This window comes from Streptomyces sp. NPDC046909 (genome assembly GCF_040644695.1).
Taxonomy (GTDB): domain Bacteria; phylum Actinomycetota; class Actinomycetes; order Streptomycetales; family Streptomycetaceae; genus Streptomyces.
Genome location: NZ_JBEYXC010000002.1, coordinates 428,420 through 540,446, shown reverse-complemented (window position 1 = coordinate 540,446; position 112,027 = coordinate 428,420). Strand labels below are relative to the sequence as shown.

Sequence of the window (112,027 nt, the reverse complement as noted above, 5' to 3'; positions counted from 1 at the left end):
CCAGTCGGCCGGCGACACCTTCTGGGACATCGTCCGCAAGGGCGCCGAGGCCGCCGCCGCCAAGGACAACATCAAGCTGATCTACTCCAACGACCCCAGCGCGGCCAACCAGGCCAGCCTGATCCAGAACGCCATCGACCAGAAGGTCGACGGTATCGCGGTCACCCTCGCCAAGCCCGACGCCCTCAAGGACGTCATCGGGAAGGCGAAGACGGCCGGCATACCCGTCGTCGGCCTCAACTCCGGTGTCAGCGAGTGGCAGAAGCTCGGTCTGATGGAGTTCTTCGGCCAGGACGAGACCGTCGCCGGTGAGGCCCTCGGCAAGCGGCTGAACGAGGCCGGCGCCAAGAACGCCGTCTGTGTCATCCAGGAGCAGGGCAACATCGGCCTGACCCAGCGCTGCGACGGCGTCGACAAGACCTTCGACGGCAAGCTCCAGACGCTGAACGTCAATGGCACCGACATGCCGTCCGTGAAGTCGACGATCACCGCCAAGCTCAGCCAGGACAAGTCCATTGACTACGTCGTCACCCTCGGTGCCCCGTTCGCGCTGACCGCGGTGCAGTCGGCGTCCGACGCGGGCAGCAAGGCGAAGATCGCCACCTTCGACCTCAACAAGGACCTGACGGGCGCCATCAGCAAGGGCACCATCGAGTTCGCGGTCGACCAGCAGCCGTACCTCCAGGGCTACTTGGCGATCGACTCGCTGTGGCTCTACAAGAACAACGGCAACTACATGGGCGGCGGTGAGCAGCCGGTGCTGACCGGCCCGGCCTTCGTCGACAAGACCAACGTCGACAAGGTGGCGGCGTTCGCCGCGAAGGGCACCCGGTGATGGGTATGACCCAGCACGCCGAGCCGGCGGTGACCACACCGCCGGCCCCCGGCCCGAAGGAGACCGACGGCCGGACCGCTCAACGACCCCTGGCGCTGCGCCTGTTGGCCCGCCCCGATGTCGGTGTCTTCCTCGGCGCCATGGCGGTGTGGGTGTTCTTCCTCATCGCCGCCCCGCCGGTGCGCGACGGCAGCTCGATGGCCAACATCCTGTACCAGTCCTCCACCATCGGGATCATGGCCCTCCCGGTCGCGCTGCTGATGATCGGCGGCGAGTTCGACCTCTCCTCCGGCGTCGCGGTCATCACCTCGGCGCTCACCGCGAGCATGCTCGCCTACCAGCTCACCGTGAACGTGTGGGCGGGTGTCATCGCCGCGCTGGTCGTGTCGCTGGCGATCGGGTTCCTCAACGGCTGGCTGGTGGTCAGGACCGGCCTGCCCAGCTTCCTGATCACCCTGGGTACGTTCCTGATCCTCCAGGGCGTCAACCTCGCGGTGACCAAGCTGGTCACCGGCAACGTGGCCACCGACGACATCAGCAACATGGACGGCTTCGCCGGCGCGAAGAAGATCTTCGCCTCGTCCTTCGAGGTCGGCGGCGTCCAGATCAAGATCACCATCGTGTACTGGCTCGTCTTCGCGGCCCTCGCCACGTGGGTGCTCCTGCGGACGAAGTACGGCAACTGGATCTTCGCCGTCGGCGGCAACAAGGACAGCGCGCGCGCCGTCGGTGTCCCGGTGACCTTCACGAAGATCTCGCTGTTCATGCTGGTCGGCTTCGGCGCCTGGTTCGTCGGCATGCACCAGCTGTTCTCCTTCAACACCGTGCAGTCCGGCGAGGGCGTCGGCCAGGAGCTGATCTACATCTCCGCGGCCGTGATCGGCGGCTGTCTGCTGACCGGTGGCGCCGGTTCCGCGATCGGCCCGGTCTTCGGCGCGTTCATGTTCGGCATGGTGCAGCAGGGCATCGTGTACGCCGGCTGGAACCCGGACTGGTTCAAGTCCTTCCTCGGCGTGATGCTGCTCGGCGCCGTCCTGATCAATCTGTGGGTCAGCCGCACGGCGACCCGGAGGTAACCCATGACATCCACCAACGGAACCCATGGCGCCGTGATCGCCGACGAGGTCGTCTCCAAGGACGGCGCGATCGTCGAACTCCGCAACGCCGGCAAGTCGTACGGCAACATCCGCGCCCTGCACGGCGTGAGCCTGTCCGTGCACCCCGGCAAGGTGACCTGCGTCCTCGGCGACAACGGCGCCGGCAAGTCCACGCTGATCAAAATCATCTCCGGGCTGCACCAGCACACCGAGGGCGACTTCCTCGTCGACGGGCAGCCGGTACGCTTCTCCACCCCGCGTGAGGCCCTCGACAAGGGCATCGCCACCGTCTACCAGGACCTGGCGGTCGTCCCGCTGATGCCGGTGTGGCGCAACTTCTTCCTCGGCTCCGAGATCACCAAGGGCCCCTGGCCCGTACGCCGTCTCGACATCGAGAAGATGAAGCAGACCGCGGACGAGGAACTCCGCAACATGGGCATCATCCTCGACAACCTGGAACAGCCCATCGGCACGCTGTCCGGTGGCCAGCGCCAGTGTGTGGCGATCGCGCGCGCCGTCTACTTCGGCGCGCGGGTGCTGATCCTGGACGAGCCGACCGCCGCCCTCGGCGTCAAGCAGTCCGGTGTGGTGCTGAAGTACATCGCCATGGCCCGCGACCGCGGCCTGGGCGTCATCTTCATCACCCACAACCCGCACCACGCCTACATGGTCGGCGACCACTTCAGCGTCCTGCGCCTGGGCACCATGGAACTCAACGCCTCCCGTGACGAGGTCAGCCTCGAAGAGCTGACCAACCACATGGCGGGCGGCTCCGAACTCGCCGCGCTCAAGCACGAGTTGGCGCAGGTCCGCGGCGTCGACGTCGAGGAACTCCCCGAGGAGAAGGACCTCAAGGCACCCGTCGCGGTCCCTGAGGACGAGGCGTCGTGACCGCCCTCGACCGGATCCGGGTGGGCTCCGCCCCCGACTCCTGGGGGGTCTGGTTCCCGGACGACCCTCAGCAGGTGCCCTGGGAACGCTTCCTCGACGAGGTGGCCGAAGCGGGGTACTCCTGGATCGAGCTGGGCCCGTACGGCTATCTGCCGACCGACCCGGCCCGGCTGACGGACGAGGTGGACAGGAGGGGCCTCAAGGTGTCGGCCGGCACGGTCTTCACCGGCCTGCACCGCGGCCCCTCCGTCTGGGAGCCGACCTGGGAGCACGTCAGCCAGGTCGCCGCCCTCACCCAGGCGATGGGCGCCAGGCACCTCGTCGTCATCCCGTCGTTCTGGCGCGACGACAAGACCGCCGAGATCCTCGAACCCCCGGAGCTGACCCACGAGCAGTGGGCCCACCTCACCAAGGGCATGGAGCGGCTCGGCCATGAGGTGAAGGAGGTGTACGGGCTCGATCTCGTCGTGCACCCGCACGCCGACACCCACCTCGACACCGAGGACCATGTCGAGCACTTCCTGGACTCGACCGACTCCGAACTCGTCAACCTGTGCCTGGACACCGGGCACTACGCCTACTGCGGCGGCGACAGCGTCAAGCTGATCGAGACGTACGGCGAACGCATCGGCTACCTCCACCTCAAGCAGGTCGACCCCGCGATCCTCGCGGACGTCGTGGCGAACGAGGTGCCGTTCGGTCCGGCCGTGCAGCGCGGGGTGATGTGCGAACCGCCGTCCGGCGTACCGGAGTTGGAGCCGGTGCTGGTGGCCGCGCAGAAGCTCGGCGTGGAGCTGTTCGCCATCGTCGAGCAGGACATGTACCCGTGCGAGCCGGACAAGCCGCTGCCGATCGCCGTACGCACCCGCAAGTTCCTGCGGTCCTGCGGGGCCTGATCCCACGGAGTCCGATCAGTCTGAGAGGACGGTCATGACCCAGCGCGCACCGCTGCGAGTCGCGGTCATAGGTACCGGGAAGATGGGCGCCGACCATGTGCGCCGTATCGAGGAGGTCGTCAGCGGGGCGCGGGTGAGCGCCGTCGTGGACGTCGACGCGGAGCGGGTCAAGGCCGTCGCGGCCCGCGTCGACGGCTGCACCCCGTACACCGATCCGGCGACGGCGTTGGCGGCGCCCGACGTCGACGCCGTACTCATCGCCTCGTCGGGACCCGCCCATGAGGCGGCGCTGCTCGCCGCCCTCGCCCGGGACCTCCCGGTGCTGTGCGAGAAGCCGCTCACCCCGGACTCGGCGTCGGCCCTGCGCGTGCTCGAAGCCGAGCGACGGCTGGGCCACCGGCGGATCCAGGTGGGCTTCATGCGGCGCTACGACGCCGAGTACATGAAACTCAAGTCCCTGCTGGAGACAGGCCAGTTGGGCAGACCGCTGATGCTGCACAACCGGCATCGCAACGCGGCCAGCCCGCCCTTCTTCACCAGCGACATGCTGGTGAGCGACTCGGTGGCGCACGAGACGGACGTGACCCGCTGGCTGCTGGGCCAGGAGATCACCGCCGTCACCGTGCTGCGGCCCAGACCGACGACGAGCGCCCCGGAGGGCTTGCAGGACCCGCAGTTCGTGGTGTTCGAGACGGACGGCGGCGCGATCGTCGACGTCGAGATCTTCGTCAACTGCGGCTTCGGCTACCAGGTCCAGGCCGAGGTGGTCTGCGAACGCGGCACCGCCCGCATCGGCGACGGCCACGCCATGGTCACCAACATGGCGGGGCGGTGGGGCGGCACCATCGCCCAGGACTTCCTCGACCGCTTCGCCGACGCCTACGACCGTGAGCTCCGGACGTGGGTCGACGCGACCCGTCGGGGCGAGGTGACCGGACCGAGCACCTGGGACGGCTACACGGCCGCGGCCGTGTGCGAGGCGGGCGTACGGGCGCTGCGGGACGGCGGCCGGGTGGAGGTGGAACTGGTGGAGCGGCCGTCGCTGTACTGAGCCGCTGGGCCGCTGTAGTGAGTCGCTGTACGTCATGGTGCTGCGGGGAGGGCTCGGGTGAAGACGACCATCGGCCGGCCGGGGCCGTCGTAGTCGTCCTCGACGTGCGCCTCGAAGCCCAGGCCGCGATGGAAGGCGACCGACCCCTCGTTGGTGACCGACGTGATCGCCTTCAGCCGCACGGCACCCTGCTTCCGGGCCGCCTCGGTGAAGGCCCCCCACAACGCGCGTCCGAGACCGGTGCCGCGGGTGTCGTCCCGGGTGGCGATCAGATGGACGTACCCCGTGCCGTCGGGCGTGACGAAGCCGATGAGATAGCCCCGGATGCCGTCGTCGGCACGGGCGACCAGACAGGTCGACCCGAACTCCCGTACCAGGGCGAGGAGATGGAGCGAGCGGAGGTCGCGGTCGCCCCAGTAGCGGGGGTGGTCCGCCAGTACCTGCTGGATGTCGGTGACTTGGGCGGGGATGATGTCTACGGCCATGGGATCGATCATGGCAGGCGTGCAACCTTCGCGCGGCTGCGGATGTCCCTTCTTCGACGGAGAGGGAGTCGCGCATGTGGGTACTGCTGCCGCTGGCCCGAGGAGCGGCCCGACTGGCACCCGGCCGGGGTGAACCCCTGCTCGGCGCCGTACTGCTGCGCTGTCTGATGCCCGACTGGGTCCTGCTGCGCCCCCGGTCGCCCCTCCGACGGCTGGCCTGGGCCGAGCAGGCGGTCGCCCTGTACCGCGCGCATCCGCACCACCGGAACGCACTGGCCCGCGCCCACGCCGTGCACGCCGAGGCACTGCTCGCTCTGGACCGCAACGAAGAAGCCCTCACGGCGGTGGATGCCTCGCTCGCCGTGCCGGACGTACGGCGATCGGAGCGGGAAGCCGCCTTCCTGCTCCAGGCCAGGGCCGTGGCGCTCCTGCACAGCGACCGGGCGGAGGAGGCCCTGGAACCGGCCCGCGCGAGTGCCGAGGCCTACCGGGACGGTCCGCCCCCGGCCCGCCGGGACCGCGCCCTGGGCACGCTGCCGGGCGCCCTGCGCACCTACGCGCTGACGCTGGGCGAGCTGGGACACACCGAGCAGTCCGTGCTCGTGTACCAGGAGGCGGCGGACCTTCTGCGGTCCCGGCCGTCCGGGCGGACCCTTCTCGTCGGACCCCGAGTGCTGGTCGAGCTGATCGGCGGGCTGCGCGCGCTCGGCCGGTACGAGGAGGCGCTGGCGCTCGGTCGCGAGGCGAGGGAAGGCCTGGGCCGCGAGATGGACTTCGCCTTTCCCTGGGCCGTCCCGGCCCTGCGGGTGCGGCTGCTCGTGGACCTGGCCCACTGCCACCTCGCCACGGGCGACCAGGAGACGGCACGCACCATCGCCCAGGAGGCGGTCGACGCGGCGCGGAAGCCGGGCCCGGGCACGGGGTGGCTGGCGGTGGCGCTGGAGTGCCTGTCGGAGACCGGCGGACACGAGGACACCGGCACCCTCCGGGAACTCGGCGAGCTGTACACCGGCCTCGCGGCCGAGCAGCCGGAGCTGTACGACTCCCTGCTCGGGGACACCCTGGACCGGCTCGCCCACTGTCTTCGACGGGACGGCGCCGACGCGGAGGCCGTGGCGGTGACGGAACGCGCGGTCGCCGCGTACCGGCGGGCCGTGGCGCGGGAGCCCGCACACGAACCGGAACTGTCCAGGGTGCTCGGCAACTTGAGTATCCGTCAGGCGGACTCCGGGCAGGCCGAGTCGGCCGTCACGAGCGCCCGCGAAGCCGTCGCCCTCGCCCGGCGGCTCGCCGAAACGGACTGGGAGACATACCACCCCGAGACGGCCCGTCGCCTCCGTGTCCTAGGCCAAGCGCTCGGCGACATCGGCGACTTCACCGAGGCCGGGGCCTGTTACGAGGAGGCGGAGGGCATCCTCGACGAACACGCCGACCAGCCCGGCGTCGAGACCCAACTCGCCGATGTCCGTGGGCAGTTGGCGGACGCGCTCCGCGCGAGGGCCGCGGCGGCCGACGACCCCGACGACGCGGTCGTCGCCCTGCGCGCCCTGCTCGACCTCAGCCGCCGCACGGACGCGGCGAACGTCCTCACCCAGTGCGCCAAAGGGTTCCACCAGGCCTGGTCGGAGGCCGTCGTGGAGGCGTGGGAGCGGGCGACGGGGGAGGGGTACCCGACGTCCTTCCCCTACCGGCCGAGCACCGACCGCGGGCGCGGCTCGAACCCCGCCGCGCGGTAACTCGCGTCGATCAGCTCCATCGTCGCCACCGCGTCGTCCGCGTCGAGCGGCACCGCCGTACCCTCGCGCACGCGCGCCGCGAACGCCTCCAGCTGGTAGGTGTACGACGACCGCGTGCCGAGCTGCTCGACCCGCTCCGTCCCGCCCGCGCGCACCACGACCCGGTCGTCCAGGTGCGGCAGCACGAAGTTCGGCGCGCTCACCTCGCCCCGGCTGCCGATGATCCGGATGCTCATGTCCAGCCCGTCGTACCCCATGTGACAGCGCGCCGACCCGGTCGCCCCGCCCGGGAACTCCAGCTCGGCGTCCAGCCACTCGTCCACGCCCGGCGCACCGGCTCGCTCCCCGCCCCGGGCGGATACGAGCCGTGGGGCGCCGCCCGCGTAGGGGGCGAGCATGCGCAGCGCGTGCAGGCTGTAGCAGCCGAGGTCCATCACGGCGCCGCCGGCCAGCGGCAGCGACCAGCGTGGGTCGGTGGCGGGCGGCGCGGCTATGGCGACCAGGGCCTCCACGCGCTCCAGGTCGCCGATCTCGCCGCTCGCGAGGATCTCGTGCAGGCGCCGCGTGACCGGATGGAAGAGGTAGTGGAACGCCTCCATGAAGACGGTCCCGGACTTCGCCGCCACGTCCCGTACCTCGGCGGCCTCCTCGGCGTTGCTCGCCGACGGCTTCTCGCTCAGCACATGCTTGCCCGCGGCGAGGGCCGCGAGGTTCCACGGTCCGTGCAGGCCGTTGGCGAGCGGGTTGTAGACGACGTCGACCTCGGGGTCGGCCAGCAGGTCGGCGTACGAGTCCACCACCCGCTCCACGCCGTGCTCGCTCGCGAACGCCTCGGCGCGGGACCGGTCACGGGCGGCCACCGCGACGAGGCGGTGGCCGGTGCTGCGGGCCGGGCCGACGAGGGAGTTCTCGGTGATGCGTGCGGCGCCCAGTACTCCGATGCGCAATGGTTCCCGGCCCGGCTCGGTCATGCCTGCCGTACCTCCTCGATGGTGACAGGACGGTGCTCGTGCAGGGACAGTGTGCACGCCTCGGCGATCCAGCCCGCCTCCAGGGCGTCCTCCACCGTGCAGGGGGAGGCCTGCCGGCCCGCGACGACCTCGGTGAACGCGGTGAGTTCGGCGCGGTAGGCCGCGGTGAAGCGGTCCATGAAGAAGTCGTGCGGGGTCCCGGCCGGGAACGTCACACCGGGCTCGACCGAGCGCAGCGGCAGCTTGTCCTCCAGGCCCACCGCGATGGAGTCGGTGAAGCCGTGGATCTCCATGCGGACGTCGTAACCCCGGGCGTTGTGGCGGGAGTTGGAGATCACCGCGATCGTGCCGTCGTCGAGGGTGAGCAGCGCGCCGGTGGTGTCGGCGTCGCCCGCCTCCTTGATGTACTCGGCACCCCGGTTGCCGCCGACGGCGTACACCTCGACGACCTCGCGCCCGGTCACCCAGCGGATGATGTCGAAGTCGTGCACCGAGCAGTCCCGGAAGATGCCACCGGACGCGGCGACGTACGCGGCGGGCGGCGGTGCCGGGTCGAGGGTCGTGGAGCGTACGGTGTGCAGCTTGCCGAGCTCACCGGACCGCACGGCGGCGCGCGCGGCGACGAAACCGGCGTCGAAGCGGCGGTTGTAGCCGATCTGGATCGGCACGTCCGTGCCCTGGATCGCCTTGAGCACCTGGACGCCCTCGCTCATGTGCTTGGCGACGGGCTTCTCGCAGAAGACGGGGATCCCGGCCTCGACACCGGCCAGGATCAGCGCCGGGTGGGCGTCGGTCGCGGCGGCGACGACGATGCCGTCCACGCCGGCGGCGAGCAGCCCCTCGGGCGAGTCCACGACCTCACCGCCGAACTTCTCCGCGGCGGCCTTGGCGGCGTCCGCGAACGGGTCGGTGAACACGAGCGACTCGACGACGTCGAGTCCGGAGAGGGTCTCGGCGTGGAAGGCGCCGATACGGCCGAGGCCGAGGATTCCGATGCGCATGGGGGTACTCCTTGAGACAGGGGGTGGCAGCGCCCCGTGAGGGGCGCGGGGAACTGCGCGACCAGCCACGAACAACCCGCAGCCGACCACTGACAAACCGTGGCAAATCCTTAGTCGAGCCCCCCCAGCACATTCTGATCCCAGTCGATCACGGACCCGGTCACCACACCCGACCGCTCCGACAGCAGCAACACCACGAAGTCGGCGATCTCATCGGGCTGGCCCAGCTTGCCCATCGGAAGGCCGGCGGCAGCCACCTCGCGCCAGTCGTCCCCGGCGCCGTGGAAGGTCTTCTGTGTCGCGTCCTCGCCCTCGGTCGCGGTCCAGCCGATGTTCAGGCCGTTGATCCGCACCCGGTCGAAGCGGTGCGCGTGCGCGGCGTTGCGGGTCAGCCCGATGAGCCCGGCCTTCGCGGCTACGTACGGGGCGAGGAACGGCTGACCGCCGTGCGCCGAGGAGGTGATGATGTTGACGATCGTGCCGGGGGCCTTGCGGCCCACCATGTCGGCGACGGCGGCCTGCATCGAGAAGAACGGCGCCTTGAGGTTGATCGCGATGTGCTGGTCGAACAGCTCGGGCGTGGTGTCGAGGAGCGTGCCCCGGGAGGTCAGCCCCGCCGAGTTCACCAGACAGTCGATCCGCCCGTACGCGGCGACCACCTCGGCCACGGACGCCTTGGCCTGCTCGGCGTCGGAGAGGTCCGCGCGGACGAACATCGCCTTGCCGCCGGCCTCCGTCAGCTCGGCCACCAGCGCCTCACCCGGCTCGGGGCGCCGCCCGGACACGGCCACGACCGCGCCCTCGCGCACCGCGGCCCGCGCGATCGCGGCGCCCACGCCCTGGCTGCCGCCGTTGACGAGAACGACCTTGTTCTCGAGGAGTCCCTGAAGTCCCATGTGCTCGCAGTCCTTTCAGCTCTCGCGCCGCTCGGCGCCCGCCCGCAGCCCGTCCCGGAGCGTGCGCGGCGTCCATCGCTCCCGCAGTGCCCGCCGTACCAGATCCGCCTGCGAGGGCGGGGCGAGACCGTCAACCGGCGGGTCGCTGTCGAGGTTGGTCGGGAAGGGATAGCCCTCGGCGCTCGCGGCGATCACGTTCTCCAGCCACTCCTCGCCCACGCCCTCCGAGGCGCGCCGCAGCAGCACCGGGTAGACGGCGTTCGCGATCGTCTCCCGGTCCACGGTCTCCATCGCGCGCCCGAACGCCGAGGACACCTGGAGCAGGTTCGCCATCCGGCGCACGTCGGTCGTGCGGTTGGTGCCGGCGGCGTGGAACAGCGCCGGGTTGAAGAAGGCCGCGTCGCCCTTGCCGAGCGGCAGCTGGACGTGGTGCTCCTTGAAGTACGCCTGGAACTCCGGCCGCCGCCAGGCCAGATAGCCCGGCACGTACGTCTGCGAGAACGGCAGATACAGCGTCGGCCCGGACTCCACCGGCATGTCGCAGTGCGCGACCGCGCCCTGGAGGGTGAGCACGGGGGAGAGGCGGTGCACATGCGCCGGGTAGGCCGCGGCGACCTCGTCGGAGAGGAAGCCGAGGTGGTAGTCGCGGTGCGCGGTCTGGGCGAGGCCGCCCGGGTTGACCACGTTGATCTGGGAGGTCACCTGGTAGCCGGGGCCGAGCCAGGCCTCCGAGACCAGCGCCAGAATCGGGTTGGCGTAGTAGTCGGCGAAGGTCGACGGGTCGTAGAGGGCCGCCTTCTCCAGCGCGTTCCACACCCGCTCGTTGGCGCCGGGCTTGGCGAAGTGGTCGCCGGCCGGGGCGCCCGCCGCGTCCTGCTCGCGGATCAGGGAGTCGAACACCTTGGTCGCCCGGTCGACGACCTCGTGGTCGCGGAAGGCGCCCTTGAAGACCACCACGCCGGGCCCCTCGGTGAGGGCCCTGACGAGCTCCGTCTGCACGTCCCTGCGGCGGCCGGCGTCGAGGAGGCGCTCGGTGTCGTACAGCAGGACGTTCCGCTCCACGGCGGCGGCGTACGGGTAGTCGGCAAGGTCGACGGTCCGCTCCACGAGCGTGCGGAAGGTGTCGAGGTCGCAGTCCTGCTCGGACAGCCAGGCACGGTGTTGTACGGCGGTGAAGGACATCTGTGTCCTCTCGGTGACAGGGGCGACGCAGCGCTGTCATTCTTGTCAGTACAAACCCGTCGAACAACCGGCACGGGTCCATCAAAAACCCCTCAAGGAAACGTCCAAAGGAGCCTCCGTATGGGTCACCCCTTCCCGATCCGGGAGATCGCACGTCAGGCGGGTCTGAGCGAGGCCACCGTCGACCGTGTCCTGAACGGCAGGGGAGGGGTCCGGGAGAGCACCGCACGCGAGGTCCGGCAGGCCATCGCCGACCTGGACCGGCAGCGCACCCAGGTCAGGCTCGTCGGCCGCACCTTCATGATCGACATCGTGATGCAGGCGCCGGAGCGGTTCTCCAGCGCCGTCCGCGCGGCTCTGGAGGCGGAGCTGCCCGCCCTGCACCCGGCGGTCGTGCGCTCGCGCTTCCACTTCCGGGAGACGGGACCGGTCGCGGAGCAGGTCGCAACCCTGGACCGGATAGCCCGCCGCGGCTCCCAGGGGGTGATCCTCAAGGCGCCGGACGTCCCCGAGGTCGCCGCCGCCGTCGCCCGCCTCGCGCAGGCCGGCATCCCCGTGGTCACCCTGGTCACCGACCTGCCGACCACCCCGCGCCTGGCCTACGTCGGCATCGACAACCGCGCCGCCGGGGCGACCGCCGCCTACCTCATGGGCCAGTGGCTCGGCGACCGCCCCGGCAACGTCCTCACCAGCCTCAGCAGCGGCTTCTTCCGCAACGAGGAGGAGCGCGAGATGGGCTTCCGCAGCGCGATGCGCGCCCGCCATCCCGAGCGCGCGCTGGTCGAGATCGCCGAGGGCCAGGGCCTGGACGCCACCCAGTACGACCTCGTCCGGGCCGCCCTGGAACGCGACCCGGACATCCGCGCGGTCTACTCGATCGGCGGCGGCAACATCGCCACCCTGAAGGCCTTCGAGGACCTGGGCCGCGACTGCGCGGTCTTCATCGCCCACGACCTCGACCACGACAACGACCGCCTGCTGCGCGAGCACCGGCTGTCGGCCGTCCTCCACCACGATCTGCGCCAGGACATGCGCGAGGCCTGCCACCTGGTCATGCGCGAGCACGGCGCGCTGCCGCCCGCGGGACCCACCCTGCCGTCCGCGATCCAGGTGGTCACGCCCTACAACATGCCCACCGCGCTCACAGGTTGACCCAGGCCCCGCTCTCGGCCGACCGCACCATCGCATCCAGTACGACGGCACTGTGCACGGCGTCCGCCAGCGTGGCCCCGTACGACGTTCCCTCGGCGATCGACCGCAGGAAGCGGTGGCACTCGATCACCTTGAGGTCGTCGTAGCCCATGGCGTTGGCCGCACCCGGCTGGAACGCCCCGAACTCCCCGTCCCCGGGTCCGACATACACCGTGCTGACGGGCTGGTCCTGATAGCTCGTGCCCCGGCTGACGCCGAGCTCGTTCATCCTGCGGAAGTCCCAGAACACCGCGCCCTTGGTGCCGTGCACCTCGAAGCCGTAGTTGTTCTGCTCGCCGACCGAGACCCGGCAGGCCTCCAGGACCCCGCGGGCGCCGGAGGCGAACCGCAGCAGGCAGTTGACGTAGTCCTCGTTCTCCACGGGCCCCAACTCCCCGCCGGACGCCCGGGAATGGCCCGCGGTCGCGCCGGTCGGGCGGGCCCGCTCCGGCAGGAAGATCGCGGTGTCGGCGGTCAACGCCTCGATGTCCCCCAGGAGATACCGGGCGAGGTCCGCCCCGTGCGAGGCGAGGTCGCCCAACACCCCGCTGCCGCCCCGCTCCTTCTCGTACCGCCAGGTCAACGCGCCCTCGGGATGGGCCGCGTAGTCGCTGAAGAGCCGGACGCGGACATGGGTGACCGTGCCGATGTCACCGGAGGCGATCAGGGCGCGGGCCGCCTCGACGGCGGGCGCGTTGCGGTAGTTGAAGCCGACGGCGCTTCGCACGCCCGCCTTCCCGACCGCGTCCGCCACCGTCCGCGCGTCCTGCGCGCTCAGCCCCACCGGCTTCTCGATCCAGATGTGCTTGCCGGCCTCCGCCATCGCGACCCCGATCTCCCGGTGCAGGAAGTTCGGCGCGGTGATGCTGACGGCCCGGACCCGCGGATCGGCGGCCACGTCCCGCCAGTCCCGGGTCGTCGAGGCGAACCCGAACTGCGCGGCGGCCTCCTCGGCCCGCCCCGGCACCTCCTCGGCGACCGTCACCAGCTCCGGACGCAGGCCCAGCCGCGGATAGTGGTGCGGGACGCGGGCGTACGCCTGGGTGTGCACCCGGCCCATCCAGCCGAACCCGACGACGGCGACACCGAGCGAATCGGAGGTCGAATCCACCATGACAGCCCCTCTTTGGACCGGTCCACAATCTGTCCAGGCCACCCTGAGCGCCATTTTCCAAGGTGTCAACCCTTTGACAGGACATGGGGCCTCATGGAACGGTCCAGAGCATGAGACCTCCGACGATCCGCGACGTGGCCGACCGGGCGGGCGTCTCCAAGTCCCTGGTCTCGCTCGTCCTGCGCGGCTCTGACCAGGTGCGCGAGGAGAAGCGGGAAGCCGTGCTGAAGGCGGTGCGCGAACTCGGCTACCGCCCCAACGCCGCCGCCCGCAGCCTCAGCGAGCAGCGCACCCGGACCGTCGGCGTGCTCCTCAACGACCTGCGCAACCCCTGGTTCGTGGATCTCCTCGACGGCCTCAACTCACTGCTGCACGACAACGGCCTGCACATGCTGATGGCCGACACCCGCCTCAACCGCCGCACCGGCCAGGACCTCACCGGCCCCTTCCTCGATCTGCGCGCCGACGGCCTGGTCGTCGTCGGCACGCTGCCCGACCCGGCCGCGCTGGGGGCGGTCGCCGAGCGCATCCCGGTCGTCGTCGCGGGCGCCCGCGAGCCGGTCCTGCCGGGCGTGGACATGGTCGCCAACGACGACGAACAGGGCGCCCGCCTGGTCACCGAGCACCTCATCGGCCTCGGCCACCGGCGGATCGCGCACATCGCGGGGTACGGGGCGGTCGGCGAGCTGCGCCGGCGGAGCTTCGAGGCGGCCATGCGGGCGCACGGTCTGGAGGGGGTCGTGGAGCCCAGCGACATGACGGAGGAGGGCGGCTACCGCACCACCGTCCGGCTGCTGAGCCGCCCCGACCGGCCCACCGCCGTCTTCGCCGTCAACGACATCGCCTCGGTCGGTGTCCTGTCGGCGGCCGAGGAACTGGGGCTGCGCGTCCCGCGCGACCTGTCCGTCGTCGGCTACGACAACACCCGCATCGCGAGCCTGCGCCACGTCTGGCTCACCACCGTCGACAGCGCCAACCACGAGGTGGGGCGCCGCGCGGCCCGCTGCCTCCTGGACCGCTTCGAGGGCGGCGGGGGAGCGGGCCGGGTGCACCTCGTGGCGCCCACGCTGGAGAGCAGGGGCACCACAGCCCCTCCTAGAGGTTGATCGCGTAGGCCTTCCGCAGCGTCTCGTGCACCGTCCACGTCGTACGGTCGCCCGCACGCAGTACGGCCATGTCGCCCGGCCCGACCGTCAGCGTCGCCCCGCCCTCGACCTCGATCGTCGCCGACCCGCTGATCACCACGAACAGCTCGTCGGCCTCGGTGTCGGTGACCACGCCGGGCGTGATCTGCCAGATCCCACGGATCTGCTTGCCGTCCGCCGACTCCCACACCACCTTCCCGGTCACCTCGGGCGTCCCGGAGACGATCTGCTCCGGGGCGAGGGGCTCGGCTTCGAGCTCGGCGTCGGGGATGTGGACAACGAAACTGTGGGTCATGCGACGACCCTAGCCGCGCGCAACCGATCACGACCGTGGACAGGGTGTGGGGTATCCGCCCAGGTGAGAGGACACTTCGTCATGGATGGCGGGGGTGGCGCGGACTGGCGGGGTCCCGGGCCCCGGGTGATCGTGGAGGGCATGGCGGACACCCAGGCGGCTGCCGCGACCGAGCGGCACGCGCACGACACCCGCGAGAGTCTCCTCTTCGGCGGCGTCTACGGAGCGGTCCTGGCCTGCTCGATGGTCGCCGCGCTCACCCAGTACGGCCACACCGACCGGGAGACCCGCCGCTACGACGCCGTCTGGCTCCTGGTCACGGCCCTCGCCTCCGCCCTCGCCCACGGCTACGCCCACTACATCGCCGAGCGCACCCCGCACCGCCGCGGCGACGCCCTGCGCACCCTGATCAACGAGTGGCCCCTGGTCACCGCCGTCCTGCCCACCGTCTTCATCCTGGCGGGCGCCGGCTGGGGCTGGTGGCCGCCGAAGGGCGTGGAGTACCCGGCGTTCACCCTGAACATCGCCCTGCTGTTCACCCTCGGCGTCGTCACGGCCCGCTGGTCCCGCCGCTCCTGGCCCTACGCCCTCCTGATCGGTCTGGTGGACGCGTTGCTCGGTGTGGGTGTGGTGGTGGCCAACGCGGTCATCAAGTGACGCGACGGGGAAGGAGCACCGGCATGACCCCCGTCACCGAAGAGGCGCTCCACAGCCTGGACGCCACCGCCGACCCCCGTCTGCGCGAGCTGCTCACCGCCCTCGTCCGCCATCTGCACGCCTTCGCCGACGAGACCCGGCTGACCCGGCGGGAGTGGGAAGCCGCGATCCGCTTCCTCACGGCGACCGGACAGACCTGCACGGACACCCGGCAGGAGTTCATCCTCCTGTCGGACGTGCTCGGTCTGTCCATGCTCGTCGAGACGATCAACAGCGACGGCCACGGCGGCACCGAGAGCACGGTCCTCGGCCCCTTCCACATGACCGAGTCACCGGAGCGCGCACTCGGCGCCGACATCGACCTGGTGGGCGGCGGCGAACCGTGCGTGGTGACCGGCCGGGTGCTGTCGACGGACGGCACCCCGCTGCCGGGTGCGGTCATCGACGTGTGGCAGGCCGACGACCAGGGCTACTACGACGTCCAGCGGCCGGACGTCCAGCCCCCGGGCAACGGACGCGGCCTGTTCACCACGGACGCCGAGGGCGCCTTCCGCTTCCGCACCTGTGTGCCGAGTTCGTACCCGATCCCCACCGACGGCCCGGTCGGCGACCTCCTGCGCGCGACCGGCCGTCACCCCTACCGCCCCGCGCACATCCACTTCATCGCCTCGGCCGCGGGCCACGCCTCCGTCACCACGCACATCTTCGTGGCCGGTGACCCCTACCTGGAGTCCGACGCCGTGTTCGCGGTGAAGCAGAGCCTCGTCCGCGACTTCACACCGACCGACGACGCGTCCCTGGCCGAGGAGTTCGGCGTCCCGAACCCCTTCCGGCACGCGCGGATCGACCTCGTACTGGAGCCCTCATGAGGGAGTTCGTCCACGAGGCCCAGCCCATGCGGGTCGTCCTCCGCCCCGGCGCCGCCACGACGGCGACCCCGGACGAGGCCCAACGGCTCGGTCTGCGGCGGGTGTTGGTGGTCTCCGGCACCCGGGGCGCGGACACCGCGCAGGCGGTCGCCGACTCCCTCGGGGCGGCCTGTGCGGGGCTGCACACCGGGGCCCGTATGCATGTCCCCGTCGAGGTCGCCGACCGGGCCGTCGAGGTGGCGCGGGACGCGGGCGCCGACGGCTGCGTCGCGGTCGGCGGGGGCTCCGCCATCGGCCTCGGCAAGGCGATCGCCCTGCGCACCGGCCTGCCGCTGATCGCCGTACCCAGCACGTACTCCGGCTCCGAGGCGACCCCGGTCTGGGGCCTCACCGAACACGGCGCCAAACGCACCGGCCGCGACCCGTCGGTTTTGCCCCGCAGCATCGTCTACGACCCCGAGCTCACCCTCTCCCTCCCGGTGCCGCTCTCGGTGACCAGCGGCGTGAACGCGATCGCGCACGGCGTGGAGGCCCTGTACGCCCCCGACGCCTCACCGCTGACCGGGCTGATGGCGGAGGAGGGGGTACGGGCGATGGCGGCCGCGCTCTCTCAAGTGGCCGCCGGTCCACGGGACGTGGACGCCCGGGGCCGGGCCCTGTACGGCGCCTGGCTCTGCGGCTCCTGCCTCGGCGCCACGACCATGGGCCTGCACCACAAGCTCTGCCATGTCCTCGGCGGCACCTTCGGCCTGCCGCACGCCGAGACCCACACGGTGGTCCTGCCGTACGCCCTCGCGTACAACGCGCCCGCCGTGCCAGGGGCGTTGGCGGCACTCGGCCGGGCGCTCGACGCGGACGATGTCCCGCGTGCCATGTGGAACCTGGCCGGAGGCCTCGGCGCACCTCGCTCCCTCGCCGAACTCGGGCTCAAGGAGAGCGACTTGACGACGGCGGCCGCACAGGCGGCGAGCCAGTCCTACCCGAACCCCCGTCCGGTGACCGAGGACGGAGCGCTCACGGTGCTGAGGGCGGCGTACGAAGGCGAGCCGCTCTCAACGCCGTAAACCTCAACGCCGTAAAACCTCGACACCGTAAAAGAAGAACCGCCCCCGGAGCGGAATGCTCCGGGGGCGGCGCCACTTGACCGTTGTCAGGCCTTCGCGCCGGTGACCTCCGCGGCCTCGTCGGCCGGGCTGTCGTCGCCGCCCGTGGTCTCGACGAGCGGGGCCTTCTTCTTCGGGATGAAGGAGGCGATGAAGAAGGCGAGGAGCGCGGCGCCCGCGCCGATCGCCATGATCACCTTGAAGCCGTTCTCGGACGGGAGGGCGTGGCCGCCGAAGTCGGTGGTCATCTGGGCCAGGATCACACCGGCGATGGCGCTGGCGAAGGACGTGCCGAGCGAGCGCATCAGGGTGTTGAGGCTGTTGGCCGCGGCCGTCTCGGACTCCGGGACGGCGCCCATGATCAGGGCGGGCATCGCGCCGTAGGTGAAGCCGACGCCGCCGCCGATGACGCAGGAGACCAGGACCAGGTGCCAGACCTCGCTCATCAGGACGATGTTGAGGGCGTAACCGGCGGAGACGATCAGCGCGCCGATCATCAGGGTGACCTTCGGGCCCTTGGCCTTGGTGATGCCGGCGGACACCGCGGACATGACCATCATGACCAGGCCCTGCGGGGCGAGGACCAGACCGACGGTGAGCATCGACTTGCCGAGGCCGTAGCCGGTCTGCGAGGGCAGCTGAAGGAGCTGCGGCAGGACCAGGGACATCGCGAACATCGAGAAGCCGAGCGCGATCGAGGCGAGGTTGGTGAAGAGCACCTGCGGACGGGCGGTGGTGCGCAGGTCGACCAGCGGCTGCTTGGCCTTGAGCTCCCAGAAGCCCCAGGACAGCAGGATCACGACGGCCGCGACACCGAGGCCCAGGGTGGTGCCGCTGGTCCAGCCCCAGCTGGCGCCCTTGGAGACGGCCAGGAGCAGGGAGACCAGACCGGCGGAGAGACCGAGCGAGCCGACGATGTCGAAGGAGCCGCCGGTGCGGACCTTGGACTCCGGGATCAGGAACAGGACCAGCAGGAAGGAGACGACACCGAGGGAGGCGGAGACCCAGAAGAGGATGTGCCAGTCCCAGTTGTCCGCGATGAACGCGGCGGCGGGCAGACCCAGCGCGCCGCCGACACCGAGCGAGGCGCTCATCACCGCGGTGGAGCCGGCGAGGCGCTCCGCGGGCAGCACGTCACGCATGATGCTGATGCCGAGCGGGACGACCGCGGCGGCCAGACCCTGGAGCGTACGGCCGATGATCATCGGGACCAGGGAGTCGGCGAGCCCGCAGACCACCGAGCCGGAGACCAGCAGCACGATGCTGAGCAGCAGCATCCGGCGCTTGCCGAACATGTCGCCCAGGCGTCCGACGACGGGCGTGGCGACGGCCGCGGCGAGCAGGGTGGCGGTGACCGCCCATGCGGTGTCGTCGGCCTCCGCGTGGAGGAGGGTCGGCAGCTCCGGGACGATCGGGATGACCAGGGTCTGCATCAGCGAGACGACGATCCCGGCCAGCGCCAGCACCGCCACCACGGCGTTCGGCTTCGGCGAGGATGTCCCCGCCTCGGCGGGTCGGGCAAGGGTGTCGGACATGGCAGGGCCTCCGGGACAAGGTTTGCTTGACTTACTCAACGATAAGAGTATTGCTTGACTTAAGCAAGCGGATTAGGGGCTGGTCGCGCCCCCGCGGGGGCGCGGTCGCGTCTAGTCGTCGAACGTCACGACGACCTTCTCCGCCGCCCCCGGCGTCAGCGCCAGCTCGAACGCCCGCTCCACCTCGCCGAACGGCACCCGGTGACTGATCAGCTTCGCGAACCGCTCGTGGTGCTCGACGAGTTCGGGCGTGACCTCGAAGATCTCCGTCGGGTAGCCCTGCGAGGCGATGAGCGTCAGTTCACTGCGCAGCATCCCGCCCAGGTCGATCGCGTCGGACTTCTTCTGCACGGCGACCATGACCAGCTTGGCGTGCCACTTGGCGTTGTCGACGACGGCCTGGAAGACGGCGGGAGCGCCGGCCGCGTCGAGGTAGATGTCGGTACCCGGCCGGGCCTGCCCGAGCGCGTTCGCGGCCTCGCCGTGCAGCTCCGTCAGGCGTTCCGTCACGTTCTCCGTGGCCGAGTTGACGACCGCGTCCGCGCCGACGGCCAGCGCGGTCTCCAGGCGCTCGGGGATGATGTCGACGACGACCACGTGCTCGACTCCGCGCAGCTTCAGCCAGATCGTGGCACCCAGGCCGATGGGCCCGGCGCCGAAGACGACGACCTTGTCGGCGGGCCTGGCCCCGGAGCGGTTGACGGCGTGCCGGGAGACCGCCATCGGCTCGTTGAGCGAGGCCACTTCGAAGGGCACGGTGTCGGGGAAGACCGTCACGTTCTTGCCGGTCTCGACGCCCTCGATCAGCAGGTACTCGCTCATCGCGCCGTGCGCGCCGCCGCAGCCGATGATCCCCGAGGGCACGCCCTGCGGGTTGACCACGACCCGGTCGCCGACCTTGACGTCGGTGACCTCGCCGCCGATCTCGACGATCTCGCCCGCCGGCTCGTGGCCCAGCGGGATCGCCCGCATCGAGCCGTCGGCGCCGGCCGGCATGCCGCCGAGGTGCAGGAAGAAGGTGTCGGTGCCGCAGATCCCGCAGGCGCGGATCCTGACGAGCGCGTCCCGGGGGCCGGGCACGGGACGCTCGACCTCGCGCACGTCGACGGAGTCCTTCGCGGTCAGGACGGACTTCATGGTGGCCATGGGGGAGCTCGCTCTCTGCGGTGGGTCGGACAGGTGACACCGGGTCCGGCGGCGGGGCGGGGGGGAGTGCTCCCGCCGCCGGACCTGGTGATCGCGCCGTACCCCGTCCCCACGGGTCGGGCGCAACGGGCCGCATCCGCTCAATGCGGCCCCGGTCCGGGTCGGAGGCGGCGGGGGCCGCCGACCGGCTCGGACCGTTTACTTGAGTTAGGCAAGCATGGATGCGTTACTTAAGTCAAGCAACGAAGTGCACATTGCTTAAGTTAGGCAAGTACCTCTAAGGTGAGGCCATGACCGCAGCGGCGCCCCTGACCGAGATAGAGCATGTGCTCAGCCGGGTCACCTACCTGGCCGGGCGCAGCCGACGGCACGAGCGGCTCATGGCGCTGGCCGGGGTGCCGCTCGACCGCGCGGCCGTCGCGATCCTGCGGCACATCGCGGAGAGCGAACCGCTGCGCCCCGGGGTGCTGGCGGTCCGGCTCTCCGTGGAGGCCTCCCATGTCACCCGGCAGCTGCGGCAGTTGGAGCGCGGCGGCTATGTGATCCGGGTCGCGGACCCGGACGACCGCCGGGCCCAGCGCGTCCAGCTCACCGACGAGGGGCTCGCCGCGGTCGCGCGGATCCGCACGGTGGGCCGCCGCTATCTCGAACAGGCCCTGGCCGACTGGTCCGAGGAGGACCTGCGTCAGCTGGCCGCGCTCTTCCACCGGCTCGTCGACGACTTCGCCGGCCACGCCGAGGACCCGCTCGACCCACGGCTCTCCGTCTGACCACCCCCACGATTGGTCCCGCCATGCACGCGCACCTCATGGAGAAACCGTCACCGCCCCGCGGCAACGGACAGCACGTCCTGGTCGTCGCGGCCGACCCCGGCGACGCCGAACTGCTCGCCACCACCCTGGAGTTGGCCGGATACCAGGTCGGCACCGCGGACACCGGCGCGGAGGGCATGGCGCGCCTCGCCCGGCAGCGGTTCGACCTGGTCGTCCTGGACGCCACCCTGCCCGACCTGGCGGGCCTCGCCCGGGGCCGCCGTATGCCGTCCGCCGACCGGCCCCCACTGCTCTTCCTGGCCTCCTGCGACTCCCTGCACCGGCTGCTGCCCGAACTCGGCCTGGGCGAGGAGGACTACGTCATCAAACCCGTGCGCGTCGCCGAAGTCCTCGCCAGGGCCCAGGTGTTGCTGCGCCGCCGCGGCCCCGGCCCGCGCCCCGGGATGCCGGCCTACGGCGACCTGGTCCTGGACGACACGACCTGCCGCGCCCGCCGCGGACCCCGGCCGCTGGACCTGACGCCCGCCGAGTACCGGCTGCTGCGGCATCTGCTCGCCAACGCGGGGCGGGTGCTGTCGAAGGAGCAGATCAGCCGGCATGTGTGGGGGGAGTTCCGGGGGCATCAGGCGATCGAGAAGCTGGTCTCGCGGCTGCGGCACAAGGTGGACCAGGAGGGGGCGGCGCTGATCCATACGCGGCGGGGGTTCGGGTACTGGCTGGGGGGTTAGGGCGGGGCTCTGGAGGGGCTCGCGGCTTTCGAGGGGCGAGCGGCGGCCGGCCGACTGCCGATGGGCGAGCACCCAGTCGGTCCGCTCCCGATCGGCGAGTCCTAGCCGCTCCTCCGGGCCGTCCCGATGCTCAGCGCGTTCGCCGTCACGACGGCTCCGATGCCCGCCCACTCCGGCCAGCCCAGCCGCTGCCCGAGGGCGACCCACCCGACCACCGCCGCGAGCACCGGGTTGACGCTCATGAACAGCCCGAACGCCGGGGCCGGCACCCGGCGCAGCGTGAACAGGTCCGCGAGATAGGGCACCGCCGAGGACAGCACCCCGGAGGCCACCGCGCAGCCCGCCGCCCACACCGTCGGCGGCTGGTGCACGGCCACGGCGATCCCGACCGGCAGGAACATCAGCGCCGACAGCCCGGCCGCGGCGCCCGAGCCCTGCGCTCCGGGGATCCGTCGGCCGACCGTGCGGTTGAGGAGGATGTACGACGCCCAGCACCCGGCGGCCAGCAGACCCAGCGCCATGCCGGCGTAGTCCGTGGAGGGCCGGGGGCGCATCAACGTCACGACCCCCGCCACGGCGAGCAGCGCGCAGCACACGTCCACGCGCCGCCGGGTCGCCGCCAGGGCGATGCTCAGCGGGCCGAGGAACTCCAGGGTGACCGCGAGTCCGAGGCCGACCCGGTCGACGGCGGTGTAGAGGGAGAGGTTCATCGTCCCGAACACCGCGGCCAGCAGGAGCACCGGCCACCACTGGGCCCAGGTGAACGACCTGAACCGGGGCCGGCCGACGGCGAGCAGGAGGGCCGCGGCGACGTACTGGCGGACCGCGACGACGCCGACCGGGCCGATGACGGGAAAGGCGAGCGAGCCGATCGCGGCACCGGCCTGGTTGGACAGGCCGCTGCCGACCATGGTCGCCACCCCGGCGAGGCTCGTCCGGGGCGGCTCGGGGGTGGGCAGGGGAGTGGCTGCGGGGCGTGCGGGGGCCTCTTGCATGGGGCGATGGTGCGCCCGTTCCGTGGTTGCGCAAAATGCATCGGCCGGAGCATCCATACGCTGGAGTCATGGATGATGCGGTCATGGATGTGGATCTCCGGCATCTGCGCTGTCTCGTCGCGATCGTCGACGAGGGCACCTTCACCGACGCCGCCGTGGCCCTCGACGTCTCCCAGGCCGCCGTCTCCCGTACCCTGGCCTCCTTCGAACGGGCGCTGGGCGTCCGGCTGTTGAGGCGCACCTCGCGCGAGGTGACCCCGACGCCGACCGGACTCCGGGTCGTCGCGCACGCCCGGCGGGTGCTCGGCGAGGTCGACGACCTGGTCCGGGACGCCACCTCGGGCCACGCGCGGCTGCGCATCGGCTACTCCTGGGCGGCGCTCGGGCGGCACACCCTCGCCTTCCAGCGCCGCTGGAGCCGGGAGCGGCCGGAGACCGATCTCCAGCTGGTGCGGGTCAACTCGGCGAGCGCGGGACTCGCGGAGGGCTCCTGTGATCTGGCCGTCCTGCGCCGCCCCCTGGAGGACCGCCGGTTCGAGTCGGTCGTCGTCGGCCTGGAGCGGCGGCTGTGCGCCATGGCCGCCGACGATCCGCTGGCCCGGCGGCGGTCCGTGCGGATGGCCGACCTCGCGGGACGCACCCTCCTCGTCGACCGCCGTACCGGCACCACCACCGTGGACCTGTGGCCGCCGGAGGCCCGTCCGGCCACCGAGGAGACCCATGACGTCGACGACTGGCTGACCGTCATCGCCACCGGCCGCTGTATCGGTATGACGCCGGAGTCGACCGCCCATCAGTACCGGCGGCCCGGTGTCGTCTACCGGCCGGTGCGGGACGGCGAGCCGATCGCCGTGCGGCTGGCCTGGTGGCGGGACGACCCGCATCCCGCGACCCAGGCCGTGATGGAACTGCTCACCTCGCTGTATCGCGAGGGCTGAGCTGCCACCATCGAGGGCTGAACCGCGACCATGGACGAAAACGATGCCTGCAATACGGCAGACAAAATTGTTGACAATCTTGTTTGGCTAGATTTAGGTTCGACAGGCACTCACTCAGGGAGGGCACGATGCCGAAAGAAGCCCGTCCGAGCACCGGGGAGCAGGCCAAACAGCATGCGCTCGCGCAGCTGCGGCAGGCGATCCTGCACGGCGAGATGGCACCGGCGCAGCGGCTGGTGGAGAACGAGCTCGCCGAGCAGTTCGGTGTGACACGGGCCAGCATCCGCGCGGCACTGATCGATCTGGAGTCCCAGGGGCTCGTGGAGCGGATCCGCAACCGTGGCTCACGGGTGCGGGTGGTGACCGTGGACGAAGCGGTCGCCATCACCGAGTGCCGCATGGTCCTCGAAGGACTGTGCGCGGCGAAGGCGGCGGTCGCGGCGAGCGACGAGCAGCTGATCGAACTCACCGACCTCGGTACGGCCATGTCCAAGGCCGTCGCCGACGGCGAGCCGGTCACCTACTCCGACCTCAACCACGAACTGCACGCCCGCATCCGGGAGTTCTCCGGCCAGGAGACCGCGCAGGAACTGCTGGAGCGGCTCAACGCCCAACTGGTGCGGCACCGCTTCCAGTTGGCGCTGCGCCCGGGGCGTCCGCAGCAATCCCTGAACGAGCATCTGACCATGATCGAGGCGATCAGGGCCAGGGACCCGCAGGCGGCCGAGTCGGCCGTCCGCGCCCACCTCACCAGTGTGATCGAGGCGCTGCGCGACTGATCGCACCGGCGCGGGGCGGGCGCACACCTGTCACCAAGGAGAATGCTCAATGACTGAGGCCAACGCGCCCGCCAGCCCACGATCGACACTCGTCATCACCGCGCACGCCGGCGACTTCGTGTGGCGTGCGGGTGGCGCCATCGCTCTGGCCGCCTCCCGCGGGGAGAAGGTCACCATCGCCTGTCTGACCTTCGGCGAGCGCGGCGAGTCCGCCAAGGCGTGGCGCGAGGGCAGGAAACTCGACGAGATCAAGGCGATACGCCGCGACGAGGCCGAGCGGGCCGCCGCCACCCTCGGAGCCGAGGTCCGCTTCTTCGACGCCGGCGACTACCCGCTGCTGGTCACCCCCGAGCTGACCGACCAGCTGGTGGAGGTCTACCGCGACACCCAGCCCGACGTCGTGCTCACCCACCCCACCGAGGACCCGTACAACGGCGACCACCCCGCCGCCAACCGCATGGCACTGGAGGCCCGCGTCCTCGCCCAGGCCATCGGCTACCCCGGCCCCGGAGAGATCATCGGCGCCCCGCCGGTCTTCTTCTTCGAGCCCCACCAGCCCGAGATGAGCGGCTTCAAGCCCGAGGTCCTCCTCGACATCACCGAGGTCTGGGACACCAAGCGCAAGGCCATGGAGTGCCTCGGCGCCCAGCAGCACCTGTGGGACTACTACACCGACCTCGCCGTACGCCGGGGCGTCCAGCTCAAGCGCAACGCGGGCCCCAACCTGGGGCTGGCCCACAAGACCATGGCCGAGGCGTTCATGCGCCCCTACCCGCAGATCGCGAAGGAGCTGGCATGAGCGGCGTGATCGTCACCGACCCGCCGAAGGCGGAGCTGAAGGACGTCGACGCGCTGGCCGGCTACGGCGTGGCGACGGTGAGCGAGGCCATGGGCCGAACGGGCCTGCTGGGCCCGGAGATCCGCCCCGTCCAGCAGGGCGTACGGGTCGCCGGCACCGCCGTCACCGTGATCGGCTGGCCCGGCGACAACCTCATGATCCACGCCGCCGTCGAGCAGTGCGGCGAGGGCGACATCCTGGTCGTCACCACCACCTCCCCCTGCACGGACGGCCTGTTCGGCGAACTGTTCGCAACCGCCCTCAAGCAGCGCGGAGTTCGCGGCGTCGTCATGAACACCGGCATCCGCGACACCCAGGAACTGCGCGACATGGGCTTCGCCGCCTGGTCCCGCGCGGTCTCCTCGCAGGGCACCGTCAAGGCCACCGGCGGCTCGGTCAACGTACCGATCGCCATCGACGGCCAGGTCATCCGCCCCGGCGACGTGATCCTCGCCGACGACGACGGTGTCGTGGTCGTCCCGCGCGAGCGCGCCCGCGAGACGGCTGAGAAGTCCGAGGCCCGCGAGGCCAAGGAGGCCGCCACCCGCGCCGCCTTCATCGACGGCCAACTCGGCCTGGACCGCTACGGATTGCGGGACACGCTCAAGCGCCTCGGCGTCGAGTACCGGTCGTACGAGGAGTACGCGGGGGAGTCGTCGTGACCCCCGTGCCCGAGGAGGTGCCCTGCCTGCTGATGCGGGGCGGCACCTCCAAGGGCGCCTACTTCCTCGCCGGTGACCTCCCCGCCGAACCGGCCCCGCGCGACGACCTGTTGCTGCGGATCATGGGCAGCCCGGACGAGCGGCAGATCGACGGACTCGGCGGCGCGCACCCGCTCACCAGCAAGGTGGCCGTCATCTCCCCGTCCGCCGATCCGCGGGCCGACGTCGACTATCTCTTCCTCCAAGTCGTCGTCGACCGGCCCGAGGTGAGCGACCGTCAGAACTGCGGGAACATCCTCGCCGGCGTCGGCCCCTTCGCCGTCGAGCGCGGACTGGTCCCGGCGGGGGAGGAGCGCACCTCGGTCCGCATCCGCATGGTCAACTCCGGCGACTACGCCACGGCGACCTTCCCCACCCCCGGCGGGCGGGTCGACTACACCGGCGACGCGGAGATCTCCGGGGTGCCGGGGACGGCCGCTCCGGTGGTGATCGAGTTCCCGGCGGGTACGGGACCGCTGCTCCCCACGGGCAGCGTCCGCGACGAGATCGACGGTGTCCAGGTGACCTGCGTGGACAACGGCATGCCGACCGTCCTGATCGCCGCCACCTCGCTGAAGGTCACCGGCTACGAGTCGCCGAAGGACCTGGAGGAGGACCTGGCGCTCGCCGACCGTCTGCACCGGATCCGCCTGGAAGCGGGACGCCGGATGGGCCTCGGCGATGTCTCGGACACCACCGTGCCCAAGCTCACCCTCCTCGCCCCGCCCCGCGAGGGCGGCGCGGTCACCACCCGCACCTTCATACCGGTGCGCTGCCACACCTCGATCGGGGTGCTCGGCGCGGCCGGCGTGGCCGCCGGGCTGCGGATCGAAGGCAGCGTGGGCGCGGACCTGGCGGAGCTTTCTCCCGACAGTGACCGAATTCGCATAGAACATCCCACCGGATTCCTGGACATCGAAAGTAGCCTCGGGACCACCCCCGAAGGCCTCCCCACCGCCCGCCGCACGGCGGTGGTCCGTACGGCCCGCAAGATCTTCGACGGCACCGTCTTCCCCAGGGCCGCCGCACAACCCCAAGGAGGTCACCGATGACTCCGCCGCTCGGCGACATCGCGCACATCGGCCACGCCCAGCTGTTCACGCCCGACCTGGACGCCAGCGTCGGCTTCTTCACCGACTACCTGGGCCTCACGGTGAACGGCCGGGACGGCGACACGGTCTATCTGCGGACCTTCGACGACTACGAGCACCACAGCCTCGTCCTCACCGCCCGCGACCGGCCCGGCCTCGGCCGGCTCGCCCTGCGCACCTCCAGCGAGGGGGCCCTCCATCGCCGTATCGAGGCGATCGAGGCCGCGGGAGGCGCCGGCAAGTGGGTCGAGGACGAACCGGGAATCGGCCGCCTCTACGTCACGACCGACCCCGACGGCCATGAACACGCCCTGTACTGGGAGAGCGAGTACTACCAGGCTCCCGAGGAGCTGCGGCCCGCGCTGAAGAACCAGCCGCAGGCCAAGCCCAACCGGGGAGTCGGGGTGCGGCGGCTCGACCACATCAACTTCCTCGCCGCCGACGTGCTCGCCAACGCCGAGTTCCAGCAGAACGTCCTCGGCGCCCGGCCGACCGAGCAGATCCGGCTGGACAGCGGGAAGATCGCGGCGCGCTGGCTGACGTACACGAACAAGTCGTACGACGTCGTCTACACGTCCGACTGGACCGGGAGCGAGGGGCGGCTGCATCACATCGCGTTCGCGACCGACACCCGTGAGGACATCCTGCGGGCGGCCGATCTCGCCATCGACAGCGGGGTGTTCATCGAGACCGGGCCGCACAAGCACGCCATCCAGCAGACGTTCTTCCTGTACGTCTACGAGCCGGGCGGCAACCGGATCGAGCTGTGCAACCCGCTCACGCGGCTCGTGCTCGCGCCGGACTGGCCGCTCGTCACCTGGACCGAGGAGGAGCGCAAGAAGGGGCAGGCCTGGGGCCTGAAGACCATTGAGTCGTTCCACACGCACGGGACGCCACCGGTGGCCTGAGCTGGGCAAAGGGCCGTCCGTCGAAGATCGTCAGCGATTGTCGATGAGATTGTTGACAAAAACGTTGACTCTTGGCGGACGGCTCCTTAGCGTCTAGCGCACCAAGCACGAGAGGTAACCAACGATGTCTTCCTCCCCCTCCCCCTCCGCGACCGCTCGCGGCAGCAGACTGGCCCTCCTGGTCGTCGGTCTGTGCTGGCTGGCCGTTCTCTTCGACGGCCTCGACATGTTCATCTACGGCTCGGTGCTGCCGCACCTGCTGGAGACGAAGACCTTCGGACTCACCCCCGACACGGCCGGTGACCTCGGCTCCTACGCCACCTTCGGCATGCTGGTCGGCGCGCTGACCGCCGGCACCGTCGCGGACCGCATCGGCCGCAAGAAGCTGATGGTCGCCTGCGTGACCCTCTTCTCGCTGGCCTCCGGACTGTGCGCCATGGCGGGCAGCGTCGAGGTCTTCGGCCTCGGCCGGACCCTCGCCGGCGTCGGCCTCGGCGGGCTCCTCCCCACCGCGATCAGCATGGTCTCCGACTACGCCCCGCGCGGCCGCGGCGCCATCGTCATCGGCCTGCTGATGACCGCCCACCACGCGGGCGGCATCCTCTCCGCCTACGTCGCCAAGTGGCTCATCGACCCCGTCGGCTGGCGCGCCGCCTTCTGGGTCTGCGTGCTCCCGCTGCTCTTCGCGCCGGTGCTCGCCAAGTTCCTGCCGGAGTCGCTGAGCTTCCTGGTCGCCAAGGGCCGCGCGGAGGAGGCGCGGGCGCTCGCCACGAAGTACGACGTCGAGCTGCCCGCCGTCAAGTCCGGCAAGAAGACCGCCGCCGACCGCTGGGACGCCCTCGCGAACCTCTTCCGCGGCGGCGAGTGGGTGCAGACCCTGCTCTACTGGTTCGCCTCCTTCGGCGGACTGCTCCTGGTCTACGGCGTCGCCACCTGGCTGCCGACCCTGATGCGCGCCGAGGGGTACGCGCTCGGCGACGCCCTGAGCTTCGTCGTCGTCTTCAACCTGGGCGGCATCGTGGGCATGCTGGTCGCCGGACGCGCCGCCGACCGCTTCGGTGCCCCGCGCATCTCGGCCCTGTGGTTCGCGCTGACCGCCGTGGGCGTCTTCCTGCTCAGCGTCCACATGGCGCAGACCGTCACGATGATCGTCGTCTTCTTCACCGGCGTCTTCCTCAACAGCGCCCAGACGATGATCTACGCGACCGTCTCCATCCGCTCCAACCCGGAGAACCGCGCCACCAGCGTCGGCTGGACCTCCGGCATGGGCCGCTTCGGCGCCGTCTTCGGCCCCTGGCTCGGCGGCCAGCTCCTCGCCTCCGGCAACGGCGACTTCGGCTTCACCGCCTTCGCCATCGCCGGACTGTCGTCCATGGTCTTCATCGGCATCGCCGCCCTGCGCAGCTCCAGGCAGGGCGAGCGCAGCGGCGCGGACCAGGAGCTGGTCGGCGCGCACTGACCCGCCAGGGGGCAAGGACGGAAGCCGGTCACCGCGGGCGCGGGGACCGGCTTCCGGCGTTTCAGAGGTCGATGACGAGGTCCGGGGCGGCGATGAGGGCGGGGCCCGGGAAGGCGGCCGCTTCCAGAGCCGCCGCGGGGTCGGTTCCTGGCCATAGGTGGGTGAGCAACAGCCGTGCCGCGCCCGCCTGTTGGGCGTACCGGCCCGCCAGGCGCGCGGTCAGCAGATACGGGGCGTCTCCGGGCGACGGGACTTCGTGGACGTACGTCGCCTCGGACAGGAAGAGGTCCGCGCCTTCGGCGAGCCGCGGGATGTCCTCACTCGGCCCGGTGTCGCCGGTGTACATGAGCACGGCCTCCGGAGTGCTGATCCGGAGGCCGGCGTTGGGGACGAAGTGCGGCAGGAGCCGGGTGCCGACGGTGAAGGGGCCGATCTCGAACCGGTCGCCGGGGCTGAACTCGTGCAGCAGGTACGCGGCGGCGAGCATGCTCGGCTTGTCGAGGGCCAGTACGGCGTCGAGGGCGCCGTGCGGGGCGTGCAGCGGCAGGGCCGGCGGCGGGACGTCACTCAACCCCCTTGCTCGCAGCAGGGGGTTGAGGTCGGCGCAGTGGTCGGGATGTCCGTGGCTGACCAGGACGGCGTCCACCGAGTCGACGGTGGAATGCGCCAACAGGCGGGGCAGCGTGGCGTATCCGGGGTCGATGAGGAGGCGGAAACCCTCGTGCTCGACGACGTATCCACTGCACGCCTGGTCTGCGGTGGGCCAGGCGCCGCAGCCGCCGAGAACCGTCAATCGCATGGCCCAGCAGCCTAGTTGGTGTCAGTCCTTGCCCATCTGGTCCTCGGCCGAAAGGTGCTCCACCGTCCGGCCCGTCTCGGTGAACGTACGCGTGACATGCCCCGACGAGTACACCCACAGGATCCGCAGCGGGGTGTCCCCGATGTTGCGGAACAAGTGGGGGACGGGGGACGGGATGTACGTGGTGTCGAACCGCTCCAGCTCGGTCACCTCGCCGTCGACCCACACCTCCGCCTTGCCCTCCAGGATCGTCACGTGCTCGTCGCAGTTGTGCGAGTGCAGCGGGGCCCCGGAGCCGACCGGATACACGCTCATCCCGCTGGTGATCAGGTTCTCCCCGCCGGCCGAGGGCGTGGTGATCAACGGGGTCGTCACGACGGCTCCGCCCCGGTCGAGCAGGGGCACGGACGCGACCTTGATGATCGTGGTCATCCGGGAAATTCCTCTCCGTTCACGGGTGATGCGCTGAACGACCGTAGGTCGCGCGCCCGTGAACGGGTGCCCTCCAACGTGCAGTTTTACCTTGCGTTCCGGGAGGGGTGAGGTTCTCGAACCCGGCTGTACCGTCGGCTCGCATCGCCACGGCTCTTGGTTCCGTGACGGAAACGCGCCGGAAAGAAAAGGCAGGTATCGGCCAGATGAGGCTCCCCGTTCTCAACGAAGAGGAAATGGACCAGCGGCAGCAGGAGCTGGCCGCTCGCATCGCCGGCCGCCGCGGTGCCGTCCGCGGCCCCTTCCGGGTCTGGCTGCACAGCCCGGAGATGTGCGAGCGGGCCGAGTCGCTCGGTGCCTTCGCCCGGTTCGACTGCTCCCTGCCGAAGCATCTGCGCGAGCTGACGCTGCTGATGGCCGCCCGTAACTGGGACGCCCAGTACTCCTGGAACGCCCATGTGCACCAGGCGATCGAGGCCGGCATCCCGGAGGCCGCCGTCAAGGCGATCGCCGAGAAGCGCGAGGCGGTCTTCGACAACGAGGCCGACCAGGCCTTCTACCAGTTCTGCCGGGAGATCCTCGACGAGCACTTCGTCACCGACGAGACCTTCGCCCGGGCGCATGAGCACTTCGGCTCCAAGGGGCTGGTCGACACCATCGGCGCGCTCGGCAACTTCACGATGCTCGGCATGTGTCTGAACACCTTCCAGGTGGACCTCCAGGCCGACAAGGAGCCCCCGTTCCCGGACATCCGCGGCTACGGGCGCGTCGTCGCCGACGGCGCCGACCGGCCTCAGCCGTGACCTCCCCGGGAGCGACAGCCGTGAGCGCCACGACCCCCGTGGTCGACGCCGTCCTGCGGGTCCGCGGGATCACCAAGAGCTTCGGCGGGGCCGCCGCCCTCAAAGGCGTCGACCTCGACCTGTACCCGGGCGAGATCCACGCGCTGATGGGCATGAACGGCGCCGGCAAGTCGACGCTGGTGCAGGTCCTGTCGGGCGTCCACCAGCCCGACGGCGGCACCGTCGAGGTCGACGGCCACGCCCACCACGGGCTCACCGTCCGCAAGGCGCGCGGGCTCGGCATCGCCTCGGTGCCGCAGCGCCGCGAACTGGCCATGGGGCTGACCGTCGCCGAGAACATCATGCTCGGCGACCTGCCCACCCGCGGCGGCGCCGTGCGCTGGGCGGCGGTCAGGAACCAGGCGCACGCCGCCCTGAGAGGGCTCGGCATCGACATCGACGTGACCCGCACCGCGGGCACGCTGACCGTCGCCGAGCAGACCATGGTCGAGGTGGCGCGCGAGGTGCGCCGCGGCGGCCGGATCCTGATCCTCGACGAGCCGACCGCCTGCCTCAGCGCCAAGGACGCCCACCAGATCCGCGCCCTGGTGCGCACCCTGCGGGACGAGGGCGTCGCCGTCGTCTACATCTCGCACTACATCGACGAGGTCATGGCCGTCGCCGACCGCCTCACCGTGCTGCGCGACGGAGCGGTCGTCACCACCGCGCCCGCCGCCGAGATGGACCCGGCGAGCCTGGTCCGCAGCATGGTCGGCCGGGACGTCGTCTCGCGGCGCCCGGAGCGTCCCGCGCCCAAGGACGAGATCGGTCTCGCGGTGCGCGGGCTCAGCCAGGGCCGGGCCATCGAGGACTTCACCGTCGAGGTGCGCAAGGGCGAGATCGTCGCCGTGCTCGGCCCGGCCGGGGACGCGCAGTCCCGGCTGTTCGACCTGCTGTCGGGGCGGCAGCGCCCGGACGCCGGTGAACTGGCCGTCGACGGCAGGCCCGTCGGGTTCGGCCGGATCACCGACTCGCTCGCCGGCGGACTGCGCTGCGTCACCGGCGACCGCCGCACCCTGGGCCTCATCCAGGGGCTGACCGTCGACGAGAACCTGATGCTGGCCGACGACCGCTTCACCCGCCGTCGCCTGCATCTGCGCGCCGCCCTGGCCCGCCGCGCCGCACCGCTGCGCCGCGCCTACGGGGTGCGCGCCCTCACCGGGAACCCGCCGGTCGGCGCGCTGTCGGGCGGCAACCAGCAGAAGGTCCTGCTCGGCAAGTGGCTGGACACCGAGCCGGTCGCCTGCTTCCTCGAAGACCCGACCAACGGGGTCGATGTCGCCGCCATGGCCGACATCCACACCCTCGTCGACGACCTCGCCGCGCGCGGGGTGGCCGTACTGCTCGCCTCCTCCTCCGCCGAGGAGGTCATGCGGCTCGCCGACCGGGTCGTCGTGGTCAGCGCGGGGCGCACGGTCGCCGTCCACGACATCACCGCCATCACCCGCGACGAACTCGTCGCCACCGCTCTCGGAGGACAACCGCAGTGAGCGTCAAGACACTTCCCGATGCCCCGGAGGCACAGCAGGCAAGGACCGGGTTCTCGCCGCGCGGCATTCCGCACTCCGGACTGGTGGCGGTCCTGGTGATCGTGGTGGTCGCCACCGCTCTTCGGACGGACGCCTTCACCACCGACACCAACATCATCAACATCCTGCGCCAGGTCAGCATCAACGCCGTCATCGCCGCCGGGCTCACCCTGCTGATGACCGCGGGCGGCATGGACTTCTCCATGGGCAGCGTCGTGGTCGTCACCGCCGCGGTGGCCGCCCAGATGCTCTCCCACGGCTGGCCGACCTGGCTCACGGTCGTCGCCGCCCTCGTGCTCGGCCTGCTGATCGGCCTGGTCAACGGGGTGGTGGCGACGTTCACCACGGTCGCGCCGTTCGTCATCACCCTCGCCACGGCCACCCTCCTCGACGGGGTCTGTCTGCTCGTCCTCAACGGGCAGACCATCTCCCTCGGCACCAAGATGTTCGCGCTCGGCAACGAGAAGATCGCGGGCATCCCCTATCTGACGATCGTGGCCGTCCTCGTGATGGTGGCGACGGCCCTGGTCATGCGGTTCACCACGTTCGGGCGGGACGCCTTCGCCATCGGCGGCAACGAGCACGTCGCCCGGCTCAGCGGCATCAACGTCACCGCGCGCAAGCTCACCCTGTACGCCACGACCGGCGCCCTCGCCGGCCTCGCGGGGCTGATGACGCTGTCCCGGCTGGGTTCCAGCAGCCCCGGTGCGGGCGGACTCACCACCCAGCTCGCCGCCGTCGCCGCGGTCGTCATCGGCGGCACCTCGCTGGCCGGCGGCCACGGCACGATCATCGGCACCGCGCTCGGCGTGGTCCTCCTCGGCGTGGTCGCCAACGCCCTCAACCTCGTGCAGATCTCCGCCAACTGGCAGCCGGTCTCGGTCGGCGCGGTGCTGCTGATCGCCGCCATCGCCAACGAGATGCAGAAGGCCCGCTCCGCACGGCACTGAACTCCCTTGTAGAGAAAGGCGCTTCACCATGAGACTGACCCCCCGTTCCCGGCAGGCCCTGTTCGCCGCGGTCGCCACCAGCACGCTGGTGCTGAGCGGCTGCGGAGGCGACGGCGAGGGCACCGGAAGCTCGAAAGACCTCTCGCTCGGTTTCGTCAACGGCGGTGACACGCACTTCCATTCATGTCTGCAGAAGGCCGTCCAGCAGACGGCGAAGACGGAGGGCGCCGAGGTCTACACGGCCAACTCCCACCAGAACGCCGGGACCGAGCTGTCCAACATCGAGGACATGATCTCCCGCAATGTGAGCGCGCTCATCGTGCAGACGGTCAACGTCGACGCGCTCAAGGGCGACATAGCCAAGGCCAAGGCCGCGGGCATCCCGATCTATCTGACCTCGGTGTCCACCAGCGACGTGGACGACATCCTCGGCGCCGCCGTCGTGAACCTGAAGAAGGTCGGAGCCCTGGACGCGGGCTGGATCGAGCAGGACGCCGCCGGCGAGGACGTGAACGTCGGCATCGTCGCCGGTGCCCCGGGGGCCGCCTCCGAGCTGCTGGTCGGCGGGTTCAAGGACGCCCTGCCCGCCACCGCGAAGGTCGTCGCCAACCAGCCCGGCATGTTCAACCCGGCGAAGGCGCAGGAAGTCGCCGAGAACATGATCCAGGCCCACCCCGACCTCGACTACGCCTTCGTCGCCAACGAGGAGATGGCCTTCGCCGTCCGCAAGGCCTTCGACGCCGCGGGCGCCAAGGACGTCAAGATCGTCACCGTCAACGGCACGGAGGACGGGATCGCGGCCGTGAAGGCGGGAACGATTTCCGCCACCGTCGCCAATTCGGCGCTGACCATTGGCCAGACAGCGGTGCGGAACGCGGTCGGTCTTCTCGGTGACAAGAAGGTTGACAAGATTGCCAACATTCCTCTTGTCTTGGTCACCAAGGACAACGTGACCGAAGCGCCGCAGTACTGCCCCAAGTAAGAACAACCCCCCGTTCCCGACGCCGCGAACGGAAGGGCCCCGGAGGAAAAATGGACCGCTTGCTCCTCATGCACAGCTTCGTCACCGTCGCACAGGTCGGCAGCTTCAGTGGTGCCGCCAAGAAGCTGGGCTCTTCCGGCTCGCTGGTGTCCCGGCACGTCGCCGAACTGGAACGGCAGGTCGGAGTACGCCTCGTCAACCGCACGGCCCGCTCGGTGAGCCTCACCGAGCCGGGGCAGCGGTACGCGGAATTCTCCGCCCGCATATTGGAGGAGATCGAGGCCGAGGACGCCGGCATCGCCCATCTCCACGACCGGGCCGAGGGCACCCTCAGTGTCATCTGCCCGAAATGGATAGGCAGCCTGGATCTCGGCGAGGCGATAGCCGCCTTTTCCGCGGCCCACCCCAAAATCCAGGTCCGTTTCGAACTCGGCGGAATGTCCGACCGGACCTACGACTTCCTCGACAGCGGATTCGACGTCGCCTTCCACACCCGGGACCTGCGCGACTCCAGCGTCCGGCTCAAGAAGATCTCCTCGCTGCCGTTCGTCCTGTGCGCCTCCGAGGCGTACATCGAGCGGTACGGCGGGCTCGCCCACCCCAACGACCTCGCGAACCACGACTGCCTGGTCCATGTGAACGACCCGGTCTGGCGCATCGGCCACGGACACGCGAGCACCCTGCACAAGATCCGCAACATCGCGTTCTCGTCCAACTCCTACATCGCCCTCCAGAAGGCGGCCGTGCACGGCCGGGGCATCGCCCTGCTGCCCCAGCGCCCGGCCTACGACGACCTCGTCTCCGGCGCGCTCCAGGTCCTGCTGCCGGACCTCGCGGTCCCCGACCGCCCCCTGTACGCGATCTACGGCCCCGGGCACGACACCCCGCGCAAGGTCAGCGTCTTCCTGGACTTCCTCGCCGAGTGGTTCTCACAGAACCCCATTCCGGCGATCCGGCCGTAATTCCCCGGCCGTCCCCGCAAGAAACGATTGCGCACCTCGTGCGTCTCGGCCCATTGAGGCTGCCCACCGGCGAAATCTACGCTCACGAGGCGACCCGGAAACGAGGAATGCATGGGAATCCAGAGAATCGAATCGGTCACCTACGGCATCGAAGACCTCGACGAATGCATCCGCTTCTTCGACGACTTCGGGCTGTTCCTGGTGGAGCGGACCGACGAGCACGCCGTGTTCGAGACCCTGACCGGGCAGACGCTCCACCTCGACACCGAGCCAGGACCGCATGTGCCGCCCCCGGTGGAGAGCGGTCCCACCCTGCGCGAGATCGTCTGGGGCGTCGACACCCCGCAGGAACTGGAACGGCTGGTGGCCGCCGTCGCCAAGGACCGCGAGGTCCGCCGCAGCGCCGACGGCGTCCACCACACCGTCGACGAGTCGGGCTTCGGCGTCGGCCTGACCCTCGCCCGCCCCAGGCCGGCCCCGGTCACCCCCCGCCCCGCCAACGCGCTCGGCAGCGTCACCCGCTGGAACACCGCCCTGGCGCCGATCGAACGGGTCCGCCCGCTGCGCATGTGCCACGTCGCCCTGAACATCCGCAAGGAGGGCCGCCAGGACGCCGTCGCCTTCTACACCGACCGCCTCGGCTTCCGCCCCACCGACGTCGTCGAACCCATGGGCGTCTTCATGCAGGCGCCCGGCGACGACGACCAGCACACCATGCTCCTGTGCCACCGCCCCGACCGGACCGGCGTCAACCACATCGCGTACGAGGTGCCGGGCTTCGACGACGTCATCGAGGGCGGCAACTACATGATCGACAAGGGCTGGCGGGAGGCCCGCCGCCTCGGCCGCCACACCGTCGGCTCCAACGTCTTCCGCTTCGTGCACGCCCCGTGCGGCGGCCGCGTCGAGTACGCCGCCGACATGGACCGGGTCGACGACGGCTACGAGACCCGCCACCACGAGACCACCCCGCCCCACCACATCTGGGCCCTGCGCACCAACCGCGACAACGAAGCCTCTTGAGAGGGCACCCACCCATGACCACCGACCACGGCTACCCCGCCGTCCGCATGTACATCGCGGGCGAGTGGTGCCACGGCGGAACCGGCAAGACCGCCCCGATCGTCAACCCGGCCACCGAAGAGTTGATCGGCGACGTACCCCTCGCCACCACCACCGACCTGGACCGCGCCCTCACCGCCGCCGAGGAGGGCTTCCGCGTCTGGCGCGCCACGCCCATCGCCCGCCGCACCGCGATCCTGCACACCGCAGCCGACCTGATCGCCGAACGCGCCCCGGAAATCGGCCGCGTGATGACCCTGGAGCAGGGCAAGCCCCTCGCGGAGTCCACCGGCGAGGCCCGCCGCACCGCCGAGACCCTGCGCTGGCACGCCGAGGACGCCCGCCGCGCCTACGGCCGCATCATCCCCACGGCACCCGGGACCGTACTGACCGTGCGACGCGAGCCCATCGGCCCGGTCGCCGCCTTCGTCCCGTGGAACTTCCCCGTCGGAGGCCCCAACCGCAAGATCTCCTCGGCGCTCTCCGCGGGCTGCTCGATCATCATCAAGGGCTCGGAGGAGACCCCGGCGACCGCCGCCGCCCTGGTCAAGTGCTACGAGGACGCGGGCCTGCCCGCCGGAGTCCTCAACCTCGTCTTCGGCGAGCCCGCAGAGGTCTCCGCCCACCTGATCGCCTCCCCGGTCACCCGCCTGATCGCCTTCACCGGCTCGGTCCCCGTCGGCAAGCTCCTCGCCGCCCGGGCCGGCGAGGTCATGAAGCCCTCCCTGATGGAGCTGGGCGGCCACGCCCCGGTGATCGTCTGCGCCGACGCCGACCCCGTACAAGCCGCCCGCATGGCCGCCCAGGCGAAGTTCGCCAACGCCGGCCAGGTCTGCACCTCACCGAGCCGCTTCCTGGTCCACGAGAGCCTGGTGGACGAGTTCACCGCCGAGTTCGTGAAGGCCACCGAGGAAGTCGTCGTGGGCGACGGACTGGCCGAGGGGACGACGATGGGCCCGCTCGCCAACGAACGCCGCCTCAAGGCACTGGAGCGGCTCGTCGCCGACGCCGTCGCGCGCGGCGCCAAGGTCCGCACCGGCGGCGCCCCGCTGGACCGCGCCGGCTACTTCTTCGCGCCGACCGTCCTGACCGACGTCCCCGAGGACGCGGAGATCCTGCACGAGGAGCCGTTCGCCCCGGTCGCGCCCATCGTGCCCTTCGCCGACCTCGACGAAGCCCTCGCGATCGCGAACGCGCTGCCCTACGGCCTCGCCGCCTACGGCTTCACCAGGTCCTCCGCCACCGCCGAGAAGCTCTCCGACGCGCTGGAGGCCGGCATCCTCTCGATCAACCACTGCGGCGGCTCGGTCCACGAGGCCCCGTCCGGCGGCGTGAAGGACAGCGGCTACGGCCGCGAAGGCGGACCGGAGGCCCTGGACGCCTACCTGGTCACCAAGCGCGTCTCCCACCTGCTGGTGCCATGAGGTACGCGCGAGTCTCGGTCGGCGGCAGACCGGTGTGGGGCCGGGTGCGGGAGTCGGACGTCGACCTCCTGTCCGGCTCCCCGCTGGAGGGCGCATACGACGTCATCGGCACCGTGCCGCTCGCCGAAGCCCACTGGCTGCCGCCCGTCGTCCCGCCCGTCTTCTACGCCGTCGGCTTCAACTACCCCCGGCACATCGCCCACGCGGGCGCCGCGACCCCCGACCGCCCCGAGATCGGCTACCGGGCCAACAACGCCCTGACCGGCCACCGTTCACCGATCGTCAAGCCGCGCGAGGTCGAGGGCCGCTTCGAGGCCGAGCCCGAACTCGTCGCCGTCATCGGCCGTACGCTGCGGCACGCGACGTACGACGAGGCACGCGAGGCCGTCTTCGGCTGGACGATCGGCAACGACATCAGCGCCCGCGCCTGGCAGCACGCCGACCGCACGTTCTGGCGCAGCAAGAACAGCGACACGTTCAAGCCGATGGGCCCCTGGATCGAGACCGACGTGGACGCGCTCGCCCAGACGACGACGCTATGGGTCAACGGCGCGGTCCGGTCTCAATTCCCCACCGGCGACATGGTGTTCGACCCCTTCGACTACCTGGTCGAGATGACCAGGCACGTCACCGTCCACCCCGGCGACGTGCTGTGGATGGGCGCCGAGTCCACCTGCCGGCTGGAGCCGGGCGACACCGTGGACGTCGAGATCAGCGGCATCGGCGTGCTCTCCAACTCCGTACAACTCGAAGGGAATCAGCGATGACCGCGGAACCCCGCTACATCCACCACGTCAACTTCCCCACCACCGACCCCGACCGGACCGCCGAGTGGTACGCCAAGGTCTTCGGGATGAAGCGGATCATGCCCAAGTCCAACACCCGCGTGGTGCTGATGACCCGCGGCACCTTCGATCTGCACTTCACTCCGGTGGAGGAGATGGAGCGCATGGCGCCCTATCACTTCGCCGTCGAGGTCGACGACTGGGACGAGTTCCTCGACCACCTCAAGGAGCTGGGCATCCGGCACACCCGCCCGATCCAGCGCCCCGAGAACCAGTCCAAGTTCTGCTACATCCACGACCCCGACCACACCATGATCGAGCTCGTGTACCACGCCAAGCGCCCCAACTGACCCTGCCTGCACGGGAGTTCACACTCATGCCCATTGCCGACTCCGACGGCACCTCCATCTACTACGAGCGCCACGGCAGCGGTCCGGCGATCCTGTTCGTGCACGGCAGCGGTGGTCATCACGCCGCGTGGTGGCAGCAAGTCGCCGCGCTGCGGAACGAGTTCACCGTCGTCACCATTGATCTGCGCGGGTTCGGGAAGTCCGACTCCTCGATGCTGGAGTTCGATGGTCAGGACTTCCCCGGCGACGTCGTCGCCGTCCTGGACCAGGAGGACCTGACCGACGTCATGCTCGTCGGCCAGTCCATCGGCTCCGTCGCCGCCCTGCGCGCCGGACTGCTGCGCCCCGAGCGGGTCTCCTCGGTCGTCCTCGGCCACTCCCTGGGCGGCATCAGCCACCCGGAGCTGAAGGAACTGGCGGCCGCCGACCGCGCCGAGGCGGTGAAGCTGCCGGTCATCGACCGTCTGCTGACCAAGCCGTTCCAGCGGGAGCGCGCCGATCTCACCTTCCTGTTCCAGCAGATGGGCACGTTCAACGTCGCCAGGATGCAGGACCTGCGCAACCTCGACACCGACGGGCCCTCCCTGGACGACATCCAGGCCTCGGGCGTGAAGGTCGCTTTCCTCGCCGGCGAGAAGGACGCGGTCCTGAGCGTGAAGACCGTCACCCGCGCCCACGAACTGCTGCCCGGCTCGCACCTGGAGATCGTCGAGGGCGCCCCGCACTCCATGTACTGGGAGACGCCGACCGAGTACAACGCGGCCGTCGCCCAGCTGCGCCGCACCCTCACCACCCCGAAGGAAGCCGCATGACCACCCTCACCCTGGACGCCGCCGAGGAGATCATCGACGCCGCCCACCAGCGCGCCCGGGCGATCGGCAAGGCGGTGAGCGTGGCCGTGGTGGACGCCGGCGGCTTCCCCGTCGCCATCCGCCGCCCCGACGGCGCCCGCCCGCTCACCCCGGACATCGCCCGCGCCAAGGCCTACACCGCCGCGATCATGCAGCGCCCCGGCACGATGCTGAAGAAGTGGCAGGAGAGCCAGCCGGTCTTCTTCTCCCAGCTCTCCCAACTCCCGGGCGCCGCCATGCCGATCATGGCCACCGAGGGCAGCCTCACCATCAAGAAGGACGGCGAGATCATCGGCGGCCTGGGCATCGCCGGCGGCACGGCCGACGAGGACCAGCAGATCGCGGAGGACGTCCTCCAATCCCTCGGCTACGAGCTGGAGTTCGCCGCCTGGGGCGTCGCGGGCCGGCCGGCCCCGGCCGGAAAGGACGCGTGAATCATGGCGGACACCTTCAACTACCGCATCGACCACCACGGCAGCCTGGTCCGCCCCACCGACCTCGACACGATCGGCGCGGAGCAGGCGGTCCAGGACGCGGTGGTCTTCCAGCGCAAACTGCGCTCCACCGTTGTCACCGACGGCGACTTCCCCCGGGAGGACTTCCGCAGCGCGGTCCTTGACGGAGTGTCTGGATTCCGGCGTACGGACGAGACGGGCCCCGACGGCCTGGTCCGCTGGGTGGCGGAGTCCCTCCCCAAGGCCAACGGCCCCCTGGTGGCGGACTGGGCGTCGAAGCTCGCCGAACTGACGGTGATCGCCCCGAAGGTGGCCCTGCCGTCCCCGGCCTACCTCGCGGCGACGACGTACCGGCCCGGCCTCGGGGTGTCCTCGGCCCGCGAGCTGGGCGAGGCGCTGGCCGAGATCATCCAGGCGGAGATCGCCCTGCTGGTGTCGAAGGGCGTACGCCTGATCCAGCTCAACAACCCGCTGCTGCTGGGCCAGTTGGCCGGGGACCGAGGCGCGCTCTCCTTCGACGACGCACTCGCCGTCGACGCCCTGGCGGTACGCCTCGACGAGCGCCCCGAGGGCGTTCGCATCGGCGTCTGCCCCGGCTGGGCGGCCCCCGCCGAGGTGGACCGCGCGGCGGCCGAACACCTCTACGCCGAGATCCCGGCCGACCGCTGGATCCTCCCCTTCGACCAGGGCACCGAGGCCGAACTCGACCTGGTCAGGGCGCTCCCGGAGGACCGTGACGTCTGCCTGGGCGTGGTCGACGCGACGGTGCCCGAACTGGAGGACCTGGACACGGTCCTGGCCCGCATCGACGCGGCGGGCGAACTGAAGGACCTGGAGGACGCGGCCCTGTCCCCGTCGCGGGGCTTCGCGGACGTGGCGAACAGCCCCCTGCTGACCGCCGAGGAGCAGCGCAGGAAGCTGGTCCTGGTCGAGACACTCGCCCGGTACGTATGGGGCAACGAGTTCTGACAAGTGCCGGGCAACTCAAGGGAGTTGCCCGGCCTCTCTCGCTTTACAGCACTTCGGCGAACGTCACAGACCGGTCGGTGAGCAGGGGCCACACCGTCTCGACGATCAACTCCTTGAAGTGATCGGCGACCTTGTGCGCCTCGAAGCCGGCCTGATCCGCGTACTGCTCGTACAGCACGAAACTCCCGGGCTCACCGGCCTCCGCGTGCACCTCGTACGCCAGGTTGGCGGGCTCCGCACGCGTGTGCTCGCGCACCTTCAGCAGCGCGCCCCGCACGGTCGCCTCGTCGGCGGGGTCGCAGTGGTAACGGGCGATGACGGCGTAGGACATCGGGCTTCTCCTCATGATTCGTCCAGCCCGCCGATCCCACCATGAATGCCCTGATCAGCGGCCCGCACGGAGCGCAACCAATGTCTGCCGCCCCAGGGCTGGTCCCACCGACGCACAGTGAGGTGTCGTGAACGGCATGCGTACTCTCGAAACCCTCTCCGGCGGGGAGTGGGTGACGACCGGCGAGTGGATCGACGTCCACGACCCGGCCGACGTCCGTGCCCCGATCGCCCGTGTCCCCGCCCTCCCGGCCAAGGACGTCACCCGCGCCTACGACCACGCCGAGCGCGCCTTCGCCGTCTGGAAGCGCACCAGCCCCTTCGAGCGGGCGCGGATCCTCACGGACGCGGCCCGGCTGATCCGGGACCGGGTCGAGGAGATCGCCGCGGATGTCACCGCCGAGAACGGCAAGACTCTGGCCGAGGCGACCGGCGAGACGCTCAAGGCCGCCGACTTCCTGGAGTACTACGCCGGTCTCGCCCGCCAGGGCTACGGCACCCTCCTGCACGACGTACGCCCGAACCACCGCACCCACACCCAGCGCGAGCCCATCGGCGTCATCCTGGTGATCAGCCCCTGGAACGACCCGCTGATCACCCCGGCCCGCAAGCTCGCCCCGCTCCTTGCGGCGGGCAACACGGCGGTCTTCAAGCCGGCCACCGAAACCCCGCTCTCCGGCCTGCACTTCGCCCGCGCCCTGCACGACGCGGGCCTGCCGGCCGGTGTCCTGAACGTCGTCACGGGCCGCACCTCGGAGCTGGAGGAAGCCCTCCTCGACGACCCCCGGATCACCGGCATCACCTTCACCGGCTCCAACGCCGTGGGCAACCGCATCCGCCGCCGCCTCGCCGACCGCAACGTCCGCTTCCAGGGCGAACTCGGCGGCAAGAACGCCTCCGTGGTCCTGAAGGACGCCGACCTGCCGACCGCCGCCAGGGCCGTCGTCGCCGCCTCCTTCGGCCAGGCAGGGCAGCGCTGCACCGCGACCAGCCGGGTCATCGTCGAGCAGCCGGTGTACGAGGAGTTCACCCGTCTGCTGGTCCTGGAGGCCGAGAAGCTGAAGGTCGGCCCCGGTTCCGACCCGTCGACCACCCTGTGCCCCCTGTCGAGCCCCAAACAGCGCGACAGCGTCCTCGCCGATCTCGCGAAGGCCGTCGAACAGGGCGCGGTCGTCCTCACCGGCGGCAGGGCCGACACCGAGGGCGACCACGCACACGGCTGCTACGTCCTGCCGACCGTCCTCGCGGACGTCACCCCCGAGACGGCGATCTGGCGCGAGGAGGTCTTCGGCCCGGTCGTCGTGGTCCGCGCGGTCGACGACTTCGACGCGGCCGTCGACGCCGTCAATGACTCCGACTTCGGCCTCGCCGCCGCCGTCTTCACCCGCGACCTCGGCAACGCCTACCGCTTCGCCGACGAGGCCGAGTGCGGCCAGATCGCCGTCAACACGACCACCCCCGGCTGGGACGTCCACCTGCCCTTCGGCGGCTTCCGCGACTCCGGGACGGCGTACAAGGAGCAGGGCGAAGAGGTGCTCCGCTTCTCCACCCGCGTCAAGACGGTGGCGATCAACATCGGCGCCCCGGAGCGGGCCCGTGGCTGACGAGACCATCGGCATCGTCGGCGCGGGCATCGTCGGTCTCGCGACCGGCCGGGAGATCGCCCTGCGCCGCCCCGGCACCCGGGTCGTGGTCCTGGAGAAGGAACAGGACGTCGCCGTCCACCAGACCGGCCACAACTCGGGCGTCGTGCACGCCGGCATCTACTACGCCCCCGGCAGCCTCAAGGCCGACCTGTGCGTACGGGGCGTAGGCCTCCTCCGCGAGTACTGCCAGGAACGCTCACTCCCGTACGACGAGATCGGCAAGCTCGTCATGGCCGTACGCGAGGACGAACTCGGCCGCATGGAGAACCTCTACGAGCGGGCGAAGAACAACCATGTGCCCGACCTCCGCAAGGTCTCCCGGGACGAGATCAAGGAGATCGAGCCCCACGCCGGCGGCATCGCGGCCCTGCACTCACCCCGCACCGCCATCACCGACTACAGGGCGATAGCGCGGGAGTTCGCCTCGGACATCGCGGCCTCCGGCGGCGAGGTGAGGCTCGGCTTCCCGGTCACCTCGATCACCCAAGTGCCGGGCGGCATCGAGGTCGCCTCCGGTCAGGAGCGGATCAAGCTCGACCGGCTGATCCTCTGTGCGGGCCTCCAGTCGGACGCCGTCGCCAAGCTCGCGCAGGACCAGCGGGAACCGAAGATCGTCCCGTTCCGGGGCGAGTACATGCTCCTCAGGCCGGACCGCACGCACCTCGTCCGCGGCCTCGTCTACCCGGTCCCGGACCCGCGCTATCCCTTCCTGGGCGTGCACTTCACCCCACGAGTCGACGGCACGGTGGAAGTCGGTCCGAACGCCGTCCTGGCGCTGGCCAGGGAGGGCTACACCCTCGGGAAGATCTCCCCGAAGGACCTCCTCGGCATCGCCGCCTACCCCGGCACCTGGCGGATGGCGGCCCAGCACTGGCGTACCGGCATCAAGGAGTACCGCGGCGCGCTGTCCGCGGCGGCCTTCATGAAGGACGCGAAGCTCTACGTCCCTGGCGTGGGCGTCAAGGACGTCGTACGGGGCGGAGCGGGCGTCCGCGCCCAGGCGCTGGACCGCGACGGCACGCTCGTCGACGACTTCCGCATCCATGGCTCCGGCCGGATCACCGCCGTACGCAACGCGCCCTCGCCCGCCGCCACGGCCTCCATGGCGATCGCGGAACACATCGTGGAGGCCGTCTTCCATGAGTCTTCCGCAACCTGAAAGTGCCCTGCTGAGAGGGCACTTGAACGCAACAAGTGCTTGCGCTCCCAGGGGCTCCGCAAGGCCTCGGAACCCGCCTAGCGTTCCACCCGCACCACAGCGTCACCCCCTCCTTCGAAGAGAAAGAGCCGAACGATGTTCGTTGTCGACACACAGATCCACATCTGGCTGGAAGAGTCCGCGGACCGCCCCTGGGTCCCCGGCGCGCGGGAGCGCATCCGCCTCAACGGCCACCGCGAGGACCCCTTCTCCTACGAGGAGGCGCTGGAGCTGATGGACGAGGCCGGCGTGAACCGTGCGCTGATCCTGCCGCCGTCCTGGGAGGGCGACCGCATCGACTACGCCCTGGAGGCGTGCGAGGCGCACCCGGACCGCTTCGGGATCATGGCCCGGGTTCCGCAGAACAAGCCCGAAGAGGGCAAGGCAATGCTGACGGACTTCGCGCAGAACCCGCATGTGAAGGGCACGCGCCTGACCTTCCACCGGCCGCAGGACCGCAACTGGATGATCGACGGCACCAACGACTGGTACTGGCCGATCGCCGAGGAACTCGGCATCCCCACCATGGTCCACGCCCCGATCTGGAAGCGCGAGCTCGGCGAGATCGCCGCCAAGCACCCCGGGCTGAAGATCATCATCGACCACATGGGCATCATGGCCCGCTGCGTGGACGACGCGATCGGCTACTGGGTCCAGGAGACCGCCGACCTGGCCGTCCACCCCAATATCTACGTCAAGGTGTCGGCGCTGCCGGGTTACTCGACCCAGCCCTTCCCGAACAACAACATCCAGAAGTACGTGCGCGAGATGGTCGACAAGATGGGCCCGCAGCGCTGCTTCTACGGCACCGACATCACGCGTCTCCTCGGTCACGGCATCACCTACACCGACACGATCGAGCAGTTCACCAAGCACTGGGACTTCACGCCCGAGGAGCTTGAATGGATCATGGGCCGCGGTATCTCCGAGGTCCTGAACTGGCCGATCGAGGGCTGAGGGACCACGAGAGATGAACGACACCCCCAACGCACCGGGCGCCGACGGCGGAGACGCTCTCGTGACGGCCTTCAACGCCGTCGGCGCCGACTACCTGTTCTGCTCGTCGGGGTCCGAGTGGGCCCCGGTGTGGGAGTCCCTGGCCCGCCGCCACCGCGACGGACTGCCCTGCCCCGGGTACCTGGACCTGACCCACGAGACGGTCGCGGTCGGCATGGCCACCGGATACGGCCTGGTCAAGCGCCGCCCCCAGGGTGTGCTCCTGCACGCGGCCCCCGGACTGCTCCAGGGCTCGATGGCCGTCCACGGCGCGCTCCTCGCGGGCGTCCCGATGGTGGTCAGCTCCTCGGAGTCGACCACGTACGGCGACGGCCCCGGGCAGGACCCGGGCGGCCAGTGGTACCGCAACCTCTCGATCGTGGGCGGGCCGCACCAGATCGCCCAGCCCTTCACCAAGTGGTCCAACGAGGCCGCCAGTGTCCACACCCTGCCGACGATGGTGGCCCGGGCGGCGGAACTCGCCTGGCGGGCCCCGGCGGGACCGGCGTACCTCAACATCCCGCTGGAGATCCTGCTTGAGGACTGGGACGGCCGTGAGGCCAAGCCGATCGTGGCGCCCGGCTCCACGCACAGCTCGCCCGAAGAGGTCGACCCGGTCGCGCAGTTGATCAGGGAGGCCCGCAATCCCGTGATCGTCACGGAGACGGCCGGTCGTGAGGCCGGCGGCTTCGAGGCGCTCGTCGCCTTCGCCGAGGCCTGGAACATTCCCGTCGTCGAGCCCGACTCGGCGGTCTGCGGCAACTTCCCGCGCACCCATCCGCTGCACGCCGGCAGCGACATCGGCCCGTGGATGGACGAGGCGGACCTGATTCTTCTGGTCAACTGCCGGGCGCCCTTCTATCCGCCGTCGCGGAAGCCCTCGAAGGCCCGGATCGTCGTGATCGACGAGGTGCCGCAGCGGCCGCACGTCGTCTACCAAGTCCTCTTCGCGGACCGGTACTTGGAGGGCAACGTCGCCAACACCCTGCGCCAGCTGGCCAAGCGGGCGAAGGACCTCGACGAGGGGGCGGTGGCTCTCCGCCGGGCGGCCCAGGACGAGCGGCACGCCACCGAGCAAGCCGCCCTCGCCGCCGCCGAGTCGAAGGCCACCGGCGCCCAGGGCATCGACCCGGTGCTGGTCGCCGCGAGCCTGCGCAGGCTGCTCGACGGCCAGGACGCCATCGTCGTCGACGAGACCATCACACACAGCCGGACCGTGAAGCGGCACGTCCGGACCGACGCCCCCGACTCGTACTTCTACGTCCAGGGCGGCCTCGGCCAGGGCATCGCCGTCGCGCTCGGCGTCAAACTCGCCGCGCGGGAACGGCCGGTGGTGCTCACGATCGGCGACGGCGCCTTCGCGTACAACCCGGTCATCCCGTCGTACGACGCGTCCAAGGCGTACGAACTCCCGGTGCTGATCGTGGTGTTCAACAACCGCGTCTACAAGTCGATGAACCTCAACCACCGTCGCTTCTACCCCGAGGGCGCCGCCGCCGAGACGGGGGAGTGGCTCGGCACCGACCTCCATCGCCTGCCCCGACTGGCAGCCTTCGCCGAGCCGTTCGGCATGCACACCGAGACCGTCGACACGGTCGACGCTCTTGTACCGGCGCTGGAGCGCGCCCTCAAGGCCGTGGCCGAGGGCACCACCGCTGTCGTCGACGTCCTCGTCACCCGTTGATCCAGGAGACCCCCATGTCCCACGCACCTTCGAAGGTCCTGGTCCCCGCCGACGACCTGCGCACCTTCGCCGCCGCCCTCCTGGAGAAGGGCGGCCTGAGCCCCGAGCATGCCCGGACCACCGCCGATGTGTTTGTCTGGGCCGCCCTGCGCGGCGTCGACTCGCACGGCATCGCGCGTGTTCCGGCCTATCTGGAGCTGCTCGCCAAGGGGGTCGCCAACGCGAACCCCGAGATCAAGGTCGAGTCGACCACCCCGGCGGCAGCTGTTTTGGACGCCGACCGCGCTCCCGGCCCCGTCGCGCTGAGCGCCGCCGCCGACGAGGCCGTACGACGGGCCCGTACGACCGGTATCGCCTCCGTCGGTGTACGGCGGACCGTGCACACCGGCGCGATCGGCTACTACGTGTCGAAGATCGCCGAACAGGGGCTGGTCGGGCTCGGGTTCGTCGCCGGGATGCCCAACATGGGCTACACCGGCGTCAAGGGCGCCGCCGTCGCGACCAGCCCCCTTGCGATCGCCGTACCGGCCGCCGAACGGGACCCGCTGCTCCTCGACATGGCGACCGCGACCATCGCGCTCGGCAAGATCCGCCAGGCGAAGGCGAGCGGTAGCCCGCTGCCCGAGAACGCCGCGGCCACCGAGGACGGCACCCCGACCACCGACCCGGAGAAGGCGGTCATGCCGCTGCCGCTGGGCGGGGCGAAGGGGTCGGGGATGTCCCTCGCCTTCGAGCTGCTGACCAGCGTCCTCGTCGGGGCGCCGATCTTCGCGTCGTTCCACTCAGACGATCCGCAGGGCCGCAGGCACCGCCAGAACGCCCTGCTCATCGCCATCGACCCGGCGGCCTTCGGTGACGCGGACGCCTTCACCGCGGCCGTCGACAGCACCCTCGGCACCCTGAAGGGCCTCCCCGCCGCGGACGGTGCCGAGGGCGTGTTCTACCCGGGCGAGCGCAGCGCCGCCGTGGCCGCCCAGCGGGGCGAGCGGGGGGTGCCGGTCGCGCCGAAGGTGTGGCGTGAACTGACCGAGAGCGCGGCCAAGCTGGGGGTCGCTCCGCCGACGGTCGCGTAGTTCGCGTCATGGGTCGCCAGTCGTTCCGGGGGACGGCTGGCGACCGCTGTCGTTCTCAGCCGACGGCTTCCCGGAGGTGGCGGGCGATCAGCGCGTACGTCTCCCGCGCCTTCGCCTCGTCCGTGCCGTCGTAGCCGTGGTCGGCGCCCGCCACGTCATGGTGGCCCACCAGCGCGCCAGCCGTCCGCAGCCGGTCGGCGTAGCTCTGCGCCTCGGCCTTGAGGATGTCGTACTCGGCCGTGATCACCAGCGCCGGGGCGATGCCCTTCAGGTCGGCGGTGTCCGACGGGTGCGCGGGGGAGGCCAGCCGGTCGCGGCGCAGGCGTACGTCGGGGATGTACGACGTGTCGAAGACGTCCCCCATCCAGGGCCGCAGCATCGGCTTGGCGATCGCCGCCCGCTTCCCCCGGATGCCCGTCGCCAGGTCGAGCGGGGGATAGTGCAGGACCTGGAGGGCGATCTCCGGCCCGGCCTCCTCCAGCGCCTGCCGGGCCACCGCCGCCGCGAGCCCGCCGCCCGCGCTCTGCCCGCCCACGGTGAGCCGGCCGCCGTCCCAGCCCTGCTCCGTGCCGTTGGCGGCGACCCAGCGGACCACCTCGTACGCCTGGAGGGGCGGGGCCGGGAACGGGTGCTGCGGGGCGACGACGTAGTCCACGTTGATCACGACCACGCCGGCCTCGGCAGCGAGGTACCGGCACAGCGGGTCGTCCAGCTCGGTCAGCGTCATCACGTATCCGCCGCCGTGGAAGTTGACGTGCACGGGCGGGGCCGTGCCGTCGGCACCGGCGGGCAGATAGACCGTGGCGCGGGCCGGGGCGACCGAGGTCGGGATCGTCAACTCCCGTACCGTGCGCGGATATTCGGGGAAACGCGCGTGCGGCCCGGCGTCGGTGCGCCGGGCGGCCAGCCGGGTTGCGCGCTGCATCGCCTTGGCCACGAAGGAGGCGATGGGAGGTCGGGCCAGGAGGGGCATGCCGCTGAAGTTAATTGATTTTAGCAATGAAAATCTAGACCCTTGTACGAACGCCGTCCAGGGCGATCGACAGGACCCGCTGACGCTGGGCGTCGTCGTCGAAGGCCGTCGCGGTGATGCCCGCGACCATGCGCAGCAGATCGGTGAAGTCCATGTCCGCGCGCGCCTCCCCGGCCTCCTGGGCGCGGGTGAAGAGCGGGCCGCCGGCCGCGTACATCGACTCGCGGCAGGCCACGAAGATCTCCGACTCGCCGTTGAGGGCCTCGCGGACGGCGCGCTTCGTCACCATGTAACCCGCGAACCGGTCGAGCCAGGCGGCCAGGGCGTCCCAGGGCTCCCGGTCGGCGACCTCGCCGGCCACCCGTACCAGCGTGTTGACCTCGTCCGCGTAGACGGTCTCGAAGAGATGGCGGCGGGTGGGGAAGTTCCGGTACAGCGTGCCGATGCCGACGCCCGCGCGCCGTGCGATGTCCTCCAGCGACGCCTCCGCCCCGTGCTCCGCGAAGGCCTCGCGCGCCGCGGCCAGCAGGGCGTCGTAGTTGCGGGCGGCGTCCTTCCGGGTCGGCCGTCGGGTCGCGACGATCTCGGTGACGGGAAAGGACTGGGCGGTCACGGACGCCTCCCGGGGTTGAAACGGAGGTCTGCCTCCGTTCCGGGTTGAAGCGGAGGTGTGCCTCCGATAGAGTGGAGGCGTGCCTCCACTTTATCAGCCGAGGCGCTTCCCTGCCCTTTCCGCGACCGCTTCCCACGAGGCTCCGGCCGCACCCTGTGTTCGGAGAGGCTCTCCATGCCCCGCAAGTCCACCCGCCTCACCTTCGCGGTCCTCGCGACCGGTGCCGGCGTGTTCGCCATGCTCCAGTCGCTGATCGCACCGGCTCTGCCGACCGTCCAGCACGCCCTGCACACCTCGCAGTCCACCGCGACCTGGGTGATGACGGCGTATCTGCTGTCCGCCTCGGTCTTCACCCCGATCCTCGGCCGCGTCGGCGACCTGATCGGCAAGAAGCGCACCCTCGTCGCCGTCCTGCTGGTCGTCCTGGCCGGCTGTCTGCTCGCCGCCCTCGCGCCGAACATCGGCGTGCTGATCGTCGCCCGGGTCGTCCAGGGCGTCGGCGGCGCCCTCTTCCCGCTCTCCTTCGGCATCATCCGGGACGAGTTCGCCGCGTCCGAGGTCAGCGGCAGCATCAGCAACCTGTCCGCGGTGATCGCGGCGGGCGGCGGTGTCGGCATCGTCGCCGCCGGACCCATCGTCTCCGCGCTCGACTACCGCTGGCTGTTCTGGATCCCCGTCGCCGTCGTCGCGGCCACCGTGCTCATCGCTCTGCGCTATGTCCCCGAGTCGCCCAACCGGGCGGAAGGCAAGGTCAGTTGGCTCGGCGCCGCCCTGCTGTCGGCGTGGCTGGTGGCCCTGCTGCTGCCGCTGAGCCAGGCGACCCGCTGGGGCTGGGGATCGGCCCGGGTGATCGGCCTGTTCGCGCTGGCCGCCGTCCTGTTCGCGCTGTGGCTGCTGACCGAGGCCCGCTCCCGCACCCCGCTCATCGACCTGCGCGTCATGCGGCTGCCCGCCGTGTGGACCACCAACACCGTCGCGCTGCTCTTCGGCGCGGGCATGTACGCGCTGTGGTCCTTCCTGCCCGCCTTCGTCCAGACGCCGAGTGCGGCCGGATACGGCTTCGGCGCGAGCGTCACGGCCTCCGGACTGCTGATGCTGCCGATGCTCGTCGCGATGTTCGTCTCCGGGATCCTCAGCGGCCGCCTGGAACCCGTCGTCGGCGCGAAGGCGTTGCTCACGACCGGTGCCGCGCTCGGCGCGCTGGCCCTGGGTCTCCTCGCCCTCTGGCACTCCGCGCAGTGGCAAGTGGCCTTCGTCTCGGGCGTGTTCGGGCTCGGCATCGGACTGGCCTTCGCCTCGATGGCCAACCTGATCGTCGGCAGCGTCCCGGCCTCCCAGACCGGCGCCGCGACCGGCATGAACGCCAACATCCGCACCATCGGCGGCTCCATCGGCGCCGCGGTGACCAGCGTCCTGGTCACCGGACACCTCCAGCCCTCCGGTCTGCCCTACGGCTCCGGCTACACACACGGCTTCACCCTGCTCGCCGTCCTGTGCCTCGCCGCCGCCCTGGCCGCGCTGCTGGTGCCGGTCCGCGGGAGCGGCCGCGGCACCAGCGCACCCCGGGCCGCGAGCGAGCCGTCGCAGGCCGGCCGCCCCGCCGCCGTCCGCGGCTGACGTCCCGCCGTCCGCGGCTGACGTCCCGCCGTCCGCGGCTGACGTCCCGCCGTACGCGGCTGACGTCCGCCCCTGTCACGTCCATGCGGTAGGGTTTACCTGCGTGTTCCCGCGGTTCACCCGCGAGAGTCGCATCGGGACGTGGCGCAGCTTGGTAGCGCACTTGACTGGGGGTCAAGGGGTCGCAGGTTCAAATCCTGTCGTCCCGACAGTGTGAAGGGTCTTCGCAGGCGAGAGCCTGCGAGGGCCCTTTTCTCGTTCGCCGTTCGCCCTGTGTTGGCGCTCCCGCAACGCCGTGTCCCTACTGTGCGCGCCATGAGAAGACTTTCGATCATGGCCGGCGCCGCGGCGCTGACCATAGGCCTCGCCTCGCCCGCCGTGGCCGGCCGGGAGCACCCGGAGTTCGGCCGGGCCACGCTGACCGGCTTCGCCGCCCTGCCCGCCCAGACCTTCGTGCCCGGCAGCGAGCCCTCCGGATCCGCCATCGGCGCGGGCCCGTTCAACGGCATCACGCCGCCCTTCGCCGAGCAGCCCGTGCAGGGCTTCAGCGGGGTCGTGAACCGGCACGACGGCACCTTCGACGCGCTGTCCGACAACGGCTACGGAACCAAGGCCAACAGCGCCGACTTCCTGCTCCGCGTCCACCGGATCGAGCCGGACCCGCGCACCGGGAAGGTCACCGTGGTCGGCGGGTTCAACCTCAGCGACCCCGACCACCATGTGCCGTTCGCGCTGACGCGCGCCGACCGGGTGCTCACCGGTGCCGACTTCGACGTCGAGTCGATCACGCGGCGCGCCGACGGAACGTACTGGCTGGGCGACGAGTTCGGCCCCTGGCTGCTGCACTTCTCCGCCGAGGGCCGTCTGCTGGAAGCCCCGATCCCGCTGGCCGGCGTGCGGGCGCCGGAGAACCCGTACCTGAACGGCGCCCAGCCCACCATCGCGAGCAGCAAGGGCTTCGAGGGCCTGGTCCGCGGTGTCGACGGCCGCCACCTCTACCCGCTCCTGGAGGGCACGGTGACCGGAGACACGCCCGGCGACCTGCGCTTCAGCGAGTTCGACCTGCGCACGCGCGCGTACACCGGCAAGCGCTTCGTCTACCGGCTGGAGTCCACGTCCCACGCCATCGGTGACGCGATCGCCGTCGACAAGCACCGCTTCCTCGTCGTGGAGCGCGACGGCGGGCAGGGCGACACCGCCAAGTTCAAGCGGATCTACCTCGTCGACACCCGTGACCGCGACGGCGACGGACTGGTCGACAAGACGCTGGTGGCCGACCTGCTGGACCTCGCGAACCCCAAGGGCGTCGGTGGCTTCGGCACGACCTTCCGCTTCCCGTTCCAGACGATCGAGGACCTCTCCCTCCTCGACGACCGCACGCTGGCCGTCCTGAACGACAACAACTTCCCGTTCTCCTCCGGCCGTACGCCCGGCCAGGCGGACAACGACGAGTTCATCACCGTCCGGCTCTCCGCTCCGCTGCACGCGGACAAGCGGGCCCTGCGCTGAGCGGTCCGGATCGCGGCGGGGGCAGGCATGATGACGTCGACTGTGTGTTCCCTTTGAACGGAGGCACATATGGACATCGGAATCGGCCTGCCCAACACGGTGCCCGGCACCGACGCCCAAACCCTGCTCGACTGGGCCCGACGAGCGGAGGAGGCCGGGTTCAGCACCCTCGGCACCATCGGGCGTCTGGTGTACGCCGGTTACGAGGAACTCATCGCCCTCACCGCGGCCGCCGCGGTCACCAGCCGGATCCGCCTGACGACCAGCGTGCTGCTCGGGCCGCTGTACTCCAACTCCGCGCTGCTCGCCAAGCAGGCCGCGTCACTGGAGCGGATATCCGGCGGGCGCTTCGTGCTGGGCGTGGGGCTGGGCGGCCGTGACGACGACTACGCGGCCAGTGGCGTGTCCACCAAGGGGCGGGGCCGTCAACTCGACGAACAGCTCACCGAGTTGAAGCGCGTCTGGGCCGGAGAGGAACGCGGGTTCGCCGGTGCGATCGGACCCCGGCCGGTGCGCGAGGGCGGCCCCGAGCTGATCCTCGGCGGCTCCACGGAGGCCAGTTTCCGGCGCGTCGCCGAGTACGCCGACGGCTGGATCATGGGCGGCGGCACACCGGACATGTTCGCCCAGGCCGCGGACGGCGTCGACGCCGCCTGGCAGAAGGCCGGACGCCCGGGCTCGCCGCGCAAGCTGTCCCTGGCCTACTTCGGCCTCGGCTCCGACGCCCGCGCCCAGGCGGACGCCTATCTCCTCGACTACTACGGCTTCCTCGGCGACGTCGCCCAGCAGATCGCCGGGAGCGCCGCGGTGAGCGCGGACATGGTCACGTCCTACGTCGAGGCCTTCGCGGCCGCCGGCTGCGACGAACTCATCCTCGTCCCCACCGGCTCGGGCCTCGACCAGATCGAGCTGCTGGCCGAGGCGACCGCCTGAGTCAGAGCAGGACGGTCATCCGTACGGAGACGTCGTCGCCGGCCGTGATGCTCCGCGGCTTGCGTACGGCGTTCTTCAGCGGCAGCAGATAGCAGCCGTCCTTGGGGAACAGCGACGTGGTGAAGGAGGTCTCGCCGATCCGCGCCTCGACGGGGATCACGCCCCAGCCGTACGTGGCCATCGCCGCCACCTCACGGATGTCGGCGGACTCCTCGTCGGGCACGGGCACGAAGTAGAACGGCGCCGGGCCGCGCCACTCGATCACCCGGCCCGTGAAGGCGAGTTCCATCAGATTCCGTTCCCCTGGGCCGTCATGACCAGGTCAGACTAGACGGCGCCGAGTTCCCGGCGCAGCCGTCGCGTCCACGGGTGGTCGTCGGCGAAGACCCGGGTGAACACCGGCAGGAGTTCCGCGAGGCCGGCGGTCCCGGCCGACGCGTCCTCGTGGTGCCGCGTCAGCCGGGCCACGTGGAAGGCGTTGAGCAGGGTGTGCGGGTGCTCCCGGCCCAGGGCGGCGACACGGTCGTGGAGGAGCTCGGCGAACAGCGTCAGGGCGCCGCGCGGATCGCCCTCCGCCTCGGTCCAGTACGCGATGTTGTGGCGTACGGCGAGGGTGTGCGGGTGGGCCGGGCCGTTGACGCGGTACTCGTCGTCGAGGAGGGCCCGGAAGTCGGCCAGAGCGCGGGTGCGCGCGCCGTCGGCGGCGGACCAGTACGCGGTGTTGTGGCGGGCCAGCAGGGTCTCCGGGGCGTCCGGGCCCAGGGCCCGCTCGGTGTCACGGCGCAGCTCGGCGTACCGGCGGGCGGCGTCCCCGGGATCGCCCGCCTCCCCGGTCCAGCGGGCGAGGTCGTCCCGCAGCAGCCGCAGGGCGTGATGGTCGTGGTCGTCCAGCCGCTCCCGGTAGACGGTCAGCAGTTGAAGGGTCAGCTGTCCGGCCTGCGCGGCCCGCCCGCAGACCCCCGTCCAGTACGCCACACCGTGCCGCACGACGAGCGTGAACCAGGCCTCGTCGCCGAGCCGGGTACGGCAGTCCGCCTCAAGGCCGGTGAGCAGCTTCAGCGCGGCGGCGGCGTTGCCCGCGGTGCCGATCGTGGACGCACTCAGATGGCGCTCACGAAGCAATGCCATGGAGTCCGCCCCCACCCGGTTCGTCGGCCGCGGTCCCAGAGTAGCCAGCCTCGCCCGGCCCCAGAAGACACGGTGCCGGTGACCGTCTCGTGGACGCCCTCTTGACGCCGTCCCGGGTGCGATCGACACTCCAGATGGGAATCCTAGTGAACAGGTAGGGAAACATGGGGCGCCTTGGATCGGCTGTCGGCCGCGTGAGCCGCACGTCACGGCCGTCGCCTCTTCTCACCTCCCGCCGCCACATCGACCTCCAGCGGGTCTGCAGCGCCATCAGCCTTCCGGGCTGAGCCCGGCCCGTTCCCGCGTTCCCGTCGCCGCCCCCGCCGCCGCAGCCGGGGGTCATCCCTGTCCTGGCCCGACGTCGCTTCCGCCGCGCGTACGTCCGCGCGCCCACCCCCGGGGAGATCCATGTCCGTCACACCGCTCGCCCCTGCCTCGACCGCGCAGCCCGCCCCCGCGTTCCGGGGCCGGATCGGCCGGGACGCGCGCAGCGGCCACTACGCCGTGCCGCGCCGCTACCGGCTCCATCTCTCGGTCGCCTGTCCCGACGGACTGCGCATCGCCGTCGTGCACAGCCTCCTCGGCCTCGACGACGCCTGTCCCGTGACGTTCCTGGACGCGATCCCGGACTGTCCGGACGGCGGACACTCCGCGCTGCGCCCGCTCTACGAGGCCAGCGCGCACCGGTACAGGGGCCCCGCCGCAGGTCCGGTGCTCAGCGACGACTGGTCGGGGCGCATCGTCAGCACCCATGCCCCGGACATCACCCGTGACCTGGCCCGGCGCTTCGGCGGCGACCGCCCGGAGCTGTACCCGTGCGGCGCGGAGTCGGAGACCGAGGCCGTGGAACGGCTGTGCGCCGAGGGCATCGCGCGGGCCGCGCAGGACGCCGGGACGGCCGGTACCGGCCCCGACGAGCGGGCCGCCGCGCTCGACAAGCTGCTGGAGACACTGGGCTCGCTGGAGCGCTGGCTCGTCGGACGGGACTATCTGATCCGGGATCAGATCACCGCCGCCGACGTCGAGTTGTGGACCGCGCTGGTCCAACTCGACACCGTGCACCGCCATCACCTGGACGCCTCCGCCGTGCAGCGCATCGCCGCGCACCCCGAACTGTGGGCGTACGCCCGCCGGTTGGCCGCCCACCCGGCGTTCGGCGCGCACCTCGACCTCGACGGCATCGCCCGCCGCCACCACGCCCACTGCCGGGGCCTGGAGGCCGCCGGTGCCGCCGTGCAGATCCTCGACTGGGCGGCGCACACCGCCCACGTGGTGGACCGGCATTGACATCCGTTCGGGCAGATGTCTTAACTTACGCCCCAGAACGGTCATGAGCGTCAGCGACAAGCCCTGGCTAGCTGACCGGCAACCCTCGCTCCGCGGTGGGGTGCCCCAGGTGACGACCGGACCGACGACACATCGGTAAGCGCGAGGGCCCACGGGCCGGAAGAACACGGTGACGGACATGTACGCAGCTCCCAGGACGGCCGAGCGCCGCACCCTGAGCTGCGTACTGCCGTACCCGAACCCTCTCGTCGCCGACCGGGCCGTCGATCTCCTGCGCGTCAACAGCGCACTGTGTACCGCACCGGGCCGAGCCCGCTGTCGGGGCTGACGTCCCCCTCCGCAGCCCCCGCGTTCCCGACGAACACCGCCCGAGCGGTGTGCCGTTGTCCGCCCAGCTCCCGGTTCCCGTGCGTTCCCGTGTGCCACGCCCCGCCGTAGAACGGCCGGCGTAGCCGCGTCCCGTGCGCCGTGTCCGGGGGAATCCGATCCCGCCGGAGCCCCTCATGAGTGAACCCCCAGGCGCCGCCGTCTCCGTCACGGAGGCACCGCCGCCCGCAGACACCCCGTCAAAGCAGCTGACCGCGCAGCGAGTCGTCCCGCTGCGTCGGCCCGGACGCTGGATCGCCACCGCCGTCGTCCTGGTCCTCGCCGCCCAGTTCGTGCACGGCCTGGTGTCCAACCCCTTCTACCAGTGGGACCGGTTCGGCTACTGGTTCCTGCGGCCGACGATCCTCGACGGACTGCTCATCACGCTCGAAGTCACCGCCTACAGCGCGGTGCTGGGGCTCCTCGGCGGGATCGTGCTCGCCCTGGCCCGGCTCTCGAAGAGCCCGGTCCTGCGGGCCGTCAGCTGGATCTACATCTGGACGTTCCGGTCCATCCCGCTGATCGTCATCCTGCTCTTCCTCTACAACTTCAGCGCCCTGTACCAGACGCTCAGCGTGGGCGTCCCCTTCGGCCCCGCCTTCTTCACCTTCGACGAGTCCCGGCTCGCCACCGACATCGTCGTCGCCGTCATCGGCCTGAGCCTCAACCAGGCGGCGTACGCGGCCGAGGCGGTGCGCGGCGGCATCCTCTCCGTCGACCAGGGCCAGCACGAGGCGGCCGCCGCACTCGGGCTGCCGAAGGGCTACCAGTTCCGCAAGGTCGTCTTCCCGCAGGCCCTGCGCTCCATCACCCCGAACTACGTCAACCAGCTCATCGACCTGGTCAAGGCCACCTCGCTGGTCTTCTACGTCTCCCTGCTCGACCTGTTCGGCGCGGCCCAGACGATGGGCGCCACCTACCCCGGCGACATCGTGCCGCTGCTGCTGGTCGTCACCGTCTGGTACCTGATCCTGACCACCGTCGTCTCCGTCGTGCAGTTCTATGTCGAGCGGTACTTCGCCCGGGGCGCCACCCGCACCCTGCCGCCGACCCCGCTCCAGAAGCTGCGCACCGCGCTCACCGACCTGCGCGCCCGGATCCGCAGGGAGGCCGCCGTATGACCACCGAGACCCTCCAGGTCGTGCCCGCCGCCGTCGAGGTCCACGACGTGCACAAGTGGTACGGCGCCCACCGGGTGCTGGACGGCGTCGACCTGACCGTCCGCCCCGGCGAGGTCACCGTCATCCTCGGCCCGTCCGGCTCCGGCAAGTCCACCCTGCTCCGGGTCATCAACCACCTGGAGAAGCCCGAGATCGGGTACGTCAGCGTCAACGGCGAGCTGATCGGCGTACGCAAGCAGGGCGAACACCTCAAGGAGCTGAGCGAGCGGGCCATCCTGACCCAGCGCAGCCGGATCGGGTTCGTCTTCCAGAACTTCAACCTCTTCCCGCATCTGACCGTCCTGGAGAACATCGCCGCCGCCCCGGTGGCGACCGGACAGCTCGACCGGGCAGCGGCCCAGAAGCTCGCCCGGGAACTCCTGGAGCGGGTCGGTCTCGCCGAGAAGGAGGCCGCCTATCCGCGGCAGCTGTCCGGCGGACAGCAGCAGCGCGTGGCCATCGCCCGCGCGCTCGCGCTGCGGCCCGGCGTCATCCTCTTCGACGAGCCGACCTCCGCCCTCGACCCCGAACTCGTCGGTGAAGTCCTCGCCGTCATCAAGGACTTGGCGAAGAGCGGCACCACCCTGGTGATCGTCACCCATGAGATCGGGTTCGCCCGGGAGATCGCCGACCGGGTCGTCTTCATCGACGGCGGAAAGATCGTCGAACAGGGGCCGCCCTCCGAGGTCCTGGACAAGCCGCGGCACGAGCGGACCCGGGACTTCCTCAGCAAGGTGCTCTGACCCGCGCGGTGTTCCGAGCGCCCCCACGACTTCCCCCCACCTCCCCCCACGGCACCACCCTCACCACCCTCTCCCTTTCACGAAGGACAGTCATGCCCAGCAACCTCTCCCGACGCGGCCTGATACGAGGCATCACCGCGGCCACCGCCGTCGCCACCCTCGCCACCGGGCTCGCCGCCTGCGGGGGCGACAGCGACGCCGCCACCAAGACGTCCGACGCCGCCGGCACGGTGACCGTGGGACGGCTGTCCAACGGCGCGGCCACCGAGACCGAGCTGAAGGTCGCCGAGGTGAAGTCCATCAGCGCCCTGCTCCCCGCCGACATCAAGAAGAGCGGCAAGCTGGTCATCGGCTCCGGCACCCTGCCCTCCGGCAGCCCGCCGCTCGGCTTCATCGGCAGCGATCAGAAGACCCTCACCGGCTCCGAGATCGACCTCGGCCGCCTGGTCTCCGCCGTCCTCGGCCTCAAGCCCGAGGTGCAGCGGTCCACGTGGGAGAACCTGTTCATCGGCCTCGACAGCGGCAAGGTGAACGTGGCCTTCTCCAACGTCACCGACACCGAGGAGCGCAAGCAGAAGTACGAGTTCGCCTCCTACCGCAAGGACGACCTCGCGTTCGAGGTGAAGAAGGACAACACCTGGAACTTCGACAACAACTACGAGAACCTCGCCGGCAAGACCGTCTCCGTCGGCAACGGCACCAACCAGGAGAAGATCCTCCTGGAGTGGAAGGCGAAGCTGGAGAAGGAGGGCAAGAAGCTCACCGTCAAGTACTTCCAGGAGACCAACAGCCTCTACCTGGCCCTCAACAGCGGGAAGATCGACGCCTACTTCGGCCCGAACCCGAACCTCGCCTACCACACCACGCAGACCGCGAACACGCCCCAGGCGACCCGTGTCGCCGGCCAGTTCTCGGGTGCCGGCGAGACCCTCCAGGGCCTGATCGCCGCGACCGCGAAGAAGGACAGCGGCCTCGCCAAGCCGCTCGCGGCCGCCATCAACTACCTGATCGAGAACGGGCAGTACGCGAAGTGGCTCAAGGCCTGGAACCTCTCCGGCGAGGCCGTCGCCAAGTCCGAGGTGAACCCGCCCGGACTGCCGCTGACCAACTCCTGATCATCCGTCAGTACGCGTAGTGGGAAAGGCTGTCGTGGTCCACCAGACCGACCTTCGCGGAGCCCTGGGCACCCGTCTCCTGGACAACCCCGTCTGGGCCGCCCTGGACGGACCACACGCGCCCTTCGCCGAACGGATCGGCCGGGCGGCGCGCTACCCGGCGGACGTCTACGCGTTCGCCGCGCTCGCCGACCCGGCCGACCCGGCCGCCTGGGCCGACCTGCACACCCTGCTCGGCCCGGCGACGACCGCGAAGGTCAAGGGAGTCGAGACCGTCCCCGACGGCTGGGACGTCGTCGGCGGCGGCCAGGGCGTCCAGCTCGTCGACACCCGTCTGCGGGCCGAACCCGCCCCCGAGGCCGTACGGCTCGGCCCCGACGACGTCCCCGACATCCTCGACCTCGTCGCCCGCACCAGACCGGGCCCCTACCTCGCCCGCACCGTCCACCTCGGCACCTACCTCGGCATCCGCCACCAGGGCCGGCTCATCGCCCTCGCCGGCGAACGCCTCCACCTGCCCGGCTGGACCGAGATCAGCGCCGTCTGCACCGACCCGGACCACCGCGGCCGGGGCCTCGGCACCCGGCTGGTGCGCGCGGTCGCCGCGGGCATCCGGGAACGCGGAGAGACCCCGTTCCTGCACGCCGCCGCGAACAACGCCACCGCGATCCGGCTCTACGAGTCGATCGGCTTCACGCTCCGCCGACGTACGACCATCCTCCAGGTGCGCTCGCCGGGAACAGATCCCCGCGCGGAGACGTTGTGACCCGCGACGAGGCGCGCGCTACGAGGGCGGGAGGCAGGGACGTGCGGCGTACCCCCCTTCTGTACTCCCGCCCCTACATCGACCTCCAGCGCGTCGCCGGCGCCCTCTGTCGCCCCTGACCTCCCCCAGCCTGCGGCCGGGGGGACCCCCATCTCCCTTCGGTCGCCCGCACCGCGCCCTGAGTGCCGTATGCCCGGGCCGGTGTTCTCGTACGGATCTCCAGGAAGGCACCCCTCGTGTCCCCTTCTTCTGCCCTGCATCTCGCCGTCGCCCTCGACGGCACCGGCTGGCACCCGGCCTCCTGGCGCGAGCCGGTGGCCCGCCCCCGCGACCTGTTCACCGCGCGCTACTGGGCCGACCTGGTCACCGAGGCCGAGCACGGACTGCTCGACTTCGTGACCCTGGAGGACGGACTCGGACTCCAGTCCTCCGTCTTCGGCGCGCTGGACGGCCGCACCGACCAGGTCCGAGGACGCCTGGACGCCGTACTGATCGCGTCCCGCATCGCACCCCTCACCCGGCACATAGGCCTCGTGCCGACCGTGATCGCCACCCACACCGAGCCGTTCCACATCTCCAAGGCGATCGCCACCCTCGACTACGTCAGCACCGGCCGCGCCGGACTGCGGGTGCAGATCTCGCCCCGCCCGAGCGACGCCGACCACTTCGGGCGCCGCACCGTCCCGCCGCTGAGCCTGGACGAGCTCCAGAGCCCGGCCGGACAGGAACTCGTCCGCGACCTCTTCGACGAGGCCGCCGACTACGTCGAGGTCGTGCGCCGCCTCTGGGACAGCTGGGAGGACGACGCGGAGATCCGGGACGTCGCCACCGGCCGCTTCATCGACCGCGACAAGCTCCACTACATCGACTTCGAGGGCAAGCACTTCAGCGTCAAGGGCCCCTCCATCACCCCGCGCCCGCCGCAGGGCCAGCCCCTCGTCACCGCCCTCGCCCACCAGACCGTCCCGTACCGGCTGGTGGCCCGCCAGGCCGACATCGGATACGTCACCCCGTTCGACGCCGGCCAGGCCCGCGCGATCGTCGCCGAGATCCGCGCCGAGCAGGAGACGGCAGGGCGGGCCGACGAGCCCCTGCATGTCTTCGGCGACCTGGTGGTCTTCCTCGACGAGGACCCGGCCGAGGCCGTGGCCCGCAAGGAGCGTCTGGACGCCCTCGACGGCGGCGAGTACACCAGCGACGCCCGCATCTTCACCGGCACCCCCGCCCAACTCGCCGACCTCCTCCAGGAGTTCCAGTCGGCAGGACTGACCGGCTTCCGCCTCCGCCCGGCCGTCCTCGGGCACGACCTCCCGGCCATCACCCGGGGCCTGGTCCCCGAACTCCAGCGCCGTGGCGCCTTCCGCACCGCCTACGAGGCCGACACCCTGCGCGGCCTGCTGGGCCTGCCCCGCCCCGCCAACCGCTACGCCGCCGCCTGAGCCGGAAGGACCGCACCGACATGAGCAAGCCGCTGAAGCAGATCCATCTGGCCGCCCACTTCCCGGGCGTCAACAACACCACCGTGTGGAGCGACCCGAAGGCCGGCAGCCACATCGAGTTCAGCTCCTTCGTGCACTTCGCGCAGACCGCCGAACGCGCCAAGTTCGACTTCCTGTTCCTCGCCGAAGGCCTCCGGCTGCGCGAACAGGGCGGCAAGATCTACGACTTGGACGTCGTCGGCCGCCCCGACACCTTCACCGTCCTCACCGCGCTCGCCGCCGTCACCGAGCACCTCGGACTGACCGGCACCATCAACTCCACCTTCAACGAGCCCTACGAGGTCGCCCGCCAGTTCGCGAGCCTCGACCACCTCTCCGACGGCCGCTCCGCCTGGAACGTCGTCACCTCCTGGGACGCCTTCACCGGCGAGAACTTCCGCCGCGGCGGCTTCCTGCCGCAGGACGAGCGCTACTCCCGCGCCAAGGAGTTCCTGGCCACCGCGCACGAGCTCTTCGACTCCTGGCAGGGCGACGAGATCCTCGCCGACCAGGCGTCGGGCCAGTTCCTGCGGGACGCCAAGGTCGGCTCCTTCGTCCACACCGGGCAGCATTTCGACATCCACGGCCAGTTCGACGTCCCGCGCTCCCCGCAGGGCCGCCCCGTCATCTTCCAGGCGGGCGACTCGGAGGAGGGCCGCGAGTTCGCCGCGTCGAGCGCCGACGCCATCTTCAGCCGGTACGCCACGCTGGAGGGCGGCCAGGCCTTCTACACGGACGTCAAGAAGCGCCTCGCCAAGTACGGCCGCCGCCATGACGAGTTGCTCATCCTGCCCGCCGCGACCTTCGTCCTCGGCGACACCGACGAGGAGGCCGAGGAGCTCGCCAAGGAGGTCCGCCGCCAGCAGGTCAGCGGGGCCACCGCCCTCAAGCACCTGGAGTTCGTCTGGAACCGGGACCTGTCCTCCTACGACCCGGAGGGCCCGCTCCCCGACATCGACCCGGACGTCAGCGGCGACCACATCTCCAAGGGCCGCGCCCAAGTCCGCATGTACCGCGACCCGTTGGCCACCGCCCGCGAGTGGCGCGAGCTGGCCGAGGCCAACAACTGGTCCATCCGCGACCTCGTCATCGAGTCCGGCAACCGGCAGAACTTCGTCGGCACCCCGGAGACGGTCGCGAGGACCATCAACGACTACGTCCAGGCCGACGCCAGCGACGGCTTCATCCTCGTCCCGCACATCACCCCGACCGGCCTCGACGTCTTCGCCGACAAGGTCGTCCCGCTCCTCCAGGAACAGGGCGTGTTCCGCACCGAGTACGAGGGCACGACCCTCCGCGACCACCTCGGCCTCGCCCACCCGGACGAGGCACGGGGCGAGCAGCGGGCGGCGTCGTGAAGTTCCTCGCGATCACGCTGATCGTGCACCGGCCGGACCCGGTCACCGGCGAGCTGAAGCCGACGCACGACCGGTTCCGCGAAGTGCTCGACAACGCCGTGCTGGCCGAGGAGCTGGGCTTCGACGGCTTCGGCGTGGGGGAGCGGCACGAGCGGCCGTTCATCTCCTCCTCGCCGACCGTCGTGCTCAGCCACATCGCCGCGCTGACCCGGCGCATCCGGCTCTTCACCGCGGTCACGACCCTGAGCCTGCTCGACCCGGTGCGCGCCTACGAGGACTACGCCACCCTCGACCATCTCTCCGAGGGCCGCCTGGACCTCATCATCGGCAAGGGCAACGGCGCCGCCCAGCGCGACCTCTTCCATGTCACGCCCGAGGACCAGTGGGACCGCAACGCCGAGAGCTACGAGGTGTTCCGGCAGATCTGGCGCCAGGACAAGGTCACCGCCGACACCCGCTTCCGGCCGCCGCTGAAGGAGGCCGAGGTGTGGCCGAGGCCCTACCAGCGGCCGATCCGGGTCTGGCACGGCAGCGCCACCAGCAAGGAGTCGGTGGACCTTGCGGCCCGCTACGGCGACCCGCTGTTCTCGGCGAACGTCACCAACCCCATTGAGCCGTACGCCGAGTTGATCCGCTACTACCGCGAGCGCTGGGAGCACTACGGCCACGACCCGGCGCGGATCGCGGTCGGCGCCGGTTCGGCCGGACTGCTGGTGACCCGCACCTCCCAGGAGGCGCTCGACATCTACCGGCCGCTGTTCGAGGCCAACCTGGCCTTCTTCGAGAAGGCGGGCCTGCCGGTCGTCTTCGAGACGCTGGAGGACTTCGTCGAGCGCAGCTCCGCGCTGATCGGCAGCCCGGAGCAGATCATCGACAAGGTGCACCGCTACCACGAGCAGTTCGGCCACACGGTCCTGCATCTGCACGCCGACGCCAGTGGTTTGACGGACACTCAGCACCGGGACTCGCTGGAGCTGTTCCAGTCCGAGGTCGCCCCGGTGCTGCGGCGCGACATCCCGGACCCGCCGTTCCCGTGGGGACCCGTACAGGAGGAGTCGGCCCATGCCTGAGATACCCCTCGGCGTCCTCGACCTGGTCCCCATCCCGACCGGCTCGACCGCCGCCGACGCCCTGCGCAACTCCATCGACCTGGCCCGGCAGACCGAGCGTTTCGGCTACGCCCGCTACTGGTTCGCCGAGCACCACCTCAACCCGGGCGTGGCCGGTACGTCCCCGGCGGTCCTCCTCGCCCTCACGGCCGCCGCGACCTCCACGATCCGGCTCGGCTCCGGCGCCGTCCAGCTCGGCCACCGCACCGCGCTCAACACGGTCGAGGAGTTCGGCCTGGTCGACGCCCTGCACCCCGGCCGCCTCGACCTGGGCCTGGGCCGCTCGGGCGGCCGCCCACCAGGACAGCCCACGACGACTCCGGCCGCCACCGACCGCGCCCCGAACGGCCTGGTCATCCCGCCCCGCTTCTCCTTCGAACGCCTCCTCGGCTCACCCCGCATCGCCCTCCAACGCAAGCTGCTCCTGCTGCCGGGCGCCGAGTCCCAGGAGTACGCCGAGCAGATCGACGACATCCTCGCCCTGCTCGCCGGCACCTACCGCTCCCCGGACGGCATCGAGGCGCATGTGGTGCCGGGCGAGGGCGCCCACGTCGAGGTGTGGATCCTCGGCAGCAGCGGCGGCACGAGCGCGGAGGTGGCGGGCGCGCGGGGCCTGCGGTTCGCCGCGAACTACCACGTCAGCCCTGCCACCGTCCTGGAGGCCGTGGACGGCTACCGTGCCTTCTTCGAGCCCTCCGACACCCTCGACAAGCCGTACGTCAGCGTCTCCGCCGACGTCGTGGTCGCCGAGGACGACGACACCGCCCGCGAACTGGCCACGGGATACGCCCCCTGGGTCCGCAGCATCCGCACCGCCGAGGGCGCCATCGAGTTCCCCACGCCCGACCAGGCGCGGGCCCGCGAATGGACCGACGAGGACCAGGAGTTGGTCCAGGACCGCCTCGACACGCAGTTCGTGGGCTCCCCGGCCACGGTCGCCGACCGCCTCGAACAACTCCAAGAGGCCACGGACGCCGACGAGTTGCTCATCACCACCATCACCCACGGCCACACCGACCGGGTGCGGTCCTACGAACTCCTCGCCGAGGAATGGCGAAAGCGAGGTCACTCCGCCCAGTCGAGCTGATGCGGGGGTGTGCCCACGGACCTGCCGTGGGCGATCGCCTCGGCACGGCCCGCCGCGTCACCGCGCCGATACCTGAACACCTTCCCCGCGAAGACCACCACGCGCTCGTCCCCGACGGTGAAGTCGGCGTACCACCCGTGCGCCGGCTCCAGCGCCCCGGCGAGCGCGTCCGCGATCTCCTGGGCGGCGCCCTCGTCGGCCTCCCACTCCACGAGCGTCCACAGCGGAGGCTGCCCGTCGGCGGCACTCGCCGAGACGTCGAGCCGCTTCACGGCGCGGATGCGCAGCCCCTGTGGGGCGAACTCGGCGCCGGGGCGGAGGCTCTCGCCGAGGACGTATCCGGTGATCATGTGCTGTCTCCTGGCAGGTCAACTCGCCGTGGAACGGGAGGTGTTGGTCCGAAGAACTACTGAATCACCAGCGAAGCGGCACCCCAGCACACGGCGAGGAACACGGCGAGGATCCCGGTCGCCATGGCGTTGCGTGCCTTCGCCGTGGCGGCGAAACCGTCACCCGCCGCTCGCAGCCTGCGCCCGGAGCCGAGAAACATCGCGCAGGACACCGCGCACAGCCCCGCCGCGATCGGCAGCAGCCACAGGATCATCAGTAGGTAATGCCGCAGCTCATCGCCCGATCCGGCGTCCGAAGCAAGCATGAGCGGATCCTAGGCGGGCGAACGACCGGCGGCAATGACCGCGAGCAGCACGTCCAGCGACTCCTCGGGCGTCTGACCCGCCGTATCGACCACCACCCGCTCGCGCTCCCACGGCTCGTACTCCCGCCCGACGATCTCCTCCCACCCGGGCAGCGGCAGCCCCGGCACATCGACCGACCGCGAGGCGACCCGCCGCCGGTGCTCGTCGAGGTCGGAGCAGCGCACCTCGACCTCGACCACCCCGACACCCGCCCGCTCGGCGGTCTCCCGCCAGGCATTCCGCGTCACGGCCAGCGGATTGACCGACTCGGCGACGACGGTCAGCCCCTGCCGCAGATGCTCCTCGGCGAGGGCGTACCCGACGACGTACCCCACGGGTCCCACCGGATGGTCCGCCAACCCGGCACGCACGACGGCCTGTTCGACGGTGTCGATCCGCAGATGCACCGCCCCGACCCGGGCGGCCAGCAGCCGGGAGAGCGTGGTCTTTCCGGACGCGGGGAGCCCGCCGACGACGATGAGCATGCCGTCATCCTGCCGCAGCCAGGACCGAGGCCGGCGAATGTTCATACGCGCGCAATGCCACGCCCTGGCCATTCCTGAAGGCACCTGCCTACCGTGAAGAGGTGATCGGTCCGGCGCTCTTCCGCAGGCTGCACGTGGACTTGGCGCGCATGGGCGCGTCCCGCTGTCCGCGTCCCTGACGCCCGTCCGCGTTCCTGACGCCGCCCGAGCCCGGCGCCTCCCAGCGCGCCCGGCTGCCTCGTCGTCCCCGCACGGCGACCCTCCCCGCACCGCACCCCGAGGAGCAGGCATGACCACAGCCGCACGCCCCGACATCCGCATCCGCCGCGCAGGCCCCCGTTTCGGGGCCGAGATCACCGGCGTCGATCTGACCCGCCCCGTCGACGAGCTCACCGCCGACGAACTGCGCCGCGCCTTCGCCGAGCACAAGGTGCTCGTGTTCCGCGGGCAGCAGCTGACGCCCGATCAACAAGTGGAAGCCGTACGGATCTTCGCCGAACCCTTCGATCACCCGACCGCCCTGCGCCACCCCGAGAACCCGCTCGTCTACCCCTACAACGTCCGGCAGACCGGCAAGGCCAGCACCTGGCACATCGGCGGACTGTGGCGCACCCCCGTCTTCGCCATTGAGTCGCTCGTCTACGAGGAGGTCCCCGAACTCGGCGGCCACACCCTCTGGGCGGACCTCCAGGCCGCGTACGACGACCTCTCCGAGCCCTTCAAGCAGCTCCTCGCCTCCGTCAACGCGGTCTACGACGGCAACGCGGAGAACTACGCGCAGGGCAGCAAGAAGACCGCCAAGGGCGATCCCGTGGAGCACCCGGTCGTCCTCGCACACCCCCTGACCGGCCGCAAGGGCCTGTTCATCAGCAGCTCCGCGCAGGGCCTCGCCGGCGTCACCCCGCAGGAGGGCCGCGTCCTGCTCGACCACCTCCTGCGGCACGCCTCCTCGCCCGACTACACGATCCGCTTCGGCTGGCAGCCCGGCGACTTCGTCCTCTGGGACAACCAGGCGACCTGGCACTACGCCGTCGACGACTACGGCGACGGCGCCCGCGTCTACCGCAAGGTCCTCGCGGTGGAACCCCTGCGCCCGGCGGCCCCCACCGCGTAGGACACGACGTCCAGCAGCCGCCGCCCGTCGCGGCCCGCGAACCACTCGGCATGGCCCACGTAGTACTCGTAGGCCAGCCGGGTGTTCTCGGCCGACCGCGTGACACCGTGGAAGTAGCCCAGCTCCGACAGCGCGAACTCCGCGTGCACCAGCGGCAGCAGCGCCGGGAGCGCCGCCGATTCGGCGGGGGAGAGCGGCCGTACGGACTGATAGCCGTCGAGGAGGGCCACCGCGTCCTCCTCGCGCACCGGACACCCGGGCTGAAGCCACTGCACCGCGTTGCGTTCGATCGCCGTGGCCAGGTCGTGCACGGCGGTCGTGCGGTCGCTCATCCCGAAGTCCAGGACCGTGGACACCCGGCCCTCCTCCTCGTCCCACAGCAGGTTGGAGGCGTGCCAGTCGTTGTGGGTCCACAGCGGGGACAGGCCGGCGAGGTGCGGGGCCAGCTCCTTGTGCAGGGGGATCAGCACCCGGTCCGTGTCCTCGTGCCAGGGGAAGTCCCAGATACCGTCGGTCAGTTGAGGGCGCTCCGTGATGTACCGCTCCAGCGCCGCCCACGGATCGTCCGCCGCGAACACCGTGAACGAGGCCACCAGCGGCTGCACTTGACGCCTCGGCGCCTCGAACCCCTCCGCCGCCAGATGAAGCCGGGCCAGCGCCTCACCCGCCGCCCGGGCATGCCCCGCCGACCGGAACGGCGACCACGACAGCGCGTCCCGGTACAGATCCGTGCCGACACCGGTCGAGTGCACCTCGTACGTCCACTCACCGCGCGCCACCGCGTCCAGCACCTCCACCACCGGCGCGCCCCGCTCCCGCAGATACCGAAGGAACGCGTGCTCCTCGGCCAGCCCTTCAAGGGTTCGTACGGTGATGTGGTGCCGTTTCACGAACAGGCGCCGCCCGTCCCGCTCGACGACGGCCGCCGCCGACAGGGGACGCGGGCTGCGCCACACCACCCGCGCCGGGCCGACGACATCCGTCACCTCGGCGTCCGTGAGCGGCGCCCAGTCGGGCTCCACCGGCTCGGTGCCCAGGCCGTGCGCCTGATGCGAACTCACGCCGCCTTCACCGCTGTTGTGCCGCGCAGGGCCTCCAGGACCCGGCGTTCGGTCGCCGCGAACTCGGGTGCGGTGAAGTCCGCCGCGCCGCGCGGCCGGGGGAGCGGTACCTCGACGCGCTCCACGACCGTGGCCGGGCGCGGGGACAGCACATGCACGGTGTCCGCGAGCAGGACCGCCTCACGGATGTCGTGGGTGACCAGGACGACGGTCCAGCGGTGGCGCTGCCACATGTCCGCCAGCCACAGCTGCATCTCGGTCCGGGTGAGCGAGTCCAGCGCGCCGAACGGCTCGTCCAGCAGCAGGACCGGGCGCTCCAGGACGACCGTGCGCAGCAGCGCGGCCCGCTGTCGCATACCGCCGCTGAGCTGGGACGGGTACGCCTTCTGGAAGCCATCGAGCCCGAAGTCGGCGAACAGCGCGTCGGCCCGTGCCCGTGCCTCCTTCCGCCGCACCCCCTGCGCCTCGAGCCCCAGCGCCGTGTTGTCCAGCACCGTCCGCCACGGGAACAGCAGGTCCTTCTGCGGCATGTAGGCGACCTTGCCGGACTCCACCGACGCCGGTTCGCCCTCCACCAGCACCTGCCCGGACGTGGGCCGGTCGAGGCCGGAGACCAGGTTGAACAGGGTGCTCTTGCCGGAGCCGCTGGGGCCGATCACGGCCGCGAACTCGCCCGGCTGGACGGAGAGTTCGAGGTTCCGCAGCACCTCCAGGTCGTCGAAGGACTTCCCGACACCCTCGATCCGCAGACTGCTCACTTGCCCACCTTCCGCTCCCACGGCAGCACCAGCCGCTGCAACAGATACGTGCCCCCGAACAGCGCGATGCTCAGCGCCGCCGTCACCCCGACCGCCGCGAACACCAGGTCCGTGCGGAACGCGCTCTTCTGCGCCTGCATATAGATCCCGAGGCCCGCCTCGGCGCCCGCGTACTCGGCGAAGACGGCGCCGACGACGGCGTACGTGATGCTCACGCGCAGCCCCGCGAAGAAGTACGGCATCGCGCTCGGCACCCGCACCAGACGGAACGTCCGCCGGCGGCCCGCGCCCAGGGAGCGCAGGAGCCGCATCGCCTCGCGGTCGGTCGCCGCGAAGCCGGCGGCAAGGTTGGCGGCCAGCGGGAAGAACGTCGTCAGCGTCACCACCAGCATCTTCGGCAGCAGTCCGAAGCCGAACCAGATGATCAGCAGGGGAGCGACCGCGACGATCGGGATCGTCTGCGAGGCGACCAGCAGCGGATACAGGCCCCGCCGGGCCGCCGACGAGAAGTCCAGCAGCACGGCGACGAGCCAGGCCGACGCGAAGGACAGCAGGAACCCGAGGAGGGTCTCCTGGAGGGTGGGCAGGGTCTGCGCCCACAGGTCCTCGCGGTTCAGCCATCCCTGCTCCACCACCCGCGCCGGCGACGGCAGCGTCGTCGGGTCGACCCCGGCGGCGGTCACATAGAGCTGCCAGCCGCCGACCACGACCGCGAGGACCAGCAGCGGCGGCCACAACGACCGCAGCAGCGGCCTCACTTGGCGGCCGGGAGGTAGTCGTCGGTGAAGAACTCGGACGCGTCCGGGGCCTTCGTCAGCTTCTTGCCGTCTCCGTCGACCAGCAGGCCGGCCTTGTACTCGAAGTCGGCGAACGCCTGCCAGCGCTCCGCGCTCTGCGTGCCGATCGTGCCGTCCGCCGCCTTGTAGTACTCCTTCGCCAGCAGCGCCTCGCTCTTCTTCACCAGCTCGGTGTTGGTGAGCACGCTCTTGTTCTCGGAGATCAGCAGGTCGGCGGCCTGGTCGGGGTGGTCGGCCGCGTACCGGTAGCCCTTGTCGAGGGCCGCGAGGAACTTCTTCGCGACCGCCGGGTTCTTCTTGAGGAACTGGTCGGAGGACGCGACGAGCGTCGAGTAGATCGCCGGGAAGCCGTAGTCCGACAGCTGGAAGTTCTTCAGCGGCTTGCCGCTCAGCTCCGCCTCCAGGCCCTCCCACGTCGGCATCGGCATCGCGAAGTCGGCCTTGCCCGCGTAAAGCGCCGCGTACGCCGAGGTGTTGAGGGTGACCTGCTTGAAGTCGCCCTCGCCGCCCGCGTTCTGGATGACCTTCTCCAGCAGCGGCTTCTCGTAGGGGGCGCCGAAACCGGCGTACGTCTTGCCGTCGAGGTCCTTCGGGGAGCTGATGTCCTCGCGGTCGGCGCGCACGGCGATGGTGACGTTCGTCTTCTGCGTGACCGCGTAGACGGAGGTGATGTCGGCGCCCGCCGCCCGCGCGGTCGTCACGCCCTCCTGGTAGGAGATGCCGAAGTCCGCCTTGTGGGCCGCGATCAGCGTCTCGGGCGCGGTCGAGCCGTAGGGCACGATCTTGAGGTCGATCCCGGCGTCCTTGAACCAGCCCTTGGCCTGGGCGACATAGATGCCGGTGTGGTTGGTGTTCGGCGTCCAGTCCAGGGCGAGCGTGACGGTGGTGGTGCCGTCCTTCGCGGCGGCCGAGGAGTCGGCACCGGAGCAGGCGGTGGTGACGGCGAGCAGTGAGGTGGCGGCTATCGCGGACAGCAAGGTGCGGCGGTTCATGACAAGGTCCTTCGTACGGAGGGGAGTTCGGCGGGGTGAGGGGCGGTCAGGCCCGACACAGCGCGCTTGCCACCCGCTTGAAGTCGACGGCGAGCCGTCTGGTCAGGAAGGTCACGCGGCCACGTCCAGCTGGCCGTTGGTGAAGGACTTCTCCCAGTCGCGGTCGTGCGCGATCGCCCCGTTCTCCGCGAGCCAGTGGGCGTACGGGCCCATCCGGGACGCGTCGATGACACCCCAGCGGCCGTCGGTGTCCGTCCAGGTCGGTGCGATCAGGGCGAGGGAGCGGGCGATGAGCGGGCGCGGGAAGTACGGGATCACACCTTCCAGGAGTTCCAGGGTGGCCTCCTGCTCCTGGGCGGCGGCCGCGTAGCCGCGAGCGGTCACGGCCAGGAAGTCCCGTACCAGGGAAGGCTGTTCGGTGAGCAGGCGCTCGCTCGTGCCTAGCAGATAGCTGTGGTAACGCGGGGCGCCGATCTCGTCCACCGGCCAGGTCACGCGCCGCTCCTCCGGCAGGTCGCCGCGCAGGGCGTCCCAGGACCAGTAGTTGCCGAAGGTCGCGTCGGCCTCGCCCGCCTCGATGTCGTCCACGGTCAGCTCGCGGGCGCCCGCGTCGACGAGGAGCACCGCGTCCGGGTCGCCGCCGTCGGCCGCGACCAGGTGGCGGACCATCGCACGGCCGCGCGGGGTCGGGTTGAGGGCCAGACGGCGGCCCACGAGGTCACGGGGGCGGGTGATGCCGGTGGAGGTCGTGGTCTGGATCGCCTCCAGGCCCCGGTGGTTGACGGCCGCCACCGCGATCAGTGGCTGCGCGTGGGCGGCACGGCGGGCGAGCAGCCGGTTCGGCGGGAAGATGCCGAAGTCCACCTCGCCCCTGGCCAGGTACTCCAGGGTGTCTCCGCGTCCCGGATCCTGGACGGCGAGTTCCACGTCGAGGCCAGCCTCCGCGAACCAGCCACGGGCGCGGGAGACGTACAGACCGGCGGAATTCGGCCAGGGGTGGAAATAGTCGAGCATGACCCGGATGTGCGGCATGGGGGTACTCCGAAGGAGGTGCGCGAGAGCGCGGCGGTGAACGGTGAGAGGGGGTGAGGAGTGTCAGCGACAACAACAGGAGCAGCGCACCGGGGTGTGGGACACCGGTCGCTTCGGCTCGACTGCTGCAGACACGTGAACTCCTACGCGGGACGCCTGGATGGCGTGGTTGGTGCGGTCGGCGTCCCCATGGGGATCGCGTTCGGACGAACGGATCCCAGACGCCCTCTCAGCCCAGCCGGGTAGGGGCTCCCGCGTAGATGGCCGAAACCATAACCGCACGCCCGGGATGCTGTGCAAGCGCGGTCCGGAATATGGGATGACCTTGCTCGACGGGCGAGACGCCCAGCTCACGGGCGTACGATCGGCCGCCATGACCTCCCTGCTGCCCGGCCCCCTGGTCGACGACACCTGGCTCGCCGCCCGCCTCGACGACCCCCGCGTGGTCGTCCTCGACGCCACCGCCCTGCTGCCCTCGCCCGAGCACGACGGCGACTACCGCAGCGCCAGCGGCCGGGCGGCCTGGGCCGAGCGACACCTCCCCGGCTCCCGCCACGCCGACCTGACCGGCGACTTCTCCGACCACGACGCGCCTTACCACTTCGCCGTACCCGCCCCCGAGGCGCTGGCCGCCGCGCTCGCCCGCGTCGGGGTGGGGGAGGGGGACACGGTCGTCGCGTACGACAACGGCGGCGGCATCTGGGCGGCCCGGCTGTGGTGGATGCTGCGGGCGATCTCCGTCCCGGCGGCCGTGCTGGACGGGGGCCTGGCGGCGTGGGAGGCGGCCGGGCACCCGCTCGTCTCCGGTGAGGAAGCCGACGCGGATCCCGCGGTGACTCCGGTCACGCCGGTCCCGCGTCCCGGGATGTGGACGAGCGTGGACGAAGTGGCGGCCATCAGCCGCGGCGAGCGTCCCGGCGCCCTCGTGTGCGCCCTGCCGACCGGCGGCTTCGACGGCACCGCCCCCACCCGCTACAGCCGCCGCGGCCACATCCCCGCCAGCCGCAGCCTCCCGGGCCGTGACCTTCTGGACCCCGCGGGCCGGGTGCTGCCCGCCGCCGAACTCGCCGCCAAGGTCGGCAGCGTGCTGGACGCGGGCGACTCCCCGGTCGTCCTCTACTGCGGCGGCGGCATCTCGGCGGCCGGAGCCGCGCTCGCTCTCACGCTGCTCGGGCGGGACGACGTATCGCTGTACGACGGTTCGCTGGAGGAGTGGTCGAAGGACCCGAAGCTGCCCATGGAACTCTGAACAGGGGTGTGGCGGCGGACATGGGTGTGGGCGGCGACAGTCTCCCTCCCCCGAAGGAGACTGTCGCCGCCGCTTCCCCCGGCGCCGGACAGTGGACCCGGCATCGCCCGTGTGCGGCCTGCGCGTGCTGTCACCAGCACATGACCGCGGTTTCCCCCGAACCCCACGCGGAGTACAGGCGCACACGGACGAAGTAGCGGCGGCCCTTGACGAGTCGGGCCCTGACGGTGGCGTTGTGCGCGCTGCCGCCGTCGTCCTGGCCGGCCAGGTAGCGGGGTTCCCCGTCCCGCTCCTCGAAGACGACCACGACGGTGTCGCTGTCGCCGAAGGTGCCCACGCTGTGCTCGCGGGTCTCCGACGGCTCCACGGTGAAATCCGCCTGCTCGCCCGGGCCGAGCCCGAGCGGAACCGAGCGGAACGGCACCAGCGCGGGCGGCCGCGAAGGCCCGGCCGGCGGGTACCAGCGCAGGACGTACTCCTTGTCGGAGGGCGAGAGCGTACCGGGCGGGTTCAGGCCCGCGCGGAACTGCTCCGGCTCCAGGATCAGCCCTGCCGTGAACGGATACTCCATGATCGACTGCGGGTCCCAGACGGAGCCGTTGACCTCGTCCGGGTCGAGCTTGCGCAGGATGTTGGCAAACGTCCGGTCGCGGGTCCAGAAGTTCGGCGGGCCCGCCAGATCGGCGTAGACGGCCTCGTCGTCCCAGTGGATGCCCGCGAACGGACTCTGGTGCTCGTGGTGCATGCCGAGCGCGTGCCCGATCTCGTGCAGGGCCGTCCCGCGCTCCCCCTGCGCGGTCAGGTCCCACCCGAAGTTCATGGTGCGCTCGTGCAGTCCGACCCGCAGCGCGTCCTTGCCCACGGTCGACCAGGAGCCGTCACCGAGCTGGAACCCGATCCGCAGTTCCGCCTCGGTACGGTCGCCCACCTCGGTGAAACCGACACCGAGCCCCAGGTCCTGCCACTCCTGGAAACAGCCCCGCACCACGTCCCGCTGCTTCTCCGAGCCGACCCACGACACCCGTCGGGTCGCCCCGCTGCCCGGGACGGCGATGACCGAGGCATCGGACTCGCCGTCGAAGAAGTAGTAGTGCAGCACGGTGTTGTTGACCCACATCCGGTTTCCGCCGATGAGCGCGCTCAGCCGCTCGGCGGTCAGCCCCGGGGTGAAGACGGGGGCCGACTGCTGCGCGAGTGAGCAGTAGCGGAAAGCCATGCGCCAAGGGTGCCGTCGCCCGGCCCGGGGCGCCTGAGTCGAGGGCTACTCAAGTCCCTGTGTATCAGGTGTGAGTACTCGCGCTCATGTATGCGTGACGACTTTCGAACGCGACGCGAAGACCCTGGAACTGCCCTGGCCGTTCACCGGCCGGGAGGACGAACTGGAGCTGATCCGCCGCGCCTCGGCCGCGGGTCACCACGGCATCGTGGTGACCGGCCCGGCGGGCTGCGGCAAGACCCGGCTCGTCACGGAGGCCGTCCGCGGCACCGACTGCGCCCGGGTCGCCGGGACGCCCGAGATCCGGCACATCCCCTTCGCCGCGTTCGCCCATCTCCTGCCCGAGACCGTCTCCCTGCACCGCGCGGTCCAACTCCTGTCCACCGTACGGCTGTTGCTGGTCGACGACGCCCATCTGCTCGACGACGCCTCGGCCGCCCTCGTCCACCAGCTCGCCGTGCACGGCCGCACCCGCCTCCTCGTCGTCGCCACGGACGGCGCCTCCGTCCCCGGGGCGATCTCCCGCCTCTGGACCGGCGAACTGCTCCCACGCCTCACCCTGGAGCCCCTGCCCCACGAGGAGACCGCCCAGCTGCTCGCGGCGGGCGCGGGCGGCGGCCTGGAGCCGCTCACCGTCAACCGCCTGCACCGGCTGTGCCGAGGGGATCTGCGGCTGCTGCGCGACCTGCTCAGCGCGGTGCGCGAGGGCGGGCTGCTCGCCCGGGACCCGGACACCGACGAGTGGGCCTGGCGGGGGCCGGTGCCGGTCACGGCGACCGTGCGGGAGCGGACGGCCGGGCTCCTGGAGCGACAGGACCGCGAGACGCTCGAACTCCTCGCGTTCGCCGAGCCGTTGACGCTGGACATGGACCGATTCGACCTGCGCGTCCTTGAGGACCTGGAGGCGCGCGGGCTGGTGCACGTCGACGACCACGGCGCCGTACGCCTCGCCCATCCCCTGCACGGCCCCGTGCTGCGGGCGGCGGCAGGGCGGTTGCGGGCGCGGCGGCTCGCCCGGTCGCCGGAGGAGTGCAAAGCGGCCCTGGAGACCGAGGAGGCCGAGCTGGCGCGGCGGATCGAGCGGGCCGACGTCCGCGTGGCGTGCGCGCCCGTGGGGGAGTGGCTCGTCGCCGAGGGGCGGCCGGTGCCCGCCGCGTACGCGGCCGTCCGGGCGCGGTTCTCCAGGCTGCGGGGGGAACTGCGGGAGGCGGCGGCCTGGACGAGGGAGGGACTGCGGGAGACGGCGGGCGATCCGGCCTGCCGCGCCGAACTCGCCCTGGCCGCCATGCAGTCCGGCGAGATCACCGACCTCGACGCCGACGCCGACCCCCGGGTGCGCGCCTGGCTGGCGGCGGCACGCGGAGACCTCGACACGGCGCTGGGGGCCGTGACGGAGGCCTACGACGCGGTCCGGCTGGGCGCACCCGGAAAGGCGCCCGCTGGCGGGGAGTTCGCGCCGCATGCCGAGCGGGGTGCGCGTGAAGCCGGAGCGGCCCCGGAGCGGGAGGCCATGTCATCGGCGCCGCGCACCGCCGGGCTCGGGCACTCGGGAGAGGCGGCCCTTCGCCGGCACGACGTGTTCACCCTGCACGCCGACGCACTCGCCCGCGGCGACGGGCCCGCGCTCGACCTCGCGGCCGAGCGGCTGGAGGAGCGCGGGTTCCTGCTCTTCGCCGCCGAGGCGTACGCCCAGGCCGTGCACGCCCACCGCGACCCGCGCGCCGCACGCACCTCACGCACCCGCGCGGTCGCCCTGGCCCGCCGTTGCCAAGGCGCCCGCACCCCGGCCCTGTCCGGCCTCGTCCTCGGTGAACTCACCGCGCGCCAACGGCAGATCGTCACCCTCGCCGCCGCCGGACTCAGCAACCGGCAGATCGCGGAGAAGCTGACCCTGTCCATCCGCACCGTCGGCAACCACCTGTACAGCGCGTACGCCCGGCTCGGCGCCAACGACCGGGGCGCGCTGCCGTGGCTCGTGGAACTGCCCGACGCACAGCCGGCCTGAACGGGCCGGCCCATCGACCGGCGGTCTGACCCCCGTGATCGGGGGAGGGGTCAGGCCGCCGCCTCATTCCCGGGGACCCTCAGGCCGCCCCGAACGCCGAGAACGCCCACCCCGTCGCCTGATGCACCGTGTCCCCCGGCAGCGCCGCCCGCGCGTCGCGCAGCGCCTCGGCCAAGGACAACCCGGTCTCCAGGCCCTTGTGCAGCGCGAGCATCAGCGGCACCACCGCGGCGTCGTTGACGGGCGCCGTGCACGCCACCACCCCCGCCGTGCCCAGCGGCAGCAACGCCGTGACCAGACCGAGGAGTTCATCGGCGCCGACCGAGGCGAACCGGGCGGTGTCGCAGCAGGACAGGATGATCCGGTACGGGCTGCGGTCCAGGCGCTCGAAGTCATGGACGATGAGCGGCCCGTCGGCCATCCGCAACGACGAGAACAGCGGACCGTCGGCCCGGAACGTGCCGTGCGCGGCGATGTGCGCGAGCGCGGCCCCGTCGAGCTCCGCCAACACCCGCGGCACGCGCGCGTCGTCGTTCTCCAGCACCGTCGAACCGGCGTAACGGCAGGCGAGTTCGGGCACCTCCGCGCCCCCGGTCGCGAGACCCGGGCCGCGCACCAGCACGTGCCGCCCCCCGGTCGGCGGCTCGGTCTCCCGGGCGCGCAGCCAGCCGCTCGCCGACGGCGACACGCTGAGCACCCGCTCCCGCAGCGACGGCAGCAGCGCCCACGGCACCCGGTGCAGCCTGCCCGGCGGTACGACGACCACCGGACCGGAGCCCAGCTGCGCCGCCGCCGGACCGAGCAGCAGCTCCTCAAGGCGCCGCCCCGCCGCCTCCACCAGCGGAAGCCGCGCCTCCGCCCCGGGGTGGGCGAGCCGCCGCAGCCCCGCCTGCACATACTCGGCCTCGGTCTCCGCGTCGGCCAGCAGCCCGGCCTCGTACCGCCGCACCCGCCCCTGCCCGCACAGCAGCACCTGGACACGTCCGTCGAGGACGGCGAGCTCGACCAGACGTATGTCGTCACCGAGCCGTTCCAGGAGCCTCTCGGGCTCGAACCGGCGGCCCTCACCGGGCGCGTCGCCGCGGATGTGCAGGGTCCGGGAGCGGATCTCCCGTTCCAGGCGCCGCTGTTCACGCTCCAGCGCCGGCACGGGACGCCCCTCCATGCGGGCCTCCTCCGCGCGGGCCGCGATCTCCCGGAACGCCGTCATGTCGCTCAGCAGCTCCGGATCGGACGGGGGCCGGGTGGGCGGCGCGGACAGCGCGGTGGCCCGCCAGCGCTCGCTCCACACCAGCAGCCGCCGCGGGCTGCCCGAGTCGAGGCTCGCCCGCTGGGCCAGCGCGGCGAGTTCGGCGCCCTGCGCGGTGGCCCGGGCCCGCAACTCCGAGGCACCCAGCGTCATCCGGTGGTCGTCGAGCACATCGAGACCGCGCCGGCAGGCCTCCAGGACCCCGCGCCCCGACCCGGCCGCCCGCGCCCGCAGCGCCTGCGCCGCCCAGCCCGTCATCCGCGCCAGCGGCGGACCGCTGCGTCGGCTGCGCGCCGCGACGGCCAAGTGCCGCTCCGCGTCCGCCGTCCAGCCGAGGCCCAGCGCGATCCGGCCCGCGAGCAGCGAGGCCTCCGGAGCCGCCGGCGCCCCGAACGAGGCCAGCCGGTCCGCGACGTCGGCCGCGTCCGCGACCAGCCGGCCCGAGCCGCGCCCGGCGGCGGCCCGCGCCTCGATCAGCACCAGCCGGGCATGCGTCTCCCACCAGGTGCGCCGCTGCGCCGCGAACAGCCGTACCGCCAGCGCCGCCCGCGCGATCGCCGTGTGCGGATCGTCGGCGAGACGGGCGGCCCGGGCCGCGACCAGCAACAGTTCGGCCTTGCGCGTGGACTGCCCACCGTTGCGGTCCAGCAGGCCGATCGCCGCGTCCGCCTCGCCGAGCGCCTCCGGGGCGAGCCCGGCGGCCATCAGGACCTCGCAGCGCCGGATGTAGAGCATGAAGGACGGCGTGCCGAGCTTGGCGTACCGCTCCTCGGCCTCGTCGAGCAGCCGCAGCGCGACCGGGACGTCGCCCGACCGGAACGCGGCAAGGCCCCGGCTCTCCACCACGTCCGCCTTGTCGTGGTCCTGGCCCGTGGTGTCCCACATCTCCTCGGCGGCGGCGAAGTCGGCCTCCGCCCGCTCCACCGAGCCGAGCGCCAGATGTACGGTCGCCCGCAAAGTCAGCGCCCGCGCGGTCCAGATGACGTCGTCCGCCTGCCGCAGCACCGGAACCGCCCGGCGTACGTCCTCCAGTGCCTCCCGATGGTGGCCCAGCACCCAGCAGGCGTACGCCCGCCGGAACAGGACGCGCGCGCGGGTGTGCCCGCTGCCGATCGCGACCCCGCGCTCCAGCGCGTCCAGACCCTGCCGAGTGCGCCCCGCGTGCACCAGTGCGACCCCGAGCGCGGCCAGGACGTCCGCCTCCCGGTCCGCCGATTCCGCGCGCGCCGCCAGATCGCGGGCGCGCCGCAGATGGCGGAGGGCGATCTTCAGGTCGCCCCAGTCCCGCTGCCAGATGCCGATGACCTGATGGGCCACGGAGGCGTGGAGCAGCGAGGGATCGGAGCCGAGCACCTCTTCTGCCCTCGCCAGCGCCTGGTTGGGCGCGGCGAACACCATGGGCAGCAGTTCGAGAACCGAGTCGCTTCCCGCTGTCACTCCACGGATGGTAGTGGCCCGGGTAGCACGCCACACCGGTTTGGCGCTGTATCAATCAACGGCCCCGCGACTCTGACTGACGAACACCGCCCCAGTGGGAGGACACGCCATGGCACCTCAGCGATTCCCGGAGCAGTTCGAACAGATCCAGCGCTCGATGCCCGACGTCCCCCTGGCCATGGGGCCCGACGACGCGGCCGAGTTCATCTACGAGAAGGGTGTCGTCCTCGCCCGGGACGGTGCGGACGCGGCGCTCGTCGAGAACACCGTGCGCACCCACTTCACCGCGGCGACCGGACTGAGCGGCGACCAGGTGCGCCGGGTCAGCCCCGAGACCAACCGCTCCGGGATCACCCGGATCCAGGTCGGCGACCCGGGACACGGCGACCGCCGCGCCGACCGCGCCGTCGCGAACGCCCTGCGCGCCATGCGCGAACCCGAGGGACGCGCCGGACGCCGCCTGGTCAGCCGCAACCACGTCGTGTCGATCGCCGTCAACTCCTGTCCCGGCGACGAGCCGGTGCCCGCCCCGCTCAACGGCGGCACCAACCCGGCCCCGGCAGAGGCCGGTTACACCTCGGACACCGCCGTAGGCGTCCTCGTCATCGACAACGGCCTCACCCACGACTACCCCCTCGTCCCGCTGCTCGCCCACGTCCAGGGCGACCTGCACGGCACCGAGACCGACGAGCACGGCAACCTCAAGCAGTACGTCGGACACGGCACGTTCATCGCGGGCATCCTCGCGGCCGTCGCGCCCAACACGAACATCACGGTGCGCAACACCCTCAACGACGCCGGCGCCATCCTGGAGTCCGACTTCGGCGAGGCGCTCTTCGCCGCCGTCGACCAGAACGGCTGGCCCGACATCATCAGCCTCTCCGCCGGCACCTCCAACGGCAGCGCCGACGGCCTGGTCGGCCTGGACGCCTTCATGCTCGAACTCAAGAAGCAGCGCACCCTGTTGGTCGCCGCCGCGGGCAACAACGCCAGCGCCAGCCCCTTCTGGCCCGCCGCCTACGCCTCCCTGCCCGACTACGCGAGCTCCGTCCTGTCGATCGGCGCCCTGCGCACCGACGGCGACCACGGCGCCTGCTTCAGCAACCACGGCTCCTGGGTCAACGCCTACGCCCCCGGCGAGCGCCTCACCAGCACCTTCACCGGCTTCGACGCACCCGTCCCGTACGTGTACCAGCACTCCACCTACGACGCCTGCCGCTTCAACTTCACCTACCTCTGCACCTGCCAACACCCCCGCCACACCGGCGTGTTGAGCGACGACGGCACCTCCGCCAAGCCGGACCAGGTGATGTTCGACGGCTACGCGCACTGGAGCGGCACCTCCTTCGCCACCCCGGCCGCCGCAGGCCTGGTGGCCGCGCACATGACCGCCAACAAGGAGACCGACCCGCGCGCCGCCCGGCAGCAACTTCTCGCGGCCAACACCGAGTTCGCGGAAGTCCGGGGGGCGCACGTACCGGCGCTCATCCCGCCGACCTGGCGTCAGGGCACGGTCGTACAGCTCTCTCCTGGGGCATGAGGGCCGAACTCGCCCCCTCCACGGCGTACGATGACTTGCCGTACACGAGGGGTGGGGCCGTGGACCGAGCAGATGTCGGCGCGTTGGTCCAGTCCGCCGTCGACGGCGACGCGGCGGCCTGGAAGGCGCTCGTGGAAGGGCTGAGCCCACTGGTGTGGTCCGTCGTGCGCGCGCACCGGCTCTCCGACGCCGACGCGCACGAGGTGTACCAGACGGTGTGGTTCCGCTTCGCCCAGCATCTCGGGCGGATCCGCGAACCCCAGAAGGCCGGTTCATGGCTGGCGAGCACCGCGCGGCACGAGTGCCTGAAGGTGCTCAAGAGCTTAAGGCGGCTGACACCCACGGACGATCCGCAGCTCCTGGACCGGATCAGCGAGGACCGTACGCCCGAGCAGTCGCTCCTCGACTCCGAGGACGCGGCCGTGGAGAGCGAGCGGATCCGGCACCTGTGGCAGGAGTTCGAGGAACTCGGCGACCGCTGCCGGCAGTTGCTGCGCATCCTGATGGCCTCGCCACCGCCCAGCTACCAGGAGGTGTCCTCGGCCCTGGGCATCGCGGTGGGCAGCATCGGACCCCTGCGGCAGCGCTGTCTGCGCCGGCTGCGGGCACGCATGGAAGCAAGGGGAGCGGTGTGAGCGGCATGAACGACGACGAGTTCGCCGAGGACGGCTACGAGGACGAGGGCTTCGACCTCGGCCCGCTGGAGGAGGAACTCCGCCGGGCCGCCGCCATCCTCGACCCGGTACCGGCCGAGCTGCGGCAGATCGCCGTGGCGGCCTACGCGCTGCACGACCTCGACGCCCGGATCGCCGAGCTGACCTTCGACTCGGTGGTCGACGCCATCCCGGTACGGGGCGCCACCGACGTACCCCGGATGCTGACCTTCCGCGCGGGCGAGGTCACCGTCGACGTCGAGGTCACCGGGGACGGCCTGATGGGGCAGGTGCTGCCGCCCCAGCAGGCCCTGATCGAGGTGCTCACCGGCCCGCAGTCGGGCGCCCCGCTGGTGGCCGACGACATGGGCCGCTTCACCGGCGACGCCCCGCCCGTCGGCCCCTTCGCGCTGCGGCTGCGCACGGGCGGGGAGGTCGTGGTCACGGAGTGGCTGCGGGTCTGAGGCCCACGCGGGTGTGAGGCGCTTCGAGAGGCCCGCCTACCAGGCCACGGGGAGCGTCTGAGGCCCACGGATCATCGTCCTGCGGCGCCAGACGACCTCGTCGGCCGGGACGGCGAGCCGCAGGCCGGGCAGCCGGTCGAGCAGGGTGTCGATCAGCAGTTCGGTCTGGAGCCGGGCCAGGACCGCGCCGGTGCAGTAGTGCGGGCCGTTGCCGAAGGACAGATGCGGGTTGGGCTCGCGGTCGGGGTCGATCCGCTCGGGGTCCGGGAAGACGTCCGGGTCGCGGTTGGCGGCGAGGTAGGAGACGTACACGGGGTCGCCCGCGGCGATGCGCACCCCGTGCAGGTCGACGTCCTCCAGGGCGATCCGGGCCAGGCCGACGGAGCTGCGGTGCGGGATGTAGCGGAGCAGCTCGTCGAGGACGGCGCCGCGGGCCTCGGGCCGCTCCCGTGTCCGCCGCATCAACTCCGGGCGGGTGAGCAGGAGATACAGCATCTGCCCGCAGTTGTGGGTGACGGCCTCGCCGCCGATCTGGAGCGGCCCGGCGAGCCCGACGGCCTCCGCCTCGCTGATCTCGCCACGGGCGACGGCGGCCCCGAGCAGGGAGTACACATCGTCGCCGGTGCTCTCGGCACGCGCGCGGACGGTCTCCGTGATCCACCCGTACATGCCGTTCTTGGCCCGCTCGGCGGCCTCGGCGCCCCCGGACGTGGAGATGATCTGCCGGGTCCAGGAGTGCACCTGCGCGCGCATGTCGTCGGGCACCCCCATCACCTCGCTCACCACAGCGATCGGGAACGGTTCGAGGACATGCTCGACGAGATCGGCGGGCGGCCCCTGCCGCAGCAGGTCCGCCATCAGCCCGTCCAGCGTCTCCTGGGCCCGGGGCCGCAGCCGCTTCATCCGCCCCACCGTGAACGCCCCCGCGACCGGCTTGCGCAGCCGGTTGTGGTCGGGCTGGTCGGCGAAGGCGAGCGAGCCGGGACGCGGCTTGAAGTGCGGTGCCATCCTGGTCACTTGACGACGCGTCACTTCGGCCCGCCCGAACCGCGGATCGTTGGTGACGGCCCTGACGTCCTCGTACCGGGTGGCCAGCCACGCCCACCCCTCGCCGAACGGCAGCCGGATCCGGGTGAGCGGTCCCTCCCGCATCAGATCGGCGAGGATCGGGTCGAACTCGGTGCCGTCGAGCTCAAGCGTGGGCCAGTCCCGTACCTCGGGCAGGTCCTGGCCGGTCAGCGTGCTGGTCTCCTCGGTCATGCGTCCACCCTCACCGGCCCGGTGCCGCGCTGTCGCGCGGGAGTGCTCCAGCCGGAGGTCAGGGGGTGACGGCGTCGACGAGGGCGGCGAGCGCGGAGCCCAGCCGGCCGAGCCCGGGTCCGGCGGGCCCGCCGGGCTCGGTCATGTAGGTGTCCCGCCGGATCTCGATCATGAGGGCGGAGATACGCGGATCCCGCCCGTGGAACTCCAGTGGTACGTACGTCCCGCTGAACGGGCTGTCCAGTCCGATCTCCCCACATCGGGAGAACGCCTCCCGGGCCGCTTCGAGCAGCTCAGGAGGCGTGTGGAAGGAGTCGGTGCCGAGACAGACGGGCGGCCGGGGACCCGTGCCGTGCAGCTCGTACGGGAGCGCCTCGCTGGGATAGGAGTGCACGTCGATGATCACCGCGCGCCCGGTGGCGGCGAGCCGATCGGCCACGGCCTCGGTCATGGCCCGGGCGTACGGCCGGAAGTACCGCTCGATCAACGGCTCGGGATCGAAGCCCTCGGGCCGGAGCACCGCACGCCGGGTCGTCCGCGTGTACACGGCCCCCATCCCCACGGCCAGCATCTCCTCCCGCTCGTCCGGGAACCGCTCCGGATCGACGACCAGCCGCGAGAGCCGGTTGACGAACCGCCAGGGCGCGGTGCCGGCCGCCTGTGTGGCCGCGTCGGCCAGCTCCGCCGTGTGCGCGTCGACGATGTGGTCCAGCTCCCGCTCCAGCGCGGAGTCGTCCAGCATGATCCCCGCCCGCACCTCGGCCGGTATCTCCCGCGCCGAGTGCGGGACATGGAGGACGACCGGAGATTCCGCCGCGCCGGGCAGCAGCTCGAAGGACGGTTCGGCGGCGGTCACGCGGCTGCTCCCGGGGCGTTGTCAGTGGGGTGGGGCATGATCACAGCATGGACCACGGGGCCGTCAGGGCCGTACCAGGGGCACCGTGCGGGACGGGTCGCGCGGGGGCGGCGCGGTCGTGCACTGGACGCGTACATCCAGGAGGGAGTGGCGGAAGTCGTAGGTGGGGGCCGTGTCGACGAGGAGGTCGTAGGTGACCGTCGTACCGGCGCCGAGGCGGCCGGGGCCGATGTGCAGCTCGGTGCCGCGCATCCGGGTCGGCGGGGCCTGGGCGTCGTCGGGGAGGGACTCGGTGCGCAGCAGCTCGGCGTACGGCACGGCGAACCGGACGCGGAAGGGCTCGCCGCGGTCGAAGGCGCTGCTGGCGATGTCCCGTCTGCCGGGGTTCGCCAGCACCACCGTGACCAGATGCGGGTCGGTGAGGGGAGTGCCGTTGCGGCTGATCTCCAGGCTGCCGCCGATGGCTCCCCGCACCAACGGGGTGTGGCTGACCGTGCAGATGAGCCGGCGCCGGGGGTGTGCCACCCGGAACGCGGCCCAGATCGTGCCGCTCCCCAGGACCGCGGCGACGGGCACCCCGACGGCGGTCCAGAAGGTCTCCGTCGCGTAGAACGCGCCCGACGCGACGGCCTGGGCGGATAAGAAGTGGTACACGGGCAACCCCCCTGGCCGGTCCGTTCAGTGGCGGTGCGGGCGGCCCTCGGCGGCCGCCGCGAGGAACGCGCGCCACCTGAGTGGCGAGAAGACCAGGGCCGGCCGGACGGTGTCCTTGGAGTCCCGGACCGCGACCACCCCCTCGACGACGGCGATCTCGACACATGCCCCGTTGTTGTTGCTGTGGCTGCTGCGACGCCACGCGGCGCCGTCGAGGCCGGCCCGCGACGGACGCCGGCCGTCGTGCGTGTTCATGAGTCCTGCATCTCCCTGGTGAGCTGTTCCAGCAGGGCGTGCGCCTCCTGAGGGTCAGGAGCCGCCGCCCGCAGCAGATCGAAGGTCTGGACGAAGGTGCGGACGTCGCGCTCCTTCTCCAGGTAGACATTGCCTGCGGCGGATTCGACGTAGACGACCGTGGACGCCTGGGGCGGGAACTCCAGCAGGGAGAAGGGGCCCGCCATGGCCACGTGGGCGCCCTTGGCCGTCGGCATGATCTGGAGCGTGACGTTCGGCATGGTCACCGCCTCGGTGAGGTACCGGAGTTGGGCCGCCATCACCTCCCGGCCGCCGACCGGCCGGCGCAGCGCGATCTCCTCCAGCACCACCCACAGCTCCAGCGGATCGGGCTGCCGGGTGAGCAGGGTCTGGCGCTCCTTGCGGAAGCGCACCAACTGGTCCGTCTCATGGGGCTGGTTGTTCCACGCGGTGGCGAGCACCGCGCGGGCGTAGTCCTCGGTCTGGAGCAGACCCGGCACCACCGTCGACTCGTACTGGCGCAGGACGCGGGCGTCGGTCTCCAGGCCCGCGTAGGTGGCCATGCCCGAGGGGAGCACATCACCGTAGTGGGCCCACCAGCCCTGCTGCTGGGCGTCCTTGTGGATCTGCATGACGGTCTCGATGCGCAGCGGATCGCTGACGCCGTACCACTCCAGCAGGTCCCGCACATCACGGGCCTTGATCGGGGCCTGGCCCGTCTCCACACGGCTGATCTTCGACATGGAGCACTCCAGATGGGTCGCGGCGTCCTCGATCCGCTTGCCCGCCTGCTCCCGGAGCCGCCGCAGCTCGGCCCCGAGCTGACGCCGTCGTACCGTGGGCCCCCCGGCCGTGGCCATCGCCTCACCCCTCGCATGTGATGGTGTGGAGCCTTGCCTGACGCAAGTGTGCCACGCCCCCAACACGCTTGTAACCGGGAAGAGTTGATTCAAGACATGTGGCTCACGCAATTGCGTGGCGGAAGTCGCTCGGTCGTCCTGACCCCGGAAAGCCGACCGCCCCGGCCGGGAGGACCCGGCCGGGGCGGCGTCGTGCGGAGTGCCCGCGTCAGCTCAGCGACGCCAGCGCGTCGTTCCACGTGGCGGACGGGCGCATGACCTTCGCGGCCTTGGCCGGGTCGGGCTGGTAGTAGCCGCCGATGTCGGCCGGCTCGCCCTGGACGGCGAGCAGCTCGTCGACGATCTTCTGCTCGTTCGAGGCGAGGGTCTCGGCGAGCGGCGCGAAGGCCTTCGCGAGGTCCGCGTCCTCGGTCTGGGCGGCCAGCTCCTGGGCCCAGTACAGGGACAGGTAGAAGTGGCTGCCGCGGTTGTCGATGCCGCCGACGCGACGGGTCGGGGACTTGTCCTCGTTGAGGAAGGTCGCCGTGGCGCGGTCGAGGGTGTCGGCCAGGACCTTGGCCTTCGGGTTGTCGGTGGCCGTCGCGTACTGCTCCAGGGACGGGACCAGCGCGAAGAACTCACCGAGGGAGTCCCAGCGCAGGTAGTTCTCCTTGACCAGCTGCTGGACGTGCTTCGGGGCGGAGCCGCCGGCGCCCGTCTCGAAGAGGCCGCCGCCCGCCATCAGCGGGACGACCGACAGCATCTTGGCGCTGGTGCCCAGCTCCAGGATGGGGAAGAGGTCGGTGAGGTAGTCACGCAGGACGTTGCCGGTGACCGAGATGGTGTTCTCGCCGCGGCGGATGCGCTCCACCGACAGCTTCGTCGCCTCGACCGGAGCCAGGATGCGGATGTCCAGGCCCTCGGTGTCGTGCTCCGGCAGGTACGCGTTGACCTTGGCGATCAGGTTGGCGTCGTGCGCGCGGGTCTCGTCCAGCCAGAACACGGCCGGGTCGCCGGTGGCGCGGGCGCGGGTGACGGCGAGCTTCACCCAGTCCTTGATCGGCGCGTCCTTGGTCTGGCAGGCGCGGAAGATGTCACCCTCGGCGACCGGCTGCTCGATGAGGACGTTGCCGGACTGGTCGACCAGACGGACCGTACCGGCCGCCTTGATCTCGAAGGTCTTGTCGTGGGAGCCGTACTCCTCGGCCTTCTGCGCCATGAGGCCGACGTTCGGGACCGAGCCCATGGTCGAGGGGTCGTAGGCGCCGTTGGCACGGCAGTCGTCGATCGCGACCTGGTAGACACCGGCGTACGAGGAGTCCGGCAGCACCGCGAGGGTGTCGGCCTCCTGGCCGTCCGGGCCCCACATGTGGCCGGAGGTGCGGATCATGGCCGGCATCGAGGCGTCGACGATGACGTCGGACGGCACGTGCAGGTTGGTGATGCCCTTGTCGGAGTCGACCATCGCCAGCTCCGGGCCCTCGGCGAGCTCGGCGTCGAAGGAGGCCTTGATCGCGTCACCCTCGGGCAGGGCGTCGAGGCCCTTGAGGATGCCGCCCAGACCGTCGTTCGGGGAGAGACCGGCGGCGGCGAGCGTGGCGCCGTACTGCTCGAAGGTCTTCGGGAAGAACGCGCGGACCACGTGACCGAAGATGATCGGGTCGGAGACCTTCATCATCGTGGCCTTGAGGTGCACGGAGAACAGCACGCCCTGGGCCTTGGCCTCGGCGATCTGCGCGGTGAGGAACTCGCGCAGCGCGGCCACGTGCAGCACGGACGCGTCGACGACCTCGTCCTTGAGGACCGGTACGGACTCACGCAGGACCGTGGTGGTGCCGTCCTCGGCGACCAGCTCGATCTTGAGCGCGCCGGCCTCGGAGATCACGACGGACTTCTCGGTGGAACGGAAGTCGTTCTGCCCCATGGTCGCCACGTTGGTCTTCGAGTCCGAGGACCAGGCGCCCATGCGGTGCGGGTGGGTCTTGGCGTAGTTCTTGACCGAGGCGGGGGCGCGGCGGTCGGAGTTGCCCTCGCGCAGGACCGGGTTCACGGCCGAGCCCTTGACCTTGTCGTAGCGGGCCTGGATGTCCCGCTCCTCGTCGGTCTTCGGGTCGTCGGGGTACGCCGGCAGCGCGTAGCCCTGCGCCTGGAGCTCGGCGACCGCGGCCTTGAGCTGCGGGATCGACGCCGAGATGTTCGGCAGCTTGATGATGTTGGCCTCGGGCGTCTTCGCCAGCTCGCCCAGCTCGTGCAGGGCGTCCGGGATGCGCTGGTCCTCGGTCAGGTACTCCGGGAACACCGCGATGATGCGGCCGGCCAGCGAGATGTCCCGCGTCTCCACGGCGACACCCGCCTGCGAGGCGTACGCCTGGACCACCGGCAGGAAGGAATACGTCGCCAGGGCCGGGGCCTCGTCAGTGTGCGTATAGATGATGGTCGAGTCAGTCACCGGGTGCTCCGCTCCACGTCTTCCGCGTCTGCAACATTGCTCGACATCAAGATATCTCGTGATCGAGCGGGCCTCGACAGGGGTCCGCGTCCGTTGTTCGAAAACCTGTGCATCCGCTCGGCCAACCCGAGCGGGCGATCTTGTGGTCATGGAGGTTGATCGCACCTCTTCCGACGGCCGGCCCCGACCAGCCGGCCGCCCGAACGAAAGCAGACCATGAGATATCGCACCAGAGTGACGGCCCCTGCCGCCCTGCTCGGCACCGCGGCGGCGCTGAGCGTCCCGGCCCAGGCGCAGGCGGCCCCCGCGACCGGCACCCCCGGCGCGGAGACCCTCGGTGACCTTGTCTACCCGGGCCTGGGCAATGACGGCTACCGCGTCTCGGCGTACCACCTCGACCTCGCGTACGACGCCACGACCCGGCTGGTGGACGCGACGGCCACCCTGCGGATCACCACCACCCAGGACCTGACCCGCCTCTCGCTGGACGCCCTGGGCCTCGACATACGCACCGTCACCGTGTCCGGCCGCGCGGCTGCTTTCGAGCAGGTGGACGAAAAGCTGCGGATCACACCCGCCCGGTGCCTCCCGGCCGGGCGGACGGCCGTTGTCACGGTGGCCTATACGGCGGACCCGCGCCGCGCTCTCGCCCACACCGCCTGGGTCCCCACCCCGGACGGCTTCGCGGTGTGCCCCCAGCCGAACTCGGCGCACACCGTCTTCCCCTGCAACGACCACCCCTCGGACAAGGCGGACCTCACCGTCCGCATCACCGTCCCGGCGGGACTCAAGGGCGTCGCGAGCGGCACCCTGCTCGGCACCGAGGACCTCGGCGACGGCCGCACCGCGTACACGTACCGCTCCCGTGAGCCGATCGCCACCGAGCTCGTGCAGATCACGGTCGGCGACTATGTGATCAAGGACCGGCAGGGCCCGCACGGACTCCCGCTCCGGGACGTCGTACCGACCGCCCGGGCCACCGCCCTGGAACCCGCGCTCGCCCTCACCCCGAACCTGGTGAGCTGGATCGAGGCGCGGCTCGGGGCCTACCCGTTCGAGACGTACGGCCTGCTGCCCTGCAACAACGACGCCTCGAACGCCTTCGACTTCACGGGCCTGGAGACCCAGACCCTGACCCTGTACAAGCCGAACTATCTCCTCCAGGAGGAGGCGAGGATCGGCTCGCACATGATGCACGAGCTGGTCCACTCCTGGTTCGGCAACAGCGTCAGCCCCGCTTCCTGGTCCGATCTGTGGCTCAACGAGGGCCACGCCGACTTCTACGGCCTGCTGTACCGCTACGAGCGCGGCTGGCCCGACTCCCTCGGCTACACCACGTTCGAGGCCCGGATGAAGTACACGTACGGCCTCGGCGACCAGTGGCGCAAAACGTCGGGGCCGGTCGCGGCGCCGAACGAGGTCAACCTCTTCGACTCCCAGCGCTACACCGGCGGCGTCCTCGTCCTGTACGCGCTGCGGCAGCAGATCGGCGAGGCGGCCTTCGACGCCGTCGAGCGCACCTTCCTGGAGCGCTTCCGCAACGCGTCGGCGTCGACGGCCGACTACATCGCCGTCGCCTCGGAGGTCTCCGGCGCCGACCAGTCCGGTTTCCTGGGGGACTGGCTCTACGGCACGAAGACCCCGCGCATGCCCGGGCACCCCGACTGGACGGTCACGCCGGTGAGTCCGTCCCTGCGGCAGCCGGAGAGTCGTACGGAGGCGCGGCCGCACGACAACTCCGCGACGCTCTGAGCGGCTTGTAGCACAGAGGTCCCTGTCTGGGGTGGATTGACGTCAACTGCCCGTTCCGGCCCGCGAGTCGGTGCCACCATGAGGCATCGATCGGGGGATCCATGGACGACAACACCACACTCAGCCCGCCCCAGCAGCCGCCGACTCCGCCCAAGGACCGCACCGTCCACGGGGCGGTGATCGGCGGGGCGTGCACGATCCTCGCCGCGGTGATCGGCTACCTGGCCCTCCCGGCGGTGGCGACGCCGCCCACGGCGAGCGTGCCCACGGAGACGCAGACGGTGACGAGCCGGGTGACGGTCACGGCGACCGTCACCCAGCCCTCGGACGGGCAGGCGGCCTCCACCGGGACGCCCGCGGCCCCCTCCGGGACCGCTCTGCCGTCCTCCGAGGGCTGGGTCCCCGAGTTCAGCGACCGGGTGTCCCTGGAGGCGGCCTGGACGAACCTCGACAAGTTCCCGCCGTCCGTGGGGAGTCTGTCCGACGTCCAGGTCGTCGGCCACCTCGGCGGCATCTATCTGCGGACCTGGAAGGAACACGTCATGGCGAAGGTCCCGGCCGGTACGCCTGACCCCGCCCCGGCGGCCTGCGGCGACCTCATCGACGCGAGCGCCCCCGCGAGCAACCGTCTGACCGTCGCCACCGGCGACCGCCTCTGCCTGCGCACGGACCGCGCCCGCATCGCCCTGCTGACCCTCACCTCGACGCAGTCCGCCGGGGCCGACTCCAGCAGCGCCGTGGCCCACGTGACGGTGTGGACCGGCCCCGACACACCGTCGTACTGACAAGTACTGACGAGGCGGCCGGTACTAGCCGGTCACCTCGACGCCGTCCCGCTGCTGCGGAATGACCACCGCGCCCTGCTGGAGCGCCACCGTGCGGGTGGGCGCCGGAATGCGGATGTTCTCCTCGCGGTAGCGCTTGTGCAGGCGCTTGATGAACTCGTGCTTGATGCGGAACTGGTCGCTGAACTCGCCGACGCCGAGGATGACCGTGAAGCCGATGCGGGAGTCGCCGAAGGTGTGGAAGCGGACCAGGGGCTCGTGGTCGGGGACGGCGCCGGTGATCTCGGTCATGACCTCGGCGACGACCTCGATGGTCACGCGCTCGACCTGCTCCAGGTCGCTGTCGTAGCCCACGCCGACCTGGACGAGGATCGTCAACTGCTGCTCGGGGCGCATGAAGTTGGTCATGTTCGACTTCGCGAGCTCCCCGTTGGGGATGACGACGAGGTTGTTGGAGAGCGCGCGTACGGTCGTCTGCCGCCAGTTGATGTCCTCGACATAGCCCTCCTCGCCGCTGCTCAGCCGGATGTAGTCACCGGGCTGGACGGTCTTGGAGGCGAGGATGTGGATGCCCGCGAAGAGGTTGGCGAGGGTGTCCTGGAGCGCCAGCGCGACCGCGAGACCGCCGACGCCCAGGGCGGTGAGCAGCGGCGCTATGGAGATGCCCAGTGTCTGGAGCACCACCAGGAAACCGATCGCCAGGACCAGCACCCGGGTGATGTTGACGAAGATCGTGGCCGAGCCGGCGACCCCCGAACGGGACTGGGTGACCGTGCGCACCAGACCGGCCACCAGCCGGGCCGCCGCCACCGTGACCACGAAGATCAGCAGGACGGTCAGGATCTGGTTGGTGGTGCGCTGGGTCGTCTTCGTCAGCGGCAGCGCCGCCGCCGCGACCGCGATGCCGCCCGCGATCGCCGCCGCGGGCACCACCGTCCGCAGCGCGGCGACGATGACGTCGTCACCGGTCCATTTCGTGCGGTCGGCGTGCTTTCCGAGCCACTTGAGGAGGATCCGCAGCAGGAACGCGGCAATCAGGCCCGCGACCACGGCGATTCCGGGGACGACCAGGTCGTCCATGGTGAGATCCCGTTGAAATGCTGTCACGTCGCCACCTGTTCGCATTGCTGGATGAGCCGTCGCGAGGACCGTGCGGGTGCCACGGCCGACGCGACCGCTCATCCTGCCGTATCGGGCACAGGAGTTCGTAGGTGGCCTTGCCTGTGGATGCCCCCGCTCAGACGATTCCCTCGGCCAGTTCCGCCTGGTCACGGTCGGAGCCGTACGCCGCCGTGGTGGGCGTTCCGTACGAACGGCGGGCGGCGTACCACCACACCGTGGCGAGGACGAGTACGACGGCGAGGGCGATCGACGCGTAGTTCATCGTGTCGACCGTCACCGGCGACACCTGCGGCAGACAGAACAGCACGGTGACGAACGCCACCCACACGACCGCGACCCAGCCGATCGGCTTGCTCCACCGGCCCAGATGCCACGGCCCCGGCTGGAAACGGTCGCCCGCGCGCAGCCGCAGCAGTACGGGGATGGCGTACGCCGGGGTGATGCCGATGACGTTGATGGCGGTGACCGCCGCGTACGCGGTCGCCGAGTACAGAGAGGGCAGGGCCAGCAGTCCGGCGACCACCACCGACAGCCACACGGCGGCGACCGGCGTCTGGGTGCGGGCGCTCACCTTGCGCCACAGCGCGGAACCCGGCAGCGCCCCGTCACGGCTGAACGCGAACACCATGCGGCTGGCGGCGGCCACTTCGGCGTTGCCGCAGAACAGCTGGGCGACGATCACCACGATCAGCAGCGCGCTCGCGCCGTCCGTGCCGAGACCGTCGAGGAGGATCTGCGCCGGCGGCACCCCGGTGTCGGTCGCGCGGGTGGCGTCGTAGTCCTGGATGGCGAAGGTGAGTCCGGCGAGCAGCACGAACCCGGCTATCCAGGAGACCCAGATGGAGCGCACGATGCCCTTCGCCGCCGACACCGAGGCGTTCGAGGTCTCCTCGGAGAGGTGGGCCGAGGCGTCGTAGCCGGAGAACGTGTACTGGGCGAGCAGCAGGCCGATCGCCGCCACGTACAAGGGACTTGACCAGCCGGTGTCGTTGACGAACTCGGTGAACACGAAGGACGGGGACTGGTGGTGGTCGGGGACGATCGCCAGCGCGCCGACGATGAGCGCGACACCCGCCAGGTGCCACCACACGCTGACCGAGTTGAGGACGCTGACCAGGCGGACGCCGAAGAGGTTCAGTACGGCGTGCAGCAGCAGGATCGCCAGGAAGATCAGGAAGGTCTTCTCCGGTGTCGGCTCGAAGCCCCACTGGAGATTGGCGAACGCGCCCGCGAACAGCGCCGCGCCGTAGTCGATCCCGGCGATCGCACCCAGCAGACCGAGCAGATTCAGCCACCCCGTGTACCAGCCCCAGCGGCGCCCGCCGAGCCGGTCGGCCATGTAGTACAAGGCGCCGGAGGTGGGGTAGGCGCTGGTGACCTCGGCGAGCGCCAGGCCCACACAGAGCACGAACAGGCCCACGCCCGCCCAGCCCCACAGCATCACCGCGGGACCGCCGGTGCCGAGGCCGAAGCCGTACAGGGTCATGCAGCCGGACAGGATCGAGATCACCGAGAAGCTGATCGCGAAGTTGCCGAATCCGCCCATGCGGCGGGCGAGAACCGGACGGTAGCCGAGTTCGCGCAGGCGCTGTTCCTCGTCGTGCGGTGGGCGGCCTTCGGTGGTGCGGGACATACGGACCTCCGGGACTGGTGGTGGGGTCATACGGGGCGGCAGCGGGCCCGGGCCTGGAGGAAGATCTCCACGGCCTGGCCGATGTCGCCCGGTTCGGGGGTGCGGTACGCCCAGGGCTGAGGCGTCCAGTACGGGCCGAGCGCCTCGAACACCCGTGCAGCGTCCTGGAACTGGAGCGCGCCCCACAGGGCGTGGGCGAGATGGTTGAGATCCGGCAGCGCGCGTTCGGCGGGGAAGGTCTGCTCGAACCAGGCGTACAGCGCGCGCTGCGCCTCGCGGGTGGCGTCCTCGGCGACCCAGTGCAGATCGAGCGCGGCGTCCCGGCCGCCGGAGCGGCGGTAGCGCTCGACGCGGACGTACAGCGGCAGGACGTGCAGCGCGGAGCCCGGGGGAGCGGTGTCGGCGGCCCAGTGCGCGTAGCCCGCCGCCTCCGCGAGCCGTCCCGAGGTGCCGTGGTCGTAGAGGAACTGGAGCATCCGCTGGTGGGCCTCGCGGTTGTACGGGTCGCGCTTGTCGGCCTCCGCGAGCAGCCCCCACGGGCCCGGCGGCAGCATCGGCCCGGGCGGCGCGACCCGGTGCTCGTCCCAGCGCCGGTCCCGGTCGAGCCGGGCCAGCGCCAGCAGGCACACCCACGGCACGGGATCCTGCGGGGCGGCCCGGGCCGCGCCGTGACTCGCCTGCCAGGCCTCCCGCCACAGGTCCGGGGTGCGGGCGTGGCCCTCGCGGTGCGCCCGCAGCGCCCGTTCCACGACGACCCGGGCGTGCATCACGGTCGCCGGGACACTGCGCGGCTCCTCCTCGAGCCAGGCCCGCACCACATCGGTGCCGGCCGCCGCGGCGCCGAGGACCTGGGTGCGCTGCGTCCACTGCCACCAGGCCGTCGTCCCGGCGAGCAGGCCGCGCATCGACATCCAGCGCCCGGCGCGCACCTCCTGGAGCGTGGCGCGCAGCGCGGTGTCGTGCCCTGCGGGATCGTAGGCGGGTCGTGCTCCGTCTCTGGCCATCAGTCTCCCGCCCCTGGCAGCGGGCGGGTCCTGACGGCAGGGTGGAGTAACAACAGCCCTCCTCTGGGCGGCAGTTGACGAGCTCGTCGGTCGCGGCGGTCACTATAGAGGCGGAGGTTCCGCCTCTTCTCCCATTTCCCGATCTTTTCGAACTCCTTTGCGCGGCCTGAGGTTTGACCAGCCGTCAGCGTCGCTTGACGCGGCGTGGCGGGCGGCGGCAGGCTGTCGCCCGGTGATCGCCCGGGGCGGATCCGACGACACTGCCTGGGGAGGGGCTCGATGACAGGTCCGGTGCTCGCCGTCGACCAGGGCACATCCGGCACCAAGGCCCTCGTCGTCTGCCCCGAACGCGGTGTCATCGGCACCGGCTTCGCCGAGGTACGGCCACGCCATCTCCCCGGCGGCCTGGTCGAGGTCGACCCCGAGGAGCTGTACACCTCGGTCGTCGACGCCGGCCACCGCGCGCTCGCCGAAGCGCGCGAACCGGTCGTGGCGCTCGGCCTGGCCAACCAGGGCGAGACCGTCCTCGCCTGGGACCCCGACACCGGCCGCCCCCTCACCGAGGCGCTCGTCTGGCAGGACCGCCGCGCCGAGACCGTGTGCGAGGAACTCAACCCGTACGCCGACGAGTTGCGCGCCCTGACCGGCCTGCCCCTCGACCCGTACTTCGCCGCGCCCAAGATGGCCTGGATACGCCGCCACCGCACCCGCGAGGGCGTCGTCACCACCACCGACGCCTGGCTCGTCCACCGCCTCACCGGCGCCTACGTCACCGACGCCGCCACCGCCGGCCGCACCCAGCTCCTCGACCTCGACACCGCCCGCTGGTCACAGCGCGCCCTCGACCTGTACCGCCTCACCGGCGAACGGCTCCCGAAGGTCGTCGACAACGCCCAACCCATCGGTACGACCGAGGAGTTCGGACCCGAGATCCCGCTCACCGGCCTCGCCGTCGACCAGCAGGCCGCCCTGCTCGCCCAGCGCATCACCGGACCCGGCGGCGCCAAGTGCACCTACGGCACCGGCGCGTTCCTCCTCGCCCATACCGGCGACACCCCGAGACACGGCACCTCCGGGCTGGTCAGCTGCGTCGCCTGGCGCCTCGACGGAAAGACCAGCTACTGCCTCGACGGCCAGGTGTACACGGCCGCGTCCGCCGTCCGCTGGCTCACCGACCTCGGCGTCATCAAGGGCGCCGCCGACCTCGACACCGTCGGCGGCGCGGTGCCCGACAGCGGCGGCGTCACCTTCGTCCCCGCCCTGGCCGGCCTCGCCGCCCCCTGGTGGCGCGGCGACCTGCGCGGCTCGCTCACCGGACTCGGCCTCGACACCCGCGCGGGCCACCTGGTCCGCGCCCTGTGCGAGGGCATCGCCGCCCAGGTCGCCGAACTCGCCGACGCGGCCGGCAGCGACCTCGGCGCCCCCTTCACCACCCTCCGCGTCGACGGCGGCCTCACCCGCTCCACCCTCCTCATGCAGACCCAGGCCGACCTCCTGCAACGCCCCGTGGAGGTGTCCGCGCTGCCCGACGCCACCGCGCTCGGCGTCGGCGCCCTGGCCCGACTCGGCGCACAGCCCGGCCTGTCCCTGACCGACGCCCTGCCCGACTGGAAACCGGCCGCCGTCCACGAACCCCGCATCACCTCCGACGAGGCCGCCGAACGCCGCGCCGCCTTCCGCGCCGAGGTCGCCGCCCTCCTCGACCGGACGCCCGGATGACGGTCACCACCGCCGGACCGCTCCCGCCGACGACGTACGACGTGGCGGTCATCGGCGCCGGAGTCGTGGGCTGCGCCATCGCCCGCGAACTCGCCCGCCACCCAGGCCTGCGGGTCGCCCTGGTCGAGGCACAGGACGACGTGGGCCAGGGCACCTCGAAGGCCAACACCGCGATCCTGCACACCGGCTTCGACGCGGTGCCGGGGTCACTGGAGGGGCGGCTCGTCCGCGAGGGGTACCGCCGACTCGGCTCCTACGCCGCCGAGTCCGGCATCGCCGTCGAGCCGGTCGGCGCGCTCCTGGTCGCCTGGGACGAGGAACAGCTCGCCACGCTGCCCCGCCTCGCGGAGAAGGCGGAGCGCAACGACCACAAGGAGACCCGGCTGCTGGGGCCGGCCGAACTGTACGAGCGCGAGCCGCACTTGGGCCCCGGCGCGCTGGGCGCTCTGGAGGTCCCCGGCGAGAGCGTCATCGACCCGTGGACGACGGTCCTGGCGTACGCCACGCAGGCGGTACGGCACGGAGTCGACCTGCACCTCAACTGCCGCGTGGAGCAAGGAGTCTCGGGTACGACCCGGGGTCCTCTCCACGCCCGCTGGGTGATCAACGCGGCCGGACTGCACGCCGACACCCTCGACCGGCGGCTCGGCCACGACGACTTCACCGTCACCCCGCGCCGCGGCCAGCTCATCGTCTTCGACAAGTTCGCCCGGTCGCTCGTCCGGCACATCCTCCTGCCCGTCCCGACGGCCCTCGGCAAGGGCGTGCTGGTGGCACCGACGGTGTTCGGCAACGTCCTGCTCGGACCCACCGCCGAGGACCTCGACGACAGACAGGCCACGCGGTCCTCCGCCGAGGGCCTGTCCCTGCTGCGGGAGAAGGGCCGCCGCATCCTGCCCTCGCTGCTCGACGAGGAGGTCACGGCCGTCTACGCCGGGCTGCGTGCCGCCACGGAACACGACGACTACCGCATCCGCGTCCACCCGGAGCAGTCGTACGTCACGGTCGGCGGCATCCGCTCGACCGGCCTGACCGCCTCGCTCGCCATCGCCGGGTATGTCGTCGAGCAACTCGCCTCGAACGGACTGGAGTTGGGCCCGTCGCGCGAACTGGAACCGGTGCGCATGCCCAACCTCGGCGAGGCCTTCCCCCGCCCCTACCAGCGCCCCGAACTCATCGCCGCCGACCCGGAGTACGGCACGCTCGTCTGCCACTGCGAACGGGTGTCCCGCGGCGAGATCCGCGACGCCCTCAGCAGTACGGTCCCGCCGGGCGGCCTCGACGGACTGCGCCGCCGGACGCGGGCGCGGGCCGGGCGCTGTCAGGGGTTCTACTGCGGGGCGGCGGTGCGGGAGTTGTTCGAGGAGGGCGGCGGGGTGGATCGCGAGAGTTCGACGGGCACGGCGCCGCAGCCGTCGCGGGAGGCACGGGAATGAGCCGCGAGGTCGACGTCCTGGTGATCGGCGCGGGCCCCGCGGGCCTGTCCGCCGCCGCCTTCCTGGCCGCCACGGGCGTCGGCCGGGTCGAGGTGCTCGACCGGGAGCAACAGCCCGGGGGAGTCCCGCGGCACTGCGCCCACGGCGGCTTCGGCGGCTGGCCGCACCCGCTGACCGGCCCCGCGTACGCCCGGCGGCTCACCGATGCCGCGCTGTGGACCGGGGCGGTCGTACGGACCGGCGTGACCGCCCTCGACTGGGCGGGCCCCCTCACGCTCACCACCGTCAGCCCGAACGGCCCCGAGACCATCGAGGCACGGGCCGTACTCCTCGCCACCGGCGCCCGCGAACGCCCGCGCACGGCACGCCTGGTGCCGGGGACCCGGCCGGCCGGGGTCTACACGACCGGTGAGCTTCAGCAGGCGGTTCATCTGCACGGACAGCCGATCGGGACGCGTGCGGTGATCGTCGGCGCGGAGGGGGTCTCCTACTCGGCCGCGGACACCGTACGGGCCGCCGGCGCGGACGTCGTCGCCATGGTCACCGAGTCCGAGCGGCCAGGGGTGAACCGGGTCCGGGCGCAGAAGGCCCGTCTCTACCGAGGGCTCCCTCTCCTCACCGGGACCACCGTCACCGAACTCCTCGGCCGTGGACGGCTGTCCGGCGTGCGCGTGCGTCACCGGGACGGCCGTACGGCCGTGTTGGCGTGCGACACCGTGGTGTTCACGGGCGACTTCGTGGCCGAGAACGAACTCGCGCGGCGAGGGGGGCTGAGCTTGGCCCCCGAGACCTCACGGCCCGGGGTGTTCGCCGCAGGCGGGGTGTTGCGCCCCGGGGAGAGCGCGACCGAGGCGGCCCGCGCTGGACTTCGGGTGGCCGCCGCTGTCCATCAGTACCTGAACACTCCGGCATTCACAGGTTCTTGAAGGTCCCGTGCCGCCCCGCCCCCGAAGCAAACCGCGCGGCCCCCTCCAGGCTCTCCGCCAACACCCCCACCCCGTAAGCGAGTTCACCGCGCAGCGCTGCCGTCTCGTCCATCCCCTCCTGGTCCAGCACTTCGTACCAGGCCACCGACGCCAGCGCGTCCGGCCGCGCGAGCGTCAGGGAGTCCGGCCGCGCGAGCCCTCTGCGCTCAGATCACCTTCATCCGCACCAGCGCCCCCAGCGTCAGCGCCCCCGGCACCAGCGGAACCCACACCGTGATGATCCGGTACGCCAGCACCACGGCCGTGGCGATCGCCGCCGGGCCCCCCGCCGCCACCAGCGCCACGACCAGCGCCGCCTCCACCGAGCCGATTCCACCCGGTGTGGGCACCAGCGCGACGGCGACCGTCGCCGCGAGATACGCCACCGCCATGTGCAGCGGCGGCACCGGCAGCCCCAGAGCCTGTCCGACCGCCGCGAGCCCGGCCGCCTGGAGCGCCGGGAAGGCGAGCGAACCGCCCCACAGGGCGAACGCGCGCGCCGGCCGGGTGTGCACCTCGCGTGCCTCGCCGAGCGCGGTGCGCAGGAAGGACGTCACGGCGGTACGCACCCGTCGTACGGACAGGAGCACCGCCGCGACCAGGACCAGCACCACCCCGAGGGCGGGCAGCAGGGCGCCCACCGTGCCCTCGGGCAGGAGCGTGCCGAGGCTCAGCGCGTCGGGGAAGGCGATGAGCAGGGCGGCGAGCAGGGTCAGCCGGCCTATCGACTCGGCCAGCAGATACAGCGCGAGCGCGGCCGAGGAGCGGGCCAGCGGCAGCCCGCACACCGTCATGAAACGGAGGTTGACCGCGCTGGCGCCCAGGCCTGTGGGGAGCAGGTGGTTGGCGGCGCCGGCCGCGAACTGGGTGGCCAGCAGGCGGCGTTTGGGCAGGCACTGCACGACCGCGCCCTGTCGGGTGCAGGCCGCGGCGACCCAGGTCAGACAGGTCGCGCAGGCCGCGACCAGCAGCCAGGGCCACTCGGCGGACTCCAGATGGCCGAAGCCCTCGGCCAGGACCGAGCGGTGCCGCACGGCCACGACCGTGACGAGCAGAAGCGGAAGCAGACACAGGATCTGGCGGATCCTGCGGGCGGGGACGAGGACGCGACGGGGGCTCACGTCCGGAGAGGTTTTCCCCGCCGCGCCAACTGCGGGTTGCGGAAGGGCGGCCGGGGGATTGCTGGTGGTCATCGGATCCTTCGGGCGGGGGGACATCCAAGGAGTGTTGACCTCAACAACGCTTGAGGTCCTACCTTCGCTCCCATGAGCATGGAAACCACAGCCTGGACACAGCTCCAGGGCGTGATGAACGCCCAGCAGCAGACCCGCCCCTTCGCCCGCGCGACCCTGCGCCGCATCGGCGCGTTCGCCCGGCCGCACCGCGCCCGTATCGCGCGGTTCGTGGTGCTCGGGGTGGCGACGGCGCTGCTCGCCGTGGCCACCCCGGTGCTCGCCGGACATGTCGTGGACGCGATCGTGACGGGCGACGACGAGGGCACGGTCGTACGACTCGCCCTGCTCATCGCGCTCATCGCGGTCGTGGAGGCGGCCCTGGGCATCCTCGGCCGCCGGCTGTCGGCGACGCTCGGGGAAGGACTCATCCTCGATCTGCGGACGGCTGTGTTCGATCATGTGCAGCGCATGCCGGTCGCGTTCTTCACACGCACACGTACGGGAGCGCTGGTCTCCCGACTCAACAACGACGTCATCGGCGCACAGCGCGCGTTCAGCAACACACTCTCCGGAGTCGTCAGCAACCTCGTCACCCTGCTGCTCACCCTCGCCGTCATGCTCACCCTGTCCTGGCAGGTCACCCTGCTCGCCCTGGCCCTGCTCCCGGTCTTCGTGGTCCCGGCCCGCCGCATGGGCGCCCGGATGGCCGGGATGCAGCGGGAGGCGGCGGCGCTGAACGCGGCGATGGGCACCCGTATGACCGAGCGCTTCTCCGCGCCCGGCGCCACCCTGGTCAAGCTCTTCGGCCGCCCCGAGCAGGAGTCCGAGGAGTTCGCCGCCCGCGCCCGCCGGGTCGCCGAGATCGGCGTACGGACGGCGACGGCCCAGTCGGTGTTCATCACCGCGCTGACCCTGGTCTCCGCACTGGCCCTCGCTCTCGTCTACGGCCTCGGCGGCTGGTTCGCTCTGCGCGGCACCCTGGAACCCGGCGCCGTCGTCTCTCTCGCCCTGCTCCTGACCCGGCTCTACGCCCCGCTCACCTCCCTCGCCGGCGCCCGCGTCGAGGTCATGAGCGCCCTGGTCAGCTTCGAGCGGGTCTTCGAGGTGCTCGACCTGAAGCCCCTGATCGAGGAGAAGCCGGACGCCGTCGACGCGCCCGAGGGGCCGGTCGCGGTCGAGTTCGAGAACGTCCGCTTCGGCTACCCGTCCGCCGACAAGGTCTCCCTGGCCTCCCTGGAGGAGGTCGCGGCCCTGGACACCCGGGGCGGTGAGGAGGTCCTGAAGGGCATCTCCTTCCGCGCCGAACCGGGCCGGACCATCGCGCTCGTCGGCTCCTCCGGCGCGGGCAAGTCGACGATCGCCGGACTGCTCCCGCGCCTGTACGACGTCGACGAGGGCGCCGTACGCATCGGCGGCACCGACGTCCGCGACCTCACCGCCGGCTCGCTGCGCGCCACCCTCGGCATGGTCACCCAGGACGGCCACCTCTTTCACGACACGGTCCGCGCCAACCTGCTGCTGGCCCGGCCCGAGGCGACCGAGCCCGAACTCCGGGACGCCCTGCGCCGCGCCCGCCTCGACACCCTCGTGGACGCCCTCCCCGACGGCCTCGACACGGTCGTCGGCGAACGCGGCTACCGCCTCTCCGGCGGCGAACGCCAGCGCATGACCATCGCCCGGCTGCTGCTCGCCCGTCAGCGCGTCGTCATCCTCGACGAGGCGACGGCCCACCTCGACAACACCTCGGAGGCGGCCGTGCAGGAGGCGCTGACCGAGGCACTGGAGGGACGCACCGCGATCGTCATCGCCCACCGTCTGTCCACGGTCCGCGCGGCCGACCGGATCCTGGTCGTGGAGAGCGGGAGGATCGTGGAACAGGGCACGCACGAGGAACTGCTGGCGGCGGACGGACGGTACGCCGAGCTGTACCGGACCCAGTTCCAGGAGCGGTCCGGGAACGTCCCGGAGATCGAGGCGGTCGCGTAGAACAGCCGCACACGACACGTCAACCCCGCAGATTCACACAGAGAACGACAACATCGTTGCTTCCCCCGGGACGAGAACCTAGGGTGCGTTCGGTTTCCCCACAGCACCCCACAGGATCTGACGCTTGCTCAAAGCAGTGCCCCCACACTGTCGTCCCGAGGAAGGCCACGGTCATGTCGTACTTTCCCGTGTCGCCCGTCAGCCGCCGGCGTCTGCTGGAAGGGGGAGCCGCCGTCCTCGGCGCCCTCGCCCTGCCCGGACCGTCCACCCCCGCCCACGCGGCGGACAGGGCGGCCGGCACCCCGGAGTGGAACGGCAACATCGCCGTCTTCCGCCTCGGCACCGAGCCGCCGCACACCACCCTCATGCCGTACGCGGACGTCCGACAGGCCCTGGCCGCCGACCGCACCCGCTCCCCGTACCGCCTGAACCTCGACGGCAAGTGGAAGTTCGCCTACGCCGACCGCCCCGACGACCGCGACCCCGACTTCCACCGCACGGACCTCGACGACAGCGACTGGGACACCATTCCGGTCCCGTCGGTGTGGCAGACACAGGGCTACGACCGGCCGATCTTCGTCAACATCACCTACCCCTGGTGGGGCCCCAACGGCCTCGGCGAGGACGCCCAGCCCCCGGCCGCGCCGACCCGCTTCAACCCCGTCGGCCAGTACCGGCGGACCTTCACCGTCCCGGAGAACTGGTCGGGACGCCGCACCTTCCTGCACTTCGAGGGCGTCAAGTCGGCCCACTACGTATGGATCAACGGCGAGCTGGCCGGCTACCACGAGGACTCCTACACCCCCGCCGAGTACGACATCACCCCGCACCTGAAGCGCGGCACCAACCGGATCGCCGTCGAGGTCTACCGCTTCTCGGACGGCGACTGGCTGGAGGACCAGGACATGATCCGGCTGAGCGGCATCTTCCGCTCGGTGTACCTGTACTCCACCCCGGCCGTGCACCTGCGCGACTTCAAGCTGGACACCCCGCTGAGCGAGGACTACGAGGCCGCCGAACTGTCGGTCACCGCGAGCGTGCGCGACTACGGCGGCTCCGGTCAGGGTGCGTACTCGGTGGAGACCCAGCTGTACGACACCGGCGGCCACCCCGTCTGGCCCCGCCCGCTCCAGCAGACGGTGGCCCTCGACTCCGGCGCCGAGACCACCGTACGGGCCGCGAAGGCCGTACCCGATCCACGGCTGTGGTCGGCCGAACACCCGTATCTGTACACGGCGGTTCTCCGGCTGCGCGACCCGGCGGGCAAGGTCATCGAGACGCTCTCGCACCGCGTCGGCCTGCGCGAGTTCGCTCTCAAGGACGGCCTCATGCGCATCAACGGGCGGCCCGTCTCCCTGCGCGGCACCAACCGCCACGAACTGCACCCCGACGGCGGCATCGCCGTGACCCGCGCGCACCTGGTCGAGGACATCACGATCATCAAGCGGCTCAACATGAACACGGTCCGCACCTCGCACTACCCGAACAATCCGCACTGGTACGAACTCGCCGACGAATACGGCCTGTACCTCGTCGACGAGACCAACCTCGAAACCCATGGCATCCGCGGCGAATACCCCGGCGACCACGCCGACTGGACCGAGGCCTGCGTCGCCCGCGCCCAGAACATGGTCCACCGCGACAAGAACCACGCCTCCGTCGTCATCTGGTCGCTGGGCAACGAGGCGGGCGGCGGCAGCACGTTCGTCGCCATGCACGACTGGATCAAGTCGTACGACACGACACGCGTCGTCCAGTACGAGGGCGACGACCGGCCCGCCATCAGCGACATCCGCTCGGAGATGTACGACAGCCCCGCCCGCGTGGAGCAACGTGCCAAAGACACCGCCGACACCCGGCCGTACGTCATGATCGAGTACGCCCACTCGATGGGGAACTCGACCGGCAACTTCAAGCAGTACTGGGACATCGTGCGCCGTCACGACGTCCTCCAGGGCGGCTGGATCTGGGACTTCGTCGACCAGTCCCTCAACTGGCCAACGCCCACGCGGAAGTTGCTGACCGAGTCCGGCCCGGCCCGCGTCGGCGGCGAGATCCTCCCCGCGTCCGGCACCTTCGACCGAGAGAAGGGCGTCTCGGGCGGCACCGTCTTCGCCCGCGACCCCGGCCTGGATCTCACGGGTTCACTGACCCTCGAGGCATGGATCACCCCGCGCCACACCGGCTACCACCAGCCGATCCTCGCCAAGGGAGACACCCAGTACTCCCTCAAACAGAGCGACAGGACCCTGGAGTTCTTCATCTACGGCGACGGCCAGTGGATCGCCGCGAACTGGGCCCTGCCGGACGACTGGACGGGCTCCGAGCACCACATCGCCGGCGTCTTCGACGCGGACGCGGGCACGCTCACCCTGTACGTGGACGGTTCGGTGAGAGCCACCCGTACGACGACCCGCCGCCCCGCGAACAACACGGTGTCCCTCGCCCTCGCCACCGACCTCGACAACCCGACCCGCGAGTTCAGCGGCACCATCCGGCGGGCGCGCGTGTACGCCCGGGCCTTGAGCGCCGCCGAACTGGGCACTGAGGGCCGGGGCCCCGACGACGACGGCGTGCGGTTCTGGTTCGACGCGGCCACCGCCGAGGTCACCGAGAAGCGACCCGGGGTGCGGTCGTTCCTCCCTTACGGTGGCGACTGGGGCGACAACCCCAACGACGGCAACTCGACCTCGGACGGCCTCCTCACCGCCGACCGCCGCCACACCGGCAAGGCGGCCGAGGTCAAACAGATCTACCAGACGATCAACGTGGCCTGGGCGTCCCAGGGTTCGCGGACGGTGACCCTGACCAACGAGAACCTGTTCACCAACATCCGGGAGTACGAGGGAAGTTGGGCGCTGGTCGCTGACGGCAAGGCGGTCCAGCGAGGACGGTTCAGCCGCGCCCAGCTGGATGTGCCGCTGCTGACGAGCAAGGAGATCACCGTCCCCTTCAAGGTCCCGTCCGCACCCGCCCCCGGCACGGAGTACTTCCTCCAACTCTCCTTCACCACCAGGCAGTCCACCCCGTGGGCCGAGGCCGGGTTCGAGGTGGCCAAGCAGCAGCTCGCCGTGGAGGCGGGCAGCGCGGCGGTCACCCCGGTGCCGCTGGACCGCGTTCCGGCGCTGCGGTTCGAGGACGGCGACGAGTCGGTGACGGTGACCGGCCGGGGCTTCTCCGCCACCGTCGACAAGAGGACCGGCGTCATCACCTCCTATGAGGCGTCCGGTAAACGGCTGATCACCTCAGGACCCGCACCCAACTTCTGGCGAGCGCCCACCGACAACGATCGCGGCAACGGCCAGCACGTCCGCAACCAGACCTGGCGCGACGCGGGCACGCACCGCAAGGTGACGTCGGTCGAGGTCCGCGGGTTGCGGGACCGGGCCGTCGAGATCAAGGTCGGCGGCACGCTCCCGACGACCACGGAGTCGTCGTACACCACGACTTACACGGTCTTCGGCAACGGCGAGATCAAGGTCGACAACACCCTGCACCCGGGGGCCTCCTCCCTGCCGTACATCCCGGAGGTCGGCACCCTGCTCCTCCTGCCGAGCCGTCTGGAACACCTCCGCTACTACGGTCGCGGTCCGGAGGAGAACTACTGGGACCGTCAGGACGCGACCGATGTGGGTGTGTACTCCGGCACCGTCTCCGGGCAGCGGACCCCGTACATCCGCCCGCAGGAGAGCGGCCACAAGACCGATGTCCGCTGGGTGGCCCTGACCGATGACTCCGGCGGCGGCCTGCTGGTGTCCGGGGAGCCGCTCATGGAGTTCAACGCCTCGTACTTCACGCCGGAGGATCTGTCGGTGGGGGCTCGTCACGACTACCAGCTGACGCCTCGCAAGGAGGTCGTGCTGCGGGTGAGTCACCGGCAGATGGGTCTGGGCGGTGACAACAGCTGGGGCGCGCACACCCACGACGAGTACAAGCTGTTCGCGAACCGGGACTACACGTACACCTACCGGCTGCGGCCGCTGAGGGACGTGGACGAGGCGATGGGGGCGTCGCGGAGGCCGACAGCGGCGGAGTAGGGAACAGCCGGTGGAACAGCCGACGGAACAGCCGGTCGATCAGGGGCAACGGAGTGACGGGGGTCTCGGTGCGCGGCCGGGACCCCTTTCCGTACCCTGGACCCGCCCGTGCACCCAGAGCCCTTGACCTGGCGGGACCAGGCAGGGAGCCCGACACCTCGGAGCACTTCATGCTGCGCACCATGTTCAAATCCAAGGTCCACCGCGCCACCGTCACCCAGGCCGACCTGCACTACGTGGGATCGGTGACCATCGACGCGGACCTCCTCGACGCCGCCGACCTGCTGCCCGGCGAGCTCGTCCACATCGTCGACATCACCAACGGCGCCCGCCTGGAGACGTACGTCATCGAAGGCGAACGCGGCTCCGGTGTGATCGGTATCAACGGGGCCGCCGCCCATCTCGTGCACCCCGGTGATCTGGTGATCATCATCAGTTACGCTCAGGTGACCGACGCCGAGGCGCGGGCACTCGAACCCCGGGTCGTGCACGTGGACCGCGACAACCGCATCGTGGCCCTGGGCGCGGACCCGTCGGAGCCGGTGCCGGGCTCGGACCAGGAGCGCAGCCCGCAGGCCGTACCGGCCTGATCCCCGTACGACGTCCGACCAGGAGCGTGCCCATGAGCGACACAGAGATCCGCGACGACCGGGCGGCCGGCCGTCTGGAAGCCCTCGGCGACGGCGAAGTCGTGGGCCACATCGAGTACTTCGTCCTCGAATCGCCCGAGCGCGCCCTGGTCCCCGTCCACACGATCGTGGAACCGGCCCACGAGGGGAAGGGCATCGCGGGCTCCCTGGCCCGCGAGCTCTACGCCACCGCGAAGCGCGAGGGCATCGTCGTCGCCCCCCTCTGCCCCTACGTCGTCAAGTGGGCCGAACGCCACCCCGACGAGGCCCCGGTCGCCGACCCCGAGCTGCTCCGCGCGGCGAAGGAGTGGCTGGTGGCCCATCCCGGCCGCTTCTGACGCGGGCCGTACGGGTGACTGGGGTGCCGGGCACCGGGTAGGCGGGGGAGTAGTCCAGAGCCGACGTCACCACTGGCTGGAGGACACCATGACCAACCCGTACCCGGACCCCGTCCACCCGGGCCCGACACCGGGCCCCCACCCGGAGCCCCCGCCTGCACCCGTGCCCACCCCGCCCGCACCGACTCCTCCCGCTCCTCCGAGCCCTCCGCCGGGGCCCGGTCCTGGTCCTGGTCCGCAGCCGACCCCGGACCCGCAGCCGAACCCGGATCCCTCGCCGATCCCGCCCGGCCCGGAGCCCGTACCGAACCCGGAGCCGGGACCGCCGCTCAGTTGAGCGCATGATGTACGGAGGGTGAGAATTTCTCATCCCTCAACGTCTGGCGCGACACCGATCCGCTCGGCGGACCCGTCGGCATCGGCGGGGTGGACGTGCAGTGGACCGACCCCGCCGAACGCCGGAACGGCGCCACGAATGCCCGATCGCCGCGCTCCGAAGAGCACCCGGTCTTCCCGCCCATCGACGGCCACCGCTGCTACCTCACGGACCAGCGGATGGGCCCGCTGCGGGACCAGGTCCTGGAGCGGCTGCTCCGGGCGCGGGGCGCCGCCCCACCGCCGGAACCGGCACGGGCCGGCCTCGACGGTGGCGTGCCGCGGCCGTCCTAGGCGGAGATCTCCGACCGGTCGCCGCCCCACAGCGTGTGGAACGACCCCTCCCGGTCGGTCCGCCGGTAGGTGTGCGCCCCGAAGAAGTCCCGCTGCCCCTGCGTCAGCGCCGCGGGCAGCCGCTCGGACCGCAGCCCGTCGTAGTAGGCCAGCGCGGCCGAGAAGCCCGGCGTGGGCACGCCCTGCCGGGTCGCCGCGACGATGACCTCACGCCAGTCGTCCTGCGCCTCGGCGATCTCCCGCGCGAACGTCTCGTCGGACAGCAGGCTCGGCAGATCGGCGCGCGTGTCGTACGCGGCCCGGATCCGGTCCAGGAACGCGGCCCGGATGATGCACCCACCGCGCCAGATGGCGGAGACGGCACCGAGGTCGATGTCCCAGTCGTACTCGTCGCGAGCGGCGGCGATCTCATGGAAGCCCTGCGTGTACGACACGATCTTCGACGCGTACAGCGCCTGCTCGACCCGGTCGGCGAACGCCCCCGCCTCCGCCTCGCTCAGCGCCGTCGCCTTGGGCCCCGCGAGCCCCCGCGAGGCCTCCCGCAGCTCCGCGTGCCCGGACAGCGACCGCGCGAAGACGGCCTCGGCGATACCCGACACCGGGACACCGAGGTCAAGGGCGATCTGCACGGTCCACCGCCCGGTCCCCTTCTGCTCGGCCTGGTCCACGACCACATCCACGAACGGCTTGCCGGTCGCGGCGTCCACGTGCGACAGCACCTCAGCGGTGATCTCGATCAGATACGAGTCGAGGCGGCCGGTGTTCCACGTCCGGAAGATCTCCGCGATCTGCGCGGGCGAGTACCCGGCGACATCGCGCAGCAGCTGGTACGCCTCACCGATCAGCTGCATGTCGGCGTACTCGATGCCGTTGTGCACCATCTTCACGAAGTGCCCGGCGCCATCGGCCCCCACATGCGTCACACAGGGCGCCCCGTCCTTCGCCTTGGCGGAGATCCTCTCCAGCATCGGACCGAGCGATGCGTACGACTCCTTCGACCCGCCCGGCATGATGCTCGGCCCGTTGAGCGCGCCCTCCTCACCACCGGAGATACCGGTGCCGACGAAGTGGATGCCCTGCTCGCGCAGATCCCGCTCGCGGCGCCGGGTGTCCGCGAAGTGCGCGTTGCCCCCGTCGATGATCATGTCACCGGGTTCGAGCAGCGGAGCGAACTCCTGGATCACCGCGTCCGTCGGCCCCCCGGCCTTCACCATGATCACCAGCCGCCGCGGCCGCTCCAGCGCCGCCACGAAGTCCTTCGCGGTCTCCGCCGCGATGAAGTCCCCCTCATGCCCGTGCTCCTCGACCAGCGCCTGCGTACGGGACGCCGTCCGGTTGTGCACCGCGACCGTGTATCCGTTGCGGGCGAAGTTCCGGGCGAGATTACTGCCCATGACCGCGAGGCCCGTGACGCCGATCTGCGCTGTAGTGCTCATACCGTGTGCTCCCAAAAGATCCGGTGGATCGAGTAGGTGGTGTATCGGTTATCGGTGCTGCCGGTCGTGCTCGTCAGTATGGTCCAACGGCCATCCTGGCCCGCCACGTGGCAGGACGCACATCAGATACGGGTCACGAGGGGTGCGTCGTTCAGTTGCGCGGTCGGCGTGAAGAGGGGGCGCTAGATGTCGTAGCGAGCGGCCCGCGGGGCGCGCGGCGCACCGTACTCCAGAAGCGGGGCGGCCTGTCGAACGCGGTCGCTGATGGCGCGGGCGGCCTGGACCAAGGTGACCTCCTCCAGGTTGAACGCTTCGAGGGACTGCGTGAGGGGCGGCAGCCGGCGGACGGCCGACGCCGAGGTGACGACCGGCAACACCCGGCGCTCGGCGGTGATGACGTTGACGGACTGGCGCAGGAAGTAGGTCATGTCCAGGCGTTGGGCCACGCTCTCGCCACCGTCACCCACGAGCAGGACGAAGTGACGGCATCTGTCGATGAGTTGGCGTCGCTGTTCGTGCGAGGTCGACAGCGGATCCCCCGCCACGGTCAGGGCCGTCAGCCCGTGCTCGTGCAGGTGCGCGACGAACTGCCCGGCCACCGCGGCCGTGCGGGGGCTCTGGCTGACGAACACGTCGGCCTCGTAGTCCTGTTGTGCGGCCCGCTGGGCGGTCTCCACGTAGGAGTCACGGTTCTCGATCAGCAGACCGACGTCCTCCAGCCGGCGGGCGAGCAACGCGGCGAGACTGGAGATGCTGTAGGTGACCTGCGCGGAGTTGCGGTGGCTCTCGGTGAGGGCGGGCAGCGGCTCCCCGAACGACCAGACCGGGAAGTAGGGAACCGTGACGCGTTGCAGCAGTTCATCGGCGGCGCCTCCCCGCGGGGCCCAGTCCCGCAGCCGTGGCTCCATCCGCTCGGCCAGCTTCCGTCGCCAGGTCTCACCCCGCTCGTACTCGGGCTGCGCGTCGAACCTGCTCAGCAGCGGAACGGTCAGCAGCCCGGGCCGGTCGTACTGCAGCTTGTCCCTCTCCTTCCTCGCCATCTCGACGACCTCCAGCACACCGCTGACGTTCTGCTCGTTCGCGGTGAAGACGAAGACGAGGACGTCGGGGATCTGGACGGTGCAGATCCCGCCGGAGTCGGTGACGCCCGTACGGCTGTCGACGAGAACTAGGTCGTAGCGCTCCATCCACTCCTCGCGCCACGCCTCCAGAGTCCTCCCGAAGCGATGTTGCGTGTACAGGGTCTGCCAGTCGAGCCCCTGGAGGCGGCTGACATAGGTGGGGTCGTCCTTCTTCCCGGCCGTGATCAGATCAAGGCGTGCGCCTTCGGGTAGTGTCACGGTGGTGAGGTGCCCCAGCGCGGCCGATCTTCCCTGGAAGGGCGACTCCCGCGCCTCCTCGATCATCTCCAGCAGCCCCGACCGCGACTCGGCGATGTGCTCCTCGAAGTAGTGCCCGAGCCCTGGCGCCTCCAGGTCCCAGTCCACGCACAGCACGCGATATCCCCAACGGGCCAGCACCACCGCCGTGTTGGCGAGCGCGAAACTGCGGCCGACTCCACCCTTGTAGGAGTAGAACGTGACGATCTGTCCGGGTTCCATTCACGCTCCAAACCGCGGAAGTCGGTCGGGAGTCGAGGTCAGGGGTGGGGGTCTGAGCACCGGCCAGTCGGCGTTCCAGTCGGGAACCTCTGTCAGACGGTCCGCGATGAGCAGGGCGAAGTGCCGCACTTCCCGATCGAAGTCCAGGTACGACTCGGTTTCCCGGTACTTGAGGTAAGGGATGTTGTAGTTCCTGAAGTCCTGGTACAGCTGCCGATTGCGTACGGATTCCGGGAAAGTGGACTCGCCTGCGAAGACCACGGGAATGATCAACCCCTGAAATCCGGACACCGCCTCACGCTCCTCCATGGAGCGCCACTCGGCGACGCACCAAGGCGACCGGAAATAGGGGGCGGACAGTACGGCAACGAGTAGACGGCTCTTCTGGAGCGCGGCAGCGAGCTGGTCCGGCCAGCGAGCGTTCTGGCGTTCCGTGAGGTCGCGGTCGATGAATATCGAAGCGTTCCCGGTCTCGTCCTCAAGTCTGCTCGCGAGCAACGGGTAGAAGTGATTCCATACCCACTCGCTGACGTTTCCCGAACTCCGGCTGTAACTCAGGAACACGTCGTACTCGTAGTCCACGCCACGCCCCGCTCGCCCGCTGGTGGGATGGAGTGTAACCGCCAATCACCCCCGCAGGGCGGCCGGTTGCTGTCTTGTCATGGCCTGTTCGTGCCGCTTACTTTTGGCCCTCCTGACGTATGCACGTAATCACGTATGTCGAGGGGGCAGCTCCATGGCCGTACGCGGCCGGCACCGCCGGTATCAGCCGAACAGGATCAACCGCGCCTCACTCACCGTCACGGCGGGAGG

108 protein-coding genes, 1 tRNA gene, 2 pseudogenes and 1 riboswitch (2 of these 112 cut by a window edge) are annotated in these 112,027 nt (G+C 71.1%); of the genes and pseudogenes, 70 read left to right on the top strand and 41 right to left on the bottom strand.

Annotated features, from left to right (window positions below):
- The 5 genes in view from ABZ928_RS06705 to ABZ928_RS06685 are tightly spaced (at most 34 nt apart) and all read left to right on the top strand, a layout consistent with a single transcriptional unit that may run on beyond the window.
- On the top strand, positions 1-835 hold the 3' portion of the coding sequence (locus ABZ928_RS06705; protein ID WP_361515463.1) for a sugar ABC transporter substrate-binding protein. The gene continues 185 nt to the left of window position 1, outside the view; 835 of the gene's 1,020 nt are visible here — the last part of the coding sequence; its start codon lies off the left edge, out of view; the stop codon is at positions 833-835.
- Entirely contained in the window at positions 835-1,911 is a 1,077-nt protein-coding gene (locus tag ABZ928_RS06700) for an ABC transporter permease (RefSeq protein ID WP_361515462.1), read from the top strand. Before ABZ928_RS06705 ends, ABZ928_RS06700 begins: the two co-directional genes overlap by 1 nt.
- 3 nt (positions 1,912-1,914) lie before the next feature.
- Positions 1,915-2,823, top strand: a complete 909-nt coding sequence (locus ABZ928_RS06695; RefSeq protein WP_361515460.1) for an ATP-binding cassette domain-containing protein — start codon at positions 1,915-1,917, stop codon at positions 2,821-2,823.
- Positions 2,820-3,719: a sugar phosphate isomerase/epimerase gene (locus ABZ928_RS06690; protein WP_361515459.1), complete on the top strand. Its 900-nt coding sequence runs from the start codon at positions 2,820-2,822 to the stop codon at positions 3,717-3,719. Before ABZ928_RS06695 ends, ABZ928_RS06690 begins: the two co-directional genes overlap by 4 nt.
- 34 nt (positions 3,720-3,753) lie before the next feature.
- Positions 3,754-4,770: a Gfo/Idh/MocA family oxidoreductase gene (locus ABZ928_RS06685; RefSeq protein WP_361515457.1), complete on the top strand. Its 1,017-nt coding sequence runs from the start codon at positions 3,754-3,756 to the stop codon at positions 4,768-4,770.
- Positions 4,771-4,802: 32 nt separating this feature from the next.
- Here the strand turns inward: ABZ928_RS06685 and ABZ928_RS06680 are convergent, their stop codons facing one another.
- Positions 4,803-5,255, bottom strand: a complete 453-nt coding sequence (locus ABZ928_RS06680) for a GNAT family N-acetyltransferase (RefSeq protein WP_361515455.1) — start codon at positions 5,253-5,255, stop codon at positions 4,803-4,805.
- 74 nt (positions 5,256-5,329) lie between these two features.
- Here ABZ928_RS06680 and ABZ928_RS06675 point away from each other — a divergent pair, with 74 nt between their 5' ends.
- Entirely contained in the window at positions 5,330-6,991 is a 1,662-nt protein-coding gene (locus tag ABZ928_RS06675; RefSeq protein ID WP_361515453.1) for a hypothetical protein, read from the top strand.
- On the opposite strand, the gene ABZ928_RS06670 is transcribed toward ABZ928_RS06675, so the two are convergent.
- From ABZ928_RS06670 to ABZ928_RS06655, 4 genes are all read right to left on the bottom strand, one after another.
- Positions 6,940-7,962: a Gfo/Idh/MocA family oxidoreductase gene (locus tag ABZ928_RS06670; protein ID WP_361515452.1), complete on the bottom strand. Its 1,023-nt coding sequence runs from the start codon at positions 7,960-7,962 to the stop codon at positions 6,940-6,942. The two genes, ABZ928_RS06675 and ABZ928_RS06670, sit on opposite strands and share 52 nt — an antisense overlap.
- Positions 7,959-8,963 carry a Gfo/Idh/MocA family oxidoreductase gene (locus tag ABZ928_RS06665; RefSeq protein ID WP_361515450.1) on the bottom strand — a complete coding sequence of 335 codons (1,005 nt, stop codon included), beginning with the start codon at positions 8,961-8,963 and terminating at the stop codon, positions 7,959-7,961. The genes ABZ928_RS06670 and ABZ928_RS06665 overlap by 4 nt, the downstream gene beginning before the upstream one ends.
- A 110-nt stretch (positions 8,964-9,073) precedes the next feature.
- Positions 9,074-9,859, bottom strand: coding sequence for an SDR family oxidoreductase (locus ABZ928_RS06660; protein WP_361515448.1), 786 nt, complete (start codon positions 9,857-9,859; stop codon positions 9,074-9,076).
- 15 nt (positions 9,860-9,874) lie between these two features.
- A complete protein-coding gene (locus tag ABZ928_RS06655) occupies positions 9,875-11,041 on the bottom strand; it encodes a phytanoyl-CoA dioxygenase family protein (RefSeq protein ID WP_361515447.1) in 1,167 nt (388 codons plus the stop codon).
- Between the two features lie 120 nt (positions 11,042-11,161).
- On the opposite strand from ABZ928_RS06655, the gene ABZ928_RS06650 reads away from it, so the two are divergent.
- Positions 11,162-12,193, top strand: coding sequence for a LacI family DNA-binding transcriptional regulator (locus ABZ928_RS06650; protein ID WP_361515445.1), 1,032 nt, complete (start codon positions 11,162-11,164; stop codon positions 12,191-12,193).
- Here the strand turns inward: ABZ928_RS06650 and ABZ928_RS06645 are convergent.
- Positions 12,183-13,346, bottom strand: coding sequence for a Gfo/Idh/MocA family oxidoreductase (locus ABZ928_RS06645; RefSeq protein WP_361515444.1), 1,164 nt, complete (start codon positions 13,344-13,346; stop codon positions 12,183-12,185). The genes ABZ928_RS06650 and ABZ928_RS06645 overlap by 11 nt on opposite strands.
- Positions 13,347-13,456: 110 nt before the next feature.
- On the opposite strand from ABZ928_RS06645, the gene ABZ928_RS06640 reads away from it, so the two are divergent.
- Entirely contained in the window at positions 13,457-14,452 is a 996-nt protein-coding gene (locus ABZ928_RS06640) for a LacI family DNA-binding transcriptional regulator (RefSeq protein WP_361515443.1), read from the top strand.
- On the opposite strand, the gene ABZ928_RS06635 is transcribed toward ABZ928_RS06640, so the two are convergent.
- Positions 14,442-14,786, bottom strand: coding sequence for a cupin domain-containing protein (locus ABZ928_RS06635; protein ID WP_361515441.1), 345 nt, complete (start codon positions 14,784-14,786; stop codon positions 14,442-14,444). The genes ABZ928_RS06640 and ABZ928_RS06635 overlap by 11 nt on opposite strands.
- Before the next feature lie 141 nt (positions 14,787-14,927).
- Here ABZ928_RS06635 and ABZ928_RS06630 point away from each other — a divergent pair, with 141 nt between their 5' ends.
- From ABZ928_RS06630 to ABZ928_RS06620, 3 genes are read left to right on the top strand one after another with little or no spacing between them, the layout of a single operon-like run.
- The gene (locus tag ABZ928_RS06630; RefSeq protein ID WP_361515439.1) at positions 14,928-15,443 is read left to right on the top strand and encodes a hypothetical protein; all 516 of its coding nucleotides are present in this window, start codon (positions 14,928-14,930) and stop codon (positions 15,441-15,443) included.
- Positions 15,444-15,466: 23 nt separating this feature from the next.
- Positions 15,467-16,312 (top strand): dioxygenase, encoded by an 846-nt coding sequence (locus tag ABZ928_RS06625; RefSeq protein ID WP_361515437.1) that lies wholly within the window; start codon positions 15,467-15,469, stop codon positions 16,310-16,312.
- The gene (locus ABZ928_RS06620) at positions 16,309-17,376 is read left to right on the top strand and encodes a maleylacetate reductase (RefSeq protein WP_361515435.1); all 1,068 of its coding nucleotides are present in this window, start codon (positions 16,309-16,311) and stop codon (positions 17,374-17,376) included. Before ABZ928_RS06625 ends, ABZ928_RS06620 begins: the two co-directional genes overlap by 4 nt.
- A gap of 86 nt (positions 17,377-17,462) precedes the next feature.
- Here the strand turns inward: ABZ928_RS06620 and ABZ928_RS06615 are convergent, their stop codons facing one another.
- Positions 17,463-18,950, bottom strand: a complete 1,488-nt coding sequence (locus ABZ928_RS06615) for an MFS transporter (protein ID WP_361515433.1) — start codon at positions 18,948-18,950, stop codon at positions 17,463-17,465.
- 111 nt (positions 18,951-19,061) lie between these two features.
- A complete protein-coding gene (locus tag ABZ928_RS06610; RefSeq protein WP_361515431.1) occupies positions 19,062-20,096 on the bottom strand; it encodes a zinc-binding dehydrogenase in 1,035 nt (344 codons plus the stop codon).
- Positions 20,097-20,386: 290 nt separating this feature from the next.
- On the opposite strand from ABZ928_RS06610, the gene ABZ928_RS06605 reads away from it, so the two are divergent.
- Positions 20,387-20,866, top strand: coding sequence for a MarR family transcriptional regulator (locus tag ABZ928_RS06605; RefSeq protein ID WP_361515429.1), 480 nt, complete (start codon positions 20,387-20,389; stop codon positions 20,864-20,866).
- 23 nt (positions 20,867-20,889) lie between these two features.
- Complete coding sequence (locus ABZ928_RS06600; protein WP_361515428.1) at positions 20,890-21,597, top strand: response regulator transcription factor; 708 nt, start codon at positions 20,890-20,892, stop codon at positions 21,595-21,597.
- 101 nt (positions 21,598-21,698) lie between these two features.
- On the opposite strand, the gene ABZ928_RS06595 is transcribed toward ABZ928_RS06600, so the two are convergent.
- A complete protein-coding gene (locus tag ABZ928_RS06595; protein WP_361515426.1) occupies positions 21,699-22,592 on the bottom strand; it encodes an EamA family transporter in 894 nt (297 codons plus the stop codon).
- Between the two features lie 83 nt (positions 22,593-22,675).
- Here ABZ928_RS06595 and ABZ928_RS06590 point away from each other — a divergent pair, with 83 nt between their 5' ends.
- The 7 genes from ABZ928_RS06590 (at position 22,676) to ABZ928_RS06560 (ending at position 29,306) form a co-directional block, all read left to right on the top strand.
- Entirely contained in the window at positions 22,676-23,530 is an 855-nt protein-coding gene (locus ABZ928_RS06590; protein WP_361516146.1) for a LysR family transcriptional regulator, read from the top strand.
- Positions 23,531-23,658: 128 nt separating this feature from the next.
- Positions 23,659-24,309: a GntR family transcriptional regulator gene (locus ABZ928_RS06585; protein WP_361515424.1), complete on the top strand. Its 651-nt coding sequence runs from the start codon at positions 23,659-23,661 to the stop codon at positions 24,307-24,309.
- Positions 24,310-24,358: 49 nt separating this feature from the next.
- Complete coding sequence (locus ABZ928_RS06580) at positions 24,359-25,108, top strand: PIG-L deacetylase family protein (protein WP_361515422.1); 750 nt, start codon at positions 24,359-24,361, stop codon at positions 25,106-25,108.
- Complete coding sequence (locus ABZ928_RS06575) at positions 25,105-25,809, top strand: 4-carboxy-4-hydroxy-2-oxoadipate aldolase/oxaloacetate decarboxylase (protein WP_361515421.1); 705 nt, start codon at positions 25,105-25,107, stop codon at positions 25,807-25,809. The genes ABZ928_RS06580 and ABZ928_RS06575 overlap by 4 nt, the downstream gene beginning before the upstream one ends.
- Positions 25,810-25,841: 32 nt before the next feature.
- The gene (locus ABZ928_RS06570; protein ID WP_361516144.1) at positions 25,842-26,900 is read left to right on the top strand and encodes a 4-oxalomesaconate tautomerase; all 1,059 of its coding nucleotides are present in this window, start codon (positions 25,842-25,844) and stop codon (positions 26,898-26,900) included.
- Positions 26,897-27,847, top strand: a complete 951-nt coding sequence (locus ABZ928_RS06565; protein ID WP_361515420.1) for a catechol 2,3-dioxygenase — start codon at positions 26,897-26,899, stop codon at positions 27,845-27,847. The genes ABZ928_RS06570 and ABZ928_RS06565 overlap by 4 nt, the downstream gene beginning before the upstream one ends.
- A 124-nt stretch (positions 27,848-27,971) precedes the next feature.
- Entirely contained in the window at positions 27,972-29,306 is a 1,335-nt protein-coding gene (locus ABZ928_RS06560) for an aromatic acid/H+ symport family MFS transporter (protein WP_361515418.1), read from the top strand.
- 61 nt (positions 29,307-29,367) lie between these two features.
- Here ABZ928_RS06560 and ABZ928_RS06555 read toward each other — a convergent pair whose 3' ends face one another.
- Both ABZ928_RS06555 and ABZ928_RS06550 read right to left on the bottom strand, forming a co-directional pair.
- Positions 29,368-30,105, bottom strand: a complete 738-nt coding sequence (locus tag ABZ928_RS06555; RefSeq protein ID WP_361515416.1) for an MBL fold metallo-hydrolase — start codon at positions 30,103-30,105, stop codon at positions 29,368-29,370.
- Positions 30,106-30,126: 21 nt separating this feature from the next.
- On the bottom strand, positions 30,127-30,537 hold the full coding sequence (locus tag ABZ928_RS06550) for a cupin domain-containing protein (RefSeq protein ID WP_361515414.1): 411 nt from the start codon (positions 30,535-30,537) through the stop codon (positions 30,127-30,129).
- A 236-nt stretch (positions 30,538-30,773) separates the two neighbouring features.
- Between ABZ928_RS06550 and ABZ928_RS06545 the strand changes: the two genes are divergently transcribed.
- The 12 genes from ABZ928_RS06545 (at position 30,774) to ABZ928_RS06490 (ending at position 41,698) form a co-directional block, all read left to right on the top strand.
- Complete coding sequence (locus tag ABZ928_RS06545) at positions 30,774-31,340, top strand: carboxymuconolactone decarboxylase family protein (protein WP_361516142.1); 567 nt, start codon at positions 30,774-30,776, stop codon at positions 31,338-31,340.
- 20 nt (positions 31,341-31,360) lie between these two features.
- Positions 31,361-32,869, top strand: a complete 1,509-nt coding sequence (locus tag ABZ928_RS06540; protein WP_361515413.1) for a sugar ABC transporter ATP-binding protein — start codon at positions 31,361-31,363, stop codon at positions 32,867-32,869.
- Positions 32,866-33,858, top strand: coding sequence for an ABC transporter permease (locus tag ABZ928_RS06535; protein ID WP_361515411.1), 993 nt, complete (start codon positions 32,866-32,868; stop codon positions 33,856-33,858). The genes ABZ928_RS06540 and ABZ928_RS06535 overlap by 4 nt, the downstream gene beginning before the upstream one ends.
- Before the next feature lie 28 nt (positions 33,859-33,886).
- Positions 33,887-34,840 (top strand): sugar ABC transporter substrate-binding protein, encoded by a 954-nt coding sequence (locus ABZ928_RS06530; protein WP_361515409.1) that lies wholly within the window; start codon positions 33,887-33,889, stop codon positions 34,838-34,840.
- Between the two features lie 50 nt (positions 34,841-34,890).
- A complete protein-coding gene (locus ABZ928_RS06525; protein ID WP_361515407.1) occupies positions 34,891-35,802 on the top strand; it encodes a LysR family transcriptional regulator in 912 nt (303 codons plus the stop codon).
- 111 nt (positions 35,803-35,913) lie between these two features.
- A complete protein-coding gene (locus ABZ928_RS06520; RefSeq protein ID WP_361515406.1) occupies positions 35,914-36,825 on the top strand; it encodes a VOC family protein in 912 nt (303 codons plus the stop codon).
- 14 nt (positions 36,826-36,839) lie between these two features.
- Positions 36,840-38,288, top strand: a complete 1,449-nt coding sequence (locus ABZ928_RS06515; RefSeq protein WP_361515404.1) for an NAD-dependent succinate-semialdehyde dehydrogenase — start codon at positions 36,840-36,842, stop codon at positions 38,286-38,288.
- A complete protein-coding gene (locus tag ABZ928_RS06510) occupies positions 38,285-39,055 on the top strand; it encodes a fumarylacetoacetate hydrolase family protein (protein ID WP_361515403.1) in 771 nt (256 codons plus the stop codon). Before ABZ928_RS06515 ends, ABZ928_RS06510 begins: the two co-directional genes overlap by 4 nt.
- On the top strand, positions 39,052-39,423 hold the full coding sequence (locus ABZ928_RS06505; protein ID WP_361515401.1) for a VOC family protein: 372 nt from the start codon (positions 39,052-39,054) through the stop codon (positions 39,421-39,423). The genes ABZ928_RS06510 and ABZ928_RS06505 overlap by 4 nt, the downstream gene beginning before the upstream one ends.
- Positions 39,424-39,449: 26 nt before the next feature.
- Positions 39,450-40,235, top strand: a complete 786-nt coding sequence (locus ABZ928_RS06500) for an alpha/beta hydrolase (RefSeq protein WP_361515399.1) — start codon at positions 39,450-39,452, stop codon at positions 40,233-40,235.
- Positions 40,232-40,708: a heme-binding protein gene (locus ABZ928_RS06495; protein ID WP_361515398.1), complete on the top strand. Its 477-nt coding sequence runs from the start codon at positions 40,232-40,234 to the stop codon at positions 40,706-40,708. The genes ABZ928_RS06500 and ABZ928_RS06495 overlap by 4 nt, the downstream gene beginning before the upstream one ends.
- Before the next feature lie 3 nt (positions 40,709-40,711).
- Positions 40,712-41,698: a methionine synthase II (cobalamin-independent)-like protein gene (locus ABZ928_RS06490; protein ID WP_361515396.1), complete on the top strand. Its 987-nt coding sequence runs from the start codon at positions 40,712-40,714 to the stop codon at positions 41,696-41,698.
- A gap of 43 nt (positions 41,699-41,741) precedes the next feature.
- On the opposite strand, the gene ABZ928_RS06485 is transcribed toward ABZ928_RS06490, so the two are convergent.
- Positions 41,742-42,029 (bottom strand): putative quinol monooxygenase, encoded by a 288-nt coding sequence (locus tag ABZ928_RS06485; protein WP_361515394.1) that lies wholly within the window; start codon positions 42,027-42,029, stop codon positions 41,742-41,744.
- 136 nt (positions 42,030-42,165) lie between these two features.
- Here ABZ928_RS06485 and ABZ928_RS06480 point away from each other — a divergent pair, with 136 nt between their 5' ends.
- From ABZ928_RS06480 to ABZ928_RS06460, 5 genes are all read left to right on the top strand, one after another.
- Positions 42,166-43,632: an aldehyde dehydrogenase family protein gene (locus ABZ928_RS06480; RefSeq protein WP_361515392.1), complete on the top strand. Its 1,467-nt coding sequence runs from the start codon at positions 42,166-42,168 to the stop codon at positions 43,630-43,632.
- Positions 43,625-44,833, top strand: coding sequence for an L-2-hydroxyglutarate oxidase (gene lhgO / locus ABZ928_RS06475; RefSeq protein WP_361515391.1), 1,209 nt, complete (start codon positions 43,625-43,627; stop codon positions 44,831-44,833). Before ABZ928_RS06480 ends, lhgO begins: the two co-directional genes overlap by 8 nt.
- A 135-nt stretch (positions 44,834-44,968) precedes the next feature.
- Positions 44,969-45,829, top strand: coding sequence for an amidohydrolase family protein (locus tag ABZ928_RS06470; RefSeq protein WP_361515389.1), 861 nt, complete (start codon positions 44,969-44,971; stop codon positions 45,827-45,829).
- A 13-nt stretch (positions 45,830-45,842) separates the two neighbouring features.
- Positions 45,843-47,552 (top strand): thiamine pyrophosphate-dependent enzyme, encoded by a 1,710-nt coding sequence (locus ABZ928_RS06465; protein WP_361515387.1) that lies wholly within the window; start codon positions 45,843-45,845, stop codon positions 47,550-47,552.
- A gap of 14 nt (positions 47,553-47,566) precedes the next feature.
- Positions 47,567-48,625, top strand: coding sequence for an Ldh family oxidoreductase (locus ABZ928_RS06460; RefSeq protein ID WP_361515385.1), 1,059 nt, complete (start codon positions 47,567-47,569; stop codon positions 48,623-48,625).
- A 55-nt stretch (positions 48,626-48,680) separates the two neighbouring features.
- Here the strand turns inward: ABZ928_RS06460 and ABZ928_RS06455 are convergent, their stop codons facing one another.
- Both ABZ928_RS06455 and ABZ928_RS06450 read right to left on the bottom strand, forming a co-directional pair.
- A complete protein-coding gene (locus ABZ928_RS06455; protein ID WP_361515383.1) occupies positions 48,681-49,598 on the bottom strand; it encodes an alpha/beta hydrolase fold domain-containing protein in 918 nt (305 codons plus the stop codon).
- A 34-nt stretch (positions 49,599-49,632) separates the two neighbouring features.
- Positions 49,633-50,211, bottom strand: coding sequence for a helix-turn-helix domain-containing protein (locus ABZ928_RS06450; protein WP_361515381.1), 579 nt, complete (start codon positions 50,209-50,211; stop codon positions 49,633-49,635).
- Between the two features lie 174 nt (positions 50,212-50,385).
- On the opposite strand from ABZ928_RS06450, the gene ABZ928_RS06445 reads away from it, so the two are divergent.
- The 4 genes from ABZ928_RS06445 (at position 50,386) to ABZ928_RS06430 (ending at position 54,270) form a co-directional block, all read left to right on the top strand.
- Entirely contained in the window at positions 50,386-51,828 is a 1,443-nt protein-coding gene (locus tag ABZ928_RS06445; RefSeq protein ID WP_361515379.1) for an MFS transporter, read from the top strand.
- A 135-nt stretch (positions 51,829-51,963) separates the two neighbouring features.
- Positions 51,964-52,037, top strand: a tRNA-Pro gene (locus tag ABZ928_RS06440).
- A 106-nt stretch (positions 52,038-52,143) separates the two neighbouring features.
- Positions 52,144-53,337: an esterase-like activity of phytase family protein gene (locus ABZ928_RS06435; protein WP_361515378.1), complete on the top strand. Its 1,194-nt coding sequence runs from the start codon at positions 52,144-52,146 to the stop codon at positions 53,335-53,337.
- Between the two features lie 69 nt (positions 53,338-53,406).
- Complete coding sequence (locus ABZ928_RS06430; RefSeq protein WP_361515376.1) at positions 53,407-54,270, top strand: LLM class flavin-dependent oxidoreductase; 864 nt, start codon at positions 53,407-53,409, stop codon at positions 54,268-54,270.
- A 1-nt stretch (position 54,271) separates the two neighbouring features.
- Here the strand turns inward: ABZ928_RS06430 and ABZ928_RS06425 are convergent, their stop codons facing one another.
- Together ABZ928_RS06425 and ABZ928_RS06420 are read right to left on the bottom strand one after the other, a co-directional pair.
- Positions 54,272-54,559: a DUF1905 domain-containing protein gene (locus ABZ928_RS06425; RefSeq protein WP_361515375.1), complete on the bottom strand. Its 288-nt coding sequence runs from the start codon at positions 54,557-54,559 to the stop codon at positions 54,272-54,274.
- 38 nt (positions 54,560-54,597) lie between these two features.
- Positions 54,598-55,398: a tetratricopeptide repeat protein gene (locus ABZ928_RS06420; protein WP_361515373.1), complete on the bottom strand. Its 801-nt coding sequence runs from the start codon at positions 55,396-55,398 to the stop codon at positions 54,598-54,600.
- Positions 55,399-55,562: 164 nt separating this feature from the next.
- On the opposite strand from ABZ928_RS06420, the gene ABZ928_RS06415 reads away from it, so the two are divergent.
- The 12 genes from ABZ928_RS06415 (at position 55,563) to ABZ928_RS06360 (ending at position 65,867) form a co-directional block, all read left to right on the top strand.
- Positions 55,563-55,685 carry a putative leader peptide gene (locus ABZ928_RS06415; protein WP_361515371.1) on the top strand — a complete coding sequence of 41 codons (123 nt, stop codon included), beginning with the start codon at positions 55,563-55,565 and terminating at the stop codon, positions 55,683-55,685.
- 121 nt (positions 55,686-55,806) lie between these two features.
- A complete protein-coding gene (locus ABZ928_RS06410; RefSeq protein WP_361515370.1) occupies positions 55,807-56,685 on the top strand; it encodes a glutathione S-transferase C-terminal domain-containing protein in 879 nt (292 codons plus the stop codon).
- A gap of 39 nt (positions 56,686-56,724) precedes the next feature.
- A riboswitch (SAM riboswitch) is annotated at positions 56,725-56,833 on the top strand.
- A 30-nt stretch (positions 56,834-56,863) separates the two neighbouring features.
- Positions 56,864-57,013, top strand: a complete 150-nt coding sequence (locus tag ABZ928_RS06405) for a hypothetical protein (RefSeq protein ID WP_361515368.1) — start codon at positions 56,864-56,866, stop codon at positions 57,011-57,013.
- 175 nt (positions 57,014-57,188) lie between these two features.
- Complete coding sequence (locus ABZ928_RS06400) at positions 57,189-58,172, top strand: amino acid ABC transporter permease (RefSeq protein ID WP_361515366.1); 984 nt, start codon at positions 57,189-57,191, stop codon at positions 58,170-58,172.
- On the top strand, positions 58,169-58,954 hold the full coding sequence (locus ABZ928_RS06395; RefSeq protein ID WP_361515364.1) for an amino acid ABC transporter ATP-binding protein: 786 nt from the start codon (positions 58,169-58,171) through the stop codon (positions 58,952-58,954). The genes ABZ928_RS06400 and ABZ928_RS06395 overlap by 4 nt, the downstream gene beginning before the upstream one ends.
- Positions 58,955-59,046: 92 nt before the next feature.
- Positions 59,047-60,069 carry an ABC transporter substrate-binding protein gene (locus ABZ928_RS06390; protein ID WP_361515362.1) on the top strand — a complete coding sequence of 341 codons (1,023 nt, stop codon included), beginning with the start codon at positions 59,047-59,049 and terminating at the stop codon, positions 60,067-60,069.
- A gap of 34 nt (positions 60,070-60,103) precedes the next feature.
- Positions 60,104-60,835 carry a GNAT family N-acetyltransferase gene (locus ABZ928_RS06385; RefSeq protein ID WP_361515360.1) on the top strand — a complete coding sequence of 244 codons (732 nt, stop codon included), beginning with the start codon at positions 60,104-60,106 and terminating at the stop codon, positions 60,833-60,835.
- Complete coding sequence (locus tag ABZ928_RS06380; protein WP_361515358.1) at positions 60,832-60,954, top strand: putative leader peptide; 123 nt, start codon at positions 60,832-60,834, stop codon at positions 60,952-60,954. The genes ABZ928_RS06385 and ABZ928_RS06380 overlap by 4 nt, the downstream gene beginning before the upstream one ends.
- Positions 60,955-61,071: 117 nt before the next feature.
- On the top strand, positions 61,072-62,274 hold the full coding sequence (locus tag ABZ928_RS06375) for an LLM class flavin-dependent oxidoreductase (protein ID WP_361515357.1): 1,203 nt from the start codon (positions 61,072-61,074) through the stop codon (positions 62,272-62,274).
- A 20-nt stretch (positions 62,275-62,294) separates the two neighbouring features.
- Positions 62,295-63,671 carry an NtaA/DmoA family FMN-dependent monooxygenase gene (locus ABZ928_RS06370; protein ID WP_361515356.1) on the top strand — a complete coding sequence of 459 codons (1,377 nt, stop codon included), beginning with the start codon at positions 62,295-62,297 and terminating at the stop codon, positions 63,669-63,671.
- Positions 63,668-64,741 (top strand): LLM class flavin-dependent oxidoreductase, encoded by a 1,074-nt coding sequence (locus ABZ928_RS06365; RefSeq protein WP_361515355.1) that lies wholly within the window; start codon positions 63,668-63,670, stop codon positions 64,739-64,741. Before ABZ928_RS06370 ends, ABZ928_RS06365 begins: the two co-directional genes overlap by 4 nt.
- Complete coding sequence (locus ABZ928_RS06360) at positions 64,734-65,867, top strand: LLM class flavin-dependent oxidoreductase (protein ID WP_361515354.1); 1,134 nt, start codon at positions 64,734-64,736, stop codon at positions 65,865-65,867. Before ABZ928_RS06365 ends, ABZ928_RS06360 begins: the two co-directional genes overlap by 8 nt.
- On the opposite strand, the gene ABZ928_RS06355 is transcribed toward ABZ928_RS06360, so the two are convergent.
- Genes ABZ928_RS06355 through ABZ928_RS06345 form a run of 3 tightly spaced genes read right to left on the bottom strand, consistent with a single transcriptional unit; the run spans position 65,846 to position 67,047 of the window.
- Positions 65,846-66,217, bottom strand: coding sequence for a hypothetical protein (locus ABZ928_RS06355; protein WP_361515353.1), 372 nt, complete (start codon positions 66,215-66,217; stop codon positions 65,846-65,848). The two genes, ABZ928_RS06360 and ABZ928_RS06355, sit on opposite strands and share 22 nt — an antisense overlap.
- 56 nt (positions 66,218-66,273) lie before the next feature.
- Entirely contained in the window at positions 66,274-66,522 is a 249-nt protein-coding gene (locus tag ABZ928_RS06350) for a hypothetical protein (protein ID WP_361515352.1), read from the bottom strand.
- A 9-nt stretch (positions 66,523-66,531) separates the two neighbouring features.
- A complete protein-coding gene (locus tag ABZ928_RS06345; protein WP_361515351.1) occupies positions 66,532-67,047 on the bottom strand; it encodes an AAA family ATPase in 516 nt (171 codons plus the stop codon).
- Positions 67,048-67,336: 289 nt separating this feature from the next.
- Here ABZ928_RS06345 and ABZ928_RS06340 point away from each other — a divergent pair, with 289 nt between their 5' ends.
- On the top strand, positions 67,337-68,161 hold the full coding sequence (locus ABZ928_RS06340; protein WP_361515350.1) for a TauD/TfdA family dioxygenase: 825 nt from the start codon (positions 67,337-67,339) through the stop codon (positions 68,159-68,161).
- Here the strand turns inward: ABZ928_RS06340 and ABZ928_RS06335 are convergent.
- From ABZ928_RS06335 to ABZ928_RS06315, 5 genes are all read right to left on the bottom strand, one after another.
- Positions 68,107-69,222 (bottom strand): phosphotransferase, encoded by a 1,116-nt coding sequence (locus tag ABZ928_RS06335; RefSeq protein WP_361515349.1) that lies wholly within the window; start codon positions 69,220-69,222, stop codon positions 68,107-68,109. The genes ABZ928_RS06340 and ABZ928_RS06335 overlap by 55 nt on opposite strands.
- Positions 69,219-69,980 carry an ABC transporter ATP-binding protein gene (locus ABZ928_RS06330; RefSeq protein ID WP_361515348.1) on the bottom strand — a complete coding sequence of 254 codons (762 nt, stop codon included), beginning with the start codon at positions 69,978-69,980 and terminating at the stop codon, positions 69,219-69,221. Before ABZ928_RS06330 ends, ABZ928_RS06335 begins: the two co-directional genes overlap by 4 nt.
- A complete protein-coding gene (locus ABZ928_RS06325) occupies positions 69,977-70,738 on the bottom strand; it encodes an ABC transporter permease (protein WP_361515347.1) in 762 nt (253 codons plus the stop codon). The genes ABZ928_RS06330 and ABZ928_RS06325 overlap by 4 nt, the downstream gene beginning before the upstream one ends.
- Positions 70,735-71,769, bottom strand: a complete 1,035-nt coding sequence (locus ABZ928_RS06320; protein ID WP_361515346.1) for an ABC transporter substrate-binding protein — start codon at positions 71,767-71,769, stop codon at positions 70,735-70,737. The genes ABZ928_RS06325 and ABZ928_RS06320 overlap by 4 nt, the downstream gene beginning before the upstream one ends.
- 111 nt (positions 71,770-71,880) lie before the next feature.
- Positions 71,881-72,801: an ABC transporter substrate-binding protein gene (locus ABZ928_RS06315; protein WP_361515345.1), complete on the bottom strand. Its 921-nt coding sequence runs from the start codon at positions 72,799-72,801 to the stop codon at positions 71,881-71,883.
- A 373-nt stretch (positions 72,802-73,174) separates the two neighbouring features.
- Here ABZ928_RS06315 and ABZ928_RS06310 point away from each other — a divergent pair, with 373 nt between their 5' ends.
- On the top strand, positions 73,175-74,050 hold the full coding sequence (locus tag ABZ928_RS06310; RefSeq protein WP_361515344.1) for a rhodanese-like domain-containing protein: 876 nt from the start codon (positions 73,175-73,177) through the stop codon (positions 74,048-74,050).
- Positions 74,051-74,180: 130 nt separating this feature from the next.
- Here ABZ928_RS06310 and ABZ928_RS06305 read toward each other — a convergent pair whose 3' ends face one another.
- Positions 74,181-75,266 carry a M12 family metallopeptidase gene (locus ABZ928_RS06305; RefSeq protein WP_361515343.1) on the bottom strand — a complete coding sequence of 362 codons (1,086 nt, stop codon included), beginning with the start codon at positions 75,264-75,266 and terminating at the stop codon, positions 74,181-74,183.
- Between the two features lie 94 nt (positions 75,267-75,360).
- On the opposite strand from ABZ928_RS06305, the gene ABZ928_RS06300 reads away from it, so the two are divergent.
- Entirely contained in the window at positions 75,361-77,271 is a 1,911-nt protein-coding gene (locus ABZ928_RS06300; protein WP_361515342.1) for a LuxR C-terminal-related transcriptional regulator, read from the top strand.
- Positions 77,272-77,350: 79 nt separating this feature from the next.
- On the opposite strand, the gene ABZ928_RS06295 is transcribed toward ABZ928_RS06300, so the two are convergent.
- Positions 77,351-79,918, bottom strand: coding sequence for a CHAT domain-containing tetratricopeptide repeat protein (locus ABZ928_RS06295; RefSeq protein WP_361516140.1), 2,568 nt, complete (start codon positions 79,916-79,918; stop codon positions 77,351-77,353).
- A gap of 148 nt (positions 79,919-80,066) precedes the next feature.
- Here ABZ928_RS06295 and ABZ928_RS06290 point away from each other — a divergent pair, with 148 nt between their 5' ends.
- The 3 genes from ABZ928_RS06290 to ABZ928_RS06280 are packed head-to-tail and all read left to right on the top strand — an operon-like array spanning position 80,067 to position 82,614.
- Positions 80,067-81,497 (top strand): S8/S53 family peptidase, encoded by a 1,431-nt coding sequence (locus tag ABZ928_RS06290; protein WP_361515341.1) that lies wholly within the window; start codon positions 80,067-80,069, stop codon positions 81,495-81,497.
- Between the two features lie 59 nt (positions 81,498-81,556).
- A complete protein-coding gene (locus ABZ928_RS06285) occupies positions 81,557-82,132 on the top strand; it encodes a sigma-70 family RNA polymerase sigma factor (protein WP_361515340.1) in 576 nt (191 codons plus the stop codon).
- 5 nt (positions 82,133-82,137) lie between these two features.
- On the top strand, positions 82,138-82,614 hold the full coding sequence (locus ABZ928_RS06280; RefSeq protein WP_361516138.1) for a hypothetical protein: 477 nt from the start codon (positions 82,138-82,140) through the stop codon (positions 82,612-82,614).
- A gap of 36 nt (positions 82,615-82,650) precedes the next feature.
- On the opposite strand, the gene ABZ928_RS06275 is transcribed toward ABZ928_RS06280, so the two are convergent.
- The 6 genes from ABZ928_RS06275 to ABZ928_RS06250 all read right to left on the bottom strand — a co-directional run bounded on the left by ABZ928_RS06275 (position 82,651) and on the right by ABZ928_RS06250 (position 88,927).
- Positions 82,651-83,874 (bottom strand): cytochrome P450, encoded by a 1,224-nt coding sequence (locus tag ABZ928_RS06275; RefSeq protein WP_361515339.1) that lies wholly within the window; start codon positions 83,872-83,874, stop codon positions 82,651-82,653.
- 58 nt (positions 83,875-83,932) lie between these two features.
- Positions 83,933-84,730, bottom strand: coding sequence for an N-formylglutamate amidohydrolase (locus ABZ928_RS06270; protein WP_361515338.1), 798 nt, complete (start codon positions 84,728-84,730; stop codon positions 83,933-83,935).
- Between the two features lie 63 nt (positions 84,731-84,793).
- Positions 84,794-85,384, bottom strand: a complete 591-nt coding sequence (locus tag ABZ928_RS06265) for a hypothetical protein (protein WP_361515337.1) — start codon at positions 85,382-85,384, stop codon at positions 84,794-84,796.
- A gap of 24 nt (positions 85,385-85,408) precedes the next feature.
- Positions 85,409-85,639, bottom strand: coding sequence for a DUF397 domain-containing protein (locus ABZ928_RS06260; RefSeq protein WP_361515336.1), 231 nt, complete (start codon positions 85,637-85,639; stop codon positions 85,409-85,411).
- Positions 85,636-86,499: a helix-turn-helix transcriptional regulator gene (locus ABZ928_RS06255; RefSeq protein ID WP_361515335.1), complete on the bottom strand. Its 864-nt coding sequence runs from the start codon at positions 86,497-86,499 to the stop codon at positions 85,636-85,638. Before ABZ928_RS06255 ends, ABZ928_RS06260 begins: the two co-directional genes overlap by 4 nt.
- Before the next feature lie 208 nt (positions 86,500-86,707).
- Positions 86,708-88,927 (bottom strand): NADP-dependent isocitrate dehydrogenase, encoded by a 2,220-nt coding sequence (locus ABZ928_RS06250; protein WP_361515334.1) that lies wholly within the window; start codon positions 88,925-88,927, stop codon positions 86,708-86,710.
- A gap of 216 nt (positions 88,928-89,143) precedes the next feature.
- Between ABZ928_RS06250 and ABZ928_RS06245 the strand changes: the two genes are divergently transcribed.
- Both ABZ928_RS06245 and ABZ928_RS06240 read left to right on the top strand, forming a co-directional pair.
- On the top strand, positions 89,144-90,679 hold the full coding sequence (locus ABZ928_RS06245; RefSeq protein ID WP_361515333.1) for a M1 family metallopeptidase: 1,536 nt from the start codon (positions 89,144-89,146) through the stop codon (positions 90,677-90,679).
- 101 nt (positions 90,680-90,780) lie between these two features.
- Positions 90,781-91,464, top strand: a complete 684-nt coding sequence (locus ABZ928_RS06240) for a hypothetical protein (RefSeq protein WP_361515332.1) — start codon at positions 90,781-90,783, stop codon at positions 91,462-91,464.
- Positions 91,465-91,488: 24 nt separating this feature from the next.
- Here the strand turns inward: ABZ928_RS06240 and ABZ928_RS06235 are convergent, their stop codons facing one another.
- The 3 genes from ABZ928_RS06235 to ABZ928_RS06225 form a co-directional block, all read right to left on the bottom strand.
- Complete coding sequence (locus tag ABZ928_RS06235; protein WP_361516136.1) at positions 91,489-92,544, bottom strand: mechanosensitive ion channel family protein; 1,056 nt, start codon at positions 92,542-92,544, stop codon at positions 91,489-91,491.
- Positions 92,545-92,701: 157 nt separating this feature from the next.
- Positions 92,702-94,219, bottom strand: coding sequence for an amino acid permease (locus ABZ928_RS06230; protein ID WP_361515331.1), 1,518 nt, complete (start codon positions 94,217-94,219; stop codon positions 92,702-92,704).
- A 26-nt stretch (positions 94,220-94,245) separates the two neighbouring features.
- Positions 94,246-95,223, bottom strand: coding sequence for a hypothetical protein (locus ABZ928_RS06225; RefSeq protein WP_361515330.1), 978 nt, complete (start codon positions 95,221-95,223; stop codon positions 94,246-94,248).
- A gap of 279 nt (positions 95,224-95,502) precedes the next feature.
- Between ABZ928_RS06225 and ABZ928_RS06220 the strand changes: the two genes are divergently transcribed.
- The 3 genes and pseudogenes from ABZ928_RS06220 to ABZ928_RS06210 form a co-directional block, all read left to right on the top strand.
- Positions 95,503-96,942 carry an FGGY family carbohydrate kinase gene (locus ABZ928_RS06220; RefSeq protein ID WP_361515329.1) on the top strand — a complete coding sequence of 480 codons (1,440 nt, stop codon included), beginning with the start codon at positions 95,503-95,505 and terminating at the stop codon, positions 96,940-96,942.
- Positions 96,939-98,378, top strand: a complete 1,440-nt coding sequence (locus tag ABZ928_RS06215; protein WP_361515328.1) for an FAD-dependent oxidoreductase — start codon at positions 96,939-96,941, stop codon at positions 98,376-98,378. The genes ABZ928_RS06220 and ABZ928_RS06215 overlap by 4 nt, the downstream gene beginning before the upstream one ends.
- A pseudogene (locus tag ABZ928_RS06210) lies at positions 98,375-99,277 on the top strand (NAD(P)/FAD-dependent oxidoreductase); the annotation flags it as partial. The gene ABZ928_RS06215 and the pseudogene ABZ928_RS06210, both read left to right, overlap by 4 nt.
- Positions 99,278-99,290: 13 nt before the next feature.
- Here the strand turns inward: ABZ928_RS06210 and ABZ928_RS06205 are convergent.
- Both ABZ928_RS06205 and ABZ928_RS06200 read right to left on the bottom strand, forming a co-directional pair.
- A pseudogene (locus ABZ928_RS06205) lies at positions 99,291-99,434 on the bottom strand (enoyl-CoA hydratase); the annotation flags it as partial.
- A 76-nt stretch (positions 99,435-99,510) separates the two neighbouring features.
- Positions 99,511-100,536, bottom strand: a complete 1,026-nt coding sequence (locus tag ABZ928_RS06200) for a lysylphosphatidylglycerol synthase transmembrane domain-containing protein (protein WP_361515327.1) — start codon at positions 100,534-100,536, stop codon at positions 99,511-99,513.
- Positions 100,537-100,614: 78 nt separating this feature from the next.
- Between ABZ928_RS06200 and ABZ928_RS06195 the strand changes: the two genes are divergently transcribed.
- From ABZ928_RS06195 to ABZ928_RS06175, 5 genes are all read left to right on the top strand, one after another.
- The gene (locus tag ABZ928_RS06195) at positions 100,615-102,504 is read left to right on the top strand and encodes an ABC transporter ATP-binding protein (RefSeq protein WP_361516135.1); all 1,890 of its coding nucleotides are present in this window, start codon (positions 100,615-100,617) and stop codon (positions 102,502-102,504) included.
- A gap of 173 nt (positions 102,505-102,677) precedes the next feature.
- Positions 102,678-106,541, top strand: coding sequence for a glycoside hydrolase family 2 TIM barrel-domain containing protein (locus tag ABZ928_RS06190; protein ID WP_361515326.1), 3,864 nt, complete (start codon positions 102,678-102,680; stop codon positions 106,539-106,541).
- Positions 106,542-106,711: 170 nt separating this feature from the next.
- Positions 106,712-107,131, top strand: a complete 420-nt coding sequence (gene panD / locus ABZ928_RS06185; protein WP_361515325.1) for an aspartate 1-decarboxylase — start codon at positions 106,712-106,714, stop codon at positions 107,129-107,131.
- A gap of 32 nt (positions 107,132-107,163) precedes the next feature.
- A complete protein-coding gene (locus ABZ928_RS06180; RefSeq protein WP_361515324.1) occupies positions 107,164-107,508 on the top strand; it encodes a GNAT family N-acetyltransferase in 345 nt (114 codons plus the stop codon).
- Between the two features lie 432 nt (positions 107,509-107,940).
- On the top strand, positions 107,941-108,177 hold the full coding sequence (locus tag ABZ928_RS06175) for a hypothetical protein (RefSeq protein ID WP_361515323.1): 237 nt from the start codon (positions 107,941-107,943) through the stop codon (positions 108,175-108,177).
- Here ABZ928_RS06175 and gndA read toward each other — a convergent pair.
- The 3 genes from gndA to ABZ928_RS06160 form a co-directional block, all read right to left on the bottom strand.
- A complete protein-coding gene (gene gndA, locus ABZ928_RS06170; RefSeq protein WP_361515322.1) occupies positions 108,174-109,613 on the bottom strand; it encodes an NADP-dependent phosphogluconate dehydrogenase in 1,440 nt (479 codons plus the stop codon). The genes ABZ928_RS06175 and gndA overlap by 4 nt on opposite strands.
- A 182-nt stretch (positions 109,614-109,795) precedes the next feature.
- The gene (locus ABZ928_RS06165; protein WP_361515321.1) at positions 109,796-111,214 is read right to left on the bottom strand and encodes a hypothetical protein; all 1,419 of its coding nucleotides are present in this window, start codon (positions 111,212-111,214) and stop codon (positions 109,796-109,798) included.
- A complete protein-coding gene (locus tag ABZ928_RS06160; protein WP_361515320.1) occupies positions 111,215-111,796 on the bottom strand; it encodes a TIR domain-containing protein in 582 nt (193 codons plus the stop codon).
- A gap of 154 nt (positions 111,797-111,950) precedes the next feature.
- On the opposite strand from ABZ928_RS06160, the gene ABZ928_RS06155 reads away from it, so the two are divergent.
- Positions 111,951-112,027: the beginning of a transglycosylase family protein gene (locus ABZ928_RS06155; RefSeq protein ID WP_361515319.1), read on the top strand. The gene runs 1,075 nt beyond the window's last position; only the first 77 of its 1,152 coding nucleotides appear in the window; its start codon is at positions 111,951-111,953; the stop codon falls past the right edge of the window.

Excerpts from the sequence above, each read along its gene's own strand:
- ABZ928_RS06700 (WP_361515462.1), top strand. The coding sequence starts at position 835 with ATGGGTATGACCCAGCACGCCGAGCCGGCGGTGACCACACCGCCGGCC.
- ABZ928_RS06695 (WP_361515460.1), top strand. The coding sequence starts at position 1,915 with ATGACATCCACCAACGGAACCCATGGCGCCGTGATCGCCGACGAGGTC.
- ABZ928_RS06685 (WP_361515457.1), top strand. The coding sequence starts at position 3,754 with ATGACCCAGCGCGCACCGCTGCGAGTCGCGGTCATAGGTACCGGGAAG.
- ABZ928_RS06680 (WP_361515455.1), bottom strand. The coding sequence starts at position 5,255 with ATGGCCGTAGACATCATCCCCGCCCAAGTCACCGACATCCAGCAGGTA.
- ABZ928_RS06675 (WP_361515453.1), top strand. The coding sequence starts at position 5,330 with ATGTGGGTACTGCTGCCGCTGGCCCGAGGAGCGGCCCGACTGGCACCC.
- ABZ928_RS06670 (WP_361515452.1), bottom strand. The coding sequence starts at position 7,962 with ATGACCGAGCCGGGCCGGGAACCATTGCGCATCGGAGTACTGGGCGCC.
- ABZ928_RS06665 (WP_361515450.1), bottom strand. The coding sequence starts at position 8,963 with ATGCGCATCGGAATCCTCGGCCTCGGCCGTATCGGCGCCTTCCACGCC.
- ABZ928_RS06660 (WP_361515448.1), bottom strand. The coding sequence starts at position 9,859 with ATGGGACTTCAGGGACTCCTCGAGAACAAGGTCGTTCTCGTCAACGGC.
- ABZ928_RS06655 (WP_361515447.1), bottom strand. The coding sequence starts at position 11,041 with ATGTCCTTCACCGCCGTACAACACCGTGCCTGGCTGTCCGAGCAGGAC.
- ABZ928_RS06650 (WP_361515445.1), top strand. The coding sequence starts at position 11,162 with ATGGGTCACCCCTTCCCGATCCGGGAGATCGCACGTCAGGCGGGTCTG.
- ABZ928_RS06645 (WP_361515444.1), bottom strand. The coding sequence starts at position 13,346 with ATGGTGGATTCGACCTCCGATTCGCTCGGTGTCGCCGTCGTCGGGTTC.
- ABZ928_RS06640 (WP_361515443.1), top strand. The coding sequence starts at position 13,457 with ATGAGACCTCCGACGATCCGCGACGTGGCCGACCGGGCGGGCGTCTCC.
- ABZ928_RS06635 (WP_361515441.1), bottom strand. The coding sequence starts at position 14,786 with ATGACCCACAGTTTCGTTGTCCACATCCCCGACGCCGAGCTCGAAGCC.
- ABZ928_RS06630 (WP_361515439.1), top strand. The coding sequence starts at position 14,928 with ATGGCGGACACCCAGGCGGCTGCCGCGACCGAGCGGCACGCGCACGAC.
- ABZ928_RS06625 (WP_361515437.1), top strand. The coding sequence starts at position 15,467 with ATGACCCCCGTCACCGAAGAGGCGCTCCACAGCCTGGACGCCACCGCC.
- ABZ928_RS06620 (WP_361515435.1), top strand. The coding sequence starts at position 16,309 with ATGAGGGAGTTCGTCCACGAGGCCCAGCCCATGCGGGTCGTCCTCCGC.
- ABZ928_RS06615 (WP_361515433.1), bottom strand. The coding sequence starts at position 18,950 with ATGTCCGACACCCTTGCCCGACCCGCCGAGGCGGGGACATCCTCGCCG.
- ABZ928_RS06610 (WP_361515431.1), bottom strand. The coding sequence starts at position 20,096 with ATGGCCACCATGAAGTCCGTCCTGACCGCGAAGGACTCCGTCGACGTG.
- ABZ928_RS06605 (WP_361515429.1), top strand. The coding sequence starts at position 20,387 with ATGACCGCAGCGGCGCCCCTGACCGAGATAGAGCATGTGCTCAGCCGG.
- ABZ928_RS06600 (WP_361515428.1), top strand. The coding sequence starts at position 20,890 with ATGCACGCGCACCTCATGGAGAAACCGTCACCGCCCCGCGGCAACGGA.
- ABZ928_RS06595 (WP_361515426.1), bottom strand. The coding sequence starts at position 22,592 with ATGCAAGAGGCCCCCGCACGCCCCGCAGCCACTCCCCTGCCCACCCCC.
- ABZ928_RS06590 (WP_361516146.1), top strand. The coding sequence starts at position 22,676 with ATGGATGTGGATCTCCGGCATCTGCGCTGTCTCGTCGCGATCGTCGAC.
- ABZ928_RS06585 (WP_361515424.1), top strand. The coding sequence starts at position 23,659 with ATGCCGAAAGAAGCCCGTCCGAGCACCGGGGAGCAGGCCAAACAGCAT.
- ABZ928_RS06580 (WP_361515422.1), top strand. The coding sequence starts at position 24,359 with ATGACTGAGGCCAACGCGCCCGCCAGCCCACGATCGACACTCGTCATC.
- ABZ928_RS06575 (WP_361515421.1), top strand. The coding sequence starts at position 25,105 with ATGAGCGGCGTGATCGTCACCGACCCGCCGAAGGCGGAGCTGAAGGAC.
- ABZ928_RS06570 (WP_361516144.1), top strand. The coding sequence starts at position 25,842 with ATGCGGGGCGGCACCTCCAAGGGCGCCTACTTCCTCGCCGGTGACCTC.
- ABZ928_RS06565 (WP_361515420.1), top strand. The coding sequence starts at position 26,897 with ATGACTCCGCCGCTCGGCGACATCGCGCACATCGGCCACGCCCAGCTG.
- ABZ928_RS06560 (WP_361515418.1), top strand. The coding sequence starts at position 27,972 with ATGTCTTCCTCCCCCTCCCCCTCCGCGACCGCTCGCGGCAGCAGACTG.
- ABZ928_RS06555 (WP_361515416.1), bottom strand. The coding sequence starts at position 30,105 with ATGCGATTGACGGTTCTCGGCGGCTGCGGCGCCTGGCCCACCGCAGAC.
- ABZ928_RS06550 (WP_361515414.1), bottom strand. The coding sequence starts at position 30,537 with ATGACCACGATCATCAAGGTCGCGTCCGTGCCCCTGCTCGACCGGGGC.
- ABZ928_RS06545 (WP_361516142.1), top strand. The coding sequence starts at position 30,774 with ATGGACCAGCGGCAGCAGGAGCTGGCCGCTCGCATCGCCGGCCGCCGC.
- ABZ928_RS06530 (WP_361515409.1), top strand. The coding sequence starts at position 33,887 with ATGAGACTGACCCCCCGTTCCCGGCAGGCCCTGTTCGCCGCGGTCGCC.
- ABZ928_RS06525 (WP_361515407.1), top strand. The coding sequence starts at position 34,891 with ATGGACCGCTTGCTCCTCATGCACAGCTTCGTCACCGTCGCACAGGTC.
- ABZ928_RS06520 (WP_361515406.1), top strand. The coding sequence starts at position 35,914 with ATGGGAATCCAGAGAATCGAATCGGTCACCTACGGCATCGAAGACCTC.
- ABZ928_RS06515 (WP_361515404.1), top strand. The coding sequence starts at position 36,840 with ATGACCACCGACCACGGCTACCCCGCCGTCCGCATGTACATCGCGGGC.
- ABZ928_RS06510 (WP_361515403.1), top strand. The coding sequence starts at position 38,285 with ATGAGGTACGCGCGAGTCTCGGTCGGCGGCAGACCGGTGTGGGGCCGG.
- ABZ928_RS06505 (WP_361515401.1), top strand. The coding sequence starts at position 39,052 with ATGACCGCGGAACCCCGCTACATCCACCACGTCAACTTCCCCACCACC.
- ABZ928_RS06500 (WP_361515399.1), top strand. The coding sequence starts at position 39,450 with ATGCCCATTGCCGACTCCGACGGCACCTCCATCTACTACGAGCGCCAC.
- ABZ928_RS06495 (WP_361515398.1), top strand. The coding sequence starts at position 40,232 with ATGACCACCCTCACCCTGGACGCCGCCGAGGAGATCATCGACGCCGCC.
- ABZ928_RS06490 (WP_361515396.1), top strand. The coding sequence starts at position 40,712 with ATGGCGGACACCTTCAACTACCGCATCGACCACCACGGCAGCCTGGTC.
- ABZ928_RS06485 (WP_361515394.1), bottom strand. The coding sequence starts at position 42,029 with ATGTCCTACGCCGTCATCGCCCGTTACCACTGCGACCCCGCCGACGAG.
- ABZ928_RS06480 (WP_361515392.1), top strand. The coding sequence starts at position 42,166 with ATGCGTACTCTCGAAACCCTCTCCGGCGGGGAGTGGGTGACGACCGGC.
- ABZ928_RS06470 (WP_361515389.1), top strand. The coding sequence starts at position 44,969 with ATGTTCGTTGTCGACACACAGATCCACATCTGGCTGGAAGAGTCCGCG.
- ABZ928_RS06465 (WP_361515387.1), top strand. The coding sequence starts at position 45,843 with ATGAACGACACCCCCAACGCACCGGGCGCCGACGGCGGAGACGCTCTC.
- ABZ928_RS06460 (WP_361515385.1), top strand. The coding sequence starts at position 47,567 with ATGTCCCACGCACCTTCGAAGGTCCTGGTCCCCGCCGACGACCTGCGC.
- ABZ928_RS06455 (WP_361515383.1), bottom strand. The coding sequence starts at position 49,598 with ATGCCCCTCCTGGCCCGACCTCCCATCGCCTCCTTCGTGGCCAAGGCG.
- ABZ928_RS06445 (WP_361515379.1), top strand. The coding sequence starts at position 50,386 with ATGCCCCGCAAGTCCACCCGCCTCACCTTCGCGGTCCTCGCGACCGGT.
- ABZ928_RS06435 (WP_361515378.1), top strand. The coding sequence starts at position 52,144 with ATGAGAAGACTTTCGATCATGGCCGGCGCCGCGGCGCTGACCATAGGC.
- ABZ928_RS06430 (WP_361515376.1), top strand. The coding sequence starts at position 53,407 with ATGGACATCGGAATCGGCCTGCCCAACACGGTGCCCGGCACCGACGCC.
- ABZ928_RS06425 (WP_361515375.1), bottom strand. The coding sequence starts at position 54,559 with ATGGAACTCGCCTTCACGGGCCGGGTGATCGAGTGGCGCGGCCCGGCG.
- ABZ928_RS06420 (WP_361515373.1), bottom strand. The coding sequence starts at position 55,398 with ATGGCATTGCTTCGTGAGCGCCATCTGAGTGCGTCCACGATCGGCACC.
- ABZ928_RS06415 (WP_361515371.1), top strand. The coding sequence starts at position 55,563 with ATGGGGCGCCTTGGATCGGCTGTCGGCCGCGTGAGCCGCACGTCACGG.
- ABZ928_RS06410 (WP_361515370.1), top strand. The coding sequence starts at position 55,807 with ATGTCCGTCACACCGCTCGCCCCTGCCTCGACCGCGCAGCCCGCCCCC.
- ABZ928_RS06405 (WP_361515368.1), top strand. The coding sequence starts at position 56,864 with ATGTACGCAGCTCCCAGGACGGCCGAGCGCCGCACCCTGAGCTGCGTA.
- ABZ928_RS06400 (WP_361515366.1), top strand. The coding sequence starts at position 57,189 with ATGAGTGAACCCCCAGGCGCCGCCGTCTCCGTCACGGAGGCACCGCCG.
- ABZ928_RS06395 (WP_361515364.1), top strand. The coding sequence starts at position 58,169 with ATGACCACCGAGACCCTCCAGGTCGTGCCCGCCGCCGTCGAGGTCCAC.
- ABZ928_RS06390 (WP_361515362.1), top strand. The coding sequence starts at position 59,047 with ATGCCCAGCAACCTCTCCCGACGCGGCCTGATACGAGGCATCACCGCG.
- ABZ928_RS06370 (WP_361515356.1), top strand. The coding sequence starts at position 62,295 with ATGAGCAAGCCGCTGAAGCAGATCCATCTGGCCGCCCACTTCCCGGGC.
- ABZ928_RS06360 (WP_361515354.1), top strand. The coding sequence starts at position 64,734 with ATGCCTGAGATACCCCTCGGCGTCCTCGACCTGGTCCCCATCCCGACC.
- ABZ928_RS06355 (WP_361515353.1), bottom strand. The coding sequence starts at position 66,217 with ATGATCACCGGATACGTCCTCGGCGAGAGCCTCCGCCCCGGCGCCGAG.
- ABZ928_RS06350 (WP_361515352.1), bottom strand. The coding sequence starts at position 66,522 with ATGCTTGCTTCGGACGCCGGATCGGGCGATGAGCTGCGGCATTACCTA.
- ABZ928_RS06345 (WP_361515351.1), bottom strand. The coding sequence starts at position 67,047 with ATGCTCATCGTCGTCGGCGGGCTCCCCGCGTCCGGAAAGACCACGCTC.
- ABZ928_RS06340 (WP_361515350.1), top strand. The coding sequence starts at position 67,337 with ATGACCACAGCCGCACGCCCCGACATCCGCATCCGCCGCGCAGGCCCC.
- ABZ928_RS06320 (WP_361515346.1), bottom strand. The coding sequence starts at position 71,769 with ATGAACCGCCGCACCTTGCTGTCCGCGATAGCCGCCACCTCACTGCTC.
- ABZ928_RS06315 (WP_361515345.1), bottom strand. The coding sequence starts at position 72,801 with ATGCCGCACATCCGGGTCATGCTCGACTATTTCCACCCCTGGCCGAAT.
- ABZ928_RS06310 (WP_361515344.1), top strand. The coding sequence starts at position 73,175 with ATGACCTCCCTGCTGCCCGGCCCCCTGGTCGACGACACCTGGCTCGCC.
- ABZ928_RS06305 (WP_361515343.1), bottom strand. The coding sequence starts at position 75,266 with ATGGCTTTCCGCTACTGCTCACTCGCGCAGCAGTCGGCCCCCGTCTTC.
- ABZ928_RS06295 (WP_361516140.1), bottom strand. The coding sequence starts at position 79,918 with ATGGTGTTCGCCGCGCCCAACCAGGCGCTGGCGAGGGCAGAAGAGGTG.
- ABZ928_RS06290 (WP_361515341.1), top strand. The coding sequence starts at position 80,067 with ATGGCACCTCAGCGATTCCCGGAGCAGTTCGAACAGATCCAGCGCTCG.
- ABZ928_RS06280 (WP_361516138.1), top strand. The coding sequence starts at position 82,138 with ATGAACGACGACGAGTTCGCCGAGGACGGCTACGAGGACGAGGGCTTC.
- ABZ928_RS06275 (WP_361515339.1), bottom strand. The coding sequence starts at position 83,874 with ATGACCGAGGAGACCAGCACGCTGACCGGCCAGGACCTGCCCGAGGTA.
- ABZ928_RS06260 (WP_361515336.1), bottom strand. The coding sequence starts at position 85,639 with ATGAACACGCACGACGGCCGGCGTCCGTCGCGGGCCGGCCTCGACGGC.
- ABZ928_RS06255 (WP_361515335.1), bottom strand. The coding sequence starts at position 86,499 with ATGGCCACGGCCGGGGGGCCCACGGTACGACGGCGTCAGCTCGGGGCC.
- ABZ928_RS06245 (WP_361515333.1), top strand. The coding sequence starts at position 89,144 with ATGAGATATCGCACCAGAGTGACGGCCCCTGCCGCCCTGCTCGGCACC.
- ABZ928_RS06240 (WP_361515332.1), top strand. The coding sequence starts at position 90,781 with ATGGACGACAACACCACACTCAGCCCGCCCCAGCAGCCGCCGACTCCG.
- ABZ928_RS06235 (WP_361516136.1), bottom strand. The coding sequence starts at position 92,544 with ATGGACGACCTGGTCGTCCCCGGAATCGCCGTGGTCGCGGGCCTGATT.
- ABZ928_RS06230 (WP_361515331.1), bottom strand. The coding sequence starts at position 94,219 with ATGTCCCGCACCACCGAAGGCCGCCCACCGCACGACGAGGAACAGCGC.
- ABZ928_RS06225 (WP_361515330.1), bottom strand. The coding sequence starts at position 95,223 with ATGGCCAGAGACGGAGCACGACCCGCCTACGATCCCGCAGGGCACGAC.
- ABZ928_RS06220 (WP_361515329.1), top strand. The coding sequence starts at position 95,503 with ATGACAGGTCCGGTGCTCGCCGTCGACCAGGGCACATCCGGCACCAAG.
- ABZ928_RS06215 (WP_361515328.1), top strand. The coding sequence starts at position 96,939 with ATGACGGTCACCACCGCCGGACCGCTCCCGCCGACGACGTACGACGTG.
- ABZ928_RS06200 (WP_361515327.1), bottom strand. The coding sequence starts at position 100,536 with ATGACCACCAGCAATCCCCCGGCCGCCCTTCCGCAACCCGCAGTTGGC.
- ABZ928_RS06195 (WP_361516135.1), top strand. The coding sequence starts at position 100,615 with ATGGAAACCACAGCCTGGACACAGCTCCAGGGCGTGATGAACGCCCAG.
- ABZ928_RS06190 (WP_361515326.1), top strand. The coding sequence starts at position 102,678 with ATGTCGTACTTTCCCGTGTCGCCCGTCAGCCGCCGGCGTCTGCTGGAA.
- panD (WP_361515325.1), top strand. The coding sequence starts at position 106,712 with ATGCTGCGCACCATGTTCAAATCCAAGGTCCACCGCGCCACCGTCACC.
- ABZ928_RS06180 (WP_361515324.1), top strand. The coding sequence starts at position 107,164 with ATGAGCGACACAGAGATCCGCGACGACCGGGCGGCCGGCCGTCTGGAA.
- gndA (WP_361515322.1), bottom strand. The coding sequence starts at position 109,613 with ATGAGCACTACAGCGCAGATCGGCGTCACGGGCCTCGCGGTCATGGGC.
- ABZ928_RS06165 (WP_361515321.1), bottom strand. The coding sequence starts at position 111,214 with ATGGAACCCGGACAGATCGTCACGTTCTACTCCTACAAGGGTGGAGTC.